The organism is Nitrosococcus wardiae (assembly GCF_004421105.1).
GTDB classification, from domain to species: domain Bacteria; phylum Pseudomonadota; class Gammaproteobacteria; order Nitrosococcales; family Nitrosococcaceae; genus Nitrosococcus; species Nitrosococcus wardiae.
Genome location: NZ_CP038033.1, coordinates 1,200,784 through 1,316,126, shown reverse-complemented (window position 1 = coordinate 1,316,126; position 115,343 = coordinate 1,200,784). Strand labels below are relative to the sequence as shown.

The window sequence follows — 115,343 nt, the reverse complement described above, 5'->3', positions numbered from 1 at the left end:
CAGCTAAAAGACCCAGTAAAAGTGCCCACCAATAATTCTGGAGAAGATCACCCGCCGCAATCACTATCTGGGTTGCCAGGGGCAAGGCTTTACCGGCATCTTCAAATAACTGTTGGAACTGGGGAACCACAAAGGCCAACAGGATAATCACAGAGAGCCCGGCAACTCCCACCAAAATGGCGGGATAGATAAGGGCCGAAGTGACGGCATTTTTCAAGGCCTTGGAACGCTCCATGAATTCGGCCAACCGCCCCAGGATCACATCCAAGGCCCCACCTGCCTCACCTGCCCGGATCATACTGATATAGAGAGGAGAAAAGGCCTCCCCCTGGGATTCCATGGCTTCCGCCAGGGAAGCCCCTCCCCGCACTTGTTCCTGAAGGCGGGTCAAAAGTTCCCTAACGGGCCCCTCCTCTGCAATTTCTATCAAAGTACTAAAAGCCCTATCCAGTGGCAAACCAGCGCGAAGCAAGGTGGCTAATTCTCCGGTCACCACAGCCACATCGTTCTGGCGGACCGTTTTCTTACGCCCCAATAAGCCCTTGCCAACACCCTGACGGGATCGGCCTCGACCCCCGGCGGTGGCCTCTTCAATGCGAATGGGGATATAGCCCTGAGAGTGTAACCACTCGACCACATTCGCTTCGTGCTCGGCCCGACGTTCCCCTTCCAGGATTTCTCCGCTCGAAGTTGCTGCCTTGTAATGGAAAGCGGCCATGATCAGGATTCCTGACTGACTCGGATCACCTCTTCAATAGTGGTGAGGCCGGATAGCGCTTTGAGAAGACCATCTTCGTACATAATGCGCATGCCTTCTTTCTGGGCCTGGTCCTGGATATCTCCCGCATCGGCATGCTGGAGCACGAGACGGCGAACAGGGTCACTCATGACCAAAAACTCCATAATCGCTGCCCGACCATGATAACCAATGCCGTTACAATGTTCGCAGCCAACAGGACGATACAACATGACCGGCTTCTCCTGGCTAAAGCGGTGCAACTCCAGTTCCTCTATTAACTCGGGCATGGCCTCGTAAGGCTCGGTGCAATGTTTGCAGAGGGTGCGAACCAGGCGTTGCGCCAAAATACCATTGACGGTGGAAGTCAGAAGATAATCCTCTACCCCCATATCCAATAAACGGGTGACGCCACCCGCGGCATCATTGGTATGGAGAGTAGAAAGGACCAAATGGCCTGTCAGGGCCGATTGAACTGCGATGCCAGCGGTTTCCCGATCCCGCATTTCACCAATCATGATGACATCCGGGTCCTGGCGTACAATAGACCGCAAGGCACCGGCAAAAGTGAGGCCAATCTGAGGCTTCACCTGAATTTGATTAATCCCTTCAAGCTGGTATTCCACTGGATCTTCCACGGTCACAATCTTGCGATCCGGGGTATTGAGCTTATGCAGGGCCGTGTAAAGGGTAGTACTTTTACCACTGCCTGTGGGACCGGTTACGATAATAATCCCGTGGGGCATCTCTAATACCCGGAGAAACCGCTCTAAGGTGCTGCCTTGGAAGCCCAGAGAATCAAAATCGAGCACCACACTACCTTTATCTAACAGCCGCAGTACTACACTTTCACCATAGAGGGTCGGTACCGTCGAGACCCGCAAATCCAATTCCCGCCCTTGGATACGGAGCTGAATTCGCCCATCCTGAGGCAATCGACGCTCAGCGATATTGAGCTTGGCCATAATCTTAAAGCGGGAAATCACGGCTGCTGTGGAGCGCGCTGGGGGAGCCTCTACATCTCGTAACACCCCATCAATCCGATAGCGGACTCGTAGACTGTTCTCAAAGGGCTCAATGTGGATATCGGATGCCCGGGATTCCACCGCCCGCTGGATCAGCAAATTCACTAGGCGTACGACCGGGGCCTCGCTGGCCATATCCTTCAGATGTTGGACATCCGTCTCCGCCTCCTCGTCTGCCCCAAGATGCTCGACGAGCTGCCCCATCGCCGATTTGCCCCCTGCTTGACGTTCAAGGGCCGCTTCGATCTCCGAGGGCAAACCGACCCGCAGGCTTATGGGTTTGCCGTAAGCAAGGGCAATGGCATCCTGGACATAACGATCGCTAGGATCGGCCATCGCTACCACCACTGCGTCCTCTTCTTCCAATACCGGCACCGCTCGGGATTCTTTGAGGAACCGCAATGAAACCTGGCCGTTTAGCCCTCCACCATCATAATCACTCGCTCCCAATAGGGGCAGATCAAGCAATGCAGAGAAGGCTTCTGCCATGTCCCGTTCGGAAATCAACCCTAGCCTTATCAACATGGCGGAAAACCGTATGCCTTCCTCCATCGCCAAACGCCGAGCATGGCGGAACTCCGTTGCCCGCAGTTTGCTCCGATCAACTAGATATTGGCCGAGCTTTTCTTCGAAGCTCTGGGGAACCGCCTTATCTCCAGGAGTAGGTGTAATGGGAACTGTTTCTTCAAGTTGTTGCGCCATCAAATTACAGTCTGTCCCTTGCTTGTAATAATGCCAAATAGCGGCAAGATATCATTGTCTCCTATTATCTCGGCAAGAAATAGCCAAAAAATACCGTCTGGACTGACGCAGTTTGCCATTTCCGCGTAAGCCGGAATCTAATCACTACCTGAAAAACTGGATCCCCGTTTTGGCGGGCATGACGATTCCGAACCTTTCGTGTCAGTCCTAACCGTATTAAAAATCCGATTCTACCATTTGCCACCCCCCATCTATGTTTCTCAGAGCAATCCAACTAGTCAAGGTTTTCTTCCCAATTTCATTTAAAATACCATGATGGTAATGACTAAGGATTAAATTTATGGCGAGCGCTGTCCCACACCGACTCAGAGACTGGCTTCTCAGCCTCTATCAACACTTACTACCTCAGCATACGCTGTCCCATCTAATGTATCGGCTGACCCGACATCGGATCAGCTGGCTAACGGGCCTCCAAATTCGCCTATTTGCTCGGATTTTTGGAGTTAACATGGAAGAGGCAGAATCCTCCTCCCCCAAAGATTATCCAAACTTTAATGCTTTCTTCACCCGCGCCCTTGCTGAAGGCGCACGGCCCATAGCAGATATAGCGGATGCAGTCGTTTCTCCGGTGGACGGGCATATCAGTCAACTCGGATCCCTTACCGCTGGCCGCTTGATCCAAGCTAAAGGCTGGAGCTACGGCCTGGTAGACCTGCTGGGTGGCTCTGAAATCCGGGCCGCCCCCTTCCGCGATGGCCAATTTGCAACGCTTTATCTTTCCCCAAAAGATTATCATCGCATTCATATGCCCCTGCCAGGTCGCTTACGGGAAATGGCCTATTTACCAGGCCGATTATTTTCAGTCAGCCCTAAAACCGTCAACGGAATTCCTAATCTTTTTGCCCGTAACGAACGGGTGGTCAGTATCTTTGAAACTGAAGCGGGTCCCCTGGCCATGGTATTGGTGGGTGCTATTTTTGTTGGCAGTATCGAAACCGTATGGGCTGGCCAAATCACCCCGCCTTACCGGCACCAACCCGGCCACTGGCTTTATGAAGGAGATAAAGCCCTCCCCCTGGAAAAAGGTCAAGAAATGGGACGCTTTAACATGGGCTCTACCGTTATCTTAATCTTACCGCCGGGAATGATCCATTGGCAGTCCAGCTTGCAACCGGAATCGCGGATACTTATGGGACAAACCCTAGGCCAGCTCACCACTACCGTCCAGATAGATGCAGAAAGACAGCAGGCAAGTACCTAATGAAGATTAAGCGGCGGAAATTTTTACAGTATACAGGGATGGGGGCCGCTACCATGGCCCTGACGCCCAAATGGCTATGGGCAGGAGCCAGTCCGAAAAACGATGCCTACCTGTTCTCAAATCCTGATGTAGAAATTAGGATGACCGCCCAGGTCACAGAAATTCCTATCTTGTCGGGTTCACCAACAAAAGTATGGAAATTCTCGGCAAAACTGCTCAATGGCCCTGAGGGAACGGTAGAAGAAATTCCTGGCAGCTATCTAGGGCCGATTCTGCGGCTCCGGAATAAGGCAAAAGGTTCGTATTCACTTCCACAACAATGTTCCTAGCCCCTGTGTTGTCCACCAGCATGGTCTCCACGTTCCAGAAAAATCAGATGGCCATCCCCGTTATGCCATCGATCAAGGACAGACTTATAGCTACGATTTCCAGGTTCTCAACCGTGCCGGCACCTACGGGTATCACTCCCATACCCATCGAGTCACCGGGCACCGGGTTTACTTTGGCCTTGCCGGCTTGCTGCTAGTCAGCGACGAGGAGGAACGCACCCTCAACCTGCCGGGTGGCGACTACGAAATTCCTCTGGTTATTCAGGACCGCCGGTTCGGCCACCGGAATGAACTCCAGTATGTTCGCGGGATGCACGATCGGATGACAGGATTTCTTGGCGATCACATCCTGGTCAACGGCTTTCCCGATTTTGAGCTCCCGGTAGCCACTCGCGCCTACCGACTGCGGATACTCAACGGCTCCAATTCTCGCATCTACAAACTCGCTTGGAGCGATGGCACCCCGGTAACCGTCATCGCCAGCGATGGGGGACTGTTAGAAAAACCTGAGCGCTATCCCTATGTGACTCTCGCCCCCGCTGAACGTGTTGAACTCTGGATGGATTTCAGCGGGCGCAAGGTAGGCTCTGAAATAAAGCTGCAAAGTTTTCCCTTCTCCGGGGCCATGCCCCACATGGGCGGTGGCATGGGAGGAGGTCGCGGCAGGGGAATGCATGGCCATGGCGGCGGTACCTTACCTAATGGTGCCGGCTTCTCCATCATGAAGGTCCGGGTAGTACGCAAAGAGGAGGAAAATCAGAAATTGCCAGAGCGCCTATCCACTGTTCGGAGCTATCGGGTACAAGAGGCAGAGAATGCCGATCCTCCCCGAACCATCCGGCTCTCCGTGCGACCCCATTCACCGCGTCTCAATGGCCGTTCCTTCCGTATGACCGCCGTCGCCGACGAGGACGAGGAGGTGGTCAAACTAATTCCTTGCAGCTGATGGAGTTTGTGAACCGAGACCGGCGGGCTCGTGGCATGATGATGCCCCATCCCATGCATATTCATGGACAACCCTTTCAAATCGTAAAGCGGGAAGTATTACCAGGGTTCCAACAAGGTTATGCCAGCCTCAACGAGGGGTTCATCACCAGTGGGTGGCGGGATACGGTGCTGGTCATGCCGGGAGAAAAAGTGACCCTGTTGAAGCCCTTTGAGGACTATGAAGGGCTGTTCTTATACCACTGCCATAATATGGAACATGAAGACTTGGACATGATGCGCAATTTCCAGGTACGGGCCTAAAAAATGTTTTAAAGCAACGCCTCATGCCAATTCCAGATCAATCTTTTTCTCATCCAGATCGACCCGAACGACAGTGACCTGGACTTTATCGGCCAAACGGTAAACCTTGCGGGTGCGCTCTCCCAGGAGGCGGCGGCCCACAGGATCGAAATGGAAATAATCGTTGCCAAGGGCGGTGACATGGACCAGTCCTTCAACATAAATGTTACTAAGCTCCACAAATAGGCCAAAGGCAGTAACCCCGGTGATCAGACCTTCAAAGGACTCGCCGACTTTGTCCATCATATATTCGCACTTGAGCCAGTCCACGGCATCCCGGGTTGCATCATCGGCGCGGCGCTCACTCATGGAACAATGCTCCCCCAGATTGGTCATCTCATCCTTGGTATAGAGGAACATTTTCGGGGATTTTTGCTCTAGCACGTGGCGAATAGCCCGGTGCACCAACAAATCAGGATAGCGCCGTATGGGAGAGGTGAAGTGGGTATAGGCATCTAAGGCCAACCCAAAATGGCCATTATTTTCAGGGCTATAAATGGCTTGCTTAAAACTGCGCAGGACCACAGTCTGGATAAGGTGGGCATCTGGACGATCCTCAATGGACAGCAAGAAGCGGGCAAAATCTTTAGGGGCCGGGGAGGAGTCCCCGCCCCCCAACGCCAACCCCAACTCGGCGAGAAAATCATGTAAATCGGCCAATTTATCTTCTTCTGGCGGTTCGTGGACACGAAAAAGCGTGGGAACCTTATGCTTAGTCAGGAAGCGGGCTGCGGCAACATTGGCCAAGATCATAAACTCTTCAATCAGCCGATGGGCATCATTGCGCACCAAAGGCCGAATATCCTTAATCTTTTGGGTCTTATCAAAAACGATTTGGGTTTCGCCCATTTCAAAGTCAATGGCCCCGCGCCGGGTCCGGGCTTTGCGCAATGCCTGATAAAGGGCATACATGGTTTCAAGCCCTGGGAGCACGGCCTTATAGCGCTTTTGCAGCCCCTGATCGCCGTCTAACAGCATGGCCGCAACCTGGTTATAGGTTAACCGGGCCGCCGATCGCATCACTCCAGAATGAAAGCGAAAACCCTTTAATCCCCCCCGTGGACCGATCGTCATTTCACAGACCAAACACAGACGATCCACTTCAGGGTTGAGGGAACACAACCCATTAGACAACACTTCAGGCAACATGGGGATCACCCGGTTGGGGAAATAAACCGAGTTGCCCCGCTCCCCGGCCTCGGCCTCGAGGGCAGAAGAAGGCCGCACATACCAGGAGACATCGGCAATCGCCACCCACAAGCGCCAACCCTGACCGTCCCGCTCCGCATAAACGGCATCATCAAAGTCCCGGGCATCCTCGCCATCAATGGTCACCAGGGGCAGATCCCGCAAGTCTAAACGTCCCGCCTTAGCTTCCTTCGGAACCGTGGTTTTAAAAGCTTTGGTCTCAGCCAGCACTTCCTCGGGCCAAACATGGGGTAGACCATAAGTTTGGATAGCAACATCCACCTCCATCCCGGGCGCCATGTGATCACCGAGCACTTCCACAATCTTGCCCATAGGCTGGCGTTTAGCCGTGGGTTGCTCGGTGATCTCGGCAACCACAATTTGACTGTCCTGAGCCCCCTTCTGATGCTCCGGAGGAATCAGAATATCTTGGTTGATACGCTGATTGCTGGGCACCAAAAAACCAAATTTATCCTCTGCAATAAAACGGCCTACGACCTGGTGATTATTCCGCTCCAATACTTCCACCACGGCACCTTCACGGCGTCCACGTCGGTCGATCCCAATAACCTGGGCCACGACACGATCCCCATGTAGGACAGTGCGCATCTGCCGGGCGGAAAGATAAAGATCTTCCCCTCCTTCGTCAGGTACCAGGAAACCATAACCATCCCGGTGGCCTATCACCCGCCCCCGCACTAGATCCATCTTATGGACCAATCCATAGGCACGGCGGCGGTTACGCATCAGCTGACCGTCTCGCTCCATAGCGCGCAGACGGCGGCGAAACGCTTCCCGTGTTTCCTCGTCGCTATCAAGCCCTAGCTTTTTTATGAGCTCCTTACGGGTCATGGGCCTGCCTTGCCGCTCCAAGCATTGAATGATGTATTCCCGGCTCGGGATAGGCTGCCCATACTTTTGGGCCTCACGGGCAAAATAGGGGTCTTTCTTTCTCCAGTCGCTCATTGACAAGTTATTTTAGGGTCGGTACAGTTCGCGTTTGCTCGAAAGTGCCTATACTTAGGCATCGCTATAATGGTGTCTATGCCGAGGTGGCGGAATTGGTAGACGCGCATGGTTCAGGTCCATGTGGGGGAAACCCCATGGAGGTTCAAGTCCTCTCCTCGGCACCAGATTTATAAACCATAGCAGACTACCCTAGACCACGCAAGAAATTGTTCTAAAAGCTTTTTTCCCAATCTTATTTTCTTTCCATTTTGTCATTTTTTGTCGGCCGTGGTCCCGAAAGAGAACACCAAGCCGGGATCAAGCCACGCCTTCTCAATGAAATCAATTTACCCTCGCTTCTGAGCACATAGAAAGAGTACCATAATACGGGTGCACACTCAGACATCCCCAATCTCATTGTGGAAATCCTGTTTCTTCGGAGAGAAAGGCGATGGCAACAAATTAACAAAGGTCCATGCTGTAGTTACATCTTTTGTAGGGTTCGAAACAACATAGTGGACTGGGGCGGTATTTGCCATGTATGCGTACAAAAGCATCGCACTAACCCTAGCCTGAATCATTCCCAGCTGCGGCCCTGCGGGAGCTGCTCTGATCATGCCGAGAACGATGTCCTTTGAACTTCATCACCAACGCTATGATGAATGGTTTCTGCGTCATGCTGCGGCCTACCACTCGGAGTTACTGGCCGTCCGAGCCCTGTTACCCTGGCGCGGTCTGGGCCTGTCCATCGGAGTCGGCACCGGACGCTTCGCCGCCCCGTTGGGCGTCCAGGCAGGCATCGACCCAGCACACGAAGTACTCGCTTATGCCTCAAAGAGGGGCATTTCGGTAGTTCAGAGTATTGCTGAAGCACTGCCTTTTGCGGATCACAGTTTTGACTATGCGCTGTGTGTCACCACCATCTGCTTCGTCGATGACGCTGGCGCGATGCTGCGGGAGGCACACCGTGTTTTGAAATCCGGCGGCGCGCTGGTAATCGGTTTTATCGATCGCACCAGCGAACTTGGTCAACACTATCTGGCCCATCAGGCCGAGAATGTGTTCTATCGTGACGCGACCTTTTTCTCGGCAGCCGAAGTGGAACAGCTGCTACACGATACAGGTTTCAGTGAGCCGGTTTGGGTGCAGACCTTATCGAAGACGTTAGAGGAGACCCGCGAGATCGAACCCTTACGCGCTAGTTACGGCGGGGGGGCCTTTGTCGTGGTTAAGGTAAACCGGCCTTGAAGCATTTAAGTTGGGAACTGTCGCGGGCTCGCTTTGGCACCCTGCTCTCACTGTCAGAATGAGACCGAAATCACAGACTACTGTGTCTTAGGGGCTAAAGCCATACTTACCATCATATTAAGTTTTGCAAATGGCTAGTTATCGTCTATAAAAAGAAGACGATAAATTTAATTTAGTATCCTTATTACTATCCTTTATTTTGCTTTGGCTATTACACCATTAAATGAGAGAAATAGACTCCTCCTCCTCCCTAGGGCTAGACTAGAGAGAGAACAAAAGTTTTTTATATTGACTGGCATTCTCCTGACAGCCCTGATATTTATCTTTGACTGTATCACACCACCAGGGATCACCAGCAGCGTACCCTATATAGGAGTGGTATTCATTGGGCTTGCGGCACGCTCGCCCTTGACCCTGTTGCTGTTTGCTGGTTTGAGCTCTGTACTGATTATATGCGGAATATTAATCTCACCTGATCCAGTGATGCCCTTTAACACAGTGATGATTAACCGGGCCCTCACCATCGTTGCTGTTTGGTTGACCGCAAGCCTCTGCTATCTCCATTTGCACTCGGTGTTAACCCTTCAACACCTAGCCCATCGTGATCAACTTACCGGGGTGTACAATCGGCACTATCTTATCGCTAAGGGTAGCGAACAAATCAAAATGTGGCAGCGCTACCAAATGCCTTTTTCACTTATCATTTTGGATATAGACTATTTCAAAAAGATCAATGACAAATACGGGCATGTAGCAGGTGATCGAGTCCTTAAACATATTGCAAAGTTACTGCAGTTGCAAACTCGCAATGTCGATACGATCTGCCGCTTTGGCGGCGAGGAGTTTGTCATCTTACTGCCTATGGTGGACCTAGACGGGGCCTTAGCAATGGCCCAGCGTATTCAGCGAGCCCTTTCTGCAACCAGTTTCACTTGGGAGTCCTCAACTTTCACGCCAACGGTAAGCATGGGGGTAGCCGAGTTGGTGGACAAGCAATGGGATCTTGACAAGCTCATCACCGTAGCGGATATGGCCCTCTATCAGGCTAAGACCCTGGGGCGCAACCAAGTCATGCCTATGCCTATGTCAAAGTTAGCCCGCATGAATTCAGCCACCTGAAATACTGTTTAAGTCCCTATTACCTACGGCAAGGAGCCTATCGGCCACCAAGAAAACAGCTCTAACCGTTTTTTACCCTCAAGGACTTCTTCCTCGATTTTCTGACCTTCTTCCTTTATATCCTGGCCCTCGCCGCTAAACGTTGAGCGTGCTCGGTAGATAACTTGCCCCTTATCATCAAAATGAGTTTCCTCTACGATTAAGGACTCGAGGGTCTTTGCTTCGGCAGCCTCATGCCACTTCAGCTTTATAATCTTGGCACTACCCAGTATCCGTTTGCCCTCTTTGGGAGTGCGGGCCTCGGCCTGGGCATGGGAGGGAAAAGAAGGGAAATTTTCATACCGGTAGGTAATAACCAGTTCAGGAAATTCAATTCCAGGGGGAGGATCATCGCCCGCCCACACACTTCCCATATTGAGAAGTGCCAAACAAAATAAAATAATTTTTCCCATGACACCCCCCAAAATTAAGCCAAGCAAAAAAATTATGGGCGCTTTATAGGGATAAATCTACCTTCTCCGATCCCTTCTACAATTGAATTGCTCGCCAAGCAATTTTTCCTCACCATAAGTATCTCAGTAAAAGTTTTGAAGTATTCCCGGAGCGAGCTGGTGGCGTGGAGCCAGGGGACAGGGAAGTCCCCGCACCGATGATTCGCCGGGAGCGAATCGGGACATCCGCAGGAGGCCCCTCAGGGGGCGCGCCAGGGAGGGCGCGCATCCAACCTTTTTTTAGGGAGGAAAAACGGGTTTGCGGAACACCACCAGTTCGCTCCTAAAACACCTCATATCTTATTCATAGGTACTTAGATCTAAGCTTAGCTCTCAAAAGGCAAGGATTAGAAATGATTGTAAGTTGCTAAGATAGAAAAGACAGAGGGCGTGGTAAGTAGAAACAAGCACAAGATATTGCGTAGGTGAATCTTGCCCCACTACCACGCCTAGGACAAGACTATCGTTTCCGCTTCTGTACCGCTTCCTTGAGGGCTTTACCAGGCTTAAAGATAGGCACATTCGTTGCCGGGATGGTAATCGTTTCCCCAGTCCGGGGGTGCCGACCTGAACGGGCGGACCGATTCTGTACGGAGAAAGAACCAAAGCCGACCAAATTGACCGTCCCCTTTTTACCCAGAGTCTCCTCAATCGTCTGGAGCAGCGCATTCACGGCACGCTGGGCATCTGCTTGAGAAAGATTGGCCTCTGAGGCAACGAAATTAACCAGTTCAGTTTTATTCATAAAGCGTGCGCTCCTAAAGTTAAAGGTATTTTTTTATGCTCTATTATTCACTTCTTGGAAAATTGCACAGCCAGTTCTCAGACTCGACCCAGGTTAAGCCTATGGGTACCCGGGGGAGGCAAAGCCTTAGTTTAATTAAAAGAACCGAGTTGGTTGCAAGCATCTACTGCTTCAACAAATTAACCCGAGAACACTCCTAGGCTTGCTTAATTTAGCTCTTTGCCTGCCAAGCATAGGTAATACCCCAACCGTCCACTTTGCCAATAAACATCGTCAGAAGCCAAGTCCCTTCGGCTCTGATCTCCAAGGGATTGGAATAATACACGACTCCCGCCCTCAGGGTCACTGGTCAACCTAAGGAGCCTCTGATGAATTCCCTGGTGAGCCGTAAACCCTCTAGGGTAAAAACCCACAGTTGGGGCCGTCTGCCCCCCGGATTTTCTTAGCTGAGGGTCCTCAAAGTTGTGAGGCTAGGATACAACGTGTTGATAATATAGCGTCCTTCTGACGCAATTGAAATTGAATGATAGCTAGAATCCAAGCCCCCATATATCATAGATGCCCACGTGAGCAACAGAAGAAAGCAGAAAGACCATGAAACAGGTCCAGGCGCGCCGGGGCTGGCAATTTTGGATCGACCGGGGTGGCACTTTTACAGATATTGTGGCTAAAGCCCCTGATAACACCATCCAGACCCATAAGCTACTATCCGAGAACCCTTCCCATTATCGGGATGCTGCCCTCCAGGGGATACGGAATCTACTCGGCCTAGGCCCCCAAGATCCTATTCCGGCAGAAAGCATCGACTCAGTCAAAATGGGCACCACAGTAGCCACCAACGCCCTGCTAGAGCGCCAGGGGGAACCTACCGTACTGGTGACAACCCGGGGCTTCGGCGATGCTTTGCGGATCGGCTATCAAAACCGCCCTCAGCTCTTTGCACTCCACATTAAACTACCGCAGATGCTATATCAGCAAGTTATTGAAGTGGATGAACGTTACAGTGCGGGTGGTGAAGTGCTACAGCCTCTTAATCCAGATACCGTTCGCCAACAACTACAGGGTTGCTATGACAAGGGTTTACGGAGCGTGGCTATCGTGTTTATGCATGCTTATCGCTATCCCCAGCATGAACAGGCTGTCGCTCAAATCGCGCGGGGAATTGGCTTTACTCAAATCTCGGTGAGCAGCGAAGTCAGTCCACTGATGAAACTGGTCAGCCGTGGCGATACCACTCTCGTGGATGCTTATTTGTCGCCCATCCTGCGCCGTTATGTAGACCATGTCGCCGCCGAGTTGGGCAACATTCGCTTGCTCTTTATGCAATCCAACGGGGGACTGAGTGAAGCCCATTGCTTCCAGGGTAAAGACGCCATCTTGTCTGGCCCTGCCGGAGGTATCGTCGGTATGGCCCGGACCTCGGAACTTGCTGATTTCCATCAGGTGATTGGATTTGATATGGGAGGGACCTCAACCGATGTTAGCCACTATGCTGGGGAGTATGAGCGGGCTTTTGAAACTGAAGTAGCAGGGGTTCGGATACGGGCTCCCATGATGCAGATCCATACCGTTGCTGCGGGGGGAGGCTCCATTCTCCATTTCGACGGCGCCCGTTATCGGGTAGGGCCTGACTCTGCCGGAGCACAGCCTGGACCGGCTTGCTACCGCAAGGGCGGGCCTTTGACGGTCACTGACTGCAACGTCATGCTGGGTAAACTCCAGCCCGAATTCTTTCCTAAAGTATTTGGCACCCACGCCAAACAACCCTTGGATAAGGCCATTGTCCAAGAAAAGTTTACCGCCCTAGCTGCTGAGATCAAAGCAACTACAGGAGATGACCGAACCCCGCTTCAAGTGGCAGAAGGTTTTCTTGCTGTTGCGGTGGAAAATATGGCCAATGCCATCAAACACATCTCTATTCAGCGTGGCTATAATGTCTCGGAATACGGGTTATGCTGTTTGGGAAGCGCGGCAGGACAACATGCGTGCCTGGTTGCCGATGCCCTAGGCATAAAACGGGTCCTCATCCATCCCTACGCCGGGCTGCTCTCCGCCTACGGAATGGGTCTTGCAGATTTACGGCTGCTGCGGGAAAAAGCTGTGGAAGCTCCCCTCAGCGAGGAACTTATGCCTGCATTGGCGGCAACCTTTGATAAGCTCATGGCAGAAGGGGAACAGGAAATGCTCGCCCAGGGCGTTGCCCAGGAAGACATCTCCTCAGTCCGTAGACTCCATGTGCGCTACCAAGGTACAGACACCTCTTTGCTAGTCAATTTCGGTCACCCAGCAGAAATTGCTGCGGAATTTTTAGGGGCCTATAAACAGGCTTTTGGTTTTTTGATGCCTGAGAAACAACTCATTGTGGAATCGGCTCAAATAGAAGTCATTGGTAGCACTCCATTATTATCTGACGCCGCCCAAGTCAAATCCCCTCCGCCACGACAGGGAGCAGTACCGATAATAGCTACAGTCACCGCGACCCTGGAGGGAAAAACCCAAGAGACACCGGTTTACCCACGGGAGGCAATGCAACCCCATGACCGAATCAGCGCTCCAGCCATCATTATTGAGACCAATAGCACCACGATCGTAGAACCTGGCTGGGAAGCAGAACTCACCTCCCGGCGGGATCTCATTCTTACCCGAGTGATACCGCTGCCTAAGCAGTTAGACATAGGGATCCAGGCTGATCCGGTAATGTTGGAGATCTTTAATAACCTATTCATATCCATCGCTGATCAAATGGGCGCAGTCCTAGAGAAAACTGCCTCCTCAGTCAACATTAAGGAACGACTGGATTTTTCCTGCGCAATCTTCGATCAACAGGGGGATCTGGTAGCCAATGCCTTACATATTCCGGTTCACTTGGGATCCATGAGCGCCAGCATTAAAGCGGTGATTCGCCATCATAGAGAACATATTTCTCCTGGCGATGTTTTTATGCTCAACACCCCCTACAACGGGGGGACTCATTTACCCGATGTGACCGTCGTGAAACCGGTATTTGATAAGTCAGGAACACAGCTCCTCTTTTATGTCGCCGCACGGGGGCACCACGGAGACATTGGAGGGATTACGCCCGGTTCCATGCCCCCCTACAGCCAAGCGATTGACCAAGAAGGGGTCATTATCGACAACGTTAAATTGCTCGAGGGGGGGCGATTTTTGGAACAGGAAATCGTCACCTTGCTAAGCAGTGGTCCCTATCCGGCCCGCAATATCCAACAGAATCTGGCAGACCTTAAAGCCCAAGTGGCTGCCTGTGAGAAAGGGGTGCAAGAACTTCGACGCATGATAGAACATTTTGGACTTGAGGTGGTACAAGCCTATATGGGTCATGTTCAAGATAATGCCGAAGCCGCGGTGCGCCACGTTCTCGAAACCCTAAAAGATGGCAGTTTTACCTATCCCATGGATGATGGCAGTAAGATCAAAGTGAGCATCCGCATCGAAAGACCCTCTCCTCAAGAAGGTATTCAGGCCATCATCGACTTCTCCGGCACCAGTCCACAGCATTCGGGGAACTTTAATGCGCCAGCCGCAGTCACCATGGCCGCTGTCATTTATGTTTTTCGTTGTTTGGTTAAAGCCGACATCCCCCTTAATGGAGGGATTTTTAAACCGCTCAAGATTGTTATCCCTGAACATTCTCTTCTAAATCCATGCTACCCGGCGGCAGTGGCAGCAGGTAATGTGGAGACCTCCCAATATATCGTTGACGCCCTGTTGGGGGCTATGGGAGTAATGGCGGCCTCCCAAGGAACCTGCAATAATTTCACTTTTGGAAATGAGCAGTATCAATATTACGAAACTATTTGCGGCGGTGCCGGCGCCGGTCCAAATTTTAAGGGTGCCGATGCAGTTCATACCCATATTACCAACACTCGCCTCACCGATCCGGAAATATTGGAATGGCGCTTCCCAGTCCTATTAGAGTCATTTGAGATTCGCAAAGGATCTGCCGGCAACGGTCGATACCGTGGGGGAAATGGCACTGTGCGCCGACTCCGTTTTCTTGAACCGATGGCCGCAGCGATTATCTCAAGCCATCGGAAAATTCCCCCCTTTGGCATGGCAGGGGGACAACCCGGTCAGGTGGGTCGAAACTGGATCGAACGCGCTGATGGCTCAGTAGTGGAACTTTCTAGCTGTGGGCAAACCCAAATGGGAAGAGGGGATATCTTTATTATTGAGACTCCAGGCGGTGGCGGCTTCGGCATACCTAGCGGCTTCGGCATACCTTTATATGCCAGTGGCGCTAAATCTAATGGATAGCTAAAATCACTTAAAGTAACTTATTGATTGATTCGACTTAAAGCTATCCAAGATATAAACTGTATTTTCAATCTATAATTAAAAAACCTATGAGTTCTCATAAGGAGAGGCAATGCAACTAACACAGTATACGGATTATTCCCTGCGGGTTTTGATTTATCTTAGCCTTCATGACGAACAATTGGCCACAATTAGTGAAATCGCCAACAGCTATAATATTTCCCGTAACCACTTGGGCAAGGTCGTCCATAACCTTGCAAGCTTAGGGTATATTGATACCACTCGGGGTAAGGGAGGCGGTATGCGCCTGTCACAGGCACCTGAGAAAATCAATTTAGGACGGGTAGTACAACAAACAGAGGGGCGATTTGATATGGCTGAGTGTTTCAACACCACCCACAATACTTGCTCTATTTCCTCCTGCTGCCAATTAAAAGACGTTTTTTGGGAAGCACGGTCCGCCTTTCTGGCGGTGTTAAATCGGTACACATTGGCCGACGTGATCAAAAACAAGAACGAACTGCGCTCTTCGCTCCGGGTCGAATGGTTCCCACCCCGAGTTGCAGGTTATTAACCCCCGGACACTCTTATTAGCAAAAAGCCGCTAACCTAATATTGCAGCAGTTTTTCCTTGCAATATTAGGTTAGTTAGCTTATTTCTTTTCCGATAACGAAGGATTAGACGCTAATAGCCGAGGCTTTCGCCACCTCACCCCAAATAAAATGCGCAGCGTCCAGCTTGCGGCCCAAATACTGCCAAGAATGAGTAAAGCACGGCCAAGAATACGTTGTTCCCCTAGCAAATAATTGGCACAAAGGCGGTCTGGAAGCACCATATACAGCCAGCCTAAGCGCATAAACATGGCCCAGAATTCTAGCTTCAAAACGCCCTGGGCTATGGAACTTAGCTGAAACCAGCTCAAGCTAAGAGCGGTACCAATAAATAGAGGAACCGTAATAAACTTAATAATTTCAAAGGCGGGTTCTGAAATAGCAGCATCCAGGGCGCGAGGTAACATCCAGTAAAGCACGGTCACAACCACCAAAACCATACCCGTGATACCCCACCGGTTCCAGGGGGCGATTTTGCGCTTAAATTCCTCAGGAAGAGTCTGCCCCAACCACCACCCTACGAACGCCAAAGCCGGTAACTGCACCAACATATGGGTCACCATGCTCAACTCTAAAGCGTGCCGTAAAGGCGGCAACGCGAGCACTCCCCACACCAGGCAGGGCAAATACCACCCCTGTCTAACCTTCACTGGTTTCTCCTTCAGCAAGCGCCAGGGCCAGGTAATCTTGCAATTTTGGATACTCCTCCACGCCAAAAATGGCAACCAATCGCCCTTGGGGATCAATCACATGATAACCTGCAGAATGGGTATAACCGCCCATTTCATCAGGAATAACCGTCACCTTGAAGAAATCCAAAATTGCTTTTTTCTCCACAGGATGGGTCGGTCGCGCCGCTACCCACTGCTCCCCGTCACCGGAGAAATGGGAAAGATGGGTTCGAAGCCGCTCCGGCGTATCCTTTTCCGGGTCAAAGCTGATACTCAATAAATGCAGCTTATCCTTCTCTAACGCTTCGCTAAATTCTTTCTGAAGACTTCCCATTCCGCTGCTCAATGTCAAACAAACACTGGGGCAACTGGTGTAGATGAAATCTACTACTACATATTGCCCACGCCAATCTCCCAATGCTATCGCCTCAGCATTCTGATTCTCCAGGTGCCAGTTGGGAACAGGCTTCGGATGCTCGCGCACTTCAAGACGGCGCGCCTCTTCCGCGGTGAAAGCCCGGACGCCATCCGTACCGACCCATAGGATCGTCAAACTTATTACGGCTAAGAGGGTACTTGCAAGCAGAGTTTTCATTCCCACTCCTCCTCACATTAGGTTGCTTTAATGATCTGACACCGGCTCTCTCGATTTACACTGCCCTCTTTAAAATGTAGATTTATGCCATTCCCCGCTCAAGGAAAGAACCGCATTTGACACTAAAGGAGACCCATCTACGCTATCCTGGGAAGGCCAACGCGGATGCGGATAAAGGCGGCACGCCTTCTTTATTGAGGACGTGTCGCCATCAGTACCGCCCTATCGGCTGGCAATCGCCATTACCGCCATAGGAGAACTCACAAACTCACAACAGTCCCTTAAGTCTTTCCTGCTTCTATACGCTAGGCTCCGGGGCTTTCGGAAGCGCGGTAAGAACACGAATGGTAAACAGCAGCACACCTAGCACCACCAGTGTTGCCGCTAAAGTGCCCCACTGTGCATAGGGCACCCATTCTTCCATATGAACGGCCCAACGACGGGGGATGCTATGGGCGCCACTACCAAGAAAAGTGAGGGCCAATAAGAGGCCGCCAATCAAATAGCTGTAAAAACCAAGCTTCTCGGTTAAAGGCGTTTTTCCTTCCTTTTTTCCATTAAGAAGGTAGAAGGTAAAACCGAAGATCATCGGCAATAGGCCCAGGAGCAGATAAAAATGGAAATGGCCCGGCACCCACAAGGTATTATGAAGGACGCGGTTAACAGAGACCATGGCATCGATAATCGCCGGAATAACGCCGGCTGCCCAACCAAACATGGAGAGGATGAGCAATTTACTAGCAGTATTCCACTGGATTCCGGAACGATACACGAGCATCAGGGCACCATAGCCGGTAACTACTAGCACCGGAATACCGCTACCGTAGGAGAGCACCTGAGCGGTTATCATGGCCCACATGGGCATGGGGGCGTCCATAAATAGATGGTGAGGATAAACCGCCATCACCATGAAAACGATGGCAAACCAAGCCGCATAAAAGACTTTGGAGGTTTTATAAGGGCGGCCGGTGTAACGGGGCAATAGTTCGTAAACTGCGACCACCGAAGCATAAATGGTGGCATTGATAAAAACGTGGCCGAAGAAGTAAATCAAATTTTTGACCAGCAGGGCATCGGGTTTAAATTCCGGGTTATAGAGATTGACAAGCATCATTACCAAAACCACAGCACCTACGGCAATACCGATGAAGTTGACTATAAGCACCATGGTCCCGGCTACCACGGTTGCCGGATGGTAAGGGTTCACAGGCTCCTTACCAAACAGCTGCGTTAGCCCCAAGGCTCGTCCAAAATTCCCATATTGAGAAAGAATGGCACGGCCCATATCCAAATAGAGGATTAGGAATCCCGTACCAATGATGAGCAATCCTAGCAGGAATGCGGCGGCGGCGCCGGTAGACCAAGCACCGAGGGAAATACCCGGCAACGGATAAAGAAAAGTCCATCCACCACCGTACTTTCCAATAAAAATGGAACCTAGAATAATGACGACGCCAGCAAGAAAAACACCAAAATTAAGCCAAAATATCTTGGTGCTCAATGGCACATACTGGCGCAGGAAATACCACAGCACCCCGGTTGAGGCGATACCCGCCGTACCCACCACACCAACTCCGTGCAATGTCAGAATTTGGTAAAACAGACCTGCTTCAACCGGCATCATATTGCTTTGGGCAGCGCGCATTGCGGCGCCGGCCAGCATCATTAATAAGAAGACCAGAAATCCAGTAATCAGATGGGCTTTTACTGCAACTAGGGCAGCCTGATTCTCCGCTTCACTATAGTCCACTCTTTTGCTTACTGCTGTATCCAATGTTGTTGCACTCATAATAACTGTCTCCGCTTTCTCCTCCACATTTAAGCACCTAGCTAGAAGGGCACTTAGCTAGCTGCTTCCACCTTCAACTCAGCTATCATGGCATGGTGGGCCAAGCCGCAATACTCCAAGCAGAGAATGCGGTATTTACCTGGTTGATCAAAAATATGGATCAACTTGTTAGTATAGCCGGGCATTGCCTGAACTTGGGCCACTAACTTCAAGTTCTCGTCATACACGCCAAAGCCATGATTGACATCGGCACCGGTAACATAGAATGCCACGGGCTTGCCCGTGACCACAGTATCGGTGCTCATAGTCCAGTACCATTGATGCCCGCTGACATCAACTACCTGATAGTCCTCACCGGCATAGGCCGCATCCTGGGAGGGAAGGGGAAACGGTATCAGCGTTGCCAAGGTGACCACGATCCCAAAGATGGCTATGAAATAAAACCATTTATGGCGAAACCGATACCATTTCTGCTGGACAGATGAGTAATCTTCAGGCGTTTGTGAATTACTGATCACATAGTAAAACACTGCTGCAAGCAACGCTACGCCAACAAGTGTTATAAACCAAACGGTTGTCTGCATTGTGCTTATCCTTTATCTCCTAGATTTATGTAGAACCCCAAAACTTATATTTGATATAGTTCTTTGTCAACTAAGGTGAGGGGATCACTTTAATATATTCTCCCAGGGCCTCTCGACTGGACCCAACGACTATTCGAAGTTCACCATCACTGGCTTGTTCTAGCTGGCCAACAACTTCAACCCATTCGCCAGCCTTGGCTTGCCCCACGTAAGTATGGGAGAAAGCCACTATCGTGTCTATCTCAGCATCTACCAAGCGATAGCAAGCAGGGTAACTAAATGCGCTGCTTCCATCACAGACCTGGACCTGCAGCCTTCTCCTGCCCTGCTTACGAAAATGCCGAGAATCTAATTCTATTTCCCCAGCTTTTAAAACAAGTACAATATCGAATTTGGTCCCTTCCCAAACCGCCTTGTTATGCTTACGCCGCTCATGCCAAAGATATTCCTGAAAATCTAAGCTACACCCCCGCCGCTGATAAGTCTCACGCCACAGGGCTTCATTGAGCGGTTCTAATTGCCCTTTGATGAGCGCCTGCTTAATAATCCTTCGGGCTTGCTGAAAATTCTTTTGGCCATACACCACTAAGTCAATATCGGAACCCGCCTGCTGGGCGCCAATAAGCAATGAACCGGTAATGCCTAAGTTTTGGGAATACAGCCCTGCCGCCTCAAAGATCTGAACCAGTCTCCTCACCTTCTCCTCAATTTCATCTCCCGATAACAGGGTGAGAATTTCTGCCAACTTTAGCTGGGGCTGATAGTGCCTGACTACCCTAGTTACAGGAACGCCATGGAGTCTGGCTTCCAACTGGGGAGAGTCATAAAGGTAGTGGGGGTAATGAGTCTCTAATAGGCTATCCGCCTGTGAGGTATTGACCTTACACCAACAGGCGCCTTTTTTTACATAGCGCAGTACGCCTAAGGCCCGCCCTTCCTCCTGATGGTGGGTGACTACGGAAAAGAGCAACCCTTCCTGGGTCTCAATAAAATCACGCGGACGAATTTTGGCGGCATTGGAAGCTTGCCCTGAAGCAAGCCCACAGCCCATCAGTCCGCTTTCTCTTTAATGGCAATTTGATAAATGGCAAGCACTTTACGGGCACTACTCGCTGCCGCCCGCGAGCTTAGGGTGGCCCCCGTGATGCCCTGAATGCCGTAATTGAGATTAAGTTCGGTCAGTTGGCGGCGATAAAGCTGGGCAAACCAGCGTTCTGGCGGCTGATACTCGGGGGGTTCATGGAAGGCAAGTACATGAATCTGATCCAATTCACCGGTAGGGGTCAGAGTAATCAGCAAGGTCTCCGGTTTAGTACGCACCGTATGGGACTCAATCGCCGCATAACCCAGCAGCTTGCCCTCATCGCGCCCCACATAAAAAGTAAACAACTTCGACTCGAGCTTGGTCCGGGCAAGTTGTTCAATTTTTGCCACTTGTTCTTCGGTAAGAAAAAGAGACTGCATCTCAACTTGGGCTTCTTTGCCAAAGGCCAATTCCAAGGCCTCTTTCTTACCGTAATAAATTGTACCCATGGCATTTAACGCCACCAGTACTCCTAATAGTATGAGAAGAACACGCCTCCCCTGCTTAAACGTATTCATGGGTTCCTATTAGTTAAGACAGGACCCATGAATACGGGTCCTGCCCAAGGCTATACAAATGTTCTCATGCTAAAAAATGAAACCGAGCCCCAGGTTAAATTCATCGGCGGGGCGGCCATCTTCGGCTTCGAAGTTGCGGTAGTCTGCCTTAATGACCACATTGGGAATAGGCTTATAATTAATACCAAACTGGTAGATATCCCGATCAAAAGCACCATTATCGCTAAACCCTGATGGCGTGCTGGCAATGGTATCCAGCTGCTCAAAACGGAAGAAGGGCGCCAGGTACTGGGTGGTTTCCGGCCAGATTAATGGCAATACATTATAAGCCAACTCGGTGTACCAGCCAAAGTTATTCTCGCCAACGGTTTCACCTTTAGCAGCACTGAGCACTTCAGCATCATCAATACTGCCCCAAGCACCTAAGGCCCGGAACCACCAGCCTCGGTATTGCCACTGGATATGGCCTTCATAAAGTTGGGTGAAGACATCCAGTTCCTCTCCTGCAAAGGTTTGATCTTGCCCCGAATTGCCCACATAGGCAGAACCTCCAAAGGAAAGCCCAGGCATTCCGGGAGGCGCATAGTCCAAACGGCCCACAAAGGCTAAATCTTCCGCCAGGGCTTTACTGCCACTTTGGCGGCCACCCCGGATACCACTGGATTCAAACCCCGAAGCATCCAGGCCATTAACCACATAAGTGGTATAGGTCAAGCCTGGCCAAAGTTCACCAAAAAGGCCCACCCCATTCTCACGCCAAGTGCTCGGAATAATCCGCTGTTCAACCTCAGGGCGGTTATTACCAAAGTAGAAAGGCGGTTCATGGATAGGGTTAAGAAACCCCATTGGGAGCAGCACTAAACCAGCACGGACATTAACCCGAGGATCCAGGAAAAAGTCCAGGGCGGCGAACTCGACGGAAACCGATCCCTCCTTACCGGTGGAAGCATGTTCAAACTCAATCTCACTGTTAAAAAGTATCCGATCAGTGAATCTGTAACCGGTATAGAGGACTAACCGCACAAAATCAGCATTATCTTCCTGATCTCCATTCACAAAAGTTTGGTAGCGACCTTCACCATAACCGCCGATAGAAAGGCCCTTACCCACCTGGTAGACTTTGGAGGCCGCTGGTCCCAAACCATACATGCTCTTATATTCGAATTCTTCAGGAATATAGAGCTCAGTCCGTAATGTCTCCACGGCTTCAGCGAGAACGTCGGTCTTACGCTCCAGTTCCTTAACCTGCTCTTTTGTCTGTCCACTCTCGCCAGCAGTGGAGGTGGTTTCAGTGGTTTTTTTAGAAGGTTCCGATTGAGCCTCCTCCTTTAACTGTTGCGACTTGGCCTTAAGGGCTTCGATTTCCTTTTGTTGGGCCTGAATGATCTCCCACATTTCCTCCATGGTCCTCGGCATTTCATCCGCCTCTAAAGGTAAACTTGCCACCAACGTGGCTACCGTCAACCCCATTCCCAGCAAGCTGTTTTTTTTTCTCACTAATTTTGCCCTCCCTAGAGAACATTACAGCAGTAGTTAAAAAAGAGGGCATAGTAAACACAACATCATATAAAAGCGCAAATCATTATCATTAGTTAACTCATTGGGTACTTAATCAACCTCACAACTCCCAGCCAAAATAAATCATAAGTAATTGAATTATTTATTCATAAATAATCTTTTAGTCTTTTGAGGCCAAGAGAAATCGCCGACAAACCTGCTTTTCATCTCCATAAAAAGTAGCGGCCCCCAAAATTTCTCTGAATCACAGCCAAGTAGCGTGCGCTGTGCGCACGAAAAGGCTATGAAGCCACAACCTCCTCCTGCCTCAAATGCCACACCTATTAAGAATCCGGGTGCAGAATTGCCAGAAACGGTCGTTAAACTATTCAATCATTTCCCAATGCAGAGGAGTTAAAAAGTATGGAAAGAAGCTGGGTTATGGTAGCAATCCTGGCAGGGAGTTGGGTTGCCCTTTCCCAAGCCGGGGGGGTTTATAAGTGCATAGACCAACAGGGTCGAACCCACTATGTGGATCGGCCCTGCCGTGGGGTGGTTGAGCAAGAGACCATAGAAATCAAATCCCGGTCCTCATCTAACCCTCTCCTCTTGGATGAGGGGCGCCAAACAAAGCAAAAGGAGTTACTCCAAACCTGGCAAGAAGAACGGAGGCAAAAGCAACAGGCAGAAGTGGAAGCTCGAAAGCAAAAAGAACAACGGAGCCGCAACTGTGCCGACGCCAAAAGCCGCCTTCATCTCATTGAAAGCGCTAGGCGTCTCTTTAAGATGAATGAAAACGGTGAACGCCATTACTACTCAGACTCCGAACGTGCCCAGAAACTCCAGGAAGCCCAAAAGCAAGTAAAAAATTGGTGCTCCCCATAAACCTCCCTGGGAGCCCAAACCCCACCACCTCCCCTGCTTCAAGCAGGGGGTTTTGAGAAGGACGCGAATACTCCACCAAGCCTGGCCTGCCAAGAGCTGGTCACAATAATACCCGCTCGATTCCCCCATAATTCGCTTTTTCGATAAAGGCCTGCTGCCATCCTTCGCCTAAGCGGTTATTAGCTAGCTCCACCACAATATAATCGGTCTCAACGCCAGTGGCCCCGGCATAACGTTCCAAACCCTGTTGACAGGCCGGACAGGAGGTCAGCATTTTCACCTGACCTGAAGTGGCCACCTCTTGCCCCGTTAACTGCTTGACTCCTTTTTTGATCTCTTCTTCCTTGCGGAACCGGACCTGGGTGGCAATATCAGGACGGGCGGTCGCAAAAGTCCCGGCTTCGCCACAGCAACGATCGGAAAGAACAACCTGCTGGCCGACCAACCGAGAAGTCACTTCCAGGGGAGCATAGGATTTCATGGGCGTATGGCAGGGATCATGGTACATATAACGGACCCCGTTGACTCCCTCCAGGGAGAGCCCTTTTTCCATGAGAAATTCATGAATATCCAGCAAACGGCACCCTGGAAAAATCTGCTCAAATTGATATTTCAAGAGTTGATCCATGCAGGTGCCGCAGGAAACGATTACCGTCTTGATGTCCAAATAATTGAGGGTATTGGCAACCCGATGAAACAAGACCTGATTGGCGGTGGAGATGGCCTGCCCCTTGTTAGTATCACCGCTAGAGGTCTGAGGATAGCCACAACACAGATAACCCGGAGGTAAGACCGTCTGTACCCCCACCTCATAGAGCATCGCTAAAGTCGCCAACCCCACCTGACTGAAAAGACGCTCAGAGCCACACCCAGGAAAATAAAACACGGCTTCGGCATCTTCACTGGCTTTACGAGGATTGCGTAAAATAGGAATCAGTTTATCGTCTTCCACCCCGAGCATGGCGCGGGTCGTCTGGGTAGGCAGCCCTCCCGGCATGGGTTTGCGCACGAAATGGATGACCTGGGCCCGTATGGGGGTCTTCCCGGTGGTAGGGAGAGGGCGCTTTTTACCGTTGCCCAACAATCTCAGGCGTTTAGCCCAGCCGTGGGCCAGACGTTGGCCCTGATAGCCCCATTCAATCATGGCCTTGCGCATCAGCTTGATGGTGGCTGGATCGGTAACATTCAAAAAGGCCATGGAAGCCCAAGCCCCCACATTGGCCCGCCGCTGGCCATGGGCCTTGAGAATAGAGCGCATCTTAATAGAAACATCGCCAAAGTCGATGTTCACCGGACAGGGGCTTTCGCACTTATGACAGATGGTGCAGTGGTCCGCCACATCATTCATTTCCTCAAAGTGGCGCACGGAAATGCCCCGCCGGGTTTGTTCCTCATAGAGGAAAGCCTCAATCAAAAGCCCGGTGGCCAGGATCTTGTCCCGAGGAGAATACAACAAATTAGCCCGGGGAACGTGGGTCGTGCAAACGGGCTTGCACTTACCGCAACGAAGGCAATCCTTGATGTCATTATTGAGATCCCCCAATTCGCTAGCCTCCAAAATGAGGGCTTCCTGCTCCAGCAAGCGCAGGGAGGGGGTGTAGGCCCGCTCCAATCCAGAGCCCGGCAGCAGCTTGCCCCGATTGAAGGCCCCGCTCGGGTCTACTTCCGCCTTATAACGGGCAAAGGCCTCGATTTCCTCGCTCGCCATGAACTGCATCTTGGTAATGCCGATGCCATGTTCTCCGGAAATCACGCCCCCCAGTTGACCTGCCAGGGCCATCACCCGCTCCACGATCCGCTCCGCTTCCCGCATCATGGCATAATCATTGGAATTCACCGGAATGTTGGTGTGGACGTTGCCGTCTCCCGCATGCATATGGGTGGCCACAAACAAACGACTGGAGCGGATTTTGGCATGGATGCCATCCAACTGCTCCCGTAAACGGGCAAATTCCAGACCCCCAAAAATCGCTTTGAGGGGCTGTTCCACTTCCCGCCGATAGGAGATTCGAAGATCCCGCCGTTGCAACAGATCAAAGAGGGTCTCCCCGGGCCGTAACCGCTCCCGCGCGCCTTCATCCAAGAGGGATTCCGCTTCCTGGGCAGAACTATCTATCTGCGCCAGGATGGCTTGCCAACGATCCCGGACCTCTCTCAATTGGGTCCGGGCAGCTTCCCGCTTGGCGGCAATGATGGCCTCGCTCTCCTCGCTCGCCTGGTGTTCCAGCTCACTGGGATAGAGTTCCGGCGGGTTTGAATCCAAATACGCCAACACCGCCTCAATCATGACTAGCTTATTACCCGTGGATTGCTCGATATTAATCCGCTCAATGCCATCGTTGTAGTCCGCCAGCTTCTCTAGGGGAATAACCACATCTTCATTGATTTTAAAGGCATTGGTATGGGCCGCAATGGCCGCGGTCCGGTTCCGAGCGGCCCAAAACCGGGCTCGGGCTTCGGGGCTGACCGCCACAAAACCTTCGCCATCACGGGCATTAGCCATCCGCACCACTTGCGAAGCGGCTTTGGCTACAGCATCTTCTTCATCACCGGCAATATCAATCAAAAGCACCATCTTGGGCAGCTCGCGCCGGGGCGCCTTGGTGGAATAGTCCACCGCCCGCACATAGCGCTCATCCAGGTGTTCCATGCCTGCCAGGACCACGCCCTCACACCCATCCAGGTAATCCTTGGTCTCCACAATGGCCGGCACCGCTTGGCGCAAATGGGTGCCAAAAAACTCCAGACACACGGTACGGATAAACTTGGGCATCCGATGCAAAATAAAGACACCAGAAGTAATCAGCCCATCGCAGCCCTCTTTTTGAATCCCCGGCAGTCCTGCCAAAGTCTTCCCCGTAACATCTTTGCCTAATCCCGGCTTGCGAAATGCCTTTCCCGGAATCCGCAGCACCTCAGGCTCACCCCGGCGAGTGCGACCATCGGCTTCATAATGGGTAATGCGAAATTCCGCGAATTCCACCTCATGGATTTTGCCAAGATTATGATTGAGCCGCTCCACCTCTAACCATAAACCCTCGGGAGTCACCAAGCGCCAGGACACCAAATTATCTAAAGTAGTCCCCCAAAGGACGGCCTTCTTCCCCCCCGCATTCATGGCAATGTTGCCGCCTATGGTGGAAGCATCCTGGGAGGTGGGGTCCACGGCAAAGGCCAAGCCCTTCGCCGCGGCCTGTTCCGAGACCCGCTTGGTAATGACCCCCGCCTCCGCCCGGATGGTGGACACTTGGCCCTCCACACCGGGTAACCAGCGCTCTGTGATTTCACCCAAACCTTCCAGTTTTTCGGTATTGACCACCACACTGTCCGGCGTCAGGGGAACCGCCCCTCCGGTGTAACCAGTGCCACCCCCCCGGGGAATCACGGTCAATCCCAAATCGACGCAAGCCTTAACTACTGCGGCCATCTCCACCTCGCTATCGGGAGTCACCACCGCCAGGGGCAACTCCACCCGCCAATCCGTAGCATCGGTCATATGGGCAACCCGGGCATAGCCGTCAAAGTGGACATTGTGGCGGGCTGTGGTCCGGGCCAATCGGCGCCGCGCCTGCCGGTGCCGTTCCCTGAGATCCAATAATTCTTGTTCGAATTTGAGCACCGCTTGACGGGCCTGTTCCACCAAGCGCAAAGCCAGCACATTGCCCTCAGCGCGGGCCTGAATCTGATCCAGGCGATGGTGCAGCGCATGGCGGAGAGACTGCCAACGCTTGCGGTTTTCGATAAGATCCTCCTGAATGAAAGGATTGCGCGAGATCACCCACATATCCCCCAAGACTTCAAACAGCATTCGCGCCGAACGTCCGGTACGGCGTTGACCCCGCAACTCTTCGATGACCGTCCAAAGTTCTTCACCCAGGAAACGGATTACAATCTCGCGATCAGAAAAGGAAGTGTAGTTATAGGGAATTTCACGTATCCGATCAGGTATATCCATAATCTTTATCTATCACCAAGGCTGGGAAAAATCTGAGTAAAATAGTGAGTTATTTTAACATGCAAGGCGGAAGCTTTCCGGCGCTTCCTCGCGGTTTTTAATTTAGAATAGGGGGGCTTTCAGCTCGCCCCATCAGGGCTCAAAATTTTGCCAGGGCGCTGGACCTGCTGAGCCTGGCTTTTTCACCACCAAGACACAAAGGACACGAAGGTGAAAAGGTCTTAGTCAGCTAAGAAAGATAGAGGGAACTGCGTGTTGCCAATGAAGCCGACTATTTTTATATGTTCATCTATTCAAGTTTTGGATTTCTTTGTGTTCTTCGTGTCTTTGTGGTGATTTCATGAATTACTGGGGTTAGCAGGATGACCGATACCCAACCCATGGTAGAGAAAACCACGCCCCCCAGAAGACCTCTGGAAATACGAATTCGGATTACCTACCCAAGAGCGACCCCGGAAAAAGCCCCCTCTCACAACCAGGGGAAGGCCCCTCGAAAAAGACACCCTCCGTGGGTTGTTCCCATGGTCCTGATCCTCCTTCTAGGAGGACTGTTGCTCTCCCTCTACGCCCATCAGGAATTAGAAACTTCCCAAACCGGGACTCCTATAGAGACGCTCCCCCCTGTGGCCCCTGCCCCGAAGAAGACTCCTACGGAAGCTAAATTAAAGAAAAGGGTAGAGGCCCGCGCCTCTCGCCAGGAACAAAATCCCTCAGCCCCCAAGGTGCCTGTCAGGGAGAAGCCAGGAACCACCCTAAAGGGACAACACCCACCCGCCCTGGTCAAGCCAGAAGCGACTATAGTGCGGGCCCAATTCACTACTGCCATAAGAGAGCGGGAACCCTTAGATCAAATAGGCCCGGTTATCCTGGCTAAAGAGGTGGAGGGTTTCACGGCCTTTTCCCTTCATTAGTAGCAGCGGACTGTTTGCCTAATGAAGAAAGTATAACTCCCCGACCCAGGCAGTGCTTTACCTGCTTTTTGATAAACTAATAAAGTAAATTCAAGAACATCTTGAAAAACCGTAGAGACAGACAGCAGAGTAAGGGGGACGAAACATTTATGGCTATGAATTTGGGTACGGCCGATGATCTCGGTAAACTGATTTTACGGCTCACACTAGGCATTTTGATCCTCTTCCATGGGATCGGCAAAATTACGCATGGCATTAGTGGCATCGAAGGGATGGTGCAAGGGATTGGTCTGCCGCCCTCCGCCGCCTATGGTGTTTACCTCGGCGAGATTGGCGGACCTCTCCTTTTATTACTCGGCTGGTATGCCCGCATTGGTGCCGGATTGATCGCCATCAACATGCTTTTTGCCATTTTTTTGGCCCACCGTCCGGAACTTCTCAATCTGACTCCCCAGGGCGGTTGGGCTTTGGAATTGCAGGGGATGTTTTTGTTTACCGCCCTGGCCTTGGTCCTCACCGGTCCCGGCCGCTTTAGCCTCAACAATCGCTAACAACAGCACTGCGCGCTACCCCAGTGGGTGCTAGGATAGCGGTAGCGTTATCAAGTCGGATGAATAATCAAATGGCGCTGGGGCTCACTACCCACGCTTTCTGCCGTGAGACGGTGGCGGGCGGCAAGGCGGTGCTGCAACTTCCGCATTGACGCCGGACGGGGTAACAACGCCACCGTTACCCCCTCTTCCATCACTCGCCTGATAGCGGCTTCTGCCTCGCCCACGGCGGCATCCACCTCGTCCCGAGGCATCCCATGGAGGATGTTAAACACATTCTGCAATAGGCGCCGAATTTGAGCAGTGGTGTTCTTTTTTACCACGTACAGGGGCAACTGGGTCGCTTGGAGTATCCGCCGTAAGCGGGCATCTTCAGCCCGGGAGCGGAGCGCCAATATGAAATCTGCTTGATCAGGGCGCTTAACTGTCCGGGCCTCCAGACGCAAGTCCCGGATTACCCGCTCTACCGTATCGCGGCTCAAGGCATAGGGATGAATCCGTACCCACCCCGATTGGCTTGCTGGCGATACTTGCTGAGGTGAGTCCTGGAGGGGAGGTTCTTCAGGAAGGAAAACCACCTCCCCCTGGGGAGAACGCCGCATGCCGCCGGGGTCAAGCCCCCGCAGTAACTTATCTACGGCACCGGCCGTATCGGGATGGACGATCACCGCTTCCCGATCCACAATTTCTACCACCGCATCAAAGGTGGGGGGAGCCTTGCGCTCACTAATGGTCTTTTGAGTCCCCCGCAACCGGGCCTCATCGTCACCTAAGGTGACGGTCTGGACTCCCCCCACCAAATCGGCCAAAGTAGGGTTCATCACCAGATTTTCTAAGGTATTGCCATGGGCGGTTCCAATCAGCTGCACGCCCCGTTCGGCGATGGTCCGGGCCGCCGTGGCCTCGGCCGCGGTCCCGATTTCATCCACAATTATGACCTCCGGCATATGGTTTTCCACCGCCTCAATCATGACCCCATGCTGACGCTCAGGATGGGGCACTTGCATCCGGCGGGCGCTGCCGATGGCCGGATGGGGAATATCACCATCACCGGCTATTTCATTAGAGGTATCAATGATAATCACCCGCTTACCGAATTCGTCAGCCAGCACCCGGGCGATTTCCCGTAAGCGGGTCGTTTTACCCACTCCCGGCCGTCCCAGGAGCAGTAGGCTCGCCCCCCGCTCGATAAGATCCCGGATGGACTCAATCGTTCCCGTAACCGCCCGTCCTACTCGAAGGGTCAAGCCAATGATTTTTCCACGGCGGTTACGCAAACAGGAAATGCGGTGCAAAGTCCCCTCGATACCGGCCCGGTTATCGGCACTAAACTCACCGACTGAGGCAACCACCTGCTCTAAATCTGCGGGGCTCACAGGGTCTGCAGACAGATTAACCGCTTGCCCAGAAAAACGGGCCTGGGGCAGACGCCCCACATCCATAATAATTTCCAAAAGATGTTGCTGCGGCAACTCCTGCAAGGCTGTGCGGAGACCGCCAGACAAAATCCCTATGAGCTGTTGTAAATCGTCAGTAGAGTTCTGCAAATTCAATGAATTACATTCGAGTTTTGTATTATTTTTGTGACCAGTGTCCTGCGCTAAGGTTCCCGCTTCCCAACGCCTTGAGGCCAGGATCAATTCCTGGCTCTATCAGCGGATTAACAGTTAAACATGACTTAAGTGTAATTTTCTATGATTTGACTATATAGTTATAGAGATCAGCCGCTTCTCCTTCTAGAGAGTCTCAATAGAGAGGAGACCCTTTTTCCAGCATGGAGATACCTATGAATCTGCACATGGAGAAAAATAACGGGACAGTGGTTCTTTATATCAAGGAAAAACGCCTCGATGCCCACAATTCAGGGGAATTAAAGGACCGAATGTTAGAGCTAGGAGAAAATGGAAAAATTCACCTGGTGGTGGATTTAGCAGAGGTACGATTTATTGACAGTTCTGGCCTTGGCGCATTGCTATCTGGCCATAAAAACACTAGCCTCCGAAATGGAAGCTTTAAATTATGTGGTCTTCAATCCCAGGTGCAATCCATGTTCGAACTTACCCGTTTGCACCGGGTCTTTGATATCTATCCTTCTGTTCAGGAAGCCCTCGGCAGCAACTAGCAGCGAGGTTGCCATGTGTAATGGGGATATTCAATTAGACATCGTAGTTCCAAATAAGACCTGCTATCTTGGTTTTATTGGAGAAATCGGCGAAAAAGTTGCCGAAGAGCTGGATCGCTATAGTGGTGACCGCAAAGCCCTGGCCTACCATCTCAATTTGGCCTTGACCGAGGCCCTAGTCAATGCGATGGAGCATGGAAACACAGGGGATAGTGAGCAAACTGTCCATGTCACCATTCAGGTTTTACCTGATCAATTATGCATTAAAGTTTATGACCATGGGCAAGGCTTTGACCTTGACCGAGTGAAAGCGCCCAACCTAGAACATCCTGGGGAACGGGGGCGCGGCATTTTCTTGATTAAATCCATTATGGATTCTGTGAGCTACCATAAGATTAATGGAGGTAATGTGTTAGAAATGAGAAAAAGGCTTGCTTGAGCCTCTTAATCCTCAATCTCCCCCATCAGGAGATAACTTGGCGATTCCTCGTCTTCTCCTGACTATAGTGAAATAGGATAACAGCCTATATAACACCAATATCTGCCGCTATATTCTTATGAAAATTTTTGTGGAAGTCCGTGAGTCCCAAGCAACCTACAACGATTATGAGCAGAAACTGAATGAAATTCATTCACTTTTAGACAAACAAAAAGAACCCCACGAAAAACGATTTCTTAAAGCGCTCTCTAGCTTACTCATTACCCCCGAATCTTTTTTACTTTCTGTCCCTCGTTATCGCATCGCTCCCCTGATCACCCAATTTTTTGCCTTCATTAGGGCGTGTGAAACAGAGGTTGCAACGCATTGCTTACCTTTCCCAGAGAAAGCCGGCACATTGGTGTTGATAAGCTCCTCCGATGCTTCCTATCTGATTGATTCCCTCAAGGTCTTACAACAATCACAAGATCTGGCCTTTGAAATAATGGCCCACCATGTTTTGATGATAAAACGCCATGGCCAGGAAATTATTGATTTAAAGGCAGGCAGCGAATTAGGTCCTAAAGAGTCCTTAATTATTCTGAAACTTGAAGAAACTAATAAAGAACATTTACAAAACTTTACGACTCGTATTGAGAAAATATTCTCAGCAACTTTAAATGTTCAAAAAAATAAAGAATCTCTGGCCGCACAGTTTAGCCAACTAGAACAGACTCCGGTTTTTCACCCCTGGCAGAGTTTCCTCAGTTGGATTCGAGAAGGTGCTTTTATTCCTTTTTCCTATTATAGCTTTATAGTCAATACTCAAGCTGAGAAAGAATTCCATATCCAAGAAAATAAACAGCTGGGGTTATCTCTTGATTCCTTATTTGGATCTTCGACAATAAAGGCAAACATCTCTCCTTTATTAACGATCTTACGCCCTGATGAGATTCAGCGAGAATTACCCGTACTTGTCCAGAAAACGGGGATAAACAGCGCCCTTTATCGCTCTGAACCCTTAGTTTATCTTGGGTTTCAAGAACCTTTAGAAAAAAGAAAATACAAAGAGCACGCTTTTCTCGGCTTATTCTCTGAAGCGGCGCTTGCAGGCACGGCCATGAGTATCCCGGCGTTGCGGGACAAAGTAGAACAAAGCTTAAAACAGTTACACGTGCCCACCGCTGGTCACGAATACGATAAATTGATTGAGCTATTCAATCTTTTCCCTAAGGTAGAGCTATTTTTTATGGGCGAGATACAATTGCAAATCATCGCCCGCTCCTTACTGTCTTTTCTCTATCGCTCTGATCTTGTCAAATTGCTTATCCTTGCCAGCCCTAGCCCAACGAGAATTACGACCCTTATTCTTATCCCCCAAGATTTCTTTGATGAATCCCATTTAAGCGATATTGAAGCTTACCTCTGTCGCGCCCTCACGGGGACACTTGAGAATTCCCAGGTCATCCGAGGAATCCGTAATCATTATATTGGCTTGCACTTGACTTTTCTGCCCCATCAAAAAGAAGTCCATATTCCTATTAACCGGTTGGAAAGCACACTCTCCCAAATTGCCAAACCCTGGGATTATAAACTCCAGCTGCTGCTGGAACAGGCCATGGGAAAGGAGCAAGGAGAGGTTTTATGGAATAAATATCGTAAGGGCTTTTCTCCAGAATATCGGGCCCTAATTCCCCCCCAAGCGGCACTGCAAGATATCAAGGGACTAGAACACGTCTTAGAGACAGAACAGCAATTCATCGATTTGTGGGATCCCCGTTACGAACTACCGAAGGAACATTATCGGCTTCAGTTTTATAGCTCCCGGGAAAGTTTTCTCGATGAACTGATGCCTGTGCTAGAAAATTTAGGTTTAAGGGTGATCGATCAGGTTCGATTTACCCTCAAGGTGGAAAACCGAGGGCTTTTTATTAAAAGTTTTTCTGTAAAAGTTACCAGAGAGACAGCCAAGTCCCTTTCTTCCCTGCGCACTCCTCTCTTGGACGCTTTGACAGCTTTGTTTCGCGGCGAAGTAGATAACGATCCTTTGAATGAGCTACTAGTACTAACCGGGCTCTCCTGGAAGGAAATCGATATATTCCGTAGCTATCGGAATTACTACTTCCAACTCGGTACGCCTTTTACCCTCTCTCGTTTCCACCAGTCCCTCAGTCATAATCCCCAGGTGGCCTTGCTCCTGTGCCGCTATTTTGAGGCCCGATTTCGCCCCGATCCTCGCTGGGATGACCCGATGCGGCGGGAAGAAGAAGGACTGCTTCCTATCCGTTTGGAATTAGCTGCCGCCCTCAAATCGGTCACCAATGTCAATGAAGACCGCATTCTGCGGACTTTATTTAACCTCATCGATGCTACCGTGCGCACCAATTTCTATCGTAGGCAGGCCCAAAAGGATTATTTCCTTGCTTTTAAAATTAGCAGCTTAGGCGTAATTGATATGCCTACGCCTAGGCCCATGTATGAAATCTATATCCATTCGGCGACCATGGAAGGGATTCACTTGCGCGGCGGGCGCGTGGCCCGCGGGGGGCTGCGTTGGTCGGATCGCCCGGATGATTTTCGCACGGAGATCCTCGGGTTGATGCAAACTCAAATGATGAAAAATGCCCTTATCGTACCGGTGGGAGCTAAAGGTGGCTTTATTGTAAAACATCCCTTTAGCACCCGTGAGGAAGGAGCCAAGCTGTCTAAGCAAGCCTATATCACCTTCATTCAGGGGCTCCTGGATCTTACCGATAACCGACAAGGAAACACCATTGTCCGCCCACCCCAAATCGTCGCCTATGACGAAGCCGATCCCTATCTGGTCGTTGCCGCCGATAAAGGCACAGCCCATCTACCCGATACCGCCAATGAAGTGGCGAAGCAATATCATTTCTGGCTTGGTGACGCCTTCGCCAGTGGCGGCGCTTTTGGTTACCATCATAAAAAACTGGGGATCACCGCCCGGGGTGCCTGGGAGTGTGTAAAGCGGCATTTCCGTGAACTGGATCAGGACATTCAAACCCAACCCTTTACCACGGTAGGCATTGGAAGCATGGATGGGGATGTGTTTGGTAATGGCATGCTGCTCTCCCGCCAGACACGTTTGCGGGCGGCCTTTGGGGCCGAGTATATCTTTATTGATCCCGACCCGGACCCGGAAGTTTCCTATAAAGAGCGGAAACGACTATTTGAACTACCGGGGTCCTCCTGGAACGACTATGACAGAGCCCTTATTTCCGAAGGCGGAGGAGTTTACCTCCGCCAGGCTAAGGATATTCCCCTTTCCCCCCAGGTCCGCCAGTGGCTCAATACTCGGCACCGATTCATGGATGGTGAAGGACTGATTCGCTTGCTCATCACCGCCCCGGTTGATCTACTCTGGTTCGGCGGCATTGGCACCTATGTGAAGGCAAGCACGGAAAGGCACCTGGATGTGGGGGATCGGGCCAATGACTCGGTTCGGGTCGATGCCTCCCAGATACAAGCCCGGGTAGTCGGTGAAGGAGCCAATTTGGGCTTTACCCAGAGGGGGCGTACCGAATACGCCTTAGGAGGTGGCCATATCAATACAGATGCTACGGATAACTCCGGGGGGGTGGATCTTTCTGACCACGAGGTAAACCTCAAGATACTTTTTAATCATTTGAGGGAGAAAGGAATCATCACTTCCTGGGAAGAACAAAACCAGTGTCTCGAAAAGGTCAAGGAAGAAGTGTGTCAACAGGTACTGGCAAACAATTACAGCCAGAGCCTATGCTTGTCCCTTGATCGGCAGCGCTGCCTACGAGACATGGAACCCTTTATGGAGCTGGCAGATCGCTTAGAAAATGCTGGATTGCTGGATCGTCTTGCCGATGCATTTCCCCACCGCAAGGAAGTTCTGGCACGACATGGTGAAGGTTTAGCCCGCCCGGAGTTGGCGGTTCTGATGTCCTATAGCAAAATGCAACTCTACCAAACCCTATTAGAGCAGCCAGATTTCTTGTCTTCGCCATTTCTGCAGGAATTTGTCATCCGTTATTTTCCACAAGCCATAACTGACCAGTTCGGTAATCAACTATCCGATCATCCCCTCGCGAAGGAAATTACGGCCACCGTTTTGTGCAACATAATTATTGATCACGCAGGCTGCACCTTTCTCACCTGGATAGAAGAATTAAAAAATACCACCATCACCACTCTTGTGGTCACTTATTTGACCTTTGATAAAGTACTGGCAGGAGATGCTTTGCGTGCCCAAGTCTATGCATTAGACAACATTATTCCTAGTGCTCGCCAATATGCGCTGTTATTACAGCTTGAGGATACTTTGGCCAGTTTCTGCCACTGGACGGTGAGTCAAGACAAACCTATTATTCTCAGTGAAAAAACCCTCTCCTCGCTCCATGATTATTTAGCACAGTATGAGCAACACCAAGAACAAAATTTATCCGAATCTGAATGCCAGCTTTTTTCAGGAAATCTCAAGGAGCTTCAAGAGGAGGGTTTTACAGCAGAACTTTCTCGCCGCATTGCCCTTTGGGATCGCCTCACTGACTTTCCCCTTCTGGTCGATCTTGTTAACGATTCGGGGGAAGAATTTACTGCTGTGGTGAGTGCTTATGAAGAAGTCAGCCGTTATTTAGGCTACCCGGAGATAAAGGAGTTACTGAGTCGGGTACCGGTGCGTAACCGTTGGGAGCGCAGAGCGCAAACTACCTTTAGGGAACGATTTAGGGCTTATCTAGCTACCTTAACTTTAGCAATACTCGCCACGCCGGATCGTAACATGACGACTTTTTTTGCTGCTCAGAAGCGGCAACAGAAATTATTGAAGTATCAAAGGCTGCTGGAAGAATTACAGGAAATATCACCTACCGATCTGCTACCTTTTACAGTACTGAATGGAGCATTGGAGGCCCTGGTGCGAGCCTAAATTACTCCCTCACTTCTCATATTTAAAAATATTTACATTGCTTTCAAGACCACCATCGTGACATCATCTTTAAAAGTTTTGCTTTCACAAAAGTCTTGTAAGTTTTTTACCACGACCTTAATGAGATCTTGGGGAGCAAGGTGCCGATTGGTAATCAGTATTTTACATAAACGCTTAATGCCAAAAAATTCGCCGTCCCTACTCTCTGCCTCTATGATGCCATCCGTATAGAGAAACATGATATCTCCTTTTTCTAACAGGGTTCTCTTTTCCTCAAAGGAAACTTCTTTCTTAACTCCAAAAATCAGCCCATCCGCCTCGAGCTTGGTACACACTGCTTCAGCACCGCGTAATAGCAGAGGTGGGCTATGGCCCGCACTGGCATAATTAATTTCTCCCGTCTCAAGGTGATATTGCATATAAAACATCGTAATAAAGTGATCAGCCCGGTTTAAATCTTCATAAAGTGAATCATTCAAAGCAGCCAGGGTATTGGCAGCATTAAATTTGGATCGGATTTGCGCTTTCAATGCGCTGCGAGTTTCGACCATAAACAACGCCGGTCCCACGGAATGTCCAGAAACATCAGCAATGGTCACATCCACTCTGTGATCAGCTCGATGATAATAATCAAAATAATCTCCCCCGACTTGGGAAGCGGGCAGACAATAACCAACCACCTGAACTTCGGGTAGGATCAAAGGTTCTGTAGGCAGCAAAGATTCTTGGATCTGGCGTGCGATCCTTAACTCGTTGCGTGCTACTGCAAGTTTTATTTGCGCCCGTCGGATCAATTCCTGGGCTTCAAGATGCTTGGTAATGTCTCGATCCACTCCCCGCCACTTAATAATTTGGCCTTGTTCACCAAGAATAGGCTCACCGCTAGACTCCGTAAAAACTTCATGGCCATCCTTGTGGCGATAGTGGTTGACGATGCGGAAGAACCGTTGCTGATCTGAATTCTTATAAACCCAACCCTCTTGAGCCTCCGGGATAAAAAACTCCCGGTAATGCTTGCCACGCATTTCCTCGGGTTCATACCCCAATATTTCTTTAACTGCTCCACTACAATAAGTAAATTCTCCTGAAGGATCTTGCTCCCATATCCATTCGCCGGTCATCTTGGCTACCTGGCGAAACCTTTCTTCGCTCTCTCGAAGGGCTTGCTCAATCTTTTTACGCTCGGAAATATCCTCCCCAATAGCAAGAAAATGGGTAATTTCACCTTGGGGATTCTTAATAGATGAAATATGTTCTCGGACCCAATAAATTTCCCCATTCTTTTTTTTGTCTTGTATCTCTCCTTGCCATTCCCCTCCTGAGGTAATGCTTTCCCATAGTCGCTGATATTCTTCAATAGGGGTTTTCCCTGATTGCAGAATTCGCGGATTTTTCCCAACAACCTCTGCTTTGTGGTAACCGGTCAATTCCGTAAATTTAGCATTGATGTATTTAATGTTGCCGGCAGTATCTGTAATAGTTACCGCAACAGGACTCTGCTCCATGGCACGGGATAGCCACAACAACTCTTCTTCTCTTTGCTTGCGCCGAGTAATATCGCGAGCAATGGTCGCGGCTCCCACAATATGCCCCTGGTTATCCTTGATAGGTGAAATAGTAAGAGAAACATTAATTTTCCTACCATCCTTCCGCACGCGCACTGTCTCAAACTGTTTAATGCGCTCACCGCGCCGAATGTGCTGAAGAATTTGCGGTATTTCATCAGGTCGATCGGAGGGTACGAGAATAGACATAGATTGGCCGCAAACTTCCTCGGCAGTATAACCATATATTCGTTCGGCAGCGGCATTCCAACTCACAATGATACCATCGAGCGTCTTACTGATAATGGCATCCTCGGAAGACTCGACAATGGCGGCAAGCCTCTGGACTGCTATTTCACGCTGCTTGTCGGTGGTTAAATCAGAATTTTGTTCATCCTTATCCTGATTCTCCGGCACTTCAGAATCTTCGCCGATTAACATCAATCCAATCTCCTAAAATTCAAAGCTTATTTTTTCAATGACAAAACAAGTCTCTCCCTACACCCGAGGAAAAACATCGCTAACATAGATCAAATAGGAATTTAAAGGTATATTGTCAAAATAACTGTAGTGGACAGCCGAAAAAGAATGAAGGTTTTCCTTCGCGTGCTTGCTTACCTGCTGCTTGCCGGTATCATCCTCTGGTTGCTCCTGCCGGAGCGTTTTGCCGTAAACGTGCCGATCCGATTGTTTGGCTGGGGGAAGCCTTCCATCGAACTCCTTCGTGATCGACTGCATTTGCCCGATGGATTTTTGATTGAGATCTATGCTAGAGATCTTTCAGGTGCCCGTATGTTGCGATTTACTCCCCAGGGGGACCTTCTCGTTAGCCTACCCGATGCGGGAGACATCGTTCTACTTGAACACGATACCAATAAGGACCACCAGCCTGATGGCCGTCATACATTACTCACCGATCTTTATCGGCCTCATGGGATTGATCTCCATGAAGGTTGGCTCTATGTCGCCGAAACAGATGCCGTGGGCCGCATTCGCTTTGATGCCGCAGGGCGTACTGTTCGTGGAAAATACCAGCGCATCGCCCAACTCCCAAGTGGCGGCGGGCATTGGACACGCACCTTGGGTTTTGGTCCGGATGGCTGGCTGTATGTTTCCGTGGGTTCGAGCTGCAATGCTTGCGAAGAAGCAGACCCCCGGCGGGCGGCGCTGCTCCGTTTTCCCCCCGAAGGCGGCCAGGGGGAAATTTTTGCGACTGGCCTGAGAAATACCGTTGGCTTTGACTGGCACCCCCGCACCCACAAGCTCTACGGCACGGATAATGGCCGTGACCTTTTAGGGGATAATTTTCCTCCGGATGAGTTGAATCTTATAGAACAAGGCAAATTTTACGGCTGGCCCTACGCTAATGGCGATAAAGTCCCCGATCCTACTTTTGGGCCAAGCCATCAAAAGGACATTGAAAGGAGCATAGCGCCCGTATATCATTTTGCGGCTCACACGGCTCCCCTAGGCATCACTTTCTTGCGCGGTGAGCAGTTTCCCCTCGTCTATCAGGGGTCAGCTTTGGTGGCCCTCCATGGCTCCTGGAACCGAACCCAAAAACAGGGATACGAAGTTATTTCTTTACACTTTAATAAAGCTGGGGAGATTACCGAGCGCAAGTTCATCACTGGCTTTGAAGTCAACGAAGAGGTCATTGGGCGTCCCGTGGATGTGGCTGAGGGTCCCGACGGTGCCATCTATATCTCCGATGATTTCACAGGCAGTATTTACCGTATAATCTATAAGGGGAAAGTGGCCCAACTAAACAGATTGAAGCAATCCATACATAATTAGTATTTACCCGAATTAGTACTCACCCGGAGTAAGTTTCTCCAACAAACCAAACGATTTGAGCTTTCCAAACAGGAGAAGTTTCTATAATAATTAATATGCTCCAATTAATTTATTGATTAATATTGAGCAAACTTCAAACTACCTATAGGCCGCCTACAGCTGTTTCGGTCGATGTAACCCCCTCCAGTCCAGTGGGGCCCTCTCGACCTGCTATTTCTGCACCAAGCGCAGGCGCGAGACAATACTAATAAAATAGTTTGGGATGGGGGTCCGCCTCATTGCATTTATGGAGGTTGATACTCAATGAGCAAAATTAAGATCGCTATTACGGGCATAGGCAATTGTGCAAGTTCATTGTTACAAGGAATTTATTATTATGGGGATAAGAAAGCAGAAGATGCCATTGGATTGATGCATTGGTCGATCGGAGGCTATAAGCCATCGGATATTGAAGTGGTGGCAGCCTTTGACATTGACGGGCGTAAGGTGGGCAAAGACGTTGCCGAGGCCATTTTTGCCGAGCCCAATTGTACGGCGGTATTCTGCCCGAATATTCCCACAACCGGCATCAGGGTCAAAATGGGAAAAATTCTCGATAGCTTCTCAGAGCACATGCGGGATTACGATCCCAAGCATACTTTTATCCTTGCTGATGACCCTGAACCTACCCAGGAGGAAGTCGTACAAATTTTACGGGAATCCGGAGCGGAAATCCTCCTCAACTATTTGCCAGTAGGCTCGGAACAAGCGACCCATTTCTATGCGGAATGCGCCCTCGAGGCAGGCATCGCTTTTATCAATAATATTCCTGTCTTTATCGCCAGCGATCCCGCCTGGGCCAAACGCTTTGAGGAGAAAAATCTTCCCATTATCGGAGACGATATTAAAGCCCAGATGGGAGCCACTATTACCCACCGTGCTTTAACTGATCTATTTAGAAAGCGCGGCGTCAAACTAGAGCGGACCTATCAGCTTAACACCGGCGGCAATACAGATTTTCTTAATATGTTGAACCGCCACCGTCTAGTCTCCAAGAAGGAATCTAAAACAGAAGCCATCCAAGCAGTTGCTAACCAACGCCTGGATCCAGAAAATATCCATGTGGGTCCCAGCGATTACGTCGCTTGGCAAAAAGATAATAAACTTTGCTTCATCCGCATGGAAGGCAAACTATTCGGAGATGTCCCCATGAACCTAGAACTGCGTCTTTCGGTCGAGGATTCCCCCAACTCGGCAGGCGTTGCCGTGGATGCCATCCGGTTTGTTAAGCTAGCCTTGGAACGTGGGCAAGGGGGCGTGCTGTATGCCCCCTCAGCTTATCTCTGCAAACATCCTCCAAGACAATATACCGATGATGAAGCTTACCGAATGACTGAAGCTTTCATCGAAAATAAATTGGTTGAATCACCTGAACCACGCAGTCATCGCCAGGAAGAGGACAAATCACCTGCAGCATCCCGAAGATAAGAAACATCCTGGCATGGGAAAACAGCTTATCTGCCCCAGCAAAAAGCCGGGGCAGATATGTCCATAGGGACATCATAACCCGGGGTGGATCAAGTAGTGGAAAAATTACGCGCTATCTCACAGTACTATGTGCGCCAAATTCTAGCGCCAGTCGTGCGCCTACTAGCCCGCTCCCGGTTGTCTCCCAATCAAATTAGTATCGCCGGCTTTGTCCTCGCCCTAATTGCCATGGGAATCTTGATGGCCGGTTATCCCGTTGCCGCCGGTATTCTATTCCTGTTAGGGAGCAGCCTTGATATTCTGGATGGTGCCTTAGCCCGGTTGGAGAAAAAAATCACTCCCTTTGGCGCATTTCTTGACTCCACCCTGGATCGGATCAGCGAAGGGGCAATGTTGATGGCCATCGCCTACCGCTTAGCCTTGGAAGGGCAAGCCGCCGCGGTGGCTGGGGTTGTATTGGCCCTGCTGGGGGGGATGCTCACCAGTTACACCCGGGCTCGGGCAGAAGCTTTAGGCATCACTTGCGCTATTGGTTGGGTAAGCCGCCCCGAACGGGTCATCATCATGGGAATCGGTTTAATTTTTGACCTGCTCATCGAAGCGATTTATCTGCTTGCGGTTCTCAGTCTATGGACAGCCGGCCAACGCTTCTTCCATATTTCCAGCAATCTTCGCTCCAAACCTATAGACTAAAAACGCTTTCTTGCCTCGGCGAGCGCCTCCAGGATAAGGTCGAGCCCTTCGTTTAATATGGCTTCATGGGTACGCAAATGGAGGATACAGATTCTCAAGAAATAGCGGCCATTGATCTCCGTTCCCGTAATCATGATACGGCGAGATTGATTAATGCGTTCCAGCAATGCTTGATTGCGACGATTTTCTTCCTCCCTAGTGATTCCCTCAAAACATTGCCGAAAAGCAAAAAGGGAAAGTTCGGGAGGAGCGGCAATTTCCACATCAGGCTCCAGGGAAAGCCGCCGCCAGGCCTGGATCGCCAAACGGCGCTTCTCCCCCAGTGCCTGGCGAAAAGCCGCCACTCCATGGAGCTTAAAGGGTAACCAAAGACGCAGCCCCCGCCACTCACGGGAAAGTTCTGGCGAGAGCTCACAAAAGTCCAAATGTTCGTCGCTTGCCTGGGACGCCGGAAGGTAAGCCCCCGAGGCACTAAACGCCCGGCGTAGATTCGACATCTCAGGCAGGAGTAGAGCCCCGGTCCCATAGGCCAGAAAGAGTCCCTTGTGGGGATCCATCGCGATAGAATCCGCCTGCTCCATCCCTGTAAATAGGGGTTGCAGCTCCGGTAACATTCGAAAGCCAGCCCCATAGGCCCCATCCACATGAAACCAAAGATCATGCTTTGCGGCTATGGCGGCAAGCTCAGCCAGAGGATCCATGGCGCCCGTATTCACCGTCCCAGCAGTACCACAAACAAAGAAAGGAAACAGCCCTCGCTGGCGATCCCGGCGCACCGCGTCTTCAAGCCGATCAGCTCGCAGGCGAAACCGTGTATCCACCTGGATAGGCCGCAGATTCCTGGTGGGAATACCGGCCACCCGGGCCGCTTTGATCACCGCATGGTGCACTTCACTAGAATAATAAACAGTGCCCTCCAGAAGGTGATCCCCCAGATATTTCTCCCTGGCAGCAACTAGGGCGATAAGGGTTGACATGGAGGCCCCCGAAGTCAAAACCCCCAGCGAGCCTTGAGGCAACCCCATCAATTCTGCCAACCAACGAAGAAACTGGGTTTCTAGCTCAACGGCAGCAGGCGCGGCCCCCCACTTGCCTGTGTAGCGATTGACGGTAGCGGCAATCAACTCCCCCAGGGCCGAGGAAAACAATCCCCCTCCCGGGACATAGGCGAGATAGCCCGGGCTAGCTGAATTGAAGGCAATCGGGATCACTTGCTCGAAAATAAAATCGAGCAGCTCCCCTGGGGCGCTGGGGGTTTCGGGTATTGGCTCCCGCAGCCAGGAGGCTTGGGGGTCAAAGTGATCAGCAGCCTGGGCAGGTTGCTGATCTACCGTTTCAATAAAGGCGGCCAACCGCTGGCCCACTTCATCAAGGAGCTTTTGAAGATGGGCTGGGGAAGGATCTAAAGCAGATAAGGTCTTATCGGTAATGGGAAGGTTCATGGACTCTCCAATATTCACCCCATGATTATCGCCATTTTCCCACTCATATGCCATTCTCACCGGCGAGAAAAAACCTACCCGCTGTTTTTAATACCAGATTCGGCGTGTTTCCAACCAGTACATCCGATTCCAGGTCGTCGGGGTACGTAAAAGTGCCTCCCAAGCTCGCTTAGGATCATCCATCCAAGCGCTATACCCATATTCGCAGCTCTTCCGGTCGCGCCAACAAAGACGATATCTTATTTGCCATTGGTTGCTTTGTCCCCGCATCTCAAATTCCTCCGCTGGGCCTCTCATGAATGCTAAGAGGCCATAGTTGCAAGTTATTCAACAGAGGAGATGCAAAATTCAAACCACTCGGATATGCCGGATCTTACGACTTTGGGGCATTCGATAAAAGCGCCGCAGCTCATTGACTAAATATGAATTTTGAGGAATAAGCGAATACTTCTCCTCAAGAGTACCGCAATAGCGGGCAGCAAGACGGTTGGCTTCTCGATACCGCTGCTGTTGGATATTATCAAGCCCATCACGAAGGCGTGTTTCTTCAAAAAGCACACGCCTCAGCAGTCGCATATCTGCTATTCCCCGTTGATGATAGACCAATGCTGCAGTCAGCACGCACTTATCAATTTCAGCTTGAAGTTCGAGTTCTAATTGTGTCACCGTGCGCTCAAAACCCGCATTCCAGGCAAGATAAAGGAAATGGCTCACCCCTTCAAGGGCAAACCAAAATTCTGCCAAATTGCCATCATGGAGTAATTCTGTGGGATTATCACGCCCCAGCTGGTCAAGCAGTTCCTGATTAAGATACAAAGCGAGATCAAGATTATCCTCGCCCTGGCGAATCAAGAGCGATTCCATCGATGGGGATTGCCCACTCCTAGAATCCTCCGTAAATTGATCCACTAAAGTCGGGTCTGTGACTAGGAAATCTTCTACCCGATGGTAGGTACGAACATCGTAAATATGTTCAAGCTGGGCTTGAAGAGCATTCAAATCCACAATGGTTTCTAATGGACCGGTCCAAAATGTTGTGGGCTAATACCAAAGTCTCTTAGCTTACGTTCAAGGCGGGGGCTGCCTGTCTTTACCCATAATTCATAGAGTTCGAAGATATCCTGCTTGTTTGAACCGAAGGCATTTTCACCAACTTCCGCCAGCACATCAACAAACTGCACAAATTGTCGGGATAACTGTCGAAAAATCGTCGCTAGGGCCTGCTCTCTTGGACTTTGGCTCTTGAGGTCATACAGATAAGCGTAGGCGCTCCCCCCCATGGCGATGTAGTAGTCTACATTCACTAACCGGCGATGAAAGTAGCCGGAAAAAAGTCCAGAAATGAATAAAGCCACATCGCCTAAACGTTGTAGTATAAGCTTACGTTCACTCTGGGAGGTGGCTTCAACAGCAAAGCCATACAGTTCAGCCAAGGGCTGCAGGACAGGCCCTTCCTGGGTATAGCCAAAAATTTTTTCCGAACGAGAAAAATCAGTGAGGAGATTAACCAGATAAAGAATCGTTGCTTCATCTGCTTCCACGTGCTGATTTTCAATCGCATCTTGCACAGAATCATAAAAAAAGGGCCGTAACCCGGATCGGGTCACCAATTCTGAGCGCTGACGATTTTCGCCCATAGGAGCACTTCCTCGTTTTTAAATCCTTATAACTTCTACCCCAAAAAAAACCGTCCCGTCAATAAAAAATTCATTTAATATAAGCACTTAAAAATATCTGCTTGCTAACCTGTGAGCGCCTATGATTTTTAAGTTTTCTCTCCCAAGGCCTGGCGGAGTTTTTCTATTTCCTGCTCTGCAAGAACTTGCTTTGTGACATCATATTGTATCCCTAAAAAATAAAGCAGGTTGCCATCTTGATCGAATACCGGATTGATAGCGAGGTGGTTATAAAAAAGCTCGCCATTTTTTTTGTAATTTCTTATGTCCACCTCAATGGGAACTCGCTTTTGAATAGCTTCTCTGAGACGTTTGACTTCCTCCTGATTCCTATCGTCACCTTGCAAAACACGACAATTCTTGCCAAGAATTTCCTCTTTTTTATAGCCGGTTATTTTCTCAAAGGCTTCATTGACATAAACAAGAGGATTATCTTCCTGATCAGGATCAGTTAACGAGACTCCATTTACACAGGAGTCCAAGATTTGCGATAAAACCCGAGGTATAAGCCCCTCATCTTTTTCAACGATAAATGACATCGCTTTTCTCCTCTTTCCGAAGCGAGCAGACACTTCGCCGCCCCAGAGTGGCTCTCTGAGATTGATATTGACCTTCCCAAGTCTAGGGACAACCCATAAGATTTATTCGGGCTGCTCATGAACGCTTGGCAGAGCCTGAGGACTCCGTTGCTTCTTCTTCGAGTAGCCCTTTGAGATTATGCACTACTCTGTCCGCTCCTCCTCGGATAGCCGCCTCAATAAGCTTTTCAAAGGGTCGCATAAAAAAGTCAATCTTTAATAATTCGAAGGTAAATTTAACCTTTGTCGCTTGATCAAGAGCTTCAAAATTGTAAATCACCCGAAAAGGGGTCTGGGCAGTTCCCTCACAGGAAAAACAATGATTAGGTTCGAATCGGGTAACGCGAAATGTCGACTCCGTGCGGCGGCCCTGATCATTTCTGACTTGCCTTCCCCTGGTGCCTACTTTTACCGGTCCGTCAGACAGCTTCTCTAGCTCTACGACTTCAGGGGACCATTTAGGATAATTCTGGAAAAAATTTACCGATATGAATTGGAACACATCATCGACAGGTCGGACTATCACGATGCTTGATTGGGCGCTCACCATGCTCAGGCCTCCACTTCGCTATGGGATGGCAATCATTCAGTTCTTATGTTCAAATTCGGCCCCGGATAGCCTCACATGCCACTTGGGCAGGCCTGGCGACATATCCCTATATGTGGCAGGTGTTGCTAACCAAATTTATATAAAACGTCAATCTATAATTTAGTAGAAATTGAATAAAAACCAAAATCACCCGGACAGCCCTACTAACAAATGATAGTTGAAACTAATCAATACTTCCTAGAAAACAATCGACTTTTTACCTAGTTTTTCTTACCTTTAAAATACTCCTTAAACCTGCCGCGCTCGCGGACGAAATAAGAACTAACAATACATGTTGGAGCAGAAAAACATGTCTTACCCCTCTGCCGTGATTTTTATGGGCGCCTTGCTTTCTCTGGCCAGCCCGGTGTTGGCTAAATCATGGGATTTATTCCCCCGACCGCCGGCGCTAACCCAGGATATCCGTTTCTGGACCCGGGTCTATACCGAAATCGATAATAACCATGGATTTATCCATGATAATCACCACCTTAATGTAGTTTATGAAACTATCTCAGTGCCTGCCAACTTAAACTGGAAGACTGCTAAAAAGCGCATTCAGGACCGCCGACAACATTACCAAGCGATCTTGCTTCGACTCGCCGAAGGCAACCGCCAGAATCTCACCAAAGAGGAACAGCGGGTACTCAAACTTTGGCCCCAAAATGTGAGCAATCAAACCCTCCATGCCGCTGCCGCTAGGATTCGTTTCCAGCGGGGACAGGCCAATCGGTTTCGCGCAGGACTCATCCGCGCTGGTGCCTATAAACCTTTTATTTTTAATACCTTACACTCATTAGATTTGCCGCGGGAATTGGCGGTTCTGCCCCACGTGGAATCCTCATTCAATCCAGCCGCCCTTTCCCATGCTGGCGCAGCCGGGCTGTGGCAGTTTACCCGCTCCACCGGACGGCGTTTCTTACGCATTGACCAAATGGTGGACGAGCGCCTCGATCCCTTTAAGGCTACCGTAGCTGCTGCTCGCTTGCTCCAGCATAATTATAAAATTACCGGCAGCTGGCCCTTGGCCATCACAGCTTACAATCACGGCGCCGCAGGGATGCGCCGAGCCAAGGAGCAAGTGGGAACCTCGGATATTGTGGCTATCCGGCAACACTATAAAAGTCCTACTTTTGGCTTTGCCTCGCGCAATTTTTATGTGGCCTTTCTTGCTGCATTGGACGTAGATACCAAAGCAAAGCACTATTTCGGCCCCTTTCAGCCCCATAAGCCGGAAAAAAGCGAGGTCATAGCACTTCCGGACTTTGTTCCCGTCGATGCCCTGCAGCGGGCTTGGGGACTTGAGCAAGCTACACTCAAACAAAGCAATCCTGCCCTGCGTTCCCCCATTTGGAATGGGCATAAATACGTGCCCCGGGGCTATGAATTGCGCGTACCCTGTATTCCCTCCTGTCGCCGGGTCAAGGCAATCGCCTCTTTAGCGCCCTGGGAACGATTTGAAAGACAAGTACCGGACCGCTTTCATAAGGTTCAACGGGGGCAAACCCTGTCCCATATTGCCCAACGCTACCGCATTAAGGTCCGTCAACTAGTGAAACTAAATGGGCTTTCCAGCCGCCACCATATCCGGGTTGGTCAAGTTCTACAATTGCCTTTACCCGCTGACGGCTTACCAACTCAGCACTACACGGTGCAGCGCGGCGACACCCTATCTGGGATCGCCCACCGTTTCGGCATTACCGAACAAGCCTTACTGCAAGTCAATGGCATTACCAATAAACACCGAATTTATGCTGGCCAAAATTTACGGTTAGTGTCTTCTTCGGGAAATCAGGTGTCTGCGCGGGGGAAAGGACGCCCGAGCAGGGCAAAAACAACGTCGGTGGTATTGAGAGAAGAGACTACCCCAACCAAAGTTGGGGCTATCCAAAAAGTCGCCATCGTTATCCAGGAGGAAGGTGGCTGCGAACCCCTACTGCCCCCAGAGTGCGGCCCGGCCTTATCTGCTGATCCCAGCAACTACGCTGTGACCAAAGAAGGCACCATTGAGGTCCAAGCGACCGAAACCCTCGGCCACTACGCTCACTGGCTAGAATTGAACACCAAGCAATTGCGAAATATCAATAGCTTACCTGTTGGCCGACCGGTGATCGTGGGACAGCGGCTCAGGCTTGACTTTTCCCGTATTACAACTGCGGTTTTCGAGGCCCGACGCCAAGCCTACCATCGCCGTTTGCAAGAGACTTTCTTCGAACAATACCGTATCATAGGCACTGAGGAACATGTAGTACAGCAAGGGGAATCCCTTTGGCTGCTGGCTCAGCAAAAGTATCAGGTTCCCCTTTGGCTATTGCGCCAATATAACCCGGATTTAGATTTCAGTGCCGTAGTTGCAGGCACGCGAGTGGTCATTCCCCGGCTAGCACGGCGCGAGGAAAAATCTCTACCCGTGGCCTCAGTGGAAATAAAAGGGAAATTGCTTTCAGCCTCCCGGAGAGAGGGTTAAATCACTCATGGGGGCAACTTCCTAATCTACAGGACTTACGCAAAAGACCCGAAGTCGTCATACTCCCGGAAGCAGGTATGACAAACTGATACCAATTTAATCAAAGAGTGCAATCTATTAAGGCTTCAAGCAATTGTTTAAACTGAACTTATACAATGCAAAATTACATGAAATTGGTATGAGTAAGTCCTGAGCTATATGTTTAGGCGTGATGTGCAGCCCTCAGCTATCTTTTTAAGATAGAACTTTTGGCGCTTCCCCCCATCTCAGCGAGGAGTAGCCTATGCCTATGAAAGAAAACTTCGATCCGGAAGGTTTACGGTTACCTATCAAGCTCGACAGCACCTCAAACGGTGAATTTATGCCTTATCCCCTGGGCGCTCCAGCCCGAGCCGCAAGGGAACTAGCCCACCAACGAGCCACCCTCTGCAGCCAAAAAGCCGGGCTCTCCCGCCGAAGTTTTCTTAAATCCCTGGGTGGTGCCGCAGCTACCCTATTGGCAATGAACGAAGCCTATGCGTATTTCGGGAAAAATGGAGGATGGTTTGAGATTCCTGCCGAGGCTATTTTTGAGCCGGGGGCAGCGCAAGCCAGCATCGGCGACAATCATGAATTTATCTTCGATATCCAAGGCCATCATGTAAATCCCCAGGGGGCCTGGCGTCGTCTCACCAACCGCTGGACTTATATCCTGCGATTCTTTCCCCAATCCCGCTGCGGTGATGGGGCCATTGAATGTTTTTCAGCAGAGCACTTCATCCGCGAGGTATTTCTAGATAGCGACACCGATATGGCCGTTCTCTCGGCGGTTCCCGCGGCCCCCGAAGATAACCCCCTATCCACCGAGGAAGCCGCAGCCACTCGAGCGCTCGTGGAAGCGATGGAGGGAAACTATCGCCTGCTCATTCATGGCCTGGTTCACCCTAACCTGCCAGGAGCCATTGAAGAAATGGCCCAACAAAAAGAAAAGCATCAGGTTGCTGCCTGGAAAACCTATACCCAATGGGGGCCTGAAGGTAAGGGTTACTGGCTGGACGATGAACAATATGGGATTCCCTTTATCGAGCGAGCACGGGAATTGGGAGTCAAGTTAATCTGCGTCCACAAAGGGATTCCCCTGTTCAATTTGCCTTATGCCTATTCCACCTGCCGCGATATTGGCGTAGTCGCCCGCCACTACCCAGATGTTAACTTTATTGTGTATCATTCGGGATTCGAACCCCGGCATACTGAGGGACCTTACGATCCGGCCAATGTGGATGGCGGGGTAGATACCCTCATCCAGTCCCTGCAAGAGAACGATATCCCCCCTAACAGCAATGTCTATGCCGAACTGGGCACCACCTGGCGAATGGTCATGCAAGATCCCAATCAGGCGGCCCATTTGCTGGGCAAACTTTTCAAATATGTGGGTGAAAATAATGTCCTCTGGGGCACTGACTCCATCTGGTATGGGAGCCCTCAAGACCAGATCCAAGCCTTTCGCGCCTTTCAAATTTCACCCCAGTTCCGCGACAGTTATGGCTATCCAGAAATCACCCCGGCATTGCGAGCCAAGGTTTTTGGATTAAATGCAGCCAAACCTTACGGCCTAGCGCCCCATGAAATCAAAAAGCGCAACACCCAAGACCGGGTAGCCCAGATCAAGCAAGACTACCTCCAAAACCCCGAGCCTAGTTTTTTGACCAATGGACCCAAAACCCGGCGCGAGTTCTTGCAGTTCCATCGCTTGAGTAGCAGTTAAGACTAGCCTTAGGATTCAATTCGCAGAAAAACTTTATGCGTCCTTCACATATTACTGCTATCCTCAAGCGAGAATTCGCTGCGGTCCGCCACGGCCAACATACCCCCGTTATGCTCTGGGGACCACCGGGGGTAGGTAAATCCCAGATCCTTTCCCAGGTCGCGGAGAGCTTTGGCGTTCCGCTTATTGATCTACGCTTATCACAGCTAGAACCAACAGACCTGCGGGGTATCCCCTTCCGGGTCGATGGGTGGGTGGAATGGGCAATCCCCGCCATGCTACCCAACCAAAAACGCCATGGACCTGAAGGGATTCTGTTCCTGGATGAATTAACCTCGGCGCCCCCTACAGTCTCCGCCGCGGCCTACCAACTTATTCTCGATCGTCATTTGGGGGAATATACCGTACCAGAGGGCTGGGCCATCGTGGCGGCGGGCAATCGCCATGGGGATCGAGGCATTACTTATACTTTACCTGCCCCCCTTGCTAATCGCTTTACTCACTATGAAATCGAACCCCATGTGGGAGATTGGGTCACCTGGGCCAGTCATCAGGGTATCGACCAGCGCTTGATTGGTTTTTTGCTGTACCGGCCTGAATTCCTGTTCGAGATCGAACCTAATCAAACCCCCCTCGCCTTCCCAACTCCTCGCTCCTGGGAATATGCTCATCGGGCCTTACAAAAATTTGCTGATGCTCCAGAATTATTGCTGGAGGCCCTGCAAGCCTGTGTGGGTCCTAAGGCCGGCCTGGAATTCAAGACTTTTATTGATAATATGGCGCGAATGCCCGATGTAGAGGCCATATTACGGGGGGAGGAAGTTGCCATCCCGGAGGAGCTGGATCTCCAATATGGGGTTGCCGCAACCCTGGTGCGGCGGGCGGTGGATGCGATGGAGACCCATGAGGCACACCGTATCTATGGACATATTCTGGATTATGCTACCCGGCTACCGGAACGGGAGATGGGGGTGATGCTGGTCACTGAAATGTTCCGGACCATTGGTCGCCCCCTCCTGGCTCATCCTGGATTTACTAAATGGGCGCGGCAGGTCTCTGACCTGATGCTCTATGAACGATAGCTGGAGTTCCCAAGGGACCAAACTCCGCACTAAGCTTAGCGCCGCCCGGACGCGCCTGGTGGTGGAACGGCCTTTCCTGGGAGCTTTGATTCTGCACCTCCCCTTACAGGAAGCAAGCCCCGAATGGTGTGGCAGCACCGCCACTGATGCCCGGGCTATCTACTACAACCCTGCTTATGTAGAATGGCTTTCCTTTGAGCAGCTCCAGTTCATTTTGGCCCACGAGGCCCTCCACTGCGCGTTATGTCACTTTGCCCGCCGGGGCCGCCGGAACCTAGGCCGTTGGAATGCGGCCTGTGATTATGCAGTCAATCAATTACTGGTTCGAGAGGGACTCCAACCCCCGCCTGGGGTGTTACTTAATCAAGACTACCGTGGCCTAAGCGCCGAAGAAATTTATCCCTTGATTCCCTCCGGAGCAAAATTGCAAACTGTCGATTACCATGCCTATGAAAACGAACCCCCCCTGTCCGACACCCCTGTTGATCTCAATACTGCCAGTAAAGGTTGGAGCATCCATGGCTCACAGCAGCAAGATAAACCTTCTGAGGGCGACCTTTTGTTTCCCTCCACCCAAACCTTCCCTTCAACATCACCTCCGCCCTTAACCGAAGCGGAGCGGGAACACCTCAACCGCCTCTGGCAACAACGAACCACGAGTCTTGCCCAACAAGCCTTACAAGCCGGCAAGCTAAGCGGTCCCTTACAACGACTCATTGGCAGCCTTGGGCAACCCCAACTCCCTTGGCGGCAATTACTCGCCCAATACCTGAGCACTGCCGCGCGGAATGATTACAGCTTTACCCGGCCCTCTCGCCGTGAAGGTTCGGCGATTTTGCCTCGCCTCGCTTCCCAGCAAATAGAGTTGGTGATCGTGCTAGATACCAGCGGCTCCATTCACGATGAGCAATTACAGAGCTTTCTTACCGAAGTCAGTGCCCTAAAGGGCCAACTTCGGGCCCGCGTGTTCCTCCACGCCTGCGATGCCGACCTTTGTGAACGAGGCCCGTGGATCTATGAACCCTGGGAGGTACTGACACTGCCAGAGAGTTTACCCGGCGGTGGTGATACCAATTTTCGCCCCCCCTTTGACTGGGTGGAACAAGCAGGCATCTACCCGGACGCTCTGCTTTACTTTACCGACGCCCGAGGCCCATTCCCCGAAGTAGAGCCTCCTTATCCGGTCATCTGGCTCGTGAAGGGCAAAGCCCAAGTGCCATGGGGGCGGCGAATACAGCTTAATTGAGAAACTCACTTAAGCATGAAAAACTGCAAGAAAGCCCTTGTCAGTAAACCAGTAAATAATAAGGAGAATAAAAGGCAAATTTTTATCATCCAAAGCCTTGCGGCACCCGCCGCAAGGCTTCCCGGATGACCTCTATCCCCGCGCCAGGCCGGTGGGCATTTTCACTTAAATAACGGCGCCAAGCCCGTGCCCCCGGCTGGCCCTGGAACAGTCCCAGAATATGGCGGGTAATACGGCTCAAATAAATGCCTTGAGCCAATTGTTCTTCCACATAGGGTAAAAAAGCCTCCATAATTCCATGGCGGGGAGATAGGGGATGAAAATCCCCATAGAAATACCGGTCGAGTTGGGCAAGAAGATAAGGGTTATGGTAGGCCGCCCGGCCAATCATGACTCCATCCAGTAATGTTAAATGCTCCTGGGCCTCCTCCAAGGTCGTAATCCCCCCATTGATTACCACTTCCAAATGGGGAAAATCCTGCTTGATAGCCCGCACGACTTCATAACGTAAAGGGGGTTTTTCCCTATTTTCCTTAGGGCTCAGACCTTGCAGCCAAGCCTTGCGGGCATGGAGGATAAAAGTCCGGCAACCTGCCTGCGCCACCGTGCTGATAAACCGGGTCAGAGCCTCATAGGAATCCTGTTCATCAACCCCAATCCGGGTCTTGACCGTTACCGGAAGTTGGACCGTTTGGGCCATGGCCGCAACGCACTCAGCAACCAATTCAGGCTCCATCATCAGGCAGGCCCCAAAACGTCCAGACTGCACTCGGTCGCTGGGACAGCCCACATTAAGATTGACTTCATTAAACCCGTGTTCCTCAGCCAGACGGGCACAAAAGGCCACTTCTTCGGGGTTGCTCCCCCCTAATTGCAAAGCCAGAGGATGCTCCGCTGGGTGATAGGCAAGGAAACGTTCCCGATCCCCATGAATAAGCGCCCCTGTCGTCACCATCTCGGTGTAGAGCAAGGCGTGATGGGAAATCAGGCGGAGAAAGTAACGGCAATGACGATCAGTCCATTCCATCATCGGCGCAATGGACACCCGCCGGGGTAAATAAGCGGCGGGAAAGGTATTAGAAAAAAAGCGACTGCTAGCCGTTTTCATACCGCCAAGTTTAACATCCTTCGATCCTGTCCACCCCGCCTTAAGTTAAATTGGACTAAGATTAATATAAATATAAAAATCAAGGGATATGTCTCCCATGCTGGCTATCAGACCCACTCAAGGTGGGTAAGGCTTATAAGGACTCTGACGCTTGGGTTCTAATTCTCAATATCCTTTATCCCCCCATAGCCCGGCGGGCGCTGTGGGAGTTCCGACCACTGACCGCAAAGGAGGATTCTGTGGAAAATGTATTTAAATTTGCTGACGAACTCGGGCCACTGAAAGTCATTCATGTTTATGAGCCCTCCATTGACCTCAAGGGCATTTTGGTCATTGATAATGTCGCCACAGGGCCATCCATCGGTGGTGTCCGCCTAGCCCCGGATGTCAGCACTAAAGAATGTTTCCGCTTAGCCCGCGCCATGACTCTCAAGAATGCCGCGGCAGAACTTCCCCATGGAGGTGGTAAGGCCGTGCTTTTTGGTGATCCCAAGATGCCAAAGCCGGACAAAGAGCGCCTCATCCGCGCTTTTGCTTGTGCCCTCCGAGAGGCCGAGCAATATATCTTTGCTCCCGACATGGGCACGGATGAGGAATCTATGGCCTGGGTTAAAGATGAAATCGGCCGGGTTGTGGGGCTACCACGGGAACTAGGCGGCATTCCCCTTGATGAGATAGGCGCCACCGGTTGGGGGATTAGTCATGTGGTCGATGTGGCGCTCCGGTTCTGCGATTTCGAGCTGGCAGGGGCTCGAATAGTGGTGCAAGGCTTTGGGGCGGTGGGATACCATGCGACCCGTTTTCTCACCGAGAAGGGTGCCGTCCTGGTGGGGGCGGCTGATTCCCAGGGAACCATTCACCATCCCGGCGGCTTAAATGTGGAGACCCTCTCGACACTCAAACAGCAGGGTAAAAGCGTTGTGGATTATCTGGAGGGGGAGAGACTTGACCGGGAGGCAATAATCGATATCCCCTGTGATATTTGGATTCCAGCAGCCCGTCCCGATGTGATCCGGGAGGATAATGTGCAACGGCTAAAAACAAAGCTTGTCATCGAAGGTGCCAACATCCCGGCCACGCTGGAAGCAGAAAAGTACTTGCATGCCCATGGCATCCTATGCATTCCCGACTTTATCGCCAATGCCGGGGGGGTGATCTGTGCCGCCATGGAATACCAAGGGGCCAATGAAACTTTGGCCTTTCAAGCCATTGAAGAGAAGTTACGGCGCAATACCGAAGCGGTGCTCAAAGAGGCTAAAAATCAGCAGAAATTGCCCCGGGAAGCGGCTGTTGATCTGGCCTCGCGGCGGGTAAGAAAAACTATGGGATTGCGGCGCTGGTCGTTATTTTAGCCCTTGCCCTCGGACGACTTTCTTAAACTGGTCGAGAAATCATGATAGGCCTTCAAAAGAGCTATTGCCATCGAGGTGGCAATACCCCCCTTCTTGGCGCCACCATTCCGGAGCATTTTGCCGCTGTAGCCCGTCAGTTCCCCACCCAGGAGGCCGTCGTTTCGCTGCCGCAACAGCGGCGCCTCACCTATTCGGAACTTACCGAAAGCATTGACCTTCTGGCCCGTGGGCTCATGGGGATAGGATTTGCTAAAGGCGACCGTATTGGTATCTGGTCCACCAATAATCTCGAATGGCTACTACTCCAAATGGCGACAGCCCGTATGGGTGCCATTTTAGTTAACCTTAATCCTGCTTACCGGACCCGAGAACTGGCCTATGCTTTGAAACGCTCAGAGGTGCAGGGATTGTTTACCATTCCCTCATTTCGCAGCAGTGACTATATTTCTATGCTGCTAGAACTTTTTCCTCGGTTAACAGAGGATTCAGGAGAATTTAAAAGTGAGGAATTCCCCCATTTGCAGCGGATAGGACTCTACGACCCAGCGCAACCTGACCAAACCCTGTCTCCTTTTCCTGGCTTTACTACCTGGCCCGCACTTCTTCAGGCAGCCGAGCATATTAGCCCCGAAGAACTGGATAAGATGACCGCCTCCCTCGATCGGGATGATCCTGTCAATATTCAATATACTTCAGGAACGACGGGATTTCCTAAAGCAGTGGTGCTGAGCCACCACAATATCCTCAACAATGCTTATTTTTCTGCTTTGGCAATGCATTTCACGGCCAAAGACCGGCTTTGTATCCCCGTCCCTTTCTACCACTGCTTTGGGATGGTCTTGGCCAATCTGCTCTGCCTGTCGGTTGGCGCCTGCGCCGTCATTGCCTGTGAACACTTTGATCCCCGATTGGTCTTACAAGCCATCGAGAAGGAACGCTGTACCGCCCTTCATGGGGTCCCCACCATGTTCATTGCCGAATTGGAACATCCCCAATTCCCAAACTTTGATCTCTCTAGCCTCCGAACAGGCATCATGGCAGGCGCCCCCTGCCCACCGGTGTTAATGAAGCGGGTGATGGGGGAAATGCATTGCCGTGAAATCCTGATTGGCTATGGCCAAACAGAGGCCTCCCCCCTGACTCACCTGACATCACGGGAGGATAGCGAAGAGCGCCGTACCGAGACTGTCGGGACTAACCTTCCCCATCAAGAGGTCAAAGTGATTGATCCAGCCAACGGGCAAACGGTCCCCTTCGGACAAGTCGGGGAGGTTTGCTTTCGCGGCTATCATGTTATGGACCGCTATTATGGTGATCCTGCCGCCACAATCAAAACCATCGATTCCGCCGGGTGGTTACATTCTGGCGACTTAGGTGTCATGGACAAAAATGGCTATCTTAAAATTACCGGACGCCTCAAAGAGATGATTATTCGGGGAGGGAAAAATATTTATCCTCGGGAAATTGAAGAGTTTATTTTTACCCATCCTAAAGTGGCCCAAGTTGCTGTCTTCGGGGTACCCGATGAATACTATGGGGAAGAAATCGTAGCCTGGCTCCAACTCCGCCCTGGAGAGCACTCAACAGAAGAAGAGATCCGCCATTTTTGTCAGGGACAAATCGCCCATTTTAAGATTCCAAGATACCTCCGCTTTGTCGATACCTTTCCTATGACCGTCACTGGAAAGCTGCAAAAATTTCGAATGCAGGAGATGGAAATCCAAAAAAGGAGATAAGCCCATCTAGTCGGCTAAAATAGCTCTCTCTAAAGCTCCAGTTCCGGCCTTTCGACCTGGGCTCGAAGCCTTTTAACCATATCCTCCGCAATTTCGACTGCATTCTCCAACTCCTCTGAAAGAGCCTCTCTCACTATTAGGGCTAGCTCATCGAATTGCCTATCGCTGATCTGTTCCCGGGCTTGCTCACTCAACAGTTCCTTAAAAGCTTCGACTACTTTTTCAGCTACTTCTTGATGCCGATTGGCCATTCCCCATTCTCCCTATTGGTTGATGATGAATACCTATAAATCTAGAAACGGCAGTTGACCGCTTAGAAGCATAGGTAAAGAGCACAAAATGAATAGTTCCGCCTCAACTCCAATGCAAGATCATCGCTTGCTGCAAGCACTGACTTGAGGCAAAATACGCCCCCAAAATATGGCAGATATTTTATCCTGTGAAGATTTGACGCTGATGTGGCCTGCAAGCCTTAGTTTAACCTTCAGGCTTGCTTTATTGAACCATCGCCGATCTGTCCGCCATCCCGCCGAGCGTGCCTGAAATAGAGAGCGCCCGAGACCTTCTCGCCAAGCGCTAGTGAGGAAGGTTGGGCAACTTCCCATTGATTGCTACCACATCTGCGGCATAACAAAATCACTCGTTAATGACTAAAGATGCATCCTTATGGCAGCGCCTTTTCAACATTTTCTCAGCATCTTTAGGAGCATTTTAGGCCCGCAAAGGGGCCAAAAACCTGCAACAAAAGAGCAGTCCATGTGACGGCACAATTTAGAAATAATGAGGAGGCTAATAACGCCATGAGTACTACCATGAGCGAAACTGAAACTGATAACTCAAACCCCCAGGGTAATCCCGCAGCCAATCATCCAGTGGCTGGGGCGGCTCCCGCAAAACCCAGCGACTTTGTGATGTTGGATGCCGTACCCCCCGCGCAGATGGGGCGTGATATTGTCGAAGATGCAGTTAAAAAAGATAAATTTGCTACCTCCCACATCCTGATACGAGGCTTTCTCTGCACACCCTTTTTGGCGTATGCCACCGCCCTTTCCGCCTTACTGGTCACTCAGGGATGGCCCAGTGCAGCCGCCGGACTTATTTTCCCAGTCGGCTATATCATGCTCGCAACCCTAGGCCTTGAGATGGCCACCGGCAGCTTTTCAGTGATGCCCATTGGCATGTTTGCAGGCCGCGTTAAAGCCCGGAGAGTTGCCCGCAACTGGTTCTGGACCCTGCTGGGGAACCTTCTCGGAGGAATCTTTTTTGCAAGCCTACTTTGGCTCTCTCTAACCAAAGGTGGCGCTGTTGCGCCCTCGGGAGTACTCACCACTCTGGCCCATTTAGCAGAAAAAAAGGCTTCCTATGTGGATTATGGGACCATGGGATGGTTAGCTGCCGTGGGAATGGGGGTGCTCTGTAACTGGCTGGTTAGCTTAGGCCCCATCTTTGCCAAAGCTGCTCGTAGCGTTCCGGGAAAGATAATGCTAATATGGCTGCCCATTTCCACCTTCTTTGCCCTAGGCTTTGAGCACACCGTCGTCAATATGTTCGTTTTCCCGGTGGGTATTCTTTCTGGCGCGGAGGTCACCCTCTACGACTGGTGGATGTGGAATCAGATTCCCGTGACCATCGGTAATATCCTGGGCGCGCTAATCTTTAATGCCACCCTTTGGTATTACACCCATAGCATTAATCCATAAAAGGCGCGAGGGTTCAAAATACCATTCGGAGCAAAGTGACAGGGAAGTCCCCTTTGCTCCATTGAGGGTGCCCGTTTATGCCTCTAGCCTAAAAACGGCTAAGCCGGATTATCAATATCAATGAATTGATGCTCCAAGTTGAATTTTTCAGCTAGATGCTGCCCCAGGGCCTGAACACCATAGCGTTCAGTGGCATGGTGGCCGCAGGCAAAAAAATCTATCCCCTGTTCCCTGGCGCTATGCACTGTTGGCTCCGAGACTTCCCCGGTAAGATAAGCATCTAATCCTTTCTCAGCCGCTTGCTCGATATACCCTTGGGCTCCCCCCGTACACCAACCCACCGTATAAATATCCCCTTTGTGAGCCGGAACATAAAGGGGTTCACGACCTAACCGTTCCGCAATATAACGCGCCCACGCTTCCCCTTTCATGGGGGCAGGCAAGCAACCATACATACCAATGGTGATACCGCCTGCTCCAATAAATTGTCCTTTGACTTCAAGGTTCAAAACCCGAGCCAATTGGGCATTGTTGCCCAATTCAAAATGAGCATCTAAGGGTAAATGATATGCCAACAAACTGATATCATTGGCCAGCAGAATTTTGAGACGCCGACACTTCATTCCAACGATGGGCGCCGCCTCTCCCTTCCAAAAGTAACCATGGTGAACCAGTAAGGCATCAGCCCCAGCAACTACAGCCGCTTCGAGCAGTGCTTGGCAGGCGGTGACACCGCTGACTAAGCACCGCACTTCCGGTTTACCTTCTACTTGCAGGCCGTTAGGGCAATAGTCAGAAACTCTCTCTACCTGCAACAAATCGCCCAGATAAGCAAGAATTTCTCGTAAGCTTGCCATATTTTTTTAATACACTATAGAGTAGCAGCTAAGGCCTTTAGAAAAGCGTGGTTTTCTTCTGCTGTCCCTACGGTCACCCGCAAACAGTCAGCTAACGGACCCCCGTGACCAGAAAGGTTCTTGATTAACACCCCTTGTGCTTTGATTTCTGCAAAAATTGCATCGGCCCGCTGGGGTGGAGTACGAAAAAGAATAAAATTGGCGTTGCTAGGATACACTTGGATTCCCGGTAGCTGTTGCAAAGCCTTCTGCAACCGGGCTCGGTCACTACAGATGAGTCTAGCTTGTTCTTCCAATTCCTCCGGTTGCTCCAAAACAAACTCAGCACTGACTTGAGTCAACTGATTGATATTATAGGGCAAACGGACTTTCTCTAATTCCTTAAGCCAATCTGGGCTGCCAACTAGTACCCCTAACCGGAGACCTGCCAGGCCAATCTTAGAGAGAGTCCGCATAACCAGAAGGTGTTCATAATCGCCTAGTTGCGGCATGAAAGTGTCGTCTGCAAATACGGTATAGGCTTCATCTACTATCACTAGCCCTGGGGCAGCTTCAATAATCGCTTGCACTTCTTCGGCGGGAAAAAGATTACCGGTGGGATTATTAGGATAAGCGACAAAAACAACGGCCGGCTCTTGCTCCTGGATGACCTGCAACATCGCCGGCAAATCTAAAGAAAAATCTTCCCGAAGCGGCACACCCTGATACCGCAACCCTAACATGGTCGCAATCTGCCGATACATCACGAAGGTAGGCTCAGGGGCAATCACGCTCCGCCCGGGACCCACCACGGCCAGCAACACCATTTGGATCAACTCATCGGAACCATTCCCTAGAATAATCTCCCTCCCCTCTGGCACCGCCATGTACCGCCGGAGACGGGCCTTGAGACTACGAGCTTCCGGATCCGGATAACGGTTAACACTGACCTCGCGCAGCCGCTCCAACCAAGCCTCTATCAGTTCCGACGACCAAGTATAAGGATTTTCCATGGCATCCAGCTTAATCAAATCCTCTGCATCGGCAACCGGATAGGCAGAGAGTTGCTGTACCTCAGGGCGGATCCATTGGGCAATCCGGTTTTTTGCCATTATTCCCCTTTTAAACGGTATTCTGCGGAACGGGCATGGGCGGTCAACCCTTCGCCGCGAGCCAATACTGAGGCCACCTGTCCTAGGGCTTGGCTACCTTGGGGCGAACACTGAATCAGGCTGGAGCGCTTCTGGAAGTCATACACCCCCAAGGGTGAGCTGAAACGGGCAGTCCGCGAGGTGGGCAAGACATGGTTAGGGCCAGCACAATAATCCCCTAGGGCTTCAGCAGTGTATCGTCCCATAAAGATAGCTCCCGCATGGCGGACATGGGGAACCCAGGCTTGCGGCTCTTCCACTGAGAGTTCCAAGTGCTCAGGGGCGATAAAATTAACCACCTCCAAAGCCTGGTCCATATTCTGGGCCTTAATCAGAATGCCACGGGAGTTCAAGGAAGTCGCCACCACCTCATGCCGCTCCAGGGTAGGCAACAACCGTGCTATAGCCTCCACCACTTTATCCAAAAAAACACCGTCGGGAGAAAGCAAAATCGCTTGGGCATCCTCATCATGTTCAGCCTGGGAGAACAGATCCATGGCAATCCATTCCGGATCGGTTTTCCCATCACAGAGCACTAAAATTTCAGAGGGCCCAGCAACCATATCAATGCCTACCTGACCAAATACCATCCTCTTAGCGGCGGCCACATAAATGTTGCCAGGACCGACGATCTTATCAACCCGAGGGATGCTTTCTGTACCAAAGGCCAAAGCCGCGACCGCCTGAGCCCCGCCGATGGCAAACACCCGATCCACCCCGACAACAGCCGCTGCCGCCAGCACGAGATCGCTTACTTCACCCCGGGGGGTGGGCACCACCATAATCAGCTCAGTAACCCCCGCTACCTTTGCGGGCAAGGCGTTCATCAGGACTGAGGAGGGATAAATCGCCTTGCCACCAGGCACATAAAGCCCCACTCGGTCTAGAGGATTCACCTGTTGACCCAGAACAGTACCGTCAGGCTCAGTATAGCTCCAGGATTCCTGCTTTTGATGACGGTGATAAGCAGTAATCCGCTCAGCCGCCGCCTCTAGGGCTTCTCGCTGTTCCACGGGAATGGTGGCCAATGCCGTTTGCAAACGGGAGAGGGGAATCTCAAGCTCGGCAATATCAGCGACCTCTAAGCGGTCGAAACGCTGGGTGTACTCCAACAGAGCGGCATCCCCCCGGGAACGAATCCCCTTAAGGATCTCATCCACGGTTGCTATTACCGCCTCATCTGCCACACCTTCCCAAGCTAAACGCTGCTCTAGACGGAACCAAAAATCTCCCTGGGTGGTGTCTAGACGAGCAATATCAACCATGCAATTTCTCCACAGCTTCAGCCATTAAGCGAGTAAATTTTTTAACCGGCTGGTGCCTCATTTTCATTGAAGCCTTGTTGACCACCAGACGGGAGCTGATATCCGCAATATGTTCTAAGGGAACTAAGCCATTAGCCCTAAGCGTATTGCCCGTATCCACTAAATCAACAATGCGATCAGCAAGGCCGACTAATGGCGCTAACTCCATGGAACCGTAGAGTTTGATGACCTCCACCTGCTCACCCCGCTCAGCATAAAAACGGCGAGTGCTGCGCACATATTTGGTGGCAATTCGCAGATGCCCCAATCGAGGAGTCATTTCAGATTTACCGGCCACCATCATGCGGCAATGGGCAATTCGCAAATCGAGGGGTTCATACAATCCATCCCCCGGATGCTCCAACAAGACATCCTTACCGGCTACTCCAAAATCAGCAGCGCCATACTCAACGTAGGTAGGGACATCAGCTGCACGGATGATCACCAGCTTAAGATCCTCCCGATTGGTATCGAGCACCAACTTGCGGCTGGTTTTTGGATCTTCCCGCGGGTAAATATCCGCAGTGGCCAGTAAGGGCAATGTTTCTTCAAAGATTCGCCCCTTGGAAATCGCCAACTTGAGTGGTTCAGCCATAAGCAGCGTAGGCCCCGCTGGGAACATGACTTGGAACACGGCGAATCTTGGCGCCTAATTGTTGCAATTTTTCCTCTATACATTCGTAGCCACGGTCAATGTGGTAAATACGGTCCACGGCAGTAACCCCCTGAGCAACTAGTCCTGCTAAAACCAAACTGGCCGAAGCCCGAAGGTCGGTGGCCATCACCGGAGCGCCCGTAAGCATTTCCACGCCGTTGGTAAAGGCGGTATTGCCTTCCAGTCGAATATCCGCCCCCATTCGCTGTAGCTCCTGGACATGCATAAATCGATTTTCAAAAACAGTTTCCGTAATCGTACCACTCCCCTGGGCAACAATATTTAAGGTTGTAAATTGGGCCTGCATATCCGTAGGAAAAGCCGGATAGGGGGCAGTGCGGATATCCACCGCGCGGGGTCGATGCCCTTTCATATCCAAAACCACCCAATCCTTCCCCGTATTAATTTCAGCGCCGGCTTCCTCCAGCTTAAGCAATACGGCATCCAAAATTTCCGGGTTGGTATTCTTGAGTTTCACCCGTCCTCCCGTCAAGGCGCCAGCGACCAGATAGGTACCCGTTTCAATGCGATCAGGAAGTACCGAATGACAGGCACCGCTAAGGGAATCGACCCCTTCAATAACCAAGGTATCGGTACCCATGCCGCTAATTCTCGCGCCCATCCGATTAAGGCAGTGAGCCAAATCCACCACTTCCGGCTCACGAGCTGCGTTTTCTATGAAGGTGGTGCCTTTAGCCAAAGTGGCTGCCATCATCAAATTTTCGGTTCCAGTCACCGAGACCCGATCCATAAGCAACCGGGTTCCCCTCAGCCGCCCTTGGGTGCGGGCCCGAATATAACCGCCTTCCACATTAATGGTTGCCCCCATGGCCTGCAAACCATGGATATGAAGGTTAACCGGCCGGGAGCCGATAGCGCAACCACCGGGCAGAGACACATCCGCCCGCCCATAACGGGCCAATAAGGGGCCTAGCACCAGGATGGAGGCCCGCATAGTCTTCACCAAATCATAAGGCGCATAAAACTCCTTTAAGTCCCGGTTATCTACCTCAATATTAAGATATTCATCCACCATGAGCTGGGCCCCCATACGCCCGAGCAACTCCATAGTCGTGGTGATATCGTGCAAGTGGGGAATATTGCAGATTTTGACGGGCTCGTCTGTAAGCAAAGTCGCTGCCAGCATGGGCAAGGCGGCATTTTTAGCACCCGAAATACGGATTTCTCCGTTAAGGGGGATACCCCCCGTGATCAATAACTTATCCACAAGACATCGGCTTCCTAGGGAGTGCTATCCGCTATGGATCAAGCAACAAGCAAAAGGAGCATATCTCCTAACCTTCCCCAGGAGCCCGGGTGCGAATAGCCAAAGCGTGCAAGGTAGACTTGAAGCTATCACCTAAAGTCTCATACACCATGCGATGCCGTTCAAGTAAGCTCTTATCTTTGAAACCCTCGTAAACAACAAGTGCCTCAAAATGGTGGCCGTCTTCACTATGCACAGCAACTTCTGCCTCGGGCAGACCGGCTTCTATCATGTGTTTGATTTCACTAGCATCCATTAAGTTACCCCAGTTCGAGCTAAGGACCAGAGAATACCCCTTCGGTCCGAGGCTGTCATCCCCTATGGTTTAAATCCATGGGTCACCAAGCCGCTCAGGCCCCCGCCTTTTGGTTCTTTTTCTCTAGCTTCTCGATAAGTTGATCAAGACCACCTTGGCGTATCTCACTAGCAAAATTGGTGCGGTAATTAGTCACTAAGCTGACTCCATCGATTTTGACATCATAGACCTTCCAATTTTCCCCTTTCTCATATAGATCGACTTCCATCGAAATAGGAGGCCCACCCCTAGCTTGCTCAATCTCCATTCGGACAAGGATATTCTCAGCCTCTTTCGGTCCCCTCAATGGCAAGTAATTAATCTTCTCATCGCTATACTTCAGCAAAGCCGTCGAATAAGTCCGAACCAAAAGGGTCCGAAACTCGCCGACAAAACGCTGTCGCTGCTCCTCGTTAGCCTGCCGCCAATGCCTTCCAAGCGCCAAACGAGCAATACGCTGAAAATCAAAATGGGGCAAAAGAATTTCCTTGACCAAATCATAGATCCTCTCCGGATGCTCTTCCAACTCTTCCCTCTTGTTCCGCAGAGTCTGGAGCATACGCTCGGAGGTTTCTTCCACTAATTGCTGAGCTGATGCGGTAGGCAGTGGGTCAGCTTGGATTGGAGAGATGCTAGCGCCTAAAACCGTCAATATTAGGGCTACAGCTAAACTCATACCTAGCTTATGATACCTATTCATTGTATTTCTCCACATTAATCGCTGCATCTGTAATCGCTTTCTTGTACTCATAGCCAGGGAAAAATTTTGCCGCCTATGATTTTTTGCCTGTAATTGTTAAGGATACTTCCACACAAAAGCGCTAGCTCACAGGAGAGATCAGTTTTTTATCCTGAGCTAAAGATGAGAGGTGACTCAACGCTTGTTTCCCAGCCAAAGGAAGAATTTGATCCAGACTGCTAATCCGGGCTATCGCCAACATCTGAGCTGGAATATTAAAAAACTGAAGGGATTTATTGTTCTCCTGGGCGTAACGCATCCAAGTAATAAGCAACGCCAAGCCTGCGCTGTCAGTACGAAAGACACCCTGTAGATCGATACAAAGCTCCCCCGCTACCTCGTCAAATAATGCCAGCCCTTTTTTCGTTGCCTCTGGTACGGTATCAAAGGTTAATTCACCGACAATCCGGAAATGCCCTCTCTGTATAGAATCAATACGGAAAATCATTTACACACCAGTCTTGCCATTTTTCTCCGCCAACTTTTCGATTAATTGATTGAGCCCCCCAGTGCGCACTTGGCTGGCAAAACTAGCGCGATAATTGGTGATCAGGCTAACGCCATCGATTTTGACATCGAATACTTTCCAAGCGCCGCCCTTGTTATAGAGGTGTAAACTCATGGGCACAGCAGGCCCCCCGTTGGCTTGGAGAATTTCAACCCGTACTACGGTATCACTTGCTTCCGTAGGCCCATGCACTGGTAAGTAACGAATCTTTTCGTGGGAATACTTAAGCAAAGCGGTGGAGTAGGTCCGTACTAGAAGGGCGCGGAATTCATCGACAAAGCGCTGCCGCTGCTTCCCAGTCGCCGGCCGCCAATATTTTCCCAAGACAAATTGAGCCATGCGCCGAAAATCAAAATGAGGCAATACAATATCCTTGACCACAGGATAGATCCGCTCAGGATGGGCTTCTAGCTCGCTTTTTTGAACCTTAAGAGTCGCCATTAAATGTTCTGAAGTCTGTTTAACCAGCTCCTGAGCCGAGGCAACAGATAAGGTGTTGGCCGATGCCTGTGGAAGGGTAATCCCCCATCCAAATATCAACAATAGCAATGTGACAGTAGATAAGATTTTTTTGTTGTTCATCTTTGAGCACCCAGTAGCCATTTGCGTTTAGGTTAAATTAAAGAGAAATTTAATTATTTCAGCCCCACCTAGCACAACTAAGACTCTCCAGCAGCTTTGCTATAAAGGAATTGGCCAATGAGTTCCTCTAACACCAGGGCGGATTGGGTAAGGAAGATCTTGTCACCTTCTTTGAGATAAACCTCGGCTCCCCCGGGCTCCAAGGCAATATACTGCTCGCCCAGCAACCCGGCGGTGTAGATACTGGCTGAGGTATCTTCGGGCAAATAGTCATACTGGGACTCAATACGCATCCTGACCTCTGCCTCATAAGTTTGGGAGTCGATTTGTATAACAGCCACCCGGCCAATGGTAACCCCGGCCAAAGTCACCGGAGAGCGCACCTTAAGGCCTCCAATATTCTGGAATTTTGCGGTGACGGAGTAAGTGTCCTCCTGCGCTACCAGGCTTAAATTGCTGACCTTCATCGCCAGCATAAAAAGTGCTCCTAGACCCGCAGCCACAAATAGGCCCACAATGAGTTCTACTGCTCGAGACTGCCTCATACCTATTCAACTCCAAACATTAGGGCAGTTAACACAAAGTCCAGCGCTAGTACAGCAAAAGCAGAATGGACAACAGTACGGGTGGTCGCCCGGGCGACCCCTTCAGAGGTGGGGGCAGTATCGTAACCTTCAAAAACAGCTATCCAGGTAACCACAAAACCGAACACCAAGCTTTTAATCACCCCATTGAGGATATCTTCTTCCCAATCGGTATTAGCTTGCATCTGTGACCAAAAGGCCCCTTCATCCACGCCCAACAACCCCACTCCCACAAAATATCCTCCTAGCACCCCCACAGCACTGAAAATCGCCGTCAATAGCGGCATGGAAAAACAACCTGCAAAAAAGCGGGGAGCAACGACTCGGCGCATCGGATCAACCGCCATCATCTCCATTCCTGACAGTTGCTCGGTCGTTTTCATGAGACCGATTTCAGCGGTAAGGGCAGAACCGGCCCGCCCTGCAAAGAGCAAAGCACTGACCACAGGTCCCAATTCTCGAACCAAGGAGAGGGAGACAATCACCCCCAAGGACTCCTCAGCGCCAAAATCAACTAAGGTATTATAACCTTGAAGCCCTAACACCATACCGACAAAGGCACCAGACACCACAATGATGGGTAAGGTCAAAACTCCCACGGAATACATCTGCACAATAAGCAGAGGCAAACGTAGCAATAGGGCGGCAATACCTAGCAGTAGTCGCACCAAAAAAAGGTGGCCTCGCCCCAAACGTTCAAAAGTTCCCAGCCCCCAGCGACCTAAGCGAAGAAGAGCGCTAATCACGCTGCCTCCCGCCCAGTACGCCGCCTAAACAGACGCTTTAACTTCTTTAAAGAAGGAGCAGAACTGCCCTGCTCTGGGTTGAGTAGGTCTTCAGCATAGTCCCTACCGGGATAATGGAATGGCACTGGCCCATCAGGCAGTCCCTGCATAAATTGCTTGACAGCAGCAGAACCAGAGCGATTAATCTGCTCCGGTGTACCGTGCTCCACTACCTGCCCTCCCGAGAGAATATAAATATAATCCGAAATGGAAGCGGTTTCCTGAACATCATGGGAGACGATAATACTTGTTAGTCCAAGGGCATCATTAAGCAGTCGAATAAGTTGTACTAAGGTCCCCATGGAGATGGGATCCTGGCCCGTGAAGGGCTCATCATACATGATCATCATCGGATCTAATGCAATCGCCCGGGCTAAAGCCACCCGGCGAGCCATCCCCCCGGAAAGTTCGCTAGGCATAAGAGAACGGGCACAACGCAGACCGACAGCTTGGAGCTTGATAAGCACCAAATCACGGATCATAGTTTCAGACAACCGAGTATGCTCTCGTAATGGAAAAGCGACATTATCAAACACGGAGAGATCAGTCAGCAAAGCACCGGTTTGAAACAGCATCCCCATCCGTCGACGCAACGCATAAAGCTCTCCCCTAGGTAAAGAAGGGACCGGGTAACCATCCACCTCCACAGTACCTGCATCAGGATGTAGTTGCCCTCCAATCAAACGCAATAGGGTGGTCTTACCTGTCCCACTCGGTCCCATAATGGCGGTCACTTTTCCCCGCTGGATATTAATATCCACCCCTTTGAAAATAGGGCGTTTCCCATGGGAAAAATGTAGGCCCCGGATTTTGACCAGAGATGCATCTGGTTCTGTACTCATACCATAATTCCGTCTTATGTTTTCAGTCCCACTTTACTGAACATCATTTCAGGGTTGATCCCCCTTTCACTGCATGCGATGATGGCGGGTGCTCAAATTGCGGGGAATATAGGGTGAATTCTCTCCAAGATCAATGACAAGCACAGCCAAGTAATCAAAACCAATTGTGCTGGCCAGCAGTGTTCATCCATGCCCGATCCCAAAGTATGACAGTAAAATGCAACCATAAGAATCGATATTAAAGTTAAGCCGAGAGAAGTTATGAACCGAATATCTGCAATGGTGCTACGGGCCGGGCTAGGAGTATTCGTTAGCCTATTGGTTGGCTGTGCGACTAACGCCACCTATGATGACCCCCGTGACCCCTTCGAAGGCTTTAACCGCGCTATCTACGGATTTAATGATGCCGCAGATCGCTATGTAATGAAACCCATTGCGGAAGGTTACGATCAGGTTGTACCGACTCCCGTTGACAAAAGTATCACCAATTTCTTTAGTAACCTCGAAGATTTAATCATTACTATAAACGCCATATTCCAAGGGAAATTCCACCAAGGGTTAACAGATTTCGCACGCTTCCTAGCGAACACCACAGTGGGTGTCGGAGGTCTATTTGATGTGGCCACCTCCGGCGGCATGGTTAAGCATAATGAAGACTTTGGGCAAACGCTAGGAGTCTGGGGCTTTAACACCGGGCCTTATTTGGTTTTGCCCCTGTTGGGACCGAGCGACGTGCGGGACGGTTTTGGCCTGGGGATCGATGCCCTCACCTGGCCTATCATCTATTTGGGAAATACGGGAATAAAATCTGGACTCGCCGGGACACGAGCGGTGGATGCCCGGGCAGACTTACTGGAAGCGACCGATATCCTGAAGGAAGCGGCTTTGGATCCCTATGTCTACACCCGAGAAGCCTTTCTCCAACGTCGCAAGTTCCTAGTGTACGATGGCAAAGTACCTAAAGAGAAATTTCCGGAAGAAGAGTTCGAAGTTGACGACGAAGAAGAGGCGCCTGGAGAACCTCCCGCTCCAGTTCCCACTTACCGCTAGGGCAAATCTGCCTCAACACTGGCATAATAACCGAGGTTAGGGACAGTTCCTTTATCTGTCCAATGCGCTCAACAAGCAAAGAAGGTATGGAAATCCAGGCCTTCTTTGGCTTTAAGAAGAGCTCCCTTGGTATATAAGTTAGACCATTAGTTTAGTGCGCCTATGGTAACCCACCCATTGAGTTCATCCCTATCCAGTCACGATAAGGATCTGGATAAACGGCTGGCCCAATTAGGAGCAGCTGTTATCGAAACTGAAGCCAGTGCAGTGGCTGCATTGAGAGCTCGAATTGACGGGAATTTTGCTGCTGCCTGCAAATACATGCTCGCCTGCACAGCTCGTATTGTGGTGCTAGGGATGGGTAAATCCGGCCATATTGGTGGTAAAATTGCGGCGACCCTGGCCAGTACGGGTACTCCTGCCTTTTTTGTCCACCCAGGAGAGGCTAGCCACGGCGATCTAGGCATGATTACCGAAAAAGATGTCGTTCTGGCTCTTTCCAATTCTGGAGAGACTGCAGAAATCTGCACTATTCTCCCCCTAATTAAACGTCTCGGCGTTCCACTGATTGCACTGACGGGCCAACCCCAATCAACCCTTGGAAGGGCTGCCGACGTTCATATTGATATTAGTGTAGAAAAAGAAGCCTGTCCCTTGGGGCTAGCCCCCACCGCAAGCAGTACGGCAACTCTAGCCATGGGTGATGCCCTTGCCATTGCCTTGCTAGAGGCCCGTGGTTTCACGGCGGAGGATTTTGCCCGCTCTCATCCCGGTGGCCGCCTGGGACGACGCCTCTTGCTTCGCATTAGCGATATCATGCACCGAGGGAAAGATATCCCCGCAGTTACCGAGGATGTGCTCTTAAGCCGTGCCCTGCTGGAAATGACCCGTAAAGGATTAGGAATGACAGCTGTCGTCAATGTTCAAAACCAGGTCGTAGGCATATTTACCGACGGAGACTTGCGCCGGGCTCTTGACCGGGGGATCGATGTGCATGCCACACCAATTGCCGCCATCATGACGACTCATTGTAAAACCTTAGGTCCTGATCATCTCGCCGCTGAGGCCTTGCAAATAATGCAGCGTCATCGTATTAATGCGCTCCTTGTGGTAGATCACACTCAACACTTAATCGGCGCCTTAAATATGCATGACCTGCTCCGAGCAGGTGTCTTGTAGGGAAAGAATAGGATAAACTCCATGCATGAGGTATTTGTCAGAGCCTCGGCTATCAAATTAGTCATTTTTGATGTGGATGGCGTGCTTACCGATGGAGGCCTTTTCCTGAGTGATGACGGCCAGGAATACAAGGTCTTTTATTCCCGGGATGGCCACGGCATGAAAATGCTACAATACACGGGGGTTCAAATTGGAATTATTACCGGTCGAACTTCTCAAGTAGTCAGCCACCGTATGGAAAGCCTCGGAATCACCCATGTGTACCAGGGCCAAAAGATTAAACTCCCCGCTTACGAACATTTGCTTGAAAAACTCAGTTTCCAAACCCATGAAACTGCCTATGTGGGCGACGATGTGGTGGATTTGGCGATTATGCAGCGGGTAGGATTAGCCATTGCCGTTCAAGATGCCCATCCGCTGGTCAAGCAACATGCCCATTGGATTACCCCCAACCCCGGCGGTCGAGGTGCTGCTCGTGACGCCTGCGAGCTAATTATGGAAGCTCAGGGAACTCTCGAAGCGCAACTGGAGAAGCATTATTAATCTAACCCGTTCCTGGGGTGCAGCGGTACTTGCCCTTATCGCTGCCTTGACGGCGTGGAAATTGCTCAATGAAGACCCTGCGCGCCCTGGTCGCACCGACCCGAACAGGCGTACTGCCAATTATTTCATGGAGGAATTTACCTTAACGTTGATGGACCAAAAGGGTCTCCCCCTTTACCGCTTGGCGGGTACTCACATGGTCCACTACCCGGATAACGATACCGTAGAAGTCACTGCGCCACATGCTGTCTTTTATCGTCAAGACACTCCCCATTGGGAGGTCGTGGCTGAACAGGGTTTAACTAATAGCCAAGGCGATGAGATTTACCTCTTAGGGGAAGTCGTTATTCGGCAATTTGGGGCCGATGCCAAAACCAATAAGATGAAGATCTTCACCCAGGATATGCGGGTGGAACCCTGGGCAAAATATGCCGAGACCAATCAGCCCATCACGTTGCTAAATAGTTTTGGCAAAACTCATGCCATAGGGGCTCAAGTGTATCTAAAAGAGGAACGCATAGAGCTATTATCGCAGGTAAGAGGAGACTATGAGCCGACACCTAGGCCTTAAATTCACCGCCCTTTGGCTTATTTTCGCGGGCGTAGAGGATAAAACTGCCTGGGCCTTATCCAGCGATAAGGAGCAACCCATCCATATTGAGGCCGATCGAGGAGAGCTAGATGATCGCAAACACATCGCGGTCTATCGCGGCAACGTCCATCTTACCCAAGGTACCCTGCGCATTGACTCCGATATCCTGACAATCTACTACACGCCGGAAAAAAAACTGGAAAAAGCCATTGCCGAAGGCCAGCCCGTATGGTATCGGCAACGACCCGACAATAGCGATGAAGATATCCGGGCTAAAGCGCTGCGAATGGAATATCACGCCAACACGGCAACCATTTATCTTTTACGGAAGGCCCATGTCTGGCAGAGTGCCAATGAATTTACCGGCGATCGTATCGTCTACGAAACAGAACATGATATTGTGAGGGGCGAAGGCTCCAAGACGGGGGATGGCCGAGTCCACGTCACGATCCGTCCTGACAACAGCAACACTCCCGGCAGTGAGCCTACTCCTGAAAACTCAACCCCTATCCCGGCAGAGCCAGAGCCCCCAGAAAATCAAGAAGGTGATAACCAGGAGCTCAATCCTGAATTAACCCATGGGCGAACTACAACTTGGCTAAACTTACGTACCGGCCCCGACACCGATTACAGCAAAACAGCGCTCCTCCCACCCCGAACGCCAATCACTATCCTAGAGCGGCAAGAGGAATGGTTACACATCTCCACACTAGCCAAAGGCGAGTCAATAGAAGGTTGGGTCCATGCCGACTTTATTCGCTTGCTAGATGGACACAGGGAATAACCCTATTGCCCCATGAGCAGGCTATCAGCCTATCACCTTGCCAAATGCTACCAATCCCGCTGGGTGGTCAGGGATGTTTCTCTAGAACTCTCAAGTGGCGAAGTCGTGGGCCTACTCGGCCCCAATGGTGCCGGTAAGACAACTTGTTTCTACATGCTAGTGGGCTTAATTTCAACCGACAAAGGTCTCATTTCTTTAGACCATCACGAGATCACTCAATACCCCATTCATCGCCGGGCCCGCTTAGGAATCAGCTACCTGCCCCAAGAAGCCTCGGTTTTCCGCAAGCTGACCGTGGCCGAAAATATTATGGCCATCGCAGAAACCCGAAGCGATCTGACAAAACCAGAGCGCCGACAGCTGGTGGACGCGCTGCTGCATGAACTGAACATTACCCATGTGAAAAAAACCTTGGGGATGAGCCTCTCGGGCGGAGAGCGGCGGCGTGTTGAAATTGCCCGTGCACTGGCAGTAGAACCACAATTTATACTATTAGATGAGCCTTTTGCCGGAGTGGACCCTATTTCGGTGCTAGACATCCAGGGTATCATCCGGCAACTGACAGAACGGGGGATCGGTGTCTTAATTACCGATCACAATGTCCGGGAAACCCTAGGAATTTGCCAGTATGCTTATATTGTGAATGAAGGTGAAGTCATCGCCAAAGGTCAACCTCGGGAAATTCTTAATAATGAACGAGTAAAGGAAGTTTATTTGGGGTACAATTTTCATCTTTAACGGCTGTTATGGCATGTTTATTGCCAACTATACGTTCATTGCTGAATATAATAAATAGCAATCCAATAGCAGGCAGAGCTCAGGTATGAAAACCTCTCTCCAACTACGCCTTGGGCAACAACTTACGATGACACCCCAGCTGCAGCAAGCCATTCGCCTGTTGCAGCTCTCGTCTTTGGAACTACAAACTGAAATCCAACAGGCGCTAGAATCGAATCCGCTGCTTGAGCAAAGTGAAAGCGAAGAGGGACAGGAGCGTTTAGACACCGATGAGGTAAAGGAAGCCATCACCCCTGAGGGCAATGAGATAGCCACCTCACTCGGCGAGGCAATCCCCGACGAATTGCCGGTAGACAGCAGTTGGAACGATATCTATGACAGCTTACCGTTGCCTGCTTCCTCTGGAGAGGAATTCTTACCCGATCTGGAAAACCAAGGCAATCGAGAAGAAACCTTACAAGAACACTTGCTTTGGCAGGCTCGTTTGGCGGCGACCAACGAGAAGGATCTCGTCATTGCCACCGCCATTATCGATTCGATTAATGAAGAAGGCTATTTATGCGGCACTCTTGAGGAGATACAACAAAGCCTAGGAGAGGAAATCGAGGTTGAGCCCAAGGAAGTGGAAGTTATCTTGCATCAGGTACAAAATTTCGACCCCCCTGGTGTTGGAGCCCGTGACTTAGGTGAGTGCCTACTGTTACAGCTGAAACAATATCCCCCGGACACCCCTTGGCTAGAAAAAGCAAAGCTGCTGTTGTCCCACTATCTCGACACACTAGGTAAACGGGACTATGCCCAATTAATGCGGGCAATGAAATTATCGGAACAAGAACTGGGAGCGGCCATCCACTTGATTCAATCCCTCAATCCACGGCCAGGAACCCAAATACAACCCAGTAAAACCGAGTACGTCGTGCCTGATGTCTATGTCACTAAGCAAAGTGGCAGCTGGCATGTTGAACTTAACCCTGATATCGCGCCACGTCTGCGGGTTAATACCCAGTACGCCAGCCTGATCCGGCGGGCTGATGACAGTCTCACTAACAGCTATCTTAAAAACCAGCTCCAAGAAGCCCGCTGGTTCCTTAAAAGTTTACATAGCCGCAATGAAACATTACTTAAAGTTGCGTGCTGCATCGTGGAACGCCAACAGGGATTCTTAGAGCAGGGCGAAGAAGCCATGCGTCCTTTAGTACTCCACGATATTGCAGAAGCCGTCTCCATGCATGAATCCACTATCTCGCGGGTCACAACCAACAAATATATGCATACCCCCCGAGGAATCTATGAGCTAAAATACTTTTTTTCCAGCCATGTGGCTACCAGCAGCGGGGGAGAATGCTCTGCAACTGCCATCCGCGCCCTTATCAAGAAATTAATTGCCGGGGAAGAGCCCCGCAGGCCCCTAAGCGATAGTAAAATCGCGCAAATCTTAGCCGAACAAGGCATTAAAGTGGCACGGCGTACCATCGCTAAATATCGGGAGAACTTGAACATCCCCCCCTCCAATGAACGGAAACGATTGATCTAAAGAGCAAAATAATTAAGGAGCAATCCATGCAAGTAAATATTACTGGCCACCACGTTGAAATCACTCAAGCCCTGCGGAACTATGTGGAAAATAAGTGTGAGCGCCTAGAACGCCATTTTGATCAATTGACTAATATTCACGTCGTCCTTAGTGTTGAAAAAACGAGGCAGAAAGCTGAAGCAACACTGCATGTGAGCAAGGCCAATGTGTTTGCCTCCTCTGAAGACGAAGACATGTATACCGCCATTGACGATCTGGTGGACAAATTAGATCGGCAAATTAAAAAGCACCGAGAGAAATTGACCGACCATCACCGCAGTGAGGGAATAATGAAAAAGCAACAACAAGGATAGATTAACCCCAATCATGCAAATTACCGAGTTTCTTGTCCCCGAACAAATCGCTGTGGGTGCCGTTGCAGGCAGCAAAAAACGTGTGCTAGAGCGGCTCAGCGAGTTGCTTACCCGAGGCGCGGATGACCTGGACTCGGCGGATGTTTTCGACTGCCTACTTGCTAGGGAACGTCTTGGCAGCACTGGTCTTGGGGATGGGATCGCCATTCCCCATGCCCGCATGGCTGGCAATCAGCATACCCTCGCAGCATTAGTTCGCCTGGACCAAGGAATTGATTTTGATGCCCTCGATCAACAGCCGGTCGATCTATTCTGCGCCCTGCTGGTTCCGGAAGAATCAGCCCAAATTCACGTGCAGCTGCTTGCCCAATTGGCAGAAATGTTCCGTGATCCGGAATTCTGTGCCCGCCTGCGTGAAGCCAAAGACCCCCATACCCTGCTGGAGGTCCTAAGGGAATGGGAGCAAACCTCTGCGTCCACCGGTATTGTTGACTAAGTGAGATTGCAAGGCGTGAGTAGCCCTAGTGAAGACAACGTCACCAGCCATGGCGTGCTGCTGGTCATTTTTGACGTCGGGGTTCTATTGAGGGGGGAAAGCCGCGTTGGCAAAAGCAGCCTAGCCCTAGAATTAATCCGACGGGGACACCGTTTAATCGCGGATGATGCGCCCATTTTCCAGCGGACAGCAGCCACCCAATTGATCGGCAGTTGCCCGGCTATATTGCAGGATTTTCTAACCGTGCCAGGCTTGGGTGTGGTCGATATTCGTGCGATCTATGGTCATCAGGCTATCGTCACCCAACACTCCCTTGATCTTGTCATCCATCTTATTCCTCACAAACATATCGAACCGCTCACCCGCAACCTAGGCCAGTGGGAGCAGCTAAACGTGAAAGTGCCTGAACTTACCTTGCCCTTGGGAGGTAATTTGCAACCAGCCACGATGATAGAAACGGCCGTCCAAGACTATCACTTGCGGCTCAAAGGTTATGATGCCTTGCTTGAGCTGCAACAACGTCACCAGCAGCTCCTTAATCCCTCCTCCCCTAGGCACAAGTAAGGGGTGCCTTAGAAGCACTCACTCAAGAGAGAATTGGCGAGGCTCCCATGAAATTGCTTATCATCAGCGGTGTATCGGGATCAGGCAAAAGTATTGCCCTTCATGCCTTAGAAGATCAGGGTTTCTATTGCATCGATAACCTACCTGTCTACCTTCTTCCCGTCTTTGCCCAAAAGATGCAACAGGATGCCCAACAACTCCGCGCCGCCGTCGGTATTGATGCCCGTAACCTTCCCCAAGAACTCCAACAATTTCCTCAGATCCTAGAGGACATTGAAGAGGTGGGGGCTCAGTGCCATATCATCTTTCTTGATGCTAGCGATGCAACACTTCTTAAACGCTTTAGTGAAACCCGCCGCAAACATCCACTCAACAATATCCCCCTCGCCGAGGCCATCCGCCATGAGCGGGAGTTGTTGGAGGCTATTGCCGAAAAAGCCGATCTTAGAATTGATACCACCTGTACTACGGTCCACCAGCTACGGGACTTAATTAGCGAGCGGGTCGGCGATGGTGCGCGCACGGGGATGTCACTGCTATTTCAGTCTTTTGGCTACAAACATGGAGTCCCCCTCGATGCTGATTTTGTATTTGACGTCCGTTGTCTTCCTAATCCCTATTGGGAGCCCCATTTGCGACCCTTGAGCGGACGGGACCAAGAAGTGATTGCCTATCTTGAGCGCCACGAGACCGTCACCCAAATGCGGCAAGACTTGATTGCCTTCTTACAACACTGGCTACAGCGGTTTCAAGAGACCAATCGCAGTTATCTGACGGTGGCCATCGGATGCACAGGGGGACAGCATCGTTCAGTTTATTTAACAGAGCAGCTCACAGCTTATTTCCATTCTGCACATAACCGAGTACTTTGCCGTCATCGGGAATTGTCATGACCGTCGGCGTGCTTATTATCACTCACGATAATATTGGCTCGTCTTTGCTAGATACCACCAATGACATGCTGGGCAGCTGCCCTCTACAGATCCAAATACTCCGTGTAACCCGCGCCTCTCACCCCGATGCTTTGCGGAAACAAGCACGAAAGCTGATCGATAATTTAGACACCGGCCATGGGGTTCTGGTTTTGACCGATATGTATGGTTCCACCCCCAGTAATATTGCCTGCTACGCAGCAGATACCCAACATGCGCAGATAGTCACCGGCCTTAACTTGCCCATGTTGATACGAGTACTGAATTACCCCCGTTTGAGCCTCACCGAGCTCACAGAAAAAGCGATAAGCGGCGGGCGCGAAGGGGTTTGTGCCTGCTTTACCACCATGAGGAAACAGGATGACACAGAGTGAGGTGACTATTATTAATAAGTTGGGGCTACATGCCCGAGCTGCAGCCAAATTCGTTACTCTAGCTTCTCGCTTTAAAAGCGAGATACGCGTTCAGCGGGGAACCAAAGAGGTCAATGGAAAAAGCATCATGGGCGTGATGATGCTAGCGGCATCCCAGGGAACCCGCCTCTGTATTATGGCCTCAGGCCCCGATGAGGAGGAAGCTCTCCAGCAACTGAAAACGCTGGTGAATGAACGGTTTGGAGAACATGAATGAGAGTAAGACCAATCACCCCATTATATGGGGAATTAAACAAGGAAAATTTCTTTAGGGCCCTAGCATGACCCTTGAGTTACACGGGATCGGCGTCTCGCGAGGCATCGCTATTGGTAAAGTTCATATACTTTCCCGCGATCAACCTGAGGTTAATGAATATCTCCTGCCTCCGAGCCTCATCGAAAGCGAGATTCAACGATACCAAGTAGCGCTCAGCACTGCTAAAGCGCAACTGCAGTCTATCCAGGAGCAAATTCCGGTCAATATCCCGACCGATATCGCTTCTTTTATCAACACCCATCTGCTAATGCTTGAAGACAAAGCACTGGCTACCGTGCCTGTAGAACTCATCCAAAATCGGCACTGTAATGCTGAATGGGCACTCAAGCTACAGCGTGACGCTCTGGCAAGCGTTTTCGATGAGATGGACGATCCTTATCTTCGCACCCGCAAAAATGATGTCGACCACGTCGTCAATCGCATTCTCCGGATCCTAACCAATCAGGAAAGTCCTCGCCATGAAGTCTCTGGGGGGCGGCTTAAGGGTTATATTTTACTAGCTGATGACTTAACCCCCGCCGATATTGTCTTAATGCAGCAGCAGCAAATTAGTGGCTTCGTCACTGAGCATGGCGGGGCTAATTCTCACACCAGTATCCTTGCCCGCAGCCTAGGGATTCCGGCTATCGTCGGCCTGCGTGGGGCTCGCCGTTACGTTCAAGATGACGAATTGCTGATCATTGATGGCGAACAAGGCATCTTGCTTGGCGGGGTCGATGCTTTTCTCATCGAAAAATTTCAGGAAAAGCGGCTCGCTCAGCAGCGTCGCCTTGCCGCACTGACGGCACTCAGGAGCCAACCTGCTATCACCCTTGAGGGGCAACCCATCACCCTGGAGGCCAACATCGAATTGCCAGAAGACTTGCCCCTGGTGGCCGATTCCGGTGCAGAGGGAATCGGCCTCTACCGCACTGAGTTTTTATATATGAACCGTACCACCCTACCTGATGAGGAAGAACAGTTAAGTGCCTATACCCGGGTGGTAGAAGCTCTGGGTGGGGCTCCGGTGACTATTCGCACGGTGGATCTGGGGGCTGACAAAACGGTGGATGGAGGCCGCCTCAATACCTCGGTGGCAACTAACCCCGCCCTAGGCCTGCGCGCTATTCGCCTATGTCTGCGGGAACCTGGACTATTTCGCCCCCAATTGCGGGCCATTCTCCGGACCTCAGCTCAAGCCCCCGTACGATTGCTGCTACCGATGATTTGTACCTTACAAGAATTAACTCAAGTCATGATATTGTTAGAGGATTGCAAGCGGGAACTTACGCGCCAAGGACTGAAATATGATCCGGCATTGCCCGTAGGAGCCATGATTGAGATTCCCGCCACGGCCATCTGCGCCGATATTTTTGCGCGCCACCTGGACTTCCTTTCCATTGGCACCAATGATCTTATCCAGTACACACTGGCTATTGACCGCATCGATGATGAGGTCAACTACCTCTACGATCCTTTACACCCAGCAGTATTGCACCTCATTCATCATACTATCGTGGCCGGGGAAAAAACGGGCACAGCCGTCGCCATGTGCGGCGAAATGGCGGGAGATCCCCGCTATACTCGGTTGCTGTTGGCACTAGGATTGCGAGATTTTAGTATGCATCCAGCCTCCTTGCTGGAAGTTAAACGGGTGATCACCGAAAGTAACCAACAAAAACTTACGGAATTCTCCCAACAATTCTTAGAGTGCTACGATCTGTCAGAGATGCAGGCTTTGTTAGACCAAATCAACGAAGATCTGCCCAACTAAGCCCCAAGTAGTATCAGTTCCTCCTCCCCCCGTATAGCGGTTACCCTTTAGAGGGAACCCCATTGGGCTTGCCTCAAGCGTCTTAGGTCTCATTGAAACGGGAAATACTATAAAATGGGGCCATTCCAAACCTATCTGCCAATCCAACGCGAGGAGTCACCATGCTGCAACCCCTCTCCCCGGAAAGGAATAATGAACGCTTCAATGCCCTGGTAGCAGCACTTGAAAGCGGCCGCATGGTGCGCCTACGGCGACTACTCAGCAGCCTCCATCCCGCTGAAGTCGCCCATTTATTGGAGTCATTACCTCCCACAACCCGGCACTTAGCCTGGCAACTGGTGGGCGCCGGCCATCGAGGCGAAGTGTTGAGCTACGTGGGTGATGAAGTGCGCTCCGATCTCATGAGCGACATTGCGGTAGAAGATCTGGCCTCCCTCATGGAGGACCTAGACCCTGACGATTTAGCTGACATTCTCCGGGACCTGCCGGAAACAGTGGTCGAGCAAGTCCTACAGACCATGGATGCTCAGAATCGGCGTCGCCTGGAGACGGTGCTCTCCTATCCAGAGGACACCGCGGGGGGCCTAATGAACACTGATACCATCACCATCCGGGGTGACATTACCCTAGACGTGGTTCACCGCTACCTGCGCCTTTTAGGAACACTGCCAGAAGCCACGGACAGCTTGTTCGTGGTGGACCGAGACGATAACTACCAAGGGGTCTTGTTGCTGACCACCTTGCTCACCCGGAAACGGGAACTCACCGTCGCCGAAGTCATGTCCCACGGGGTAGAAAAAATTCCGGCCTCCTTACCTATCGCCCAAGTCGCCCAGCGCTTTGAAAAACGGGACTTGATCTCAGCTCCTGTGGTGGATGAGGAGGGAAAACTGCTTGGCCGAATCACCATCGATGATGTGGTCGACGTGATTCGGGATGAAGCGGATCACTCCTTGATGAGTATGGCGGGTCTAACCGAGGATGAGGATACTTTTGCCCCTGTCTTTATCAGCTTGCGGCGGCGCTCCTTGTGGTTGGGGATTAACCTCATTACCGCCTTCCTCGCCGCCGGGGTTATTGGGCTGTTTGAGGCGACCATCCAAAAGCAAGTCGCCCTGGCGGTATTAATGCCCATTGTCGCCAGCATGGGGGGAATTGCCGGCAGCCAAACACTCACCTTGGTTATCCGGGCCATGGCTCTAGGCCAGCTCAGCCAAAGCAACATCCGCTGGCTATTGAGCAAGGAGTTGGCCTTAGGCGTCCTTAACGGCCTCCTCTGGGCGCTGGTGATTGGAATAGTCTCTGCGACCTGGTTTAAAGGGGTTGAACTGGGTATTTTGATTGGGGCCGCTATCATCATCAACTTAGTTTTCGCCGCTCTTTCGGGAGTCGTTGTTCCCCTCTTCTTACGCCGGATAGGTGCTGATCCAGCCCTAGCCGGCGGTGTTCTCCTCACCACCATTACCGATGTTGTGGGCTTTATGGCCTTCCTAGGGTTTGCTACCCTTTACTTGATTTGATACCTCTCGCCCGGAGGGCGGGCCCTTCAAAGAAAAGCCCGCCCCCAAAGGAGCAAAGGAGCGGGAAGAATTTAAAACATGGGTAGAGTGACAGCAATGCAAGTGAGTCGTCATAGCTATCGGCAGCAATAACCCAGGCTTGAATCCCCCCAAAACAGGACTAACGGACTTGAATCACCGCCAGCAAGGCAATCACATCCAACCACGAAATATGATTGGCGACCAGTAACGCTGTCCCGATTACTGGTCTTCCGCTCACCTGAACCCGCAGCCGCAGAATGCGACACAAGCGGCAATTCCACCACCTTATCGTACTCCGTCGGGGTAACCACCGGAACCCACCAGGAGAAAGCACCACCACAGCAAGACAAATGCCCACCAACAGATGGCAGAGCAGCGAGGTGCCCCTGAGGCAACCCGGATGGCCTTTATCATCACCATCAGTTAGGACTGATGAAATGCCGTAAGTATCGGCGATTGATATTGGCGCTACGCAACAGCACAAAAACATCAGCCACATTAAATGCCCGATCCAGGCAAGGTTCTCCACAAATTTCCGCCCCAAGCCGCAAATAGCCCTTAAGCAAAGCTGGCACCACGGCCTCCGGCCGAGAGGCGGTATCCGTGCGAGGCAGGGGCAACCGTGGTACTACCCGCAGGTGAGGGGGACTAAGATACTTTTCCCGCAACTGGTCAAAGACGGACAATGCCTCAGCACCCCCTGGGGACATAGGAATACTGGCACAGCCTATGAGATGATCAATGCCATTCATGGTCATAAAACGGGCCAATCCCGACCATAACAACATAATCGTGGCCCCATTCCGATAAGCGGGATGGATACAGGTCCGGCCCACCTCCATAAAGCGCCCCGGCAGAGCCAATATCTGCTCTAGTTCGAACTCCGTTTCAGAATAAAACCCGCCGGCGTTGAGGGCCTGCCAGTCGGTCAAAATCCGATAACACCCCACTACTTCGCCAGTGCCGGTATCACGAACAAGCAAATGCTGGCAAAATTCATCGAAGTAGTCTCGGTCCAGGCCAAATTCTGGACTTTCAAGTCGCGCGCCCATCTCTTTCGCAAAGACCCGATAGCGCAGCCGTTGTGCTTCTCGAACTTCACAACGATTTTTTGCCAAAGATAAACTTAGGCGGGAAGTCCGAGTACGAGTGAAGACCTCCCTTGAGCTATGGGCAAGTTCCATGGTTTCACCTTCTCAACAGAATCCAATGGATTGCAGCATGCCTCACGCCCATGACAGCGCCGTAACAATTTAATGAAATTTATTTGACAGTCCCACTGCTTCCCTGCCTCCCCTTCCTCTATAGCTCTTCCATTGAAATCAACCCTAAGCATCTCGGCAAAAATTTTGAGTGGCTCAAGCGCCCCTCCCCGCCGACAAATCCCGTGCATGGTGCCTACGAAGAGGTTCAAGCTTTGGTAGTATGGGCGAGATCGGCCCGAATAGCCTCTACCGACCGCTTAAATTGGGCCTGTTCCTCTTCGGTCAGAGGCAATTCCACAATACGTTCTAGGCCATCCTCCCCCAAGACACTGGGAACCCCCATCGCCACTTCATTTTCACCGTACTCTCCTTGCAGGATCGCCACACAAGGGAGGATACGCTTGCGGTTATGGCGAATCGCATCCACCATCGCCGCAATGGAGGCCGCAGGCGCATCATAGGCACTACTGGTTTGCCGAAGGCGGAGAATTTCAAATCCCCCATGTCGGGTGCGCTCGATAATTTTTTCAATGGCCTGCTGGTCGAGAAAATGGGTCAAGGGTATTCCATTAATAGTCGTGTAGCGAATGAGCGGCAACATGGTATCGCCATGCCCCCCGAGCACCATCGCCGAGATATCCTTGACCGACAGATTGGTCTCTGCGGAGATAAAGCTTGCCATTCGGGCTGAGTCCAATACCCCCGCCTGCCCAAAGACCCGAGCCCGATTCCAACCACAGTAACGCCAGGCATGATAGGTCAACACATCCACCGGATTGGTCACCATCATCACCAAGGATTGGGGAGCAAAACGCATCACCTGATTCATAATATCGGTAATGATAGGGAGGTTAGAATCCAGGACATCGGAACGGGACATCCCAGGTTTCCTGGGCTTACCTGCGGTGATGACGACCAAATCCGAGTCGGCGATGAGCTCATAGTCAGTCGAGCCCGTTACTCGGGTATCAAAATTAAACAGGGGTGCTGATTGCTGAATATCCAACGCCCCTCCCTGGGCGACCCCCTCCTGGACATCCAGAAGCACCAGTTCCCGGCAAAGCTCATTTTTGGCCAGAAACTGAGCCGTTGCCTCACCGACCCGGCCTGCGCCCACAATGGTGATTTTTCTTATCGCCATGATCCAATCCTCCATCTTGGCTGTCATAAAATTAGATAACATTGTAGTTGCTGAAAAGCGCCCCGTCCGGCCAACTTTTGTCCCACTCCAGAGGTTTTGTGCTGATACAATAACTACTCTTTAATAATAAAGGTGTCGATCTGCCAATCCTTCAATCCTATGACATTCAAGCTTCAATCCATCCCACCCACCGATCACGGGACCTCTAGGTAAGAGATGTCAACAGAAACCCCAGCTCCACCCTACTGGCGTCTCTCCGGCTTTTACCTGTTCTACTTTGCGACTTTAGGCGCGCTGCTCCCCTACTGGAGTCTCTACCTTCAGTCCCTGGGGTTTACCCCCCAAAAAATCGGGGAATTGATGGCTCTGCTGATGGCCACTCGAATTTTGGCTCCTAACGTTTGGGCCTATATCGCCGACCATAGTGGCAAGCGCATGATCATCGTCCGTATCGCTTCCTTACTGGCCATCCTGGCCTTTAGCGCCGTGTACTTAAATCATAGCTATTGGGCCCTAGCGGGGGTGATGGTGACCTTTAGCTTCTTCTGGAACGGGACCTTAGCCCAGGTTGAAGTGACTACCTTAACCCACCTGGGAAAGAAAACCCATCATTACAGCCGAGTCCGCCTCTGGGGTTCCATCGGTTTTGTTATCACTGCGGCCCTGCTTGGCTTCCTCTTGGATCACGCCGGCATGGATCTTTTGCCCGCCGTGATCCTGACCTTGATGGCCGGCATTTGGGTGATGAGCCTGACGGTGCCGGAAAGCAATACCCATCATCACCACCCCCACCACGGATCACTGTGGCGCGTCTTACAAAAACCAGAAGTATTGACCTTTTTCGTGGCGGCTTTCCTGATGCAAGCCAGCCATGGTCCCTATTACACTTTTTACACCATTTATATGGAGGGATATGGTTACAGCCGCGGCCTCATCGGCAGCTTATGGGCCATCGGAGTCATTGCCGAGGTGGGATTGTTTCTTGGCATGCATCGCTTGCTGCCCGCCCTGGGAGCCCGCTGGATGCTGCTAGGGAGCTTGCTGCTGGCCAGCCTCCGCTGGTTACTGCTGGGACTCTACCCTTCCCTGTTACCCTTGATGGTCTTTGCGCAACTCCTGCATGCGGCCACTTTCGGTGCTTTTCATGCCGCCGCCATCGATTGGGTCCATCGCCACTTTACCGGTCCCCATCAAGGGCGAGGCCAAGCCCTTTACAGCAGCCTCGGTTTCGGCGCGGGAGGGGCCTTTGGCAGCTTCTACAGCGGTCATCTCTGGACGTTGGAGCCTAAAGACGCCTATCTGGCCGCCGCCCTGATCGGAATCACCGCCTTTTGTCTGGCTTATCCCACCATCGACCGCCCATCAAAATAATCAAACTTAATGATTTAGTCACCCGGATGCAGCTTTTCATCTAGTCGCACAGCCCGAATATCCATTGCTGCCTCCGTCATGGTTGTTTTCGGAAAAACATAAGCATAACATTACATTAATCAGCTGCTTATAAGAAAAAATAAAGGGTAGCGTCCCCTTTTCTATGAGATCCCGGCCCGTTATGTGCTCACAAACGAGGAAATACCATGAAATTAAAAGTAGTTGTTCATGAAGCTGAGGAAGGCGGATATTGGGCAGAAGTGCCTGCGATACCTGGTTGTGCCACACAAGGAGATTCCTTCGATGAACTGTTGAGCAATATCTACGAAGCGGTTGAAGGTTGCTTATCCGTCGATGTTCAAGACATCAAAATTACGGGAAAAGACAAGATTTTGGAGATCGCAGTTTGAAAACAGTCAGTGGCAAACGACTGTACAAAATTCTTGAAGACAAAGGTTGGGGCTTAATCAGGATAAATGGAAGTCATCATATATTCGGTAAGGCGGGAAATACGGATCGGATTTCGGTTCCCGTACATGGTAACAAGCCGCTGAAAGCTGGTTTGCTGAAGCATTTTATGAAAATAGCAAGCATTGAAGAATCCGAACTATAATTTGCGCAGAATACAGCGTTCAACCTGAGGTAAAACATTTAGTTCTTTTTCGAGTACATATACAAGTCGCTCAACCGAACCCACGCTTTTAAGTAGAATGGGATCGGTTTTGCGCTGCTTAACCGCCACCACGAGCGACAAGTAGCACGAAAAGGCTAGCCTATCCCCCCATTGACCGTCCACCACCTGTTTAGCAATTTCGGTGCCCCACTGATGCAGCTTTTCATCTAGTCTCGCAGCCCGAATATCCATTGCTGCCTCCGTCATGTCATAGTCGTGTTTGGAAAAACACAAGTATAACCTTAAGTTAATCAGGCCCTTATAGAAAAAAGGTATCGTCCCCTTTTATCCATGTTAGGCTCTATTTCTCTCTCTACGATTGATGAGATGGTATTTAGATAATGAAAAAGAAATACGTTTATTGGAAAGATGATGACATGTGGCTCGGATATCTTGAAGAATTCCCGGACTACTGGACACAAGGCGAAACAGAGGAAGAATTAAAGGAAAATTTAATTGACCTCTACAAAGAATTGACAAGTGGCAGTATTCCTAATGTTCGCAAGGTCGCTGAGCTTGAAATATCGTGAAAAGACGAGGTTCCAAGGCATCGTGAGGTCAAGGATCGACTTGCTCAGCACATTTCTTGAAGTATGGTGTATAAATTAAATATAACCGTGGCCCCATAAGTAGCAAACGACAAGACCTAACCCCTACTAACCCAGTAGCAAACGACAAGACCTAACCCCTACTAACCCCTATCGTTCATTGCCTCCAGGTGGAGTCACTCAGGATTTACATGGTGACAACTCGTCTATAATACTGCTGACAGAGGGGCGATCGCATCAGAGCAGTAAGTGTGTCCGCGCCTCACCTCTATCTAGGCACAAACCGTTGCCATCTCAAACCCAGACGACTGTCAGGGCTGCCAGAGGAGGAGATAACATGTCCTACAAGAAAGACTTCAGCGTTTCCAGGCGGCGCTTTCTGAAGACAGGTGCCGCGGTTGGCGTCGGCGCCGCCTTTGGTCCGTGGGTGTGGACCGGACGTAAGACGCATGCCGACGCCTTTTTGCCTGATGTTACCCTGGATCCCGCAACCATTCCCCAGTTTGTCAATCCGCTCCCACTGCCCGGCCGGATCGATCTCACGGACGGTGGATCAACGCAGATAGGCATGTCCCAAATCAACCAGGATCTGGGCCTCGGGGTAAACACTACCGTGTGGGGCTATAATGGCAGCTATCCCGGCCCGACCATCCTCGCCAGGAAGGATGTGCCGGTGGCAGTGCAATGGCGGAATAATCTTGACGGTATTTCTTACCCCGCAAACGTACCCTTAGATGACACCCTCCACTGGGCGGAAAGCGGCAACGAAGTACCCACCGTACCCCACCTGCACGGCGGTCACAACGACTCGGACTACGATGGGCTCCCCGAGTACTGGTGGACAGCAAGTGGTGAGACCGGACCCCGTTTTGTAACGCGAGACTACGAATACGACCATTCACAAGAGGCCGGGACGCTTTGGTACCACGACCATGCGCTGGGGGTCACCCGGCTCAACGTCTACATGGGCCTCGCCGGGTTCTATCTCCTGCGGGACGAGAATGAGGACGAGCTGATCAATGACCCGAACAACACCGGCACCGCTCTGCCGAGCGGACCTTACGAGGCCGAGATCGTCATTCAGGATCGGATGTTTACTCCAGATGGTGAACTCTACTATCCGCACACCCCGGATATCGCCACGCAGCTCTTCGGTCCGGCCGACTACCCGGACGCCACCGTCTTTGCCGAGTTCTTTGGCGATGTGATCCTCGTCAACGGCATGGCGTGGCCGTTTATAGAGGTCGAGCCGCGCAAGTACCGCTTCCGCCTACTGAACGGCTCCGATACCCGCTTCTACCGCCTCTTTTTCGGGGGCGGGCTCAAGTTCACCCAGATCGGGACCGAGCTCGGCATGCTCAATGCACCCGTCGAGGTCCAGAGCCTCTCCATCGCCCCCGGCCAGCGGGCCGATGTGGTCGTGGACTTTTCGAAGCACGCGGGCAAAACCATCATCATGCAGAACAACGCCCCCGGTACCTTCCGCCGCCCACTGGTGATCAACCCGAAAACCACCGGACGGATCATGGAATTCCGCGTATCGCTGCCGCTGAATACGAACATTCCGGACCTACCGCTGCCAACCAATCTGCGCCCGGTTCACGGTCATCTGCCCGCCGTGGATCCGACCACAGCGACCAACACCAGGCAGGTGGCGCTCTATGAAGGCTTGGATGCACTCGAACGGCTCCAGCCCCTGTTGGGAACGCTGGCCGGTTCTCGGGCTTGGGATAATCCCATTACCGAGAACCCAGCACTCAATAGCACCGAGCTCTGGGAGATCTATAACACGACGCCGGATACTCACCCGATCCATTTGCATCTGGTGCACTTTCAGATCGTGAACCGACAGAAGTTCAACGCCAAGAAGTTCGTGCCCGGCAATCCGGCGACCATCGACCTGCAAGGCCAGACGAGACCGCCGGCGCCCACCGAGGCCGGGCTACTCGACACAGTGCAGGTTCCGCCGGGAGAAGTGGTGCGGATCATTGCTACCTTCGACAAGCCCGGGCGTTACGTTTGGCACTGCCACATCCTCTCGCACGAAGACCATGAGATGATGCGGCCCTATGAAGTGATTTAGCTGGGCCTTGAGGGAGCATCGCTGGGGTTTAATTTTATAGGAGAGCTGGGCTTTTATAGATAAATCCGGGCCATAAATTCACTGCCAGACTAATTAGAGAGGTCGTTATCATCAATACTCCAGACAGTTTTAAGCTGCCGTAGCCCCATAGTTTTGCAGGGTTTCATAGGCGGGATGGGATTTTATCAAACTGAAGTCTAAACCTAACTTTTCAGAAAATCGTTGGAGCAGATGCGCGTTGAATTTACGGATTTTCCAGCTCATGATAGAAATGACGTGCCCCTGTGAGTTTGAAGCTTGCTGACGGTCTTCAAGTTTAAGCAGATTCAACACGGTCATGGCGGCATTGAAGTGAAAATGAAGGGCTTCTTTGCTTCGCGCCTGGCAGTCGGACAAGCCGGTAAATTGCTTAGCGTCACGAAATAGAAATTCGATTTGAAAACGGGCTTTGTAGTACCGATACATCTGCTCCGCAGAGAGTTCGGTATCGGTCGAAAATAGCAGAGCGGTCTGCAACCTGTGCCCATCTGGCTTGAGCAAATAGGTGATGCGGATCGTGCGTTTGAGCCCGACACTGTGGACGACTGTGGTGTAAATATAGACCCCCTCCATTTCCCGGACCCACTTAAGGCGGCTCAAGTCGTCAAATTGCACCTTGCCGTCGTACTGCCTGCGACGGCCCCGGGGTTTTTGTGGACCCTGGTAGAGATAGCGTAGGTTGGCGTCGTGGCGAAGCTTGCCGATCTGATGAAGACCGATGTCCACGACCCCATCAGTAAACTTCTTTTTGCTGTAATAGCCGTCGGTGACCAGGTAATCGATAACGCGTGCCGGTCTTCTCTGAGATGCTGCAAGTACCCATCCACTCGTGTTTCATCCGGATGCTCAGGGGGAGGCGTCTGGCGGGTGGAGAAGCTGTAGGCGGTAGCATATTCCACATCCACGAAGGCCAGCGTAGAGATTTCCAGACCCTTCTGGGCCCTATCGTGCGTGCTGTTGTAGAACTTATCCAAACCATAGGTGTGCCGACCACTTTTTTCACTAAAGCTGCAATCCATCACGGCAATAAGCCGGGTACGCTGCGCCAAAAGATCGGCTAAACACAGACGATTGAACTCGACAAAATCAAACGGTCGCCGGAACCACCGGGCGTACGTCTTCTCATTGAGTTGGCTATAACGGCTTAAATTACGAAAGGTGGCTTTGCCACGCAGACACATCCACGTCGTTAATAACACCTTCATAAACTTACGTTGCGCCGTGGAGAGACTGGACATTTGAGCTAAAAGGGTTTCTATTATCAATGTAGGGGCCTTTGGTTATCGTCAAAAAATGGCGTTGTCGTAGACACCATTTTCCGATACCAGCAGGCCCCTGCCTACAGCAACAAGGTATAAAAACTGTCCGAACTATTGTTTATAGATAGTCTAATAAATTCCCTTTTTCTACATTGTTTAATCCCAGAGGGTAAGTGGGACATCCGGAGCAAATTACTTTTTAAAATAAGTAAAGCAGAAGCTTCAAAGTAAAAAAATTAGTAATTCTACGGAAGCAACCCTAGTGAATCTGAAGCTACTTGTTAGAGCGCTAAATGTGCTTAAAAAGTTAAGGAAAATGAATCAGAGGCAGAAGGGGTCATGTATAAACCATGCTGTACTTCCTAGCTCCCAACCCAGCTAGGAAGACGCCTCTCCCTGCTGCCCCCCTCTGTGCGGCAAAGTTAACGATTGGCGCAAATCTCAAAGTGGGCACCCTCGTGCTGTTGCAGGTAGCAAATAACATCGAACAAGTTGTTGACACTCGGGTTGCCTTTGGGTCCAAACATGCACATCAGTGGAGGCGGTTTGGGAGCCGGAATGGATCCCGTTGCTGGAGCAAAATCCAGAGTTAACCGGGTTTGAGTTTGTGGGAACATTGGGACGAGGCGTATCCAGGCCACTACCCCGAACATGTCGCCGGGGTAGAAGCCGTCGGTGGCCTCGAGCAGCGGCACATCGTCGCGGTCGACGGTGCAGCCGCCCATGCCGCCGCTGCCGTCGCAGGAGGTGAGTGCGGCTAACTCGGACAGGTTGGTGACCTTGTAGATCTGGCCGTCATCCAGGCTCACCGCCGCATAGGCGTCGCGGAGGCCATGACCGATAAAGCCGACACCTTCGACTTCCAGTGCACGACTCCCAGGTATTTTTTGAGCTATTGAGTGAGAACACCTCCAAGGAGGTCTGGGCCGACAGCGCCTACCGCAGTGAAGAGAATGAATGGATGCTCAAAGCGGGCGGTTATCGCAACCGGCCGCTCAACAAGCGAGCGCAACAGAGCAACCGCAGAAAATCGCGAATACGGGCCCGCGTTGAGCCTGTCTTTGGGTCGATGGAAAACGAGATGGGGGGCCTCTTCATCCGCATGATCGGCCGGGCACGGGCCAAAACCAAGATCGGATTAATGAACCTCGTCTACCACCTCAAGCGTTGTGCCAGCCTTTGGAAATCTAGGCAATAGGCCCTCAGAATGAGGGATAACGCCTAAAAATGGAAACACAAAAGAACCTTCAAACACAAAATCGGGTAGTGAAATCGCTGTTCAAGTCACACGAAAAATCAACAGAGTTGAGGTAGGTCGTTTTTGGGCATTTTTAGAAGTGCCTACTAAAAACATAGAGCGGCTTTCTTGCGGCCGCCCAGTGCGACTTCGCTATCCAAGGATAGTAAAAATACTTATTTTATTTATATGGCTTTTGCGCTAGATTTAAAAAATATGGGATTGTAATTAGGTTGAGGCACTGATATCCACCAAAATTATTAATTCAAGCAAGGAGAAAATAATGAACAAAAATTATCGTGCCCTTTCTATCCTATCTATATTTATGCCTCTATTTGGACTATTTCTTATTGCGATTGGGATCTATTTTAGTATCTAAAGGCCTGGTGGAGCCGAGGATTGCAGGGCACCCCTTTCGCGATCGCGAGTTTATAGAGTTGAGCGCAGGTTTGCTGGCATTATTTGTTGGTATTGTGGCCCTGATTGTTAGCCAGTGTATAAAGGTGCTCCTTGATATTGAAGAAAACACGAGACGTTCAGAAGAGAATATAAGGCGCTTAGGAAAAATACCTCCTCCCCAACAGCCAAGGCATTCTGGAGAGCAAGAAGTTTAACGCTCTTCCCTCCTGCGATAGGCAGGGAGGATTTTTCCAGAAAATGGAAAATGCTTTTAGTCTTTTTTACAACACAGAATGTAAAAGGTGAAGGAAAAATGATTGATGAAACGACAAACGTAAATAAGGGTCCAAGAGAGCGAGATCCTAACCTTGTTTATCCGTCAGTACCCCCCAAATCCCCCCATTTCTGCTGGCTTAATATTCTTATCGGTGGAATTGCCCAAATTATTTTTGGTCAGGTTGCTAAGGGTATAGCCATTCTTGCTGCTGTTATTATTCTTTGGTTTATTGAGCTAGGGTGGATCGTGAATATCCTTAGTATCATAGATGCCTATATGGTGGGTAAGGTGCTGCAATCCGGTCGCCCAGTGGGCCAATGGCAATTTTTTCCTAGTTGATTTGGGAAGACTAAAGCTTCCAGCAGATTTAATAAAATTACTCCACTTTTTACGCCTTGCGGTGGAAGGAGGAAAAGGGGTCAGATCGTGTTACCTGTATAAACCATGCTGTACTTCCTAGCTCCCAACCCAGCTAGGAAGACGCCTCTCCCTGCTGCCCCTCTCTGTGTGGCAAAGTTAACGATTGGCGCAAATCTCAAAGTGGGCACCCTCATGCTGTTGCAGGTAGCAAATAACATCGAACAAGTTGTTCACACTCGGGTTGCCTTTGGGTCCAAACATGCACATCAGTGGAGACGGTTTGGGAGCCGGAATGGATCCCGTTGCTGGAGCAAAATCCAGAGTTAACCGGGTTGAGTTTGTGGGAACATTGGGACGAGGCGTATCTAGGCTACTACCCCGGGCAGGTTTTGCGCACGCTGCAACGGTCGGGTCAAGCAATGGAAAGCAGTGTATGGGCCTGAACGGGAGGTCATCTTCCGGCAGTTGATTCTGTCAGCCGCCTTAGGGCTCCACCTCATCGAACAAGGCCTTCGAGTCAAGGCTTTCAGCGCCGCTGCCCTGGTGCAAACCCGAAAGCTTTGAGCGGTTTCCCGCAGAGGCACAACTTGAAATCCAACGGGCGCTGACCGTGGCTGCCGAAGGCCGCAAGGCCGATATCGCCAGGCCCATGAAAGGGCTGGGCGCTGGGGTTTATGAGATCGCCTTGCGGTTCCGTACCGATACCTATCAAACTGTCTATACCGTCAATATCGGTGAAAAAGTTTGGGTCATTCATGCTTTCCAGAAAAAATCTCGAACCGGCATCAAGACCCCGCAACAGGACATCGCGGTGATCCGGGAGCGCATCAAACGACTCCAGGAGATATTGAAATGAGCGAGGACATTGAAATTGTGCGCGGTAGTGGCCATGTGTTCCACGACTTTGGGCATCCCAACGCCGATGTGGAACAAGCCAAGGCCATTCTAGCCGCCAAGATCATCGGGGTACTGGAGGATTCCGGGCTCTCGACCCGACAAGCCGAAGAGGTTACCGGGGTTAATCACAGTGAATTCGTGCGTATCCGCCGTGTGAAGCTTGACCGCTTTACCATCGACCGATTGATCACCATCCTCAATCGGCTTCATCAGCGGGTTGAATTGGAAGTAACCGTGCGACCCGCTCAGGAGAAGGAAAGCCCTACCATGGATGTGGGATAGGTGTTTTGCTTTGAAGGAGTGCAGGCGAACAGCATCCACAGAGCGATGATCCAATGGGGAGCCATGCCCGCCATAAAAGTGCCGGAGGGATAATGGAGCCAACCCATGGCGACCAAGAAGCTGTCCCAAAATGCGCCGATGGCACCCCCTAGCAGAATCAAGCGTAACTCCCGATGTGGCGCTCGGATCATGGCCACATGGAGTCCAATAAAAAAATAGCGGCTAGGGTAGTGCCCAACCAGGGCAGTTGGTAGGCACCCCCTAGCACGCAAGCAAGCCACCCTACTTGGAAGGCAAACAAATTAATGAGCACCGCCATGGGAAATCGGTTTCTCGGTCACTTACTTCGCCGGGCGCTCAAAAAGGTAATGACTCACCCACCACTGCTGTCCCTGCTCATAGCCAAACAACTCAGCGCAGGCCATGAAAAATATCCGCCCCCGCATCCACCACTGGTGGCTAACCTCTTGGCCGTACACTTCTGCCAGAATTGGCAGCAATAAATCCTTATGGGTCTCCATGTTGGCCAACCAGGCGTTGGCGGTCCGTTCGTAGTGCCGGCCATCCCAACGCCAGTGCTTGATACAGCGAAGGTGCTCTTGAAAGTGCAAGGGCAGATCGTCACTGGGCATCATGCCACCGGAGAAGAAATAGCGGCCCATCCAATCGCTCGGCCCTTGGTCTTCAAAGGCATAGGGCACATCCCGATGACAGAAAATATGCATGAAAAACTTACCCGACGGTTTCAACCAATGGTGAATCCGGGCCAATAACCAGCGGTAATTCCGCATGTGCTCAAACATCTCCACCGAAACGATGCGATCGAAGCGCTCCTGGGTGGAAAAATCGTTCATATCCGCGGTGATGACTTCCAAATTGGAAAGGCCAAATTGCTCGGCTCGCTGACGGATATAGTGGCTTTGGGAGTGGGAATTAGAGACCGCGGTAATGGTGCTGCGAGGATAAAGGGCCGCCATCCAGAGACTCAACCCCCCCCAACCACAACCCAATTCCAAAATCCGCAGGCCATCTTCCAGTTGGGCCCGTTCACAGGTAATATTAAGCGCAGCAGCTTCCGCCTCCCCCAAGGTCTGAATACCATCAGCCCAGTAACAGCAGCTATATTTGAGATGCTGGCCTAAGATATATTCAAAAAAGGCGGGAGGTAGTTCATAGTGCTGCTCATTGGCTTTCTCCGGCAGAGCCGCAATGGGACCTTTATTCATTTGCTCGATAAAGGCCCGCTTCCTATCGGCTACCGCCTCACAATCATCCGCCTGAATCTCCCCTAGGCGTTTTCGCAGAAGGCCGCGAATACCATAGCGGATAAAGACATCCGGGATTCGGGCCTGCTCAGTTAAATTGATGGCAAGGGTGGTCGCTATGGAAGCCAGTTTCTTTCCCTCCCGAGGAGGTGAGCCCTGGGATCCGTAGAAGTTATCGCTTGAGGATAAGTGATAGGGTGTCTGGCGTTGGTTGCTCATGGGTGACCTCCGTGGCCTTAGATGCTCCAAGTGGCGTTCCCCTGATAAAATTATACAAATATTATACAAATTACCATTAATTTTTCCCAAAAAAATAGTGTATTGGACAAAAATAGCCTTGATTTAGCAGGTAATCAGACAAAATTTCTTTACAAAAATCGCCAAAATATGGATATGAAACCGGTTACCTTGTATAAGGTTTCAGGAAAGGAAAATAATTTTAGAACCCGTGTTACCCCCTTTGGAATTAAGGGTGAAAGTAGAGTTAGATCGCCCTTATCATGCCCACCCCTAGACAAGTAGCGTGCCCTATGGGCATGAAGAGGCTGGAAGGGGAGCCCTATCCTACCGTCGAATTTTGCCGGTAGCGGACAGCCTGTAAAGAGACTAGCCTAACAGTCAAGCAGTTAAGTACCTATGAATAAAATATGAGCTGTTTTAGGAGCGAGCTGGTGGTGTTCCGCAAAGCCGTTTTTCCTCCCTGAAAAAAGGGTTTGCGGGGATTTCCCTGTCTCCTAGTTCCACACCACCGGCTCGCCCCAGGAATACCTCAAAACTTTTACTAAGATACTTAGACTATCCCGGATACAGTCGCTCTTGGCGAGCGAGAGGAGAACCGACCATGATCCAAAAACTTCATCATAGCGCTTATCGCTGTCGCGACTCGGAAGAGACGCGGAGCTTCTATGAAGACTTCTTAGGCCTGCCCCTTGCCGGTGCGCTTGAGATCAAGGAGACTAAGAGCGGACGCAAGACCCATGTCTTGCATACTTTTTACGAACTTGATGATGGTTCCTATCTCGCCTTCTTCGAGGCACCGGACAGGCCCTTCGAGTTCAAGCCCCAGCATGACTTCGACCTTCACATTGCACTTGAGGTCGATACTGCCGCTTTGCACGAGATGTTCGCCAAGGGAAAGGCGGAGGGCATCGAGACCCGTGGTGTTGTGGACCATGGATTTGTTCATTCCATCTACTTTCGGGATCCCAATGGCTATGTGATCGAGCTAACAGCAAAGACGCCCGCGCATGATCGGATGATGGATCCGGCGACCAACGGAGCGCGTGCTATTCTCGACCAATGGCAAGTTGAAAAATCCCAGGGGTGAGCCGCTAAAAGATTATTAGAAAAACCCTTACCCACCAAAATTTAAGCGCTTAATGGGGGGAGCCTCTATCGGGGCCTCATCCCCCCTTCGCTGCCAGCATGGAGTTTGATGCGGCAAGGGGTTTTCCAGACACAAATTCACGCCCTGCCTTTGTTGGTGCTATACACCATAGCGAGCTGGCATTTTCCACGAGGTCGAGAATAGGCTTTGGAGGAGTGCATGGACGCACGCAGCTTGCGGAGTATCGAGCGCGAGGGCGGCATTAACGTTTGTTCGCGGCAGCGCTTTTCCGTAATAAGTAGTCCTGCGGATTCTTTAATAAGGTGAGTTGTGAAAGCCTGCAAAGCTAGTATGATGACAAGAGAACAGATAAGTACCCCAGGGAAAGTTTTGAGGAGTTATTTTTCCTAGCCTCTCATCCCCGCCGGCACATGCCTCTTGACGTGCCCAGCGCACGCGAATTGTCGGCTCTTAGGGGCAATTGAGCTGCGCGAAACCAACCGCATACTTTTCAAAATCTTGCCGAAAGACTTATAAACTATAAAAGCATTGAATAAGTAAGGTAATCCGCATCAATGAAGACCAAATCATTACCACTTTGGAGTTGGATTTTTATCGTTACCATTCTTTGGATAGGGTTTGTGCTTGCCATTAGCTTCATGGAAGCCCCCATTAAATTTCAAGCGCCTTCATTGACCCTACCCGTGGCTCTTGAAATTGGGTACCTCGTGTTTCATGCCCTCAATTTTGTGGAAATTATTTTTGCAGCGTTAATCATTGCAGCTACTTATTTTGGCCAACCTTCCCGAAAAACCACCCTCTTTGCCGCTGGCGTTGTGGCCCTGCTGATCATTCAGACCCTCCTTCTTTTTACCAAGTTGGACGCAAGAACACTGGCCATCATCAACGGCCAAGAGGTTTCCTCCGCGCCGTACCATATCGTGTATATGGGGATAGAAGTCATCAAATTATTGGGTTTGGTGGTTTTGGCTTTTAATCAGCTCCATGACTTTAAATCATTGGCCCTAAAACTTAGCGGACAAAATTTGGAAAGCCCCCGTCACGCCCGGTAACAAACGGGCCTTATCTTTAATAATTCCCTGTGATGGGAACAGACTGAAACAATCAACGTGGGTACCGCCCTACAAAGCCCAGCCCCCTGGGTTTATAACCTTCCCTTGATAGTTGGGCTGAGAAGTTAAGGTCCTGGTAGGCCGATGTTTACGTCCTATTTATTCGGAAAACGCTATAGTCTATGACTGGATGGGATGTGGTGATCATCGGCGGTGGCGCTGCTGGTTTGATGTGCGCCATTGAAGCGGGCAAGCGTCAACGACGGGTTTTAATCCTCGAACACAGCAATCGTGTAGGCAAGAAGATCCTCATGTCCGGCGGCGGACGCTGTAATTTCACCAACCTCCACGTCACGCCGGATAGCTTCCTCTCCGCCAATCCCCATTTTTGCAAATCCGCACTGGCCCGCTATAGCCCCTGGGATTTTATTGCCCTGGTAGAGCGCCACGGCATTGCCTACCACGAGAAGGAATTAGGGCAACTATTCTGTGATCAATCTTCAAAGCTGATCGTGAAAATGTTGGTGGCGGAGTGCCAACAAGCCGGCGTGCAAATTGACATAGGTTGCAAAATCACCATGGTGCAACAAACTGCCACAGGCTTTACATTAGAAACCAGCCTAGGTCCCATCCAGACAACAGCCTTGGTCGTGGCTAGCGGCGGTCTATCCATTCCCAAGATGGGTGCCACTGGCTTTGGTTATGAACTCGCCAAACGTTTTGGGCATCGTATCCGAGCCACTCGCCCGGCCTTGGTTCCGCTGACCTTAAACCAAAAGACTCTGGCACAGTATGGGGATTTAAGTGGTATTGGGTTATTCGTCGAGGCCAGTTGCCATAACCGGTGTTTTCCCGGTGGCATGTTGTTTACCCATCGGGGGATTAGCGGCCCGGCCATCTTGCAGATTTCCTCCTACTGGCAACCCTCTGATGAACTCCGGGTCAATTTATTACCGGGGATAGAGATCCCGGCATGGCTAGCCGATCGGCAACGCAATCGCCCCGATGCCGAACTGAGGACGGTGCTCGCCGAAAAGCTGCCCAAGCGGTTGGCCCAACGCCTCTGCGAACTGGCATTTGACAACCTGCTGCTGCGCCAATACCCTCCCCAGGAATTACAGGCAATCGCTAGACAGCTCCAGCATTGGCGCTTCCGCCCCAAAGGGACTGAGGGCTACCGCACTGCCGAGGTCACCCTGGGTGGCGTCAATACCGATGAACTTTCTTCGGCGACAATGGTCTCCAAAAAAGTGCCGGGTTTATACTTCGTTGGGGAAGTAGTGGATGTCACCGGCCATTTGGGTGGGTTTAATTTTCAATGGGCCTGGGCATCGGGGCATGCTGCCGGGCAAGCAGTCTAAGGGATGCAAAAAGGCGAGAGGTTTAACAGCATCAGCCATCTGGTGGGGGCAGTAGCCGCGACTATAGGTTCTGTGGTGTTGGTGGTGCTGGCAGCGCGCCAGAGTGATCCCTGGAAGATTGTAAGCTTCAGTATCTATGGCGTCACCTTATGTGCGCTGTACATCGCTTCCACGCTTTACCACAGTTCCCTGGGGAAGAATCGACACATCTTCCGCAAACTCGATCATCACACTATTTACCTATTGATCGCAGGGACCTACACTCCCTTCACTTTAGTCACGCTACGTGGCCCTTGGGGGTGGTCCCTGTTGGGTATCATCTGGGGCCTTGCTGTTCTTGGGATCGTGCTAGATTCTCTGCCCCATAAAGGGCGTAGAATACTCCCAGTCGTCATCTATCTTCTCATGGGTTGGCTTGCCCTCATCGCCTTAGATCCGCTAATGCAGGCTTTACCCTGGACGGGTTTTATTTGGCTCCTGGCGGGCGGGTTATTCTACACAATTGGCATTATTTTTTTCGCCTTGGGGAAGAAGCTACCCTATGCTCATGGCGTCTGGCATCTATTCGTACTGGCGGGTAGCCTTACTCACTACTTTGCTATATTGTTTTATCTAGTTTAGGTGACGACGATATCCAGAAATTAGCTCCCTAATGTCCGGTCAAAATTCTAGAGGCTACTCTCCCAGTTCAGTTTGCCCGATTTCCTCTAATTTCTTTTGTAATTTCAATGTATCCAAGGAACCAAAGGGCAAATTGATAAAAATTTTGATCCGGTTCTCCAGCTCCCTGAAAGTCTGCCGGAAGGCCATCATCCGCTCCACCTCATCGCCCTCCGCTGCCGCTGGATCGGGAATCCCCCAATGGGCGGTAATAGGCTGCCCCGGCCAAGTGGGGCATTGTTCATCAGCGGCGTTGTCGCAAACAGTAAAGACAAAATCCATCGCCGGGGCGCCAGATTGTGCAAACTCATCCCAGCTCTTGCTGCGCAACGACTCCGTGGAATAATTTTGACGGCGCAGCACTGCAAGAGCCAGCGGATGGACCTCCCCCTTAGGATGGCTGCCGGCACTGTATCCTCTAAATTTTCCCTGGCCCCACTGGTTGATGAGGCATTCTCCGATAATACTGCGCGCTGAGTTACCTGTGCACAGGAAGAGTACATTAAAAACTTGATCGGCCATTCACTTTTCCTTTTCAGCCTAAATTTTGCTGGGTACGGCGCTAACACGCCTTAAGCCCCTACTTAAGTACCTATGAATAAAATATGAAGTGTTTTAGGAGCGAGCCGATGGTATTCCGCAAACCCGTTTTTCCTCCCTGAAAAAAGGGTTTGATGCGCGCCCCCTGAGGGCATCCTCCGGATGTCCCGATTCGCTCCCGGCGAATCGGTGCGGGGACTTCCCTGTCCCCTGGCTCCACACCACCGGCTCGCCCCAGGAATACTTCAAAACTTTTACTAAGATACTTAAAAAGTTCTCCAATAATTTCTTAAGCGCAATGGGTCGCACCTGGTCGGTTGGGCATGGCCGCTAGTGCCGTTCTATCGCTAGTAAAGGGTTCCTGGTGGCTCGCCCCCTGGACTGTCTCCCAAAGTACCCTGAAAACCCAATCGGGCAAAGCTGGGTTCACCCGATAGTAGATCCAAAGCCCCGCCCGCCGATCGACCACCAAACCAAGCTCGCGCAGTTGGGCTAAATGGCGTGAAATATGGGGTTGCACTACCCCCAGGGCGTAGGTCATTTCGCAGACGCAGAGCTCTTCGTGGCTAAGCAATAAAAGCAAGCACCGCAGGCGTGTGCCGTGACCCAAAGCGGCAAATAAACTCACCGGCTCTATATTCATTAAACGGAATATAGCTATTTCCATATATTCCATCAACAGGATATATCTCAGGAATTATTCCAGGGTAAGGGATTGGAAAAACCAGATAAAAGGGCCTAGTAAGGTCGTCAAAGTAGAAGCTAAATAGTCAGGAGTTGCGCACGCGGGAACGACAAACGGCGTCAATCCAGACAGTTTTAAAGATCACCCATGTGGCCGGGGTTATCAGAAATCTTGGCCTCACCACCAGCCCCCTCCCCAGGGCAATCATTATTCATAGGCTGCCATAAGTCCGACATACCAAAGGCCGTTCCACTAAGCGGGTCAAATTCTGGGATAATGGCAATGCCAAATCACGGGGATGAATGGCAACCCGAAGCGGGACGGCAGGCCCTGCGCAGCGAAGATTTAGGGCATTCCAAAGACGCAAGGGAAGAACCCGCCTGGGGGAATCGGCCTCATATCCCACCAGGGGTAACCGGATGAAGCGGTCGGCGCAGGCATCATAGACCCCCCAAAGACCTCGTAATAGCGAAAGGGGAAACTGCGCAACCGCTCCCATTTCAGGCGGCCCATGGCCCAGGCGGGGGGAACATACAAATCAGGTGAGCCCAGGCGATGATCCTGGAACCAGGCATGGCAACGGGCAATCAAATGGGCAATGTCGTTATCCTCATCCTCTAGAGCGAGGTGTTCGCCTGCTTTGCGGGATAGAAGGAGGCTATGGAGGCAGTGTCTGAGTCCTCCTATGCGCTCTACCCGATGGCTCCAGCCATGCCCCGCAATACAAAATTCCAGGGAGGACAGAAATTTTGCCGCCGCCACATTCTTCTCTGTCGCCAATCTACCCGCAAAAAGGACCCGGGTTAACTCTCCGCCGAGGACCGCCGGAGGAGTCTTCAGAAACTCTCTGGATAAAGGAGTACCGACAACTTCAACCACCCGTGCTCCCTCCCTGCGGACAGCCTCCGCCATATCCTCTGAATTCGCCAGCACAACCGCCCCATGGCGGAATAAAAGTCGATTGCAAGTTCCAAAATAGGACCGGCTAACCGCGTTAAAGAGCCGATTCCAGTATAAACCCGTGAGCCGCTCATAGCGGGTGTGAAAGCCAATGAGAATGCGGGTACAACGTACTTACCCAAGCCTAACCCGAGGAGTCCATAGGGTCCAGGATAGCATGGGGCTTAAACTGGATGACGTGCCGCACGATATGACTGACGGGTGGTAGGGTGATCTCTTGGGTGGCATCACCTGGCAGGGGAAAACGCAACCGTCCCCGCCAGCCGTGGGTAGACGAATTCGGGCAAATGAACTCCCCATGTTCTATCTGGTCCTCAAGATGGGCAATTAAATCGTGATAGTATGCCCCTACCCCATTACGCTCTGGCGCCGCATCGGAAAAAATCACCACCCGTAGAGTCCGCTGCTGCTCAACAAAGTGGGGGGTTTGAATAGCGGGGGATGCGGATGCCATTAACATGCGGCGACCTCTTTTATGACTTTTCTTTGATTGCGGGTGGGGATGGCATGGGTGGTCCCTACGGCTAGTGGCGCAGCCATGAAGGTTTCATGCCGGGCATAGTAGGCCCTAAAACGACGCTCAATAATTCCAGCATCCAAACCAAATTCAGTTAAAGAATAGGCATGCTGGCTGCTATAGCAGCGCGCGTCTGAATCTTCGTAGTCCAATACCCGCCTAAACTCAGCATTGAACGGTATCCCTAGTTGCCCGTAGGCCGCCTCTATTTCATGACCCAGGTTCGACCTTAGATTTTCCATCAGCAAAAATAAACGGCGGTGAGAAGGCAAGGGCCCCAATACCTGCAACAGGTTCTCATAATGAAACTCCAGGACCTCAATCATTCGTTGGGGTAGAGCCGCGCTACCATAGGTGCTGTCGAACAACTAGATACCGGAACGGATGGAAGAGAGTTGAGAAGGGACCGTCTCCAGGGGCCAGGGGGTCCCGCATACAGCAGAGGATACGGGCATCCGGAAAGGCCGTAAGCAAACTGCCAACCCAAGGACCAAAAGAGGCGCTGAGTCACCGAAGGGGCAAATAGGCATTCCCAGGTGGCAAAGGTGGTGAATTGGGAATCCTGGGCGAGAACCCGATGCAGTAGAGTGGTGCCACTGCGCGGTGGTCCCAGCACCAACAGGGGCTGGAACACGGACACCTTTCGGTAACCCCGGAAAAAGATTTCGTCGAACAAGAAGCCCAGCCAGTGCAGCCCCTGCACGAGGCCAAAAACAGGGAGGAATGCCACCATCACCAGGGCCCGCCGCCAGGATAAACCCTTTTCTCCTGGGGCAAAGGTGCCCCAAGCTATCGCCAGGTAAATCTTGAAGCTTTGTAGGAAAAGAAAAAACACAATCGCCCTGTCTACACAATACATGTATAAAGCGTATACAGGTTAATGGAGAAATATTTCAAAACGATAACGACAAAGAAAATGGCATCACCAACAGCAAAAAATAAAATAGAATATTTAATCTAAATTGTTTGAGCTTGAAGCAAAAGGAGCCAACCTATGAGGCGTATCAGTATGAGTCGCCTAGTGATCGCAGCCATTATCGCCTTGATCTCTTTCATTAGTTACTTTTCGCTGTCCGATCACAATCCCATTACTGGCGAAAAGCAGCGCGTAGCACTCAGCACCAAAGAAGAAATTGCCCTTGGTCTGCATGCCGCACCCAAAATGCTACAACAGCATCATGGCCTGCTACCTAATCAGCAGGCGCAAGCCCATATAGACCGTGTGGGATCTCAGTTAATCGCTGCGCTGAATCACTCTCTGGAAAAAACGGGTAATAAGAATCCCTATCCCTTCGAATTCCATTTGCTAGCAGATAAGCAAATTATAAATGCATTTGCACTTCCCGGTGGACAGGTGTTTATAACAGCTGCATTATACAATCGGCTGACTACTGAAGGTCAGCTTGCAGGCGTATTAGGTCATGAAATCGGTCACGTTCTCGCCCGGCATGGAGCACAGCGACTCGCTAAGCAGCACCTGACACAAGGATTGGCCGGCGCTGCCGGCGTCGCGGGCGGTGATATTCAAACCGCACGAATGGCCCAGGCTGTCGCACAGCTAGTTCATATGAAATACGGTCGCGCAGACGAATTAGAATCGGACATGTGGGGTGTAAGACTGACTGCCCAGGCCGGTTACGATCCTCGCAGCATGCTCGATGTGATGCGAATTCTCGAGCAAGCCTCTGGGGGGCAAAGCCCGCCAGAGTTCCTCAGCACTCATCCCAAGCCTACTAATCGGGTCGCCTATATCCAACAAGTCATCAATGAGGTGTTCCCTAACGGTGTACCAGAAGGCTTGAGCCCATAAAAAGCAATTATTTTTGGAAGCAATATAGCCTTTAAATCAAGCCCAACAAAGCTAGGATAGCTAACACAACTACCACTACTCCAATGATATAAAAAATATTGCGAGGCATAGTAAACTCCTACGAATGTTGTTATAAAATTCATACGCAAATTAGTATAGACGACTTTTAGCTCGACTTTCCCCATTCTCTGAACAATGAAACAAAGACTTAAGCAGCAACCAGAGTTTTTTCGCATGTGGGTCTCGAATTTAGGGGAAATCCGCGGCCAGATCACCGCGCCCCTAAACGGCAGTTTCAGTTAGAGAAGATTTTGGATCGGGCACACTCCAAATACAGCGCCTCACTCCTGCCCTTATTGGACAAGAGGAAGCTTGCCCCTAAACGCTTTACACCCTGACCCCATTGCGGCGACGAGGCGAGAATGTAAGGAAGGGAGTTCAAAGCCCAGTGTAAGCTGAATTCTCGAAACTGTCAGCGTGAAAGCGCCGTGATTAAAAACATGCAGAAAATATTCGCCATAAAACCTAGCCCCCAGCGCCTAATGGCCCTACAATACCGCCATGTCTGGCAATACCCTTGGTAAACTTTTTACAGTCACCTCCTTTGGCGAAAGCCACGGGCCAGCGTTGGGCTGCATCGTGGATGGCTGCCCACCGGGCCTGGCCTTATGCGAGGCGGACATTCAAACCGACCTGGACCGGCGCCGACCTGGCAAAACCCGCCATACCACCCAGCGCCGGGAACCGGATCAGGTCCGGATCCTCTCGGGGGTGTTTGAAGGAAAAACCACCGGCACTCCCATCGGCCTGATCATTGAAAATGTCGATCAACGCTCCCGGGATTACGACAAAATCAAGGAGCAGATCCGGCCCGGCCACGCGGACTATACCTACTTGCAAAAATATGGCCTGCGGGACTACCGGGGAGGTGGCCGCTCTTCGGCCCGGGAGACGGCCATGCGGGTGGCCGCAGGGGCCATTGCCAAGAAATATCTGGCACAGCGGTATGGGATAGGAATTCGAGGCTATCTGGCCCAGCTCGGGCCGATTCGAATTGAGCGATTAGACTGGGACACCGTGGAACAAAATCCCTTTTTCTGCCCAGACCCGGACAAAGTCCCTGAACTCGAGGCCTATATGGATGCCCTCCGCAAAGAAGGCAACTCCATTGGGGCCCGAATTACCATCACCGCTACTGGGGTCCCCCCCGGCCTGGGCGAGCCCGTCTTCGATCGCCTTGATGCCGATCTAGCCCATGCCCTCATGAGCATTAACGCCGTTAAGGGCGTTGAAATCGGGGCCGGCTTCGCAGCGATCACCCAAAAGGGCACCGAGCACCGGGACCCGATTACCCCTGCAGGCTTTCTCAGTAATCATGCTGGCGGTGTCCTGGGGGGAATTTCCACCGGGCAGGATATTCTCGCCAGCATTGCCTTAAAGCCGACCTCCAGCCTTCGCCTACCGGAGCGCACCGTTAACACCCGTGGCGAACCGGTGGAAGTCATCACCACCGGCCGCCATGACCCTTGCGTGGGTATCCGCGCCACCCCGATTGCGGAAGCCATGGTCGCCCTGATCCTGATGGATCACCTGTTGCGCCATCGGGCCCAAAACATGGATGTTAAGCCGGAATTATCCCCCGTCCCTCCCCACCCTGGTGGCACCGGCTGATATCCGGTTAAATATTTAAGGGTAAAGCAACATTTTAAGAGCTTAGAGCAACCATGATATACCTTTTGATTTTTTACCTTTCCTTTGCTTTTGTCCTTTACTTCGTGGCACGAAAGAAAGGCCGGGAACCGGTATTTTGGGCAGGACTGGGGTTTTTTTTCGGTCCCTTCGCCCTGATTCCTTTATTATTTTCCCAGCCCCCCGGGGACAGCAAAAAACTTCCTAAGAAAAAGAAAAGCAGCAAACGGGTCGCCTAACCCTGGAAGGGCACTCCCCCCTAAGTGATTGCCCCAGAAAAAACTCTGCAGCCCTTTGGTGGTCTAACGACGGGGAAAAAGTTTCCTTACCGGAAACTTCCGTAATGAGATACACCCATGAGTCGTCCTTATCCCTTGGTACCCCGGAATAGGCTGCCCAGAATACAGAATATTGAAAACACGAAATCAATATCGTTCTTCACTACGATTATCCCCCATCGATTTGATTAAATTTTAAATTTCGATGCGATTTTTTTCGTGTAGGGGAAGCCTTGTGCTGTAGGAAACGGACGAGCTTGTTAGGGATGGTTGAGGAGATCCCATGCCGGCCAGAAGCAAAGTCGTGAAAATAGCCTTACCCATTATTATCTTGCTTGCCTCCTTAGGCATATTTGCCGGCTTGCTTCAGAGCAAGCCAACCAAGCCTGCAGCAGATCAGGAAGAAACCATATGGCGGGTGGCGGTGACGCAAGTCAATCCCAGCCAAAAACGGCCGACCCTCCCCCTCTATGGGCGTATTGAAACCCCCCGCTCGAGTAAGCTACGGGCCGCCATCACGGCGGATGTGCAGGAAGTCAAAGTAAAAGAAGGGGATTTCGTCAATGGCGGCCAATTGTTAGTCCAGCTCGATAAGCGAGAAGTAAAACTAGAATTAGCCCAGCGCCAAGCTGATCTAGAAGAAATTCAAGCGCTTATCGCCAGCGAGAAAGTCCGTCATCGGCGTGACTTGAAAGCCTTGGAACATGAGAAGGCATTATTGGAATTAAGTCGCCGGGCGGTGGAACGGGCCAAGACCCTCGAGCAACGGAAGCTCACTCCCCGGTCGGCACTGGATGAAGCCCAACAAGCGGAGGAGCGACAAGCGCTGGAACTCAACACCCGCTTACTTGCCGTTGATGATCATCAGGCCCGGCTGGCCCAACTGGAAGCCCGGCAACTGCGGGCCCAGGCACTGCTGGCCCAGGCCAAACTAGATCTGGAGCGAACTCAAATTCTATCCCCTTACACAGGCCGGATCGCCTCGGTTGCCATTGCGACCGGGGATCGGGTGCAAGCGGGCAATGACCTGCTTGAAATTTACGATACCGATGCTCTAGAAGTCCGGGCCCAAGTTCCCTCCGGCTATGTGGCCCAGATCCGCAAAGCATTGGCCCAAAATGAGCAATTGCAGGCAACCGGTACAGTGAATGGAACCCCCTTGACCTTCCTGCTCGACCGCTTAGCGGGACGGGTCGAAAAAGGCAGCGGCGGCGTTGATGCGCTGCTGAAGTTAGAAGAACCAGGGCACACCCTACCCCTGGGTAATTTCGTGGAACTCCAGTTGCAATTACCGCCGGTGGAGAATGTGGTGGCCTTGCCCTTTGAAGCCATCTACGGCCTGGATCGGGTTTATAAGCTGGTGGAGGGCCGGATGCGGGCCGTGGCAGTAGAGCGAATCGGTGAGTATCAGAACCAGGAAGGTCAAATCCGGGTGCTGGTCAAAAGTCCCCAGTTACACCAGGATGATCGGGTGATCACCACCCAGCTCCCCAATGCCATGGAGGGGTTACGGGTTGAGACGGTAGCAGGCTAAGTGGATTACGCATCATCATCACCCCAAGGGGGGCTAATCGGCCTGTTTACCCGACATCGAGTGGCCGCCAATCTGCTTATGCTGACCATGATAGTCTCGGGGATGTGGGCCCTCTCTCAGCTCAACCGTCAATTTTTCCCCAATTTTGCCCTGGATGTTATCAATGTCAGTGTAGTCTGGCGCGGAGCCAGCGCTGAGGACGTCTCCCGCTCTATTACCGAGCGTCTGGAGGAAGAACTGCGCACCCTAGATGGACTCAAAAAACTCACCTCAACCTCGGCCTATGGCTTATCGACTCTGACTCTGGAATACCATAAAGGCACCGACATGGGGGTGGCCCTTGACAAGGTCAAAGAACAAATCGGTCAGATTCGCGACTTACCCTTGGACTCGGAATCCCCCGAGAGCAGCCTGGTATCACGCTATGAAAATATCGCCCGGGTTCTGGTCACTGGCCCTGAGGACCCCCGGGAACTGCGGCAGCTGGTACACAATTTTGAAAGGGATTTACTCAATCGGGGCATTGCTAAAATCGCTATCGTAGGGCTGCCTCAACAGGAAATCGCCATCCAAATACCGGTAGCACACCTGCATGAGTTGGAAATGTCCCTCGGCCAAGTGGCTGAGCGAGTCGCGAATATCAGCCGGGATCTCCCTGCAGGGACCATTGGCCGCGACGACGTGGCTCGTCAGCTACGTAGTCTGGAGCAGCGACGCGATAGTTTGGCGTTTGCCGACATCCCGTTAAAGGCGGAGGCCGACGGCCGCCTGATTCGCTTAGGGGATGTGGCCACCATTGAGCGCCGTCCTCGGGATGGGGAAACCCGACTTCTTTACCAAGGGAAACCGGCCGTCGAGTTGCAGCTGCAACGTGCCGAAACCGGGGATTCACTCCAAGGCGCGGAAATTTTAGCCCAATGGTTAAAAGAAGTGCGCCCCACCTTACCAACAGGTATTGAACTGCATCTCTTCAATCAATCCTGGGAGCTGATTAAGGAGCGCATTGGGCTTTTGCTCAAAAATGGGGGGGGCGGCTTAATCCTGGTCATTGGAATCCTCTTTCTATTTCTCAATGGTCGGGTTGCAGGATGGGTAGCCATTGGGATTCCCGTGTCTTTCTTAGCAACCCTGGCGGTCCTGTGGGCTGCAGGGGGCAGCATCAACATGATCAGCCTATTTGCATTGATTATGGCCCTCGGGATCATTGTTGACGATGCTATCGTCGTGGGCGAAGACGCCCTCACCCAGCATCAACAGGGATTGCCGCCATTGCCAGCGGCTGAGGAGGGGGCCCGCCGCATGCTCCTACCGGTTTTGGCATCCTCTTTAACCACCATCGCGGCATTTCTCCCCTTGATGCTGATAGGCGATGTGACCGGCAATATCCTATTTGATATTCCCATGGTGGTGATCTGCGTCATTCTCGCCTCCCTGATTGAAAGCTTTCTGGTGTTACCAGGTCACCTGCGGCATAGCTTTGAAAGGATGAAAGAACATCGGGAAGGCAAAGTCCGGCGCTTATTAAACCAAGCTTTTGAACACTTCCGAGAGCGCCTTTTCCGACCCTTGGCCCTGCTCGCGGTTAGACATCGGTGGAGCACCATAAGCGCAGCTTTAGGGTTGTTGCTGATAGCCCTGGGCCTGCTTCTGGGGGGGCGCATTAACTTCACCTTCTTTCCTTCACCCGAGGGCATTGTCATCTTTGCCAATACGAGCTTTGTGGCCGGCACCCCTCCCCAAAGAGTCGCCGCTTTCATCACCGAGTTGGAACAGGCCCTTTATGAGACCGAAGCGGCTTTTGGCCAAGATTTAATTGTGGCCTCCACTGTAAAACTTGGCTCAACCACCACTGCCGGAGGCCGCGCCACCCGCAATGGAGATCGCTTCGGCTTAGTTGCTGTGGAACTGATCTCCCCTGATCGGCGCGAGGTCCGGAATCAAGAATTTATCCGAGCCTGGAAAGGGCGGATTGAGCTGCCCCCCGGAATCGAAAGCTTTACCTTGACTGAGCAGCAGACGGGACCTCCGGGTCAAGACTTAGATATTGCCCTGGTAGGGAAAGATGAAATGACCTTGAAATCGGCGGCGGTGGAGCTGGCGGATGCACTCAGGAAAACTCCTGGGGTCTCCGCCGTGGAGGATGATCTGCCCTACGGCCAAGAGCAACTCGTTTACCGCTTGACAGCGGAAGGAGAATCCCTGGGACTCACGGTGGAAGATGTGGGCAGACAGCTTCGGTCCGCTTACGAGGGCCGATTGGTTCAGATATTCCAGGAGGGGGGAGATGAGATTGAAGTGCGGGTCACCTTACCCGACGATGAACGCCATAGCCTGGCCAGCCTCACCCATCTGGCTATTCAGCTTCCCAACGGCAGCACGGCGCCCCTCGATACCGTGGTCGATTTAAGCTCGCGGCGGGGGTTTGATGTCCTACGCCATACCCAGGGTAAGCTGGCGGTCCATGTCTCCGGTACTGTAGACCGGACCATCAACAACAGCAATCGAATTCTGGCCGATCTAGAACGTGGCCTATTGCCCGAGCTACGGGCGCGCTATGGAATCCAAACCGGGTTCGAAGGCCGGGCCGAGGAACAGCGGGATACCCTCGGCGACATGCAGCGCGGTGTGCTGTTGGCACTGGCCCTGATTTATTTAATCCTGGCCGGGGTATTTTCTTCCTATGGCTGGCCTCTGGTGGTTATGGCCGCCATTCCCCTGGGCCTGGTCGGGGCAATCCTCGGGCATTATGTCATGGGCATTGATCTCACCATTTTGTCTTTGTTTGGTTTCTTTGGTCTCTCGGGTATCGTGGTGAACGATTCCATTATTTTGGTCACCTTCTACAAACAGCTTCGAGAGCAAGGCCAACCTTATAATGAGGCCTTGGTTGAAGCGGCCTGCCAACGCCTTCGGGCGGTGCTGTTGACCTCTCTGACCACCATTGGCGGTTTGACCCCCTTGCTCTTTGAACGATCTTTACAAGCCCAATTTTTGATCCCCATGGCGGTCTCCATTTCCTTCGGTTTGATGTTCGCCACCGTGCTGGTGCTCCTAGTCGTTCCCGCCCTGCTCTCCATCTATGAAAGTAGCCTCGCCCGGCTCAAACCGACCCCGAAAGCGGCCACCCCCCGCAAGGCAGCACCAGAAATAGGCCTAGATTCGATTTCTAGCCGCGAATACACGGCCATCAACACTTACGAACTGGAGCAGCGCAAACAGGGAAAAATGCGTAAAATATCAGCAGAGAATGCCGGCTCAAGACAGCAGTAGCCGGCCACCAGGTAGGAGATTAAGAGGTAGCAATGGGCGGAAAAACTCTGTACGACAAACTCTGGGATTCCCACGTAGTCCGCACCGATCCGGGCGGCACCGCATTACTCTATATCGACCGACACCTGGTCCATGAGGTCACCTCCCCACAAGCCTTTGAGGGACTACGCCTTGCGGGCCGCAAGCCCTGGCGGCAGGGAGCCAATCTGGCGGTACCGGATCATAACGTGCCCACTACTGACCGCAGCCAGGGCATTCAGGATCCCATTTCCCGGGCCCAAGTGGAAGCCCTGGATCGGAATTGCCAGGAGCTAGGCCTTACTGAATTTAGGATGGATGATCCCCGCCAGGGTATCGTCCATATCGTCGGCCCGGAACAAGGAGCCACCTTGCCCGGCATGACCGTTGTCTGTGGCGATTCCCACACCGCCACCCATGGGGCCTTCGGCGCCCTCGCCTTTGGCATCGGCACCTCCGAGGTGGAGCATGTGCTGGCCACCCAGTGTTTGCTCCAGAGAAAGTCCAAAAATATGCTGATCCAGGCCAGCGGCAAGCTGGCCCCGGGGGTGTATAGTAAGGATCTCATCCTGGCGATCATTGCCCAGATTGGGACCGCCGGCGGCACCGGTTACACCATCGAGTTTGGCGGAGAAACCATTCGCGCCTTATCCATGGAAGGGCGCATGACCCTTTGTAACATGGCCATCGAAGCCGGCGCCCGAGCAGGCTTAGTCGCCGTGGATGAGATCACCATCGACTACCTCAAAGGCCGGCCTTTTGCCCCTTCTTCCCTTTACTGGGATCAAGCCGTGGACGCTTGGCGAACCCTCCGAAGCGACCCGGATGCCCATTTTGATCGGGTGGTCACGATGGACGTCAGCACCCTTAAACCCCAGGTGAGTTGGGGCACTTCTCCCGAAATGGTGGTCTCCATTGACGGGCAGGTACCGGATCCCCAGCAGGAACCCGAGCCCACCAAGCGGGCTGGCATAGAAAGAGCCCTGGAATACATGGGCCTTAAAGCCAATACCCCCATCAGTGCAATTCGTCCCGATATCGTCTTTATCGGCTCCTGCACCAACGCCCGCATTGAAGACCTGAGGGAAGCTGCCCAGGTGGTGGTTGGCCATAAAGTGGCCGGGAATATCAAACAGGCCCTAGTGGTCCCTGGCTCCGGACTGGTAAAACGCCAGGCCGAAGAGGAAGGTTTGGATCAAATCTTTAAAGAGGCGGGCTTTGAATGGCGGGAGCCTGGCTGCTCCATGTGTTTGGCCATGAATGCCGATCGCTTGGAGCCGGGAGAGCGGTGCGCCTCCACCTCCAATCGCAATTTTGAAGGTCGTCAAGGCCAGGGAGGACGCACCCATCTGGTCAGCCCGGCCATGGCCGCGGCGGCTGCCATTGCCGGCCATTTCATGGATGTTTCCACCCTCAAGCACTAAGCAAAAGCCCCTTGAGCACCCCACCGGAGAACCAGGCACAGCAGCTACATACCTTGCGGGATTTTATCCGCTGGGGTGCCAGCCGCTTTAATGAGGCGGGGCTTTTTTTTGGCCACGGCACCGACAATGCCATTGATGAAGCCACCGCCCTAGTTCTCCACGCCCTCCATTTGGCCCCACAAAGCTTGCCTGCTGAGTTTTTCGGGGCCCGCCTGACTGAAATAGAAAAACGCCAGATATTGGCCTTGCTGGAACGCCGGATTCGGGAACGAATTCCAGCCCCTTACCTTACCCACGAGGCCTGGTTTGCAGGACTGAGTTTCTACGTGGATGAGCGGGTTTTGATCCCCCGATCGCCCCTAGCCGAACTCATTGAGCAACATTTTACCCCCTTTGTCTCCCCCGAGAGGGTTCACACCCTGCTGGATCTTTGTACCGGCAGCGGTTGTATCGCTATCGCTACCGCCTACGCCTTCCCCCAGGCCCAAGTGGACGCCACCGATATCAGCCAAGAGGCCTTGGCAGTGGCGCGCCTCAATATCGAGCGATATGGCCTTGAAGATCAAGTGCATGCCCTCCCCTCCAACCTCTTCGAGGGGTTAAAGGAGCGGCGCTATGATCTGATTCTCAGCAACCCCCCTTATGTGGGGGAGGCGGAACTGGCTTCTCTGCCCAAGGAATATCACTATGAACCCCGGCAGGCTTTGGAGGCAGAAAATGAGGGCTTAAGCCTCGTTCTCCAAATCCTGCTCCAGGCCCCTGATCACCTCAATAAACAAGGGATTCTCATTGTCGAGGTGGGGAACAGTGAAGCGGCCCTGAACAGGCGCCTGCCTGAAGTCCCCTTCTTATGGCTGGAATTCGAACGGGGCGGCTATGGGGTTTTCCTGCTAACGCGGGAACAGCTCATCAATGCCAAAGAAGTCATTGCCAAGGCCCTCCCCTCCTATTAAATCCTTTGATCACGACCCCCAGAGTGCCTCCAGGGACGGGCCAATACAAATAGCACGCCGACTACTAGGAAAATAAAAATAATGCGCTCGTAGACCTCTCGCGGAAACTGAGTGAGCAAGGGGAAGCATAATAACACGCCAAAATAGGGATTAAGCCTAGGGGCAGTAAAGTGGCCTGCTAAGCGGCCGTTGCGGCGACGGATGCGGATAAGGCTAAGATGGACAAAGAGGAATATCGTCACCAGTAAACACCCGGTCGTCTGCGCCATGACGGTGACTCCGCCGGCGATGACCCAAAGCAGCGTCAACAAAGTGACCACCAAAATACTCAACCAGGGCGTGTAACGGCGCGGATGTATCCAAGCGAGGGGAGCAGGCAATAAAGCTTGTTGCGCCATGCCGTACATAAGGCGGGAGGCCATAATGCTGCCAGCCAGACCGGTATTGGTAATGGCAATGATGGCAACCAGCGCAAAAGCCCAGGCTGGTATGGGTAACCCCGCGCGCTCCAGCACAGATAGTAAGGGCCGTTCTGAGGCCGCAGCCTCCATCGGTGTCATCGCAATTTGCACGGTGATAATTACCAGCAGATAAATTAAGCTGGTAGCGGTAATCGCGATCAGAATTGCGCGCGGTAGATCGCGCACCGGCTCTTTGGCTTCTTCCGCCAGATTGACCATGTCCTCGAAGCCCACAAAGGCATAAAAAGCAATAGTGACCCCCGCGACGATTGCCGTCACCTCCACGCTGGGTGCCAATGCTGCCAGCATCTGCGTTGGGGAATAGGTTGAAATCCCATACCGCAGGCAAACCCCTATAAAGAATAACAGGCCCCCCACTTCGATCAAGGTGAAAAGGTTATTTGTCCATGCCGACTGACGGATACCGATGAAGTTGAGCATATTGATGGCCATGATCAGCAGCCCAGCGGCGAGGAAAGTCGGGGCATGGGCAAACACCGAGAGATACCCTTGAAAGGCAAGCGCCACCGTCGCGGCTGAAGTTATTCCGCTGAATAACACCAGTACCCCCACCAAAAATGGGATAAATGGCTGGCGAAAGGCGTGCGCGCAATAGGCACTGGCACCAGCGCTATGGGGAACGCGAGCCGCTAGTTCCGCATAACTCAGGCCGGTTACTAATGCCAAGATGCCTGCGAGGATAAACGAGATCCAGGCTCCATCACCTGCAGCGCCAGCCACCTTGCCCACGAGCGCATAAATCCCGGCACCGAGAATGTCGCCTATGCCATAGAAGATCAAAGTGCCAAGGCTAAGGCTGCGGGCTAGCTTTATCTTAGCCATGAGCGCCGGAAAGGTGCCTCAGGTATTTCAACACCACAGCGTCTCAGTGGTCACAGTCATGAGGACGTCCGCGCCCTGATATCGCGCACCAGGCACGGGTCGGCGCCACCTCGATCGGTTTGACGGACGATGGAGATCTGCCCACGCTGCTCGCAGATCACAAATTGCACCTCACTGAGATCCTCAATGCCCTGCTGACGGAGTAGGCCGTACAAGTCATTACGTGTTAATCCGCACCGCCGCAACTCACCCTCGAGCACCCCCCCGTGGGCCATAAGCAGGCGTGGAGGGGGATCAATCAGATCGGCCATACTGGGGAAATAGCGCAACTGTGTGATGAGTCGGTGCGCAACGAGCAAAGTGAGGAGGGTGACCGCGCCGGCAAGATAACTGGTGGTACTGGCATTCGGCACGCGCCCGACGATAGCGCCCACCGCAACAGCGGCAACAAAATCAAATGGTGACATCTCCATGAGGGTGCGGCGTTCGCCAAAGCGAAAACCAATAATGGCCGTGAGATAGAGCAGGAGCGCCTTTAGCACTACCCAACCCAATTCCCCGCCTTCTCCGATTAAATGGTCCATCATTCTCCGCGCTATTAATTTTGCTCTATGGTCCCCGGTCCCTTTCAGGTGCGATACCTGGATCGCCTCCGCAGCAGAGGAGATAAGCCATGTACTGCGTGTACCGGGCCAACAGAAAAAGTTTGGTAATCTAATCGTAGTGCATCTTTAGATTAGGTGATAGGTCAACAACGCCTGATTGACAACCCGTCGGCCAAACGACTTCCAGGATGAACTTAGTCTTATTTTGCCTTTTAGAGTCAATATGACCCTATATATTGATAAGGGCTTGCAAGCAGCCGGCGCTGTCCGCTAGCCTGAGCTTCCCCTCTATTCTAGTTGCGCTAAGTATGGAAACCTTGTTCATTGATTTTCTGCTTGTATTGGCCTATGCACTGCTGCCAGCAGCCGGTAACCTCATTGGCACTGCCTTCGCCGAGAGCGTGCATTCTCCACGGTGGGTTATCGGGGCCGCTTTGCACGGAGCTGCAGGCATTGCGATCGCGCTGGTCGCAGTGGATCTAATGCCGCGCGTTCTTAAGATCATTCCCATGTGGGCCATCACGCTTGCTTTCCTGCTCGGCGCAGGATTCTCGTTGCTGTTATGGCGGGGTGTCAGAGCACTGCGCGGCCAGTTTGGCGGAACCCGCAGCAAGGCCCTGATGGTCTACATTGCCATTGGTGCCGATCTGTTTAGCGACGGCCTAATGACTGGTGCTGGCTCGGCGGTCACCAGCGGCCTCGGTCTACTGATCGGAGCAACCCAAGCGGTCGCCAACATTCCCGGCGGTTTCGCCGCTACAAAGAATCTTCAGGACAATGGAGTGCCCCGCGGTCGGCGCTGGCTGCTTAGCTTCTTTCTGTTCCTGCCGGTAGTGGCCAGCGCTGCAATTGGTTTTTGGCTTCTAGGTGGAGAGAATAACTTCGTTCAACATGCCGCGCTCGCCTTTATTAGCGGCGTACTGCTGTTGGCCACTATCGAGGATATGATTCCGGAAGGCGACCGACCACAGCCGTCCCGTTGGATCTCAACCCTGTCCTTTGCCGCTGGTTTTGTAGGCCTGAGTCTCGCCGTGAGCTACCTGTAACGACTTGCAGGCTCATTGAGGAAATTGGGATGATCACAATATTAGTTCTTTACTACCGCATGTATAGGCACGTTGAAACATTGGCCAACGCAGTAGCCGAAGGTGCCCACACGGTAGATGGCATTGAGGTGACCATTAAACGTATGCCTGAGCTCATGCCAGAGGAGATAGCCCGCAAATCGGACGTTAGCTTCGCCGCCTCTGAGAAGTGGCGTTAGCCATCACAGGATTTAGTCTTAGCGCATTGTTCAGCCCAAAAGCCACTCTAGAA

At 51.5% G+C, this 115,343-nt stretch carries 114 protein-coding genes, 1 tRNA gene and 1 pseudogene (2 of these 116 only partly in view); 65 read left to right on the top strand and 51 right to left on the bottom strand.

Features of this window, described 5'->3' with window-relative positions; all coding sequences use genetic code 11:
* Positions 1–718 carry the 5' portion of a type II secretion system F family protein gene (locus E3U44_RS06420; protein ID WP_134357268.1) on the bottom strand. 515 nt of this gene lie to the left of the window's left edge, so only the first 718 of its 1,233 coding nucleotides appear in the window; its start codon is at positions 716–718; the stop codon falls past the left edge of the window.
* Positions 719–720: 2 nt separating this feature from the next.
* The gene (gspE, locus tag E3U44_RS06415) at positions 721–2,463 is read right to left on the bottom strand and encodes a type II secretion system ATPase GspE (RefSeq protein ID WP_134357267.1); all 1,743 of its coding nucleotides are present in this window, start codon (positions 2,461–2,463) and stop codon (positions 721–723) included.
* 340 nt (positions 2,464–2,803) lie between these two features.
* Between gspE and asd the strand changes: the two genes are divergently transcribed.
* The 5 genes and pseudogenes from asd (at position 2,804) to E3U44_RS19865 (ending at position 5,301) form a co-directional block, all read left to right on the top strand.
* Complete coding sequence (gene asd, locus E3U44_RS06410) at positions 2,804–3,724, top strand: archaetidylserine decarboxylase (RefSeq protein WP_134357266.1); 921 nt, start codon at positions 2,804–2,806, stop codon at positions 3,722–3,724.
* Positions 3,724–4,053 carry a twin-arginine translocation signal domain-containing protein gene (locus E3U44_RS19880; RefSeq protein ID WP_276321965.1) on the top strand — a complete coding sequence of 110 codons (330 nt, stop codon included), beginning with the start codon at positions 3,724–3,726 and terminating at the stop codon, positions 4,051–4,053. Before asd ends, E3U44_RS19880 begins: the two co-directional genes overlap by 1 nt.
* Positions 4,010–4,204 (top strand): annotated as a pseudogene (locus E3U44_RS19875) (multicopper oxidase domain-containing protein); the annotation flags it as partial. The gene E3U44_RS19880 and the pseudogene E3U44_RS19875, both read left to right, overlap by 44 nt.
* A gap of 36 nt (positions 4,205–4,240) precedes the next feature.
* Positions 4,241–4,999 (top strand): cupredoxin domain-containing protein, encoded by a 759-nt coding sequence (locus tag E3U44_RS19870; protein WP_240761752.1) that lies wholly within the window; start codon positions 4,241–4,243, stop codon positions 4,997–4,999.
* A gap of 8 nt (positions 5,000–5,007) precedes the next feature.
* Positions 5,008–5,301 (top strand): multicopper oxidase domain-containing protein, encoded by a 294-nt coding sequence (locus tag E3U44_RS19865; protein ID WP_240761751.1) that lies wholly within the window; start codon positions 5,008–5,010, stop codon positions 5,299–5,301.
* Positions 5,302–5,322: 21 nt separating this feature from the next.
* On the opposite strand, the gene rnr is transcribed toward E3U44_RS19865, so the two are convergent.
* Positions 5,323–7,494, bottom strand: coding sequence for a ribonuclease R (gene rnr, locus E3U44_RS06400; protein WP_134357264.1), 2,172 nt, complete (start codon positions 7,492–7,494; stop codon positions 5,323–5,325).
* A gap of 80 nt (positions 7,495–7,574) precedes the next feature.
* Here rnr and E3U44_RS06395 point away from each other — a divergent pair.
* The 3 genes from E3U44_RS06395 to E3U44_RS06385 all read left to right on the top strand — a co-directional run bounded on the left by E3U44_RS06395 (position 7,575) and on the right by E3U44_RS06385 (position 9,843).
* Positions 7,575–7,661: transfer RNA gene (locus E3U44_RS06395), tRNA-Leu, on the top strand.
* Between the two features lie 442 nt (positions 7,662–8,103).
* Positions 8,104–8,724: a class I SAM-dependent methyltransferase gene (locus E3U44_RS06390; protein WP_240761750.1), complete on the top strand. Its 621-nt coding sequence runs from the start codon at positions 8,104–8,106 to the stop codon at positions 8,722–8,724.
* A 288-nt stretch (positions 8,725–9,012) separates the two neighbouring features.
* Positions 9,013–9,843, top strand: coding sequence for a GGDEF domain-containing protein (locus E3U44_RS06385; protein WP_134357260.1), 831 nt, complete (start codon positions 9,013–9,015; stop codon positions 9,841–9,843).
* Between the two features lie 23 nt (positions 9,844–9,866).
* Here E3U44_RS06385 and E3U44_RS06380 read toward each other — a convergent pair whose 3' ends face one another.
* Complete coding sequence (locus E3U44_RS06380) at positions 9,867–10,295, bottom strand: hypothetical protein (protein WP_134357258.1); 429 nt, start codon at positions 10,293–10,295, stop codon at positions 9,867–9,869.
* Positions 10,296–10,794: 499 nt separating this feature from the next.
* Positions 10,795–11,079: an HU family DNA-binding protein gene (locus E3U44_RS06375; RefSeq protein WP_134357256.1), complete on the bottom strand. Its 285-nt coding sequence runs from the start codon at positions 11,077–11,079 to the stop codon at positions 10,795–10,797.
* A 594-nt stretch (positions 11,080–11,673) separates the two neighbouring features.
* On the opposite strand from E3U44_RS06375, the gene E3U44_RS06370 reads away from it, so the two are divergent.
* On the top strand, positions 11,674–15,354 hold the full coding sequence (locus E3U44_RS06370; RefSeq protein ID WP_134357254.1) for a hydantoinase B/oxoprolinase family protein: 3,681 nt from the start codon (positions 11,674–11,676) through the stop codon (positions 15,352–15,354).
* Positions 15,355–15,466: 112 nt separating this feature from the next.
* On the top strand, positions 15,467–15,928 hold the full coding sequence (locus E3U44_RS06365; RefSeq protein WP_134357252.1) for an RrF2 family transcriptional regulator: 462 nt from the start codon (positions 15,467–15,469) through the stop codon (positions 15,926–15,928).
* A gap of 79 nt (positions 15,929–16,007) precedes the next feature.
* On the opposite strand, the gene E3U44_RS06360 is transcribed toward E3U44_RS06365, so the two are convergent.
* Both E3U44_RS06360 and E3U44_RS06355 read right to left on the bottom strand, forming a co-directional pair.
* Positions 16,008–16,616, bottom strand: coding sequence for a hypothetical protein (locus E3U44_RS06360; protein WP_134357251.1), 609 nt, complete (start codon positions 16,614–16,616; stop codon positions 16,008–16,010).
* The gene (locus E3U44_RS06355) at positions 16,606–17,232 is read right to left on the bottom strand and encodes an SCO family protein (protein WP_134357249.1); all 627 of its coding nucleotides are present in this window, start codon (positions 17,230–17,232) and stop codon (positions 16,606–16,608) included. The genes E3U44_RS06360 and E3U44_RS06355 overlap by 11 nt, the downstream gene beginning before the upstream one ends.
* A gap of 116 nt (positions 17,233–17,348) precedes the next feature.
* Between E3U44_RS06355 and E3U44_RS19205 the strand changes: the two genes are divergently transcribed.
* A complete protein-coding gene (locus tag E3U44_RS19205) occupies positions 17,349–17,486 on the top strand; it encodes a hypothetical protein (RefSeq protein ID WP_166805007.1) in 138 nt (45 codons plus the stop codon).
* Positions 17,487–17,530: 44 nt separating this feature from the next.
* On the opposite strand, the gene E3U44_RS06350 is transcribed toward E3U44_RS19205, so the two are convergent.
* The 5 genes from E3U44_RS06350 to E3U44_RS06330 form a co-directional block, all read right to left on the bottom strand.
* Positions 17,531–19,021, bottom strand: coding sequence for a cbb3-type cytochrome c oxidase subunit I (locus tag E3U44_RS06350; RefSeq protein WP_134357247.1), 1,491 nt, complete (start codon positions 19,019–19,021; stop codon positions 17,531–17,533).
* A gap of 53 nt (positions 19,022–19,074) precedes the next feature.
* Entirely contained in the window at positions 19,075–19,605 is a 531-nt protein-coding gene (locus E3U44_RS06345; protein ID WP_134357245.1) for a cupredoxin domain-containing protein, read from the bottom strand.
* A gap of 70 nt (positions 19,606–19,675) precedes the next feature.
* Positions 19,676–20,656 (bottom strand): nucleotidyltransferase domain-containing protein, encoded by a 981-nt coding sequence (locus tag E3U44_RS06340; protein ID WP_134357243.1) that lies wholly within the window; start codon positions 20,654–20,656, stop codon positions 19,676–19,678.
* Positions 20,656–21,207, bottom strand: coding sequence for an FMN-binding protein (locus E3U44_RS06335; protein ID WP_134357241.1), 552 nt, complete (start codon positions 21,205–21,207; stop codon positions 20,656–20,658). Before E3U44_RS06335 ends, E3U44_RS06340 begins: the two co-directional genes overlap by 1 nt.
* A 69-nt stretch (positions 21,208–21,276) precedes the next feature.
* Entirely contained in the window at positions 21,277–22,704 is a 1,428-nt protein-coding gene (locus tag E3U44_RS06330) for a hypothetical protein (protein ID WP_134357239.1), read from the bottom strand.
* Positions 22,705–23,127: 423 nt separating this feature from the next.
* Between E3U44_RS06330 and E3U44_RS06325 the strand changes: the two genes are divergently transcribed.
* Positions 23,128–23,589, top strand: coding sequence for a DUF4124 domain-containing protein (locus E3U44_RS06325; RefSeq protein WP_134357237.1), 462 nt, complete (start codon positions 23,128–23,130; stop codon positions 23,587–23,589).
* A 100-nt stretch (positions 23,590–23,689) separates the two neighbouring features.
* Here E3U44_RS06325 and E3U44_RS06320 read toward each other — a convergent pair whose 3' ends face one another.
* Positions 23,690–27,544, bottom strand: a complete 3,855-nt coding sequence (locus E3U44_RS06320) for a DUF3683 domain-containing protein (RefSeq protein WP_134357236.1) — start codon at positions 27,542–27,544, stop codon at positions 23,690–23,692.
* A gap of 362 nt (positions 27,545–27,906) precedes the next feature.
* On the opposite strand from E3U44_RS06320, the gene E3U44_RS06315 reads away from it, so the two are divergent.
* Positions 27,907–28,455: a hypothetical protein gene (locus E3U44_RS06315; protein WP_134357234.1), complete on the top strand. Its 549-nt coding sequence runs from the start codon at positions 27,907–27,909 to the stop codon at positions 28,453–28,455.
* A gap of 149 nt (positions 28,456–28,604) precedes the next feature.
* Positions 28,605–29,006, top strand: coding sequence for a DoxX family protein (locus E3U44_RS06310; protein ID WP_420812607.1), 402 nt, complete (start codon positions 28,605–28,607; stop codon positions 29,004–29,006).
* Positions 29,007–29,056: 50 nt separating this feature from the next.
* On the opposite strand, the gene E3U44_RS06305 is transcribed toward E3U44_RS06310, so the two are convergent.
* Positions 29,057–30,559, bottom strand: coding sequence for a R3H domain-containing nucleic acid-binding protein (locus tag E3U44_RS06305; protein WP_240761749.1), 1,503 nt, complete (start codon positions 30,557–30,559; stop codon positions 29,057–29,059).
* Positions 30,560–30,792: 233 nt separating this feature from the next.
* Here E3U44_RS06305 and E3U44_RS06300 point away from each other — a divergent pair, with 233 nt between their 5' ends.
* The 3 genes from E3U44_RS06300 (at position 30,793) to E3U44_RS06290 (ending at position 36,464) form a co-directional block, all read left to right on the top strand.
* Entirely contained in the window at positions 30,793–31,128 is a 336-nt protein-coding gene (locus E3U44_RS06300) for an STAS domain-containing protein (RefSeq protein ID WP_134359686.1), read from the top strand.
* A 13-nt stretch (positions 31,129–31,141) separates the two neighbouring features.
* Entirely contained in the window at positions 31,142–31,567 is a 426-nt protein-coding gene (locus tag E3U44_RS06295; RefSeq protein WP_134357233.1) for an ATP-binding protein, read from the top strand.
* Between the two features lie 118 nt (positions 31,568–31,685).
* Positions 31,686–36,464, top strand: coding sequence for an NAD-glutamate dehydrogenase domain-containing protein (locus E3U44_RS06290; protein ID WP_134357231.1), 4,779 nt, complete (start codon positions 31,686–31,688; stop codon positions 36,462–36,464).
* Positions 36,465–36,496: 32 nt separating this feature from the next.
* On the opposite strand, the gene E3U44_RS06285 is transcribed toward E3U44_RS06290, so the two are convergent.
* Positions 36,497–38,449 (bottom strand): PAS domain S-box protein, encoded by a 1,953-nt coding sequence (locus E3U44_RS06285; protein ID WP_134357230.1) that lies wholly within the window; start codon positions 38,447–38,449, stop codon positions 36,497–36,499.
* 147 nt (positions 38,450–38,596) lie between these two features.
* Between E3U44_RS06285 and E3U44_RS06280 the strand changes: the two genes are divergently transcribed.
* The 3 genes from E3U44_RS06280 to E3U44_RS06270 all read left to right on the top strand — a co-directional run bounded on the left by E3U44_RS06280 (position 38,597) and on the right by E3U44_RS06270 (position 41,965).
* Positions 38,597–39,805 (top strand): PQQ-dependent sugar dehydrogenase, encoded by a 1,209-nt coding sequence (locus E3U44_RS06280; RefSeq protein WP_134357229.1) that lies wholly within the window; start codon positions 38,597–38,599, stop codon positions 39,803–39,805.
* A 303-nt stretch (positions 39,806–40,108) separates the two neighbouring features.
* A complete protein-coding gene (locus E3U44_RS06275) occupies positions 40,109–41,272 on the top strand; it encodes an inositol-3-phosphate synthase (RefSeq protein ID WP_134357227.1) in 1,164 nt (387 codons plus the stop codon).
* A gap of 96 nt (positions 41,273–41,368) precedes the next feature.
* Entirely contained in the window at positions 41,369–41,965 is a 597-nt protein-coding gene (locus E3U44_RS06270) for a CDP-alcohol phosphatidyltransferase family protein (RefSeq protein ID WP_134357225.1), read from the top strand.
* On the opposite strand, the gene E3U44_RS06265 is transcribed toward E3U44_RS06270, so the two are convergent.
* The 5 genes from E3U44_RS06265 to E3U44_RS06245 all read right to left on the bottom strand — a co-directional run bounded on the left by E3U44_RS06265 (position 41,962) and on the right by E3U44_RS06245 (position 46,211).
* Positions 41,962–43,461, bottom strand: a complete 1,500-nt coding sequence (locus E3U44_RS06265) for a pyridoxal phosphate-dependent decarboxylase family protein (RefSeq protein WP_134357224.1) — start codon at positions 43,459–43,461, stop codon at positions 41,962–41,964. The genes E3U44_RS06270 and E3U44_RS06265 overlap by 4 nt on opposite strands.
* A gap of 294 nt (positions 43,462–43,755) precedes the next feature.
* Positions 43,756–44,412 (bottom strand): hypothetical protein, encoded by a 657-nt coding sequence (locus E3U44_RS06260; RefSeq protein WP_134357222.1) that lies wholly within the window; start codon positions 44,410–44,412, stop codon positions 43,756–43,758.
* 8 nt (positions 44,413–44,420) lie between these two features.
* Entirely contained in the window at positions 44,421–45,044 is a 624-nt protein-coding gene (locus E3U44_RS06255; RefSeq protein ID WP_134357220.1) for a hypothetical protein, read from the bottom strand.
* A 128-nt stretch (positions 45,045–45,172) separates the two neighbouring features.
* Complete coding sequence (locus E3U44_RS06250) at positions 45,173–45,622, bottom strand: PAS domain-containing protein (RefSeq protein ID WP_134359685.1); 450 nt, start codon at positions 45,620–45,622, stop codon at positions 45,173–45,175.
* Between the two features lie 115 nt (positions 45,623–45,737).
* Positions 45,738–46,211: an SRPBCC family protein gene (locus tag E3U44_RS06245; RefSeq protein WP_134357219.1), complete on the bottom strand. Its 474-nt coding sequence runs from the start codon at positions 46,209–46,211 to the stop codon at positions 45,738–45,740.
* 349 nt (positions 46,212–46,560) lie between these two features.
* Between E3U44_RS06245 and E3U44_RS06240 the strand changes: the two genes are divergently transcribed.
* From E3U44_RS06240 to E3U44_RS06225, 4 genes are all read left to right on the top strand, one after another.
* Positions 46,561–48,717 (top strand): LysM peptidoglycan-binding domain-containing protein, encoded by a 2,157-nt coding sequence (locus E3U44_RS06240; protein ID WP_134357217.1) that lies wholly within the window; start codon positions 46,561–46,563, stop codon positions 48,715–48,717.
* A gap of 283 nt (positions 48,718–49,000) precedes the next feature.
* Positions 49,001–50,461: an amidohydrolase family protein gene (locus E3U44_RS06235; protein WP_134357215.1), complete on the top strand. Its 1,461-nt coding sequence runs from the start codon at positions 49,001–49,003 to the stop codon at positions 50,459–50,461.
* 35 nt (positions 50,462–50,496) lie between these two features.
* On the top strand, positions 50,497–51,543 hold the full coding sequence (locus E3U44_RS06230) for an AAA family ATPase (RefSeq protein WP_134357213.1): 1,047 nt from the start codon (positions 50,497–50,499) through the stop codon (positions 51,541–51,543).
* Entirely contained in the window at positions 51,533–52,789 is a 1,257-nt protein-coding gene (locus E3U44_RS06225; RefSeq protein ID WP_134357211.1) for a vWA domain-containing protein, read from the top strand. The genes E3U44_RS06230 and E3U44_RS06225 overlap by 11 nt, the downstream gene beginning before the upstream one ends.
* An 85-nt stretch (positions 52,790–52,874) precedes the next feature.
* On the opposite strand, the gene dusA is transcribed toward E3U44_RS06225, so the two are convergent.
* A complete protein-coding gene (gene dusA, locus E3U44_RS06220) occupies positions 52,875–53,897 on the bottom strand; it encodes a tRNA dihydrouridine(20/20a) synthase DusA (protein ID WP_134357210.1) in 1,023 nt (340 codons plus the stop codon).
* 239 nt (positions 53,898–54,136) lie between these two features.
* Here dusA and E3U44_RS06215 point away from each other — a divergent pair, with 239 nt between their 5' ends.
* Positions 54,137–55,249, top strand: a complete 1,113-nt coding sequence (locus tag E3U44_RS06215) for a Glu/Leu/Phe/Val family dehydrogenase (protein WP_134357208.1) — start codon at positions 54,137–54,139, stop codon at positions 55,247–55,249.
* A 41-nt stretch (positions 55,250–55,290) separates the two neighbouring features.
* Positions 55,291–56,985, top strand: coding sequence for an AMP-binding protein (locus E3U44_RS06210; RefSeq protein WP_134357206.1), 1,695 nt, complete (start codon positions 55,291–55,293; stop codon positions 56,983–56,985).
* Positions 56,986–57,014: 29 nt separating this feature from the next.
* Here E3U44_RS06210 and E3U44_RS06205 read toward each other — a convergent pair whose 3' ends face one another.
* Positions 57,015–57,236 carry a hypothetical protein gene (locus tag E3U44_RS06205; RefSeq protein WP_134357205.1) on the bottom strand — a complete coding sequence of 74 codons (222 nt, stop codon included), beginning with the start codon at positions 57,234–57,236 and terminating at the stop codon, positions 57,015–57,017.
* Between the two features lie 561 nt (positions 57,237–57,797).
* Here E3U44_RS06205 and E3U44_RS06200 point away from each other — a divergent pair.
* A complete protein-coding gene (locus E3U44_RS06200) occupies positions 57,798–58,685 on the top strand; it encodes a formate/nitrite transporter family protein (protein ID WP_240761748.1) in 888 nt (295 codons plus the stop codon).
* 98 nt (positions 58,686–58,783) lie between these two features.
* Here the strand turns inward: E3U44_RS06200 and E3U44_RS06195 are convergent, their stop codons facing one another.
* From E3U44_RS06195 to E3U44_RS06140, 12 genes are all read right to left on the bottom strand, one after another.
* Positions 58,784–59,542: a Nif3-like dinuclear metal center hexameric protein gene (locus E3U44_RS06195; protein WP_134357203.1), complete on the bottom strand. Its 759-nt coding sequence runs from the start codon at positions 59,540–59,542 to the stop codon at positions 58,784–58,786.
* Between the two features lie 14 nt (positions 59,543–59,556).
* Entirely contained in the window at positions 59,557–60,633 is a 1,077-nt protein-coding gene (gene hisC, locus E3U44_RS06190; protein ID WP_134357202.1) for a histidinol-phosphate transaminase, read from the bottom strand.
* Positions 60,633–61,937 carry a histidinol dehydrogenase gene (hisD, locus tag E3U44_RS06185; RefSeq protein ID WP_134357201.1) on the bottom strand — a complete coding sequence of 435 codons (1,305 nt, stop codon included), beginning with the start codon at positions 61,935–61,937 and terminating at the stop codon, positions 60,633–60,635. Before hisD ends, hisC begins: the two co-directional genes overlap by 1 nt.
* Positions 61,930–62,571, bottom strand: a complete 642-nt coding sequence (hisG, locus tag E3U44_RS06180; protein WP_134357199.1) for an ATP phosphoribosyltransferase — start codon at positions 62,569–62,571, stop codon at positions 61,930–61,932. Before hisG ends, hisD begins: the two co-directional genes overlap by 8 nt.
* Positions 62,564–63,859 (bottom strand): UDP-N-acetylglucosamine 1-carboxyvinyltransferase, encoded by a 1,296-nt coding sequence (gene murA, locus E3U44_RS06175; protein WP_134357198.1) that lies wholly within the window; start codon positions 63,857–63,859, stop codon positions 62,564–62,566. The genes hisG and murA overlap by 8 nt, the downstream gene beginning before the upstream one ends.
* A gap of 67 nt (positions 63,860–63,926) precedes the next feature.
* On the bottom strand, positions 63,927–64,154 hold the full coding sequence (locus tag E3U44_RS06170) for a BolA family protein (RefSeq protein ID WP_013031439.1): 228 nt from the start codon (positions 64,152–64,154) through the stop codon (positions 63,927–63,929).
* Between the two features lie 94 nt (positions 64,155–64,248).
* On the bottom strand, positions 64,249–64,893 hold the full coding sequence (locus tag E3U44_RS06165) for an MlaC/ttg2D family ABC transporter substrate-binding protein (protein WP_134357196.1): 645 nt from the start codon (positions 64,891–64,893) through the stop codon (positions 64,249–64,251).
* Between the two features lie 121 nt (positions 64,894–65,014).
* On the bottom strand, positions 65,015–65,380 hold the full coding sequence (locus tag E3U44_RS06160) for an STAS domain-containing protein (protein ID WP_134357195.1): 366 nt from the start codon (positions 65,378–65,380) through the stop codon (positions 65,015–65,017).
* Positions 65,381–66,022 (bottom strand): MlaC/ttg2D family ABC transporter substrate-binding protein, encoded by a 642-nt coding sequence (locus E3U44_RS06155; RefSeq protein WP_134357194.1) that lies wholly within the window; start codon positions 66,020–66,022, stop codon positions 65,381–65,383.
* 77 nt (positions 66,023–66,099) lie between these two features.
* The gene (gene mlaD / locus E3U44_RS06150) at positions 66,100–66,567 is read right to left on the bottom strand and encodes an outer membrane lipid asymmetry maintenance protein MlaD (RefSeq protein ID WP_134357192.1); all 468 of its coding nucleotides are present in this window, start codon (positions 66,565–66,567) and stop codon (positions 66,100–66,102) included.
* A gap of 2 nt (positions 66,568–66,569) precedes the next feature.
* Positions 66,570–67,352 carry a lipid asymmetry maintenance ABC transporter permease subunit MlaE gene (mlaE, locus tag E3U44_RS06145; RefSeq protein ID WP_134357191.1) on the bottom strand — a complete coding sequence of 261 codons (783 nt, stop codon included), beginning with the start codon at positions 67,350–67,352 and terminating at the stop codon, positions 66,570–66,572.
* On the bottom strand, positions 67,349–68,233 hold the full coding sequence (locus E3U44_RS06140; RefSeq protein WP_134357189.1) for an ABC transporter ATP-binding protein: 885 nt from the start codon (positions 68,231–68,233) through the stop codon (positions 67,349–67,351). Before E3U44_RS06140 ends, mlaE begins: the two co-directional genes overlap by 4 nt.
* A 261-nt stretch (positions 68,234–68,494) precedes the next feature.
* On the opposite strand from E3U44_RS06140, the gene E3U44_RS06135 reads away from it, so the two are divergent.
* From E3U44_RS06135 to mgtE, 15 genes are all read left to right on the top strand, one after another.
* Complete coding sequence (locus tag E3U44_RS06135) at positions 68,495–69,283, top strand: MlaA family lipoprotein (protein WP_134357188.1); 789 nt, start codon at positions 68,495–68,497, stop codon at positions 69,281–69,283.
* A 162-nt stretch (positions 69,284–69,445) separates the two neighbouring features.
* Positions 69,446–70,462, top strand: coding sequence for a KpsF/GutQ family sugar-phosphate isomerase (locus E3U44_RS06130; protein ID WP_134357187.1), 1,017 nt, complete (start codon positions 69,446–69,448; stop codon positions 70,460–70,462).
* A gap of 21 nt (positions 70,463–70,483) precedes the next feature.
* Complete coding sequence (gene kdsC, locus E3U44_RS06125) at positions 70,484–71,005, top strand: 3-deoxy-manno-octulosonate-8-phosphatase KdsC (protein WP_134357185.1); 522 nt, start codon at positions 70,484–70,486, stop codon at positions 71,003–71,005.
* Between the two features lie 61 nt (positions 71,006–71,066).
* Positions 71,067–71,576 carry an LPS export ABC transporter periplasmic protein LptC gene (lptC, locus tag E3U44_RS06120; RefSeq protein WP_240761747.1) on the top strand — a complete coding sequence of 170 codons (510 nt, stop codon included), beginning with the start codon at positions 71,067–71,069 and terminating at the stop codon, positions 71,574–71,576.
* Positions 71,554–72,381, top strand: a complete 828-nt coding sequence (lptA, locus tag E3U44_RS06115; RefSeq protein ID WP_134357182.1) for a lipopolysaccharide transport periplasmic protein LptA — start codon at positions 71,554–71,556, stop codon at positions 72,379–72,381. The genes lptC and lptA overlap by 23 nt, the downstream gene beginning before the upstream one ends.
* 12 nt (positions 72,382–72,393) lie before the next feature.
* Positions 72,394–73,119 (top strand): LPS export ABC transporter ATP-binding protein, encoded by a 726-nt coding sequence (gene lptB, locus E3U44_RS06110; protein WP_134357181.1) that lies wholly within the window; start codon positions 72,394–72,396, stop codon positions 73,117–73,119.
* 85 nt (positions 73,120–73,204) lie between these two features.
* Positions 73,205–74,653, top strand: coding sequence for an RNA polymerase factor sigma-54 (locus E3U44_RS06105; protein WP_134357179.1), 1,449 nt, complete (start codon positions 73,205–73,207; stop codon positions 74,651–74,653).
* A gap of 11 nt (positions 74,654–74,664) precedes the next feature.
* A complete protein-coding gene (hpf, locus tag E3U44_RS06100; RefSeq protein ID WP_276321981.1) occupies positions 74,665–75,006 on the top strand; it encodes a ribosome hibernation-promoting factor, HPF/YfiA family in 342 nt (113 codons plus the stop codon).
* Positions 75,007–75,019: 13 nt separating this feature from the next.
* Complete coding sequence (gene ptsN, locus E3U44_RS06095; protein ID WP_134357177.1) at positions 75,020–75,502, top strand: PTS IIA-like nitrogen regulatory protein PtsN; 483 nt, start codon at positions 75,020–75,022, stop codon at positions 75,500–75,502.
* Positions 75,503–76,066, top strand: coding sequence for an HPr kinase/phosphorylase-related protein (locus tag E3U44_RS06090; protein ID WP_338040783.1), 564 nt, complete (start codon positions 75,503–75,505; stop codon positions 76,064–76,066).
* Positions 76,067–76,113: 47 nt separating this feature from the next.
* Positions 76,114–76,959, top strand: a complete 846-nt coding sequence (gene rapZ, locus E3U44_RS06085; protein ID WP_134357174.1) for an RNase adapter RapZ — start codon at positions 76,114–76,116, stop codon at positions 76,957–76,959.
* Positions 76,956–77,372 (top strand): PTS sugar transporter subunit IIA, encoded by a 417-nt coding sequence (locus E3U44_RS06080; protein WP_134357173.1) that lies wholly within the window; start codon positions 76,956–76,958, stop codon positions 77,370–77,372. The genes rapZ and E3U44_RS06080 overlap by 4 nt, the downstream gene beginning before the upstream one ends.
* Complete coding sequence (locus E3U44_RS06075) at positions 77,359–77,628, top strand: HPr family phosphocarrier protein (RefSeq protein ID WP_134357171.1); 270 nt, start codon at positions 77,359–77,361, stop codon at positions 77,626–77,628. The genes E3U44_RS06080 and E3U44_RS06075 overlap by 14 nt, the downstream gene beginning before the upstream one ends.
* A gap of 64 nt (positions 77,629–77,692) precedes the next feature.
* Positions 77,693–79,441: a phosphoenolpyruvate--protein phosphotransferase gene (gene ptsP / locus E3U44_RS06070; RefSeq protein ID WP_134357169.1), complete on the top strand. Its 1,749-nt coding sequence runs from the start codon at positions 77,693–77,695 to the stop codon at positions 79,439–79,441.
* Positions 79,442–79,602: 161 nt separating this feature from the next.
* Positions 79,603–80,961 (top strand): magnesium transporter, encoded by a 1,359-nt coding sequence (mgtE, locus tag E3U44_RS06065; protein ID WP_134357167.1) that lies wholly within the window; start codon positions 79,603–79,605, stop codon positions 80,959–80,961.
* 160 nt (positions 80,962–81,121) lie between these two features.
* Here the strand turns inward: mgtE and E3U44_RS20315 are convergent, their stop codons facing one another.
* From E3U44_RS20315 to mdh, 3 genes are all read right to left on the bottom strand, one after another.
* Complete coding sequence (locus E3U44_RS20315; RefSeq protein ID WP_276321964.1) at positions 81,122–81,250, bottom strand: hypothetical protein; 129 nt, start codon at positions 81,248–81,250, stop codon at positions 81,122–81,124.
* 151 nt (positions 81,251–81,401) lie between these two features.
* Positions 81,402–82,166 carry a GNAT family N-acetyltransferase gene (locus E3U44_RS06055; protein WP_134357163.1) on the bottom strand — a complete coding sequence of 255 codons (765 nt, stop codon included), beginning with the start codon at positions 82,164–82,166 and terminating at the stop codon, positions 81,402–81,404.
* 226 nt (positions 82,167–82,392) lie between these two features.
* Complete coding sequence (gene mdh, locus E3U44_RS06050) at positions 82,393–83,328, bottom strand: malate dehydrogenase (protein WP_134357162.1); 936 nt, start codon at positions 83,326–83,328, stop codon at positions 82,393–82,395.
* Between the two features lie 216 nt (positions 83,329–83,544).
* On the opposite strand from mdh, the gene E3U44_RS06045 reads away from it, so the two are divergent.
* From E3U44_RS06045 to E3U44_RS06035, 3 genes are all read left to right on the top strand, one after another.
* Complete coding sequence (locus E3U44_RS06045; RefSeq protein ID WP_134357160.1) at positions 83,545–84,699, top strand: MFS transporter; 1,155 nt, start codon at positions 83,545–83,547, stop codon at positions 84,697–84,699.
* A 206-nt stretch (positions 84,700–84,905) separates the two neighbouring features.
* Positions 84,906–85,109 (top strand): type II toxin-antitoxin system HicB family antitoxin, encoded by a 204-nt coding sequence (locus E3U44_RS06040; protein ID WP_134357158.1) that lies wholly within the window; start codon positions 84,906–84,908, stop codon positions 85,107–85,109.
* Positions 85,106–85,312 carry a type II toxin-antitoxin system HicA family toxin gene (locus tag E3U44_RS06035; protein WP_134357157.1) on the top strand — a complete coding sequence of 69 codons (207 nt, stop codon included), beginning with the start codon at positions 85,106–85,108 and terminating at the stop codon, positions 85,310–85,312. Before E3U44_RS06040 ends, E3U44_RS06035 begins: the two co-directional genes overlap by 4 nt.
* On the opposite strand, the gene E3U44_RS06030 is transcribed toward E3U44_RS06035, so the two are convergent.
* Positions 85,307–85,606, bottom strand: a complete 300-nt coding sequence (locus E3U44_RS06030; RefSeq protein ID WP_134357155.1) for a hypothetical protein — start codon at positions 85,604–85,606, stop codon at positions 85,307–85,309. The genes E3U44_RS06035 and E3U44_RS06030 overlap by 6 nt on opposite strands.
* Positions 85,607–85,713: 107 nt before the next feature.
* Between E3U44_RS06030 and E3U44_RS06025 the strand changes: the two genes are divergently transcribed.
* Complete coding sequence (locus tag E3U44_RS06025; RefSeq protein WP_134357154.1) at positions 85,714–85,902, top strand: type II toxin-antitoxin system HicB family antitoxin; 189 nt, start codon at positions 85,714–85,716, stop codon at positions 85,900–85,902.
* 355 nt (positions 85,903–86,257) lie between these two features.
* Positions 86,258–88,003 (top strand): multicopper oxidase domain-containing protein, encoded by a 1,746-nt coding sequence (locus E3U44_RS06020; protein WP_134357152.1) that lies wholly within the window; start codon positions 86,258–86,260, stop codon positions 88,001–88,003.
* A 129-nt stretch (positions 88,004–88,132) separates the two neighbouring features.
* Here the strand turns inward: E3U44_RS06020 and E3U44_RS19560 are convergent, their stop codons facing one another.
* The gene (locus tag E3U44_RS19560; RefSeq protein ID WP_338040793.1) at positions 88,133–88,816 is read right to left on the bottom strand and encodes a transposase; all 684 of its coding nucleotides are present in this window, start codon (positions 88,814–88,816) and stop codon (positions 88,133–88,135) included.
* A 907-nt stretch (positions 88,817–89,723) separates the two neighbouring features.
* Positions 89,724–90,110, bottom strand: a complete 387-nt coding sequence (locus E3U44_RS06010) for a hypothetical protein (RefSeq protein WP_134357151.1) — start codon at positions 90,108–90,110, stop codon at positions 89,724–89,726.
* A 56-nt stretch (positions 90,111–90,166) separates the two neighbouring features.
* Between E3U44_RS06010 and E3U44_RS06005 the strand changes: the two genes are divergently transcribed.
* The 5 genes from E3U44_RS06005 to E3U44_RS05990 all read left to right on the top strand — a co-directional run bounded on the left by E3U44_RS06005 (position 90,167) and on the right by E3U44_RS05990 (position 92,753).
* The gene (locus E3U44_RS06005; protein ID WP_134357149.1) at positions 90,167–90,499 is read left to right on the top strand and encodes a transposase; all 333 of its coding nucleotides are present in this window, start codon (positions 90,167–90,169) and stop codon (positions 90,497–90,499) included.
* A gap of 703 nt (positions 90,500–91,202) precedes the next feature.
* A complete protein-coding gene (locus tag E3U44_RS06000) occupies positions 91,203–91,553 on the top strand; it encodes a hypothetical protein (protein ID WP_134357148.1) in 351 nt (116 codons plus the stop codon).
* Between the two features lie 450 nt (positions 91,554–92,003).
* On the top strand, positions 92,004–92,138 hold the full coding sequence (locus tag E3U44_RS20310) for a hypothetical protein (protein WP_276321963.1): 135 nt from the start codon (positions 92,004–92,006) through the stop codon (positions 92,136–92,138).
* Positions 92,139–92,184: 46 nt separating this feature from the next.
* On the top strand, positions 92,185–92,430 hold the full coding sequence (locus E3U44_RS05995; protein ID WP_240761746.1) for a type II toxin-antitoxin system RelE/ParE family toxin: 246 nt from the start codon (positions 92,185–92,187) through the stop codon (positions 92,428–92,430).
* Positions 92,427–92,753 (top strand): helix-turn-helix domain-containing protein, encoded by a 327-nt coding sequence (locus E3U44_RS05990; RefSeq protein ID WP_134357145.1) that lies wholly within the window; start codon positions 92,427–92,429, stop codon positions 92,751–92,753. The genes E3U44_RS05995 and E3U44_RS05990 overlap by 4 nt, the downstream gene beginning before the upstream one ends.
* On the opposite strand, the gene E3U44_RS05985 is transcribed toward E3U44_RS05990, so the two are convergent.
* The 3 genes from E3U44_RS05985 to E3U44_RS05975 are packed head-to-tail and all read right to left on the bottom strand — an operon-like array spanning position 92,717 to position 94,237.
* On the bottom strand, positions 92,717–92,962 hold the full coding sequence (locus tag E3U44_RS05985; RefSeq protein WP_420812614.1) for a DUF2878 family protein: 246 nt from the start codon (positions 92,960–92,962) through the stop codon (positions 92,717–92,719). The two genes, E3U44_RS05990 and E3U44_RS05985, sit on opposite strands and share 37 nt — an antisense overlap.
* Positions 92,941–93,072, bottom strand: coding sequence for a DUF2878 family protein (locus tag E3U44_RS20560; protein ID WP_134357143.1), 132 nt, complete (start codon positions 93,070–93,072; stop codon positions 92,941–92,943). The genes E3U44_RS05985 and E3U44_RS20560 overlap by 22 nt, the downstream gene beginning before the upstream one ends.
* A 22-nt stretch (positions 93,073–93,094) precedes the next feature.
* Positions 93,095–94,237, bottom strand: coding sequence for an SAM-dependent methyltransferase (locus E3U44_RS05975; protein WP_240761744.1), 1,143 nt, complete (start codon positions 94,235–94,237; stop codon positions 93,095–93,097).
* Between the two features lie 622 nt (positions 94,238–94,859).
* On the opposite strand from E3U44_RS05975, the gene E3U44_RS05970 reads away from it, so the two are divergent.
* The 4 genes from E3U44_RS05970 to trhA all read left to right on the top strand — a co-directional run bounded on the left by E3U44_RS05970 (position 94,860) and on the right by trhA (position 98,400).
* A complete protein-coding gene (locus E3U44_RS05970) occupies positions 94,860–95,345 on the top strand; it encodes a VOC family protein (RefSeq protein ID WP_134357141.1) in 486 nt (161 codons plus the stop codon).
* A 575-nt stretch (positions 95,346–95,920) separates the two neighbouring features.
* The gene (locus E3U44_RS05965; protein ID WP_134357140.1) at positions 95,921–96,418 is read left to right on the top strand and encodes a hypothetical protein; all 498 of its coding nucleotides are present in this window, start codon (positions 95,921–95,923) and stop codon (positions 96,416–96,418) included.
* Between the two features lie 182 nt (positions 96,419–96,600).
* A complete protein-coding gene (locus E3U44_RS05960) occupies positions 96,601–97,779 on the top strand; it encodes a BaiN/RdsA family NAD(P)/FAD-dependent oxidoreductase (RefSeq protein ID WP_134357139.1) in 1,179 nt (392 codons plus the stop codon).
* 3 nt (positions 97,780–97,782) lie between these two features.
* Positions 97,783–98,400, top strand: coding sequence for a PAQR family membrane homeostasis protein TrhA (gene trhA / locus E3U44_RS05955; protein WP_134357137.1), 618 nt, complete (start codon positions 97,783–97,785; stop codon positions 98,398–98,400).
* 54 nt (positions 98,401–98,454) lie between these two features.
* Here the strand turns inward: trhA and E3U44_RS05950 are convergent, their stop codons facing one another.
* The 6 genes from E3U44_RS05950 to E3U44_RS05925 form a co-directional block, all read right to left on the bottom strand.
* The gene (locus tag E3U44_RS05950) at positions 98,455–98,961 is read right to left on the bottom strand and encodes an arsenate reductase ArsC (RefSeq protein ID WP_134357136.1); all 507 of its coding nucleotides are present in this window, start codon (positions 98,959–98,961) and stop codon (positions 98,455–98,457) included.
* A 307-nt stretch (positions 98,962–99,268) separates the two neighbouring features.
* Positions 99,269–99,646: a metalloregulator ArsR/SmtB family transcription factor gene (locus E3U44_RS05945; protein ID WP_240761743.1), complete on the bottom strand. Its 378-nt coding sequence runs from the start codon at positions 99,644–99,646 to the stop codon at positions 99,269–99,271.
* 363 nt (positions 99,647–100,009) lie between these two features.
* A complete protein-coding gene (locus tag E3U44_RS19555) occupies positions 100,010–100,597 on the bottom strand; it encodes a hypothetical protein (RefSeq protein WP_206054911.1) in 588 nt (195 codons plus the stop codon).
* 151 nt (positions 100,598–100,748) lie between these two features.
* Positions 100,749–101,084, bottom strand: coding sequence for a glycosyltransferase family 1 protein (locus E3U44_RS05935; RefSeq protein WP_166805005.1), 336 nt, complete (start codon positions 101,082–101,084; stop codon positions 100,749–100,751).
* Positions 101,078–101,467 carry a hypothetical protein gene (locus E3U44_RS05930; protein WP_134357134.1) on the bottom strand — a complete coding sequence of 130 codons (390 nt, stop codon included), beginning with the start codon at positions 101,465–101,467 and terminating at the stop codon, positions 101,078–101,080. Before E3U44_RS05930 ends, E3U44_RS05935 begins: the two co-directional genes overlap by 7 nt.
* Positions 101,464–101,976 carry a sulfotransferase gene (locus tag E3U44_RS05925; protein ID WP_166805004.1) on the bottom strand — a complete coding sequence of 171 codons (513 nt, stop codon included), beginning with the start codon at positions 101,974–101,976 and terminating at the stop codon, positions 101,464–101,466. Before E3U44_RS05925 ends, E3U44_RS05930 begins: the two co-directional genes overlap by 4 nt.
* 159 nt (positions 101,977–102,135) lie before the next feature.
* On the opposite strand from E3U44_RS05925, the gene E3U44_RS05920 reads away from it, so the two are divergent.
* The 6 genes from E3U44_RS05920 to prmB all read left to right on the top strand — a co-directional run bounded on the left by E3U44_RS05920 (position 102,136) and on the right by prmB (position 112,117).
* Positions 102,136–102,951 (top strand): M48 family metalloprotease, encoded by an 816-nt coding sequence (locus E3U44_RS05920; protein WP_134357131.1) that lies wholly within the window; start codon positions 102,136–102,138, stop codon positions 102,949–102,951.
* 561 nt (positions 102,952–103,512) lie between these two features.
* The gene (gene aroC, locus E3U44_RS05915; protein ID WP_134357130.1) at positions 103,513–104,622 is read left to right on the top strand and encodes a chorismate synthase; all 1,110 of its coding nucleotides are present in this window, start codon (positions 103,513–103,515) and stop codon (positions 104,620–104,622) included.
* A 579-nt stretch (positions 104,623–105,201) separates the two neighbouring features.
* Positions 105,202–106,452 carry an efflux RND transporter periplasmic adaptor subunit gene (locus E3U44_RS05910; RefSeq protein ID WP_134357129.1) on the top strand — a complete coding sequence of 417 codons (1,251 nt, stop codon included), beginning with the start codon at positions 105,202–105,204 and terminating at the stop codon, positions 106,450–106,452.
* Entirely contained in the window at positions 106,453–109,722 is a 3,270-nt protein-coding gene (locus E3U44_RS05905; protein WP_134357127.1) for an efflux RND transporter permease subunit, read from the top strand.
* A 32-nt stretch (positions 109,723–109,754) separates the two neighbouring features.
* Positions 109,755–111,164 (top strand): 3-isopropylmalate dehydratase large subunit, encoded by a 1,410-nt coding sequence (leuC, locus tag E3U44_RS05900; protein WP_134357126.1) that lies wholly within the window; start codon positions 109,755–109,757, stop codon positions 111,162–111,164.
* A gap of 11 nt (positions 111,165–111,175) precedes the next feature.
* Positions 111,176–112,117: a 50S ribosomal protein L3 N(5)-glutamine methyltransferase gene (gene prmB / locus E3U44_RS05895; protein ID WP_134357125.1), complete on the top strand. Its 942-nt coding sequence runs from the start codon at positions 111,176–111,178 to the stop codon at positions 112,115–112,117.
* On the opposite strand, the gene E3U44_RS05890 is transcribed toward prmB, so the two are convergent.
* Together E3U44_RS05890 and E3U44_RS05885 are read right to left on the bottom strand one after the other, a co-directional pair.
* Complete coding sequence (locus tag E3U44_RS05890; protein WP_134357123.1) at positions 112,114–113,421, bottom strand: APC family permease; 1,308 nt, start codon at positions 113,419–113,421, stop codon at positions 112,114–112,116. The two genes, prmB and E3U44_RS05890, sit on opposite strands and share 4 nt — an antisense overlap.
* Before the next feature lie 56 nt (positions 113,422–113,477).
* Positions 113,478–114,008 (bottom strand): DUF421 domain-containing protein, encoded by a 531-nt coding sequence (locus E3U44_RS05885; protein ID WP_240761742.1) that lies wholly within the window; start codon positions 114,006–114,008, stop codon positions 113,478–113,480.
* Between the two features lie 572 nt (positions 114,009–114,580).
* Between E3U44_RS05885 and E3U44_RS05880 the strand changes: the two genes are divergently transcribed.
* The 3 genes in view from E3U44_RS05880 to E3U44_RS05870 are tightly spaced (at most 29 nt apart) and all read left to right on the top strand, a layout consistent with a single transcriptional unit that may run on beyond the window.
* Positions 114,581–115,072 carry a ZIP family metal transporter gene (locus E3U44_RS05880; protein WP_240761741.1) on the top strand — a complete coding sequence of 164 codons (492 nt, stop codon included), beginning with the start codon at positions 114,581–114,583 and terminating at the stop codon, positions 115,070–115,072.
* Between the two features lie 29 nt (positions 115,073–115,101).
* Positions 115,102–115,290, top strand: coding sequence for an NADPH-dependent FMN reductase family protein (locus tag E3U44_RS05875; protein WP_206054910.1), 189 nt, complete (start codon positions 115,102–115,104; stop codon positions 115,288–115,290).
* A gap of 26 nt (positions 115,291–115,316) precedes the next feature.
* Positions 115,317–115,343: the start of a chloride channel protein gene (locus E3U44_RS05870; RefSeq protein WP_206054908.1), read on the top strand. 1,692 nt of this gene lie beyond the right edge of the window; 27 of the gene's 1,719 nt are visible here — the first part of the coding sequence; the start codon lies at positions 115,317–115,319; its stop codon lies off the right edge, out of view.

Bases quoted from the DNA above. Each gene is read 5' to 3' on its own strand.
- gspE (WP_134357267.1), bottom strand. From the start codon at position 2,463: ATGGCGCAACAACTTGAAGAAACAGTTCCCATTACACCTACTCCTGGA.
- asd (WP_134357266.1), top strand. From the start codon at position 2,804: ATGGCGAGCGCTGTCCCACACCGACTCAGAGACTGGCTTCTCAGCCTC.
- E3U44_RS19880 (WP_276321965.1), top strand. From the start codon at position 3,724: ATGAAGATTAAGCGGCGGAAATTTTTACAGTATACAGGGATGGGGGCC.
- rnr (WP_134357264.1), bottom strand. From the start codon at position 7,494: ATGAGCGACTGGAGAAAGAAAGACCCCTATTTTGCCCGTGAGGCCCAA.
- E3U44_RS06390 (WP_240761750.1), top strand. From the start codon at position 8,104: ATGTCCTTTGAACTTCATCACCAACGCTATGATGAATGGTTTCTGCGT.
- E3U44_RS06380 (WP_134357258.1), bottom strand. From the start codon at position 10,295: ATGGGAAAAATTATTTTATTTTGTTTGGCACTTCTCAATATGGGAAGT.
- E3U44_RS06375 (WP_134357256.1), bottom strand. From the start codon at position 11,079: ATGAATAAAACTGAACTGGTTAATTTCGTTGCCTCAGAGGCCAATCTT.
- E3U44_RS06370 (WP_134357254.1), top strand. From the start codon at position 11,674: ATGAAACAGGTCCAGGCGCGCCGGGGCTGGCAATTTTGGATCGACCGG.
- E3U44_RS06365 (WP_134357252.1), top strand. From the start codon at position 15,467: ATGCAACTAACACAGTATACGGATTATTCCCTGCGGGTTTTGATTTAT.
- E3U44_RS06355 (WP_134357249.1), bottom strand. From the start codon at position 17,232: ATGAAAACTCTGCTTGCAAGTACCCTCTTAGCCGTAATAAGTTTGACG.
- E3U44_RS06350 (WP_134357247.1), bottom strand. From the start codon at position 19,021: ATGAGTGCAACAACATTGGATACAGCAGTAAGCAAAAGAGTGGACTAT.
- E3U44_RS06345 (WP_134357245.1), bottom strand. From the start codon at position 19,605: ATGCAGACAACCGTTTGGTTTATAACACTTGTTGGCGTAGCGTTGCTT.
- E3U44_RS06340 (WP_134357243.1), bottom strand. From the start codon at position 20,656: ATGGGCTGTGGGCTTGCTTCAGGGCAAGCTTCCAATGCCGCCAAAATT.
- E3U44_RS06335 (WP_134357241.1), bottom strand. From the start codon at position 21,207: ATGAATACGTTTAAGCAGGGGAGGCGTGTTCTTCTCATACTATTAGGA.
- E3U44_RS06325 (WP_134357237.1), top strand. From the start codon at position 23,128: ATGGAAAGAAGCTGGGTTATGGTAGCAATCCTGGCAGGGAGTTGGGTT.
- E3U44_RS06320 (WP_134357236.1), bottom strand. From the start codon at position 27,544: ATGGATATACCTGATCGGATACGTGAAATTCCCTATAACTACACTTCC.
- E3U44_RS06315 (WP_134357234.1), top strand. From the start codon at position 27,907: ATGACCGATACCCAACCCATGGTAGAGAAAACCACGCCCCCCAGAAGA.
- E3U44_RS06310 (WP_420812607.1), top strand. From the start codon at position 28,605: ATGGCTATGAATTTGGGTACGGCCGATGATCTCGGTAAACTGATTTTA.
- E3U44_RS06300 (WP_134359686.1), top strand. From the start codon at position 30,793: ATGAATCTGCACATGGAGAAAAATAACGGGACAGTGGTTCTTTATATC.
- E3U44_RS06295 (WP_134357233.1), top strand. From the start codon at position 31,142: ATGTGTAATGGGGATATTCAATTAGACATCGTAGTTCCAAATAAGACC.
- E3U44_RS06290 (WP_134357231.1), top strand. From the start codon at position 31,686: ATGAAAATTTTTGTGGAAGTCCGTGAGTCCCAAGCAACCTACAACGAT.
- E3U44_RS06285 (WP_134357230.1), bottom strand. From the start codon at position 38,449: ATGTTAATCGGCGAAGATTCTGAAGTGCCGGAGAATCAGGATAAGGAT.
- E3U44_RS06280 (WP_134357229.1), top strand. From the start codon at position 38,597: ATGAAGGTTTTCCTTCGCGTGCTTGCTTACCTGCTGCTTGCCGGTATC.
- E3U44_RS06275 (WP_134357227.1), top strand. From the start codon at position 40,109: ATGAGCAAAATTAAGATCGCTATTACGGGCATAGGCAATTGTGCAAGT.
- E3U44_RS06265 (WP_134357224.1), bottom strand. From the start codon at position 43,461: ATGGCATATGAGTGGGAAAATGGCGATAATCATGGGGTGAATATTGGA.
- E3U44_RS06255 (WP_134357220.1), bottom strand. From the start codon at position 45,044: ATGGGCGAAAATCGTCAGCGCTCAGAATTGGTGACCCGATCCGGGTTA.
- E3U44_RS06250 (WP_134359685.1), bottom strand. From the start codon at position 45,622: ATGTCATTTATCGTTGAAAAAGATGAGGGGCTTATACCTCGGGTTTTA.
- E3U44_RS06245 (WP_134357219.1), bottom strand. From the start codon at position 46,211: ATGGTGAGCGCCCAATCAAGCATCGTGATAGTCCGACCTGTCGATGAT.
- E3U44_RS06240 (WP_134357217.1), top strand. From the start codon at position 46,561: ATGTCTTACCCCTCTGCCGTGATTTTTATGGGCGCCTTGCTTTCTCTG.
- E3U44_RS06235 (WP_134357215.1), top strand. From the start codon at position 49,001: ATGCCTATGAAAGAAAACTTCGATCCGGAAGGTTTACGGTTACCTATC.
- E3U44_RS06230 (WP_134357213.1), top strand. From the start codon at position 50,497: ATGCGTCCTTCACATATTACTGCTATCCTCAAGCGAGAATTCGCTGCG.
- E3U44_RS06225 (WP_134357211.1), top strand. From the start codon at position 51,533: ATGAACGATAGCTGGAGTTCCCAAGGGACCAAACTCCGCACTAAGCTT.
- dusA (WP_134357210.1), bottom strand. From the start codon at position 53,897: ATGAAAACGGCTAGCAGTCGCTTTTTTTCTAATACCTTTCCCGCCGCT.
- E3U44_RS06210 (WP_134357206.1), top strand. From the start codon at position 55,291: ATGATAGGCCTTCAAAAGAGCTATTGCCATCGAGGTGGCAATACCCCC.
- E3U44_RS06205 (WP_134357205.1), bottom strand. From the start codon at position 57,236: ATGGCCAATCGGCATCAAGAAGTAGCTGAAAAAGTAGTCGAAGCTTTT.
- E3U44_RS06200 (WP_240761748.1), top strand. From the start codon at position 57,798: ATGAGCGAAACTGAAACTGATAACTCAAACCCCCAGGGTAATCCCGCA.
- E3U44_RS06195 (WP_134357203.1), bottom strand. From the start codon at position 59,542: ATGGCAAGCTTACGAGAAATTCTTGCTTATCTGGGCGATTTGTTGCAG.
- hisC (WP_134357202.1), bottom strand. From the start codon at position 60,633: ATGGCAAAAAACCGGATTGCCCAATGGATCCGCCCTGAGGTACAGCAA.
- hisD (WP_134357201.1), bottom strand. From the start codon at position 61,937: ATGGTTGATATTGCTCGTCTAGACACCACCCAGGGAGATTTTTGGTTC.
- hisG (WP_134357199.1), bottom strand. From the start codon at position 62,571: ATGGCTGAACCACTCAAGTTGGCGATTTCCAAGGGGCGAATCTTTGAA.
- E3U44_RS06170 (WP_013031439.1), bottom strand. From the start codon at position 64,154: ATGGATGCTAGTGAAATCAAACACATGATAGAAGCCGGTCTGCCCGAG.
- E3U44_RS06165 (WP_134357196.1), bottom strand. From the start codon at position 64,893: ATGAATAGGTATCATAAGCTAGGTATGAGTTTAGCTGTAGCCCTAATA.
- E3U44_RS06160 (WP_134357195.1), bottom strand. From the start codon at position 65,380: ATGATTTTCCGTATTGATTCTATACAGAGAGGGCATTTCCGGATTGTC.
- E3U44_RS06155 (WP_134357194.1), bottom strand. From the start codon at position 66,022: ATGAACAACAAAAAAATCTTATCTACTGTCACATTGCTATTGTTGATA.
- mlaD (WP_134357192.1), bottom strand. From the start codon at position 66,567: ATGAGGCAGTCTCGAGCAGTAGAACTCATTGTGGGCCTATTTGTGGCT.
- E3U44_RS06140 (WP_134357189.1), bottom strand. From the start codon at position 68,233: ATGAGTACAGAACCAGATGCATCTCTGGTCAAAATCCGGGGCCTACAT.
- E3U44_RS06135 (WP_134357188.1), top strand. From the start codon at position 68,495: ATGAACCGAATATCTGCAATGGTGCTACGGGCCGGGCTAGGAGTATTC.
- E3U44_RS06130 (WP_134357187.1), top strand. From the start codon at position 69,446: ATGGTAACCCACCCATTGAGTTCATCCCTATCCAGTCACGATAAGGAT.
- kdsC (WP_134357185.1), top strand. From the start codon at position 70,484: ATGCATGAGGTATTTGTCAGAGCCTCGGCTATCAAATTAGTCATTTTT.
- lptA (WP_134357182.1), top strand. From the start codon at position 71,554: ATGAGCCGACACCTAGGCCTTAAATTCACCGCCCTTTGGCTTATTTTC.
- lptB (WP_134357181.1), top strand. From the start codon at position 72,394: ATGAGCAGGCTATCAGCCTATCACCTTGCCAAATGCTACCAATCCCGC.
- E3U44_RS06105 (WP_134357179.1), top strand. From the start codon at position 73,205: ATGAAAACCTCTCTCCAACTACGCCTTGGGCAACAACTTACGATGACA.
- ptsN (WP_134357177.1), top strand. From the start codon at position 75,020: ATGCAAATTACCGAGTTTCTTGTCCCCGAACAAATCGCTGTGGGTGCC.
- rapZ (WP_134357174.1), top strand. From the start codon at position 76,114: ATGAAATTGCTTATCATCAGCGGTGTATCGGGATCAGGCAAAAGTATT.
- E3U44_RS06080 (WP_134357173.1), top strand. From the start codon at position 76,956: ATGACCGTCGGCGTGCTTATTATCACTCACGATAATATTGGCTCGTCT.
- E3U44_RS06075 (WP_134357171.1), top strand. From the start codon at position 77,359: ATGACACAGAGTGAGGTGACTATTATTAATAAGTTGGGGCTACATGCC.
- ptsP (WP_134357169.1), top strand. From the start codon at position 77,693: ATGACCCTTGAGTTACACGGGATCGGCGTCTCGCGAGGCATCGCTATT.
- mgtE (WP_134357167.1), top strand. From the start codon at position 79,603: ATGCTGCAACCCCTCTCCCCGGAAAGGAATAATGAACGCTTCAATGCC.
- E3U44_RS06055 (WP_134357163.1), bottom strand. From the start codon at position 82,166: ATGGAACTTGCCCATAGCTCAAGGGAGGTCTTCACTCGTACTCGGACT.
- mdh (WP_134357162.1), bottom strand. From the start codon at position 83,328: ATGGCGATAAGAAAAATCACCATTGTGGGCGCAGGCCGGGTCGGTGAG.
- E3U44_RS06045 (WP_134357160.1), top strand. From the start codon at position 83,545: ATGTCAACAGAAACCCCAGCTCCACCCTACTGGCGTCTCTCCGGCTTT.
- E3U44_RS06040 (WP_134357158.1), top strand. From the start codon at position 84,906: ATGAAATTAAAAGTAGTTGTTCATGAAGCTGAGGAAGGCGGATATTGG.
- E3U44_RS06025 (WP_134357154.1), top strand. From the start codon at position 85,714: ATGAAAAAGAAATACGTTTATTGGAAAGATGATGACATGTGGCTCGGA.
- E3U44_RS06020 (WP_134357152.1), top strand. From the start codon at position 86,258: ATGTCCTACAAGAAAGACTTCAGCGTTTCCAGGCGGCGCTTTCTGAAG.
- E3U44_RS06000 (WP_134357148.1), top strand. From the start codon at position 91,203: ATGCTTTTAGTCTTTTTTACAACACAGAATGTAAAAGGTGAAGGAAAA.
- E3U44_RS05990 (WP_134357145.1), top strand. From the start codon at position 92,427: ATGAGCGAGGACATTGAAATTGTGCGCGGTAGTGGCCATGTGTTCCAC.
- E3U44_RS20560 (WP_134357143.1), bottom strand. From the start codon at position 93,072: ATGGCGGTGCTCATTAATTTGTTTGCCTTCCAAGTAGGGTGGCTTGCT.
- E3U44_RS05975 (WP_240761744.1), bottom strand. From the start codon at position 94,237: ATGAGCAACCAACGCCAGACACCCTATCACTTATCCTCAAGCGATAAC.
- E3U44_RS05970 (WP_134357141.1), top strand. From the start codon at position 94,860: ATGATCCAAAAACTTCATCATAGCGCTTATCGCTGTCGCGACTCGGAA.
- E3U44_RS05965 (WP_134357140.1), top strand. From the start codon at position 95,921: ATGAAGACCAAATCATTACCACTTTGGAGTTGGATTTTTATCGTTACC.
- E3U44_RS05960 (WP_134357139.1), top strand. From the start codon at position 96,601: ATGACTGGATGGGATGTGGTGATCATCGGCGGTGGCGCTGCTGGTTTG.
- trhA (WP_134357137.1), top strand. From the start codon at position 97,783: ATGCAAAAAGGCGAGAGGTTTAACAGCATCAGCCATCTGGTGGGGGCA.
- E3U44_RS05950 (WP_134357136.1), bottom strand. From the start codon at position 98,961: ATGGCCGATCAAGTTTTTAATGTACTCTTCCTGTGCACAGGTAACTCA.
- E3U44_RS05945 (WP_240761743.1), bottom strand. From the start codon at position 99,646: ATGGAAATAGCTATATTCCGTTTAATGAATATAGAGCCGGTGAGTTTA.
- E3U44_RS05935 (WP_166805005.1), bottom strand. From the start codon at position 101,084: ATGTTAATGGCATCCGCATCCCCCGCTATTCAAACCCCCCACTTTGTT.
- E3U44_RS05930 (WP_134357134.1), bottom strand. From the start codon at position 101,467: ATGATTGAGGTCCTGGAGTTTCATTATGAGAACCTGTTGCAGGTATTG.
- E3U44_RS05920 (WP_134357131.1), top strand. From the start codon at position 102,136: ATGAGGCGTATCAGTATGAGTCGCCTAGTGATCGCAGCCATTATCGCC.
- aroC (WP_134357130.1), top strand. From the start codon at position 103,513: ATGTCTGGCAATACCCTTGGTAAACTTTTTACAGTCACCTCCTTTGGC.
- E3U44_RS05910 (WP_134357129.1), top strand. From the start codon at position 105,202: ATGCCGGCCAGAAGCAAAGTCGTGAAAATAGCCTTACCCATTATTATC.
- leuC (WP_134357126.1), top strand. From the start codon at position 109,755: ATGGGCGGAAAAACTCTGTACGACAAACTCTGGGATTCCCACGTAGTC.
- E3U44_RS05890 (WP_134357123.1), bottom strand. From the start codon at position 113,421: ATGGCTAAGATAAAGCTAGCCCGCAGCCTTAGCCTTGGCACTTTGATC.
- E3U44_RS05885 (WP_240761742.1), bottom strand. From the start codon at position 114,008: ATGATGGACCATTTAATCGGAGAAGGCGGGGAATTGGGTTGGGTAGTG.
- E3U44_RS05875 (WP_206054910.1), top strand. From the start codon at position 115,102: ATGATCACAATATTAGTTCTTTACTACCGCATGTATAGGCACGTTGAA.